General features: G+C 58.6%; 88 protein-coding genes (1 of these 88 running past the window's edge). 50 read left to right on the top strand and 38 right to left on the bottom strand.

What is annotated here, in order from left to right; all coding sequences use genetic code 11:
- A partial coding sequence (locus C1949_RS09025; protein WP_211287113.1) for a VWA domain-containing protein occupies positions 1-2,778 on the top strand: 2,778 nt, incomplete at its 5' end.
- 102 nt (positions 2,779-2,880) lie between these two features.
- The gene (locus tag C1949_RS09030) at positions 2,881-3,219 is read left to right on the top strand and encodes a tryptophan synthase subunit beta like protein (protein WP_104738156.1); all 339 of its coding nucleotides are present in this window, start codon (positions 2,881-2,883) and stop codon (positions 3,217-3,219) included.
- 78 nt (positions 3,220-3,297) lie between these two features.
- On the opposite strand, the gene C1949_RS09035 is transcribed toward C1949_RS09030, so the two are convergent.
- The 3 genes from C1949_RS09035 to C1949_RS09045 form a co-directional block, all read right to left on the bottom strand.
- Positions 3,298-5,253 (bottom strand): bifunctional diguanylate cyclase/phosphodiesterase, encoded by a 1,956-nt coding sequence (locus C1949_RS09035; RefSeq protein WP_104738157.1) that lies wholly within the window; start codon positions 5,251-5,253, stop codon positions 3,298-3,300.
- Between the two features lie 17 nt (positions 5,254-5,270).
- The gene (locus C1949_RS09040) at positions 5,271-5,939 is read right to left on the bottom strand and encodes a transglutaminase-like cysteine peptidase (RefSeq protein ID WP_373289806.1); all 669 of its coding nucleotides are present in this window, start codon (positions 5,937-5,939) and stop codon (positions 5,271-5,273) included.
- 102 nt (positions 5,940-6,041) lie between these two features.
- Complete coding sequence (locus C1949_RS09045; protein ID WP_104738158.1) at positions 6,042-6,629, bottom strand: YecA/YgfB family protein; 588 nt, start codon at positions 6,627-6,629, stop codon at positions 6,042-6,044.
- 120 nt (positions 6,630-6,749) lie between these two features.
- Between C1949_RS09045 and recQ the strand changes: the two genes are divergently transcribed.
- Positions 6,750-8,879, top strand: coding sequence for a DNA helicase RecQ (gene recQ, locus C1949_RS09050; RefSeq protein WP_104738159.1), 2,130 nt, complete (start codon positions 6,750-6,752; stop codon positions 8,877-8,879).
- 11 nt (positions 8,880-8,890) lie between these two features.
- Here recQ and C1949_RS09055 read toward each other — a convergent pair whose 3' ends face one another.
- Entirely contained in the window at positions 8,891-11,068 is a 2,178-nt protein-coding gene (locus C1949_RS09055; RefSeq protein WP_104738160.1) for a patatin-like phospholipase family protein, read from the bottom strand.
- 162 nt (positions 11,069-11,230) lie between these two features.
- Between C1949_RS09055 and C1949_RS09060 the strand changes: the two genes are divergently transcribed.
- The gene (locus tag C1949_RS09060) at positions 11,231-12,049 is read left to right on the top strand and encodes a UDP-2,3-diacylglucosamine diphosphatase (RefSeq protein ID WP_104738161.1); all 819 of its coding nucleotides are present in this window, start codon (positions 11,231-11,233) and stop codon (positions 12,047-12,049) included.
- A 6-nt stretch (positions 12,050-12,055) separates the two neighbouring features.
- On the opposite strand, the gene C1949_RS09065 is transcribed toward C1949_RS09060, so the two are convergent.
- From C1949_RS09065 to C1949_RS09075, 3 genes are all read right to left on the bottom strand, one after another.
- On the bottom strand, positions 12,056-13,435 hold the full coding sequence (locus tag C1949_RS09065; RefSeq protein WP_104738162.1) for an adenylate/guanylate cyclase domain-containing protein: 1,380 nt from the start codon (positions 13,433-13,435) through the stop codon (positions 12,056-12,058).
- Between the two features lie 110 nt (positions 13,436-13,545).
- Positions 13,546-14,115 (bottom strand): HD domain-containing protein, encoded by a 570-nt coding sequence (locus C1949_RS09070; protein WP_104738163.1) that lies wholly within the window; start codon positions 14,113-14,115, stop codon positions 13,546-13,548.
- 106 nt (positions 14,116-14,221) lie between these two features.
- The gene (locus tag C1949_RS09075; protein ID WP_104738164.1) at positions 14,222-14,548 is read right to left on the bottom strand and encodes an Mpo1-like protein; all 327 of its coding nucleotides are present in this window, start codon (positions 14,546-14,548) and stop codon (positions 14,222-14,224) included.
- A gap of 205 nt (positions 14,549-14,753) precedes the next feature.
- Here C1949_RS09075 and C1949_RS09080 point away from each other — a divergent pair, with 205 nt between their 5' ends.
- Positions 14,754-15,785, top strand: coding sequence for an AraC family transcriptional regulator (locus C1949_RS09080; RefSeq protein ID WP_104738165.1), 1,032 nt, complete (start codon positions 14,754-14,756; stop codon positions 15,783-15,785).
- Between the two features lie 5 nt (positions 15,786-15,790).
- Entirely contained in the window at positions 15,791-16,357 is a 567-nt protein-coding gene (locus C1949_RS09085; RefSeq protein ID WP_104738166.1) for a nitroreductase family protein, read from the top strand.
- 1 nt (position 16,358) lies between these two features.
- On the opposite strand, the gene C1949_RS09090 is transcribed toward C1949_RS09085, so the two are convergent.
- The 5 genes from C1949_RS09090 to C1949_RS09110 all read right to left on the bottom strand — a co-directional run bounded on the left by C1949_RS09090 (position 16,359) and on the right by C1949_RS09110 (position 19,578).
- Positions 16,359-17,690 (bottom strand): HAMP domain-containing sensor histidine kinase, encoded by a 1,332-nt coding sequence (locus tag C1949_RS09090; RefSeq protein WP_104738167.1) that lies wholly within the window; start codon positions 17,688-17,690, stop codon positions 16,359-16,361.
- A 22-nt stretch (positions 17,691-17,712) separates the two neighbouring features.
- The gene (locus C1949_RS09095; RefSeq protein WP_104738168.1) at positions 17,713-18,078 is read right to left on the bottom strand and encodes a Spy/CpxP family protein refolding chaperone; all 366 of its coding nucleotides are present in this window, start codon (positions 18,076-18,078) and stop codon (positions 17,713-17,715) included.
- A gap of 103 nt (positions 18,079-18,181) precedes the next feature.
- Positions 18,182-18,862: a response regulator transcription factor gene (locus tag C1949_RS09100; RefSeq protein WP_104738293.1), complete on the bottom strand. Its 681-nt coding sequence runs from the start codon at positions 18,860-18,862 to the stop codon at positions 18,182-18,184.
- Positions 18,859-19,260 carry an SH3 domain-containing protein gene (locus C1949_RS09105; protein ID WP_104738169.1) on the bottom strand — a complete coding sequence of 134 codons (402 nt, stop codon included), beginning with the start codon at positions 19,258-19,260 and terminating at the stop codon, positions 18,859-18,861. The genes C1949_RS09100 and C1949_RS09105 overlap by 4 nt, the downstream gene beginning before the upstream one ends.
- A 15-nt stretch (positions 19,261-19,275) precedes the next feature.
- The gene (locus C1949_RS09110) at positions 19,276-19,578 is read right to left on the bottom strand and encodes a YciI family protein (protein WP_104738170.1); all 303 of its coding nucleotides are present in this window, start codon (positions 19,576-19,578) and stop codon (positions 19,276-19,278) included.
- 162 nt (positions 19,579-19,740) lie between these two features.
- Here C1949_RS09110 and C1949_RS09115 point away from each other — a divergent pair, with 162 nt between their 5' ends.
- The 9 genes from C1949_RS09115 to C1949_RS09155 all read left to right on the top strand — a co-directional run bounded on the left by C1949_RS09115 (position 19,741) and on the right by C1949_RS09155 (position 46,015).
- Entirely contained in the window at positions 19,741-20,595 is an 855-nt protein-coding gene (locus C1949_RS09115) for a PHP domain-containing protein (RefSeq protein ID WP_104738171.1), read from the top strand.
- 30 nt (positions 20,596-20,625) lie between these two features.
- Positions 20,626-21,270, top strand: coding sequence for an L-threonylcarbamoyladenylate synthase (locus C1949_RS09120; protein ID WP_104738172.1), 645 nt, complete (start codon positions 20,626-20,628; stop codon positions 21,268-21,270).
- An 86-nt stretch (positions 21,271-21,356) separates the two neighbouring features.
- The gene (locus C1949_RS09125; RefSeq protein WP_104738173.1) at positions 21,357-22,574 is read left to right on the top strand and encodes a tryptophan--tRNA ligase; all 1,218 of its coding nucleotides are present in this window, start codon (positions 21,357-21,359) and stop codon (positions 22,572-22,574) included.
- Between the two features lie 3 nt (positions 22,575-22,577).
- Positions 22,578-23,453 carry a segregation and condensation protein A gene (locus C1949_RS09130; protein ID WP_104738294.1) on the top strand — a complete coding sequence of 292 codons (876 nt, stop codon included), beginning with the start codon at positions 22,578-22,580 and terminating at the stop codon, positions 23,451-23,453.
- Positions 23,434-24,264, top strand: a complete 831-nt coding sequence (scpB, locus tag C1949_RS09135) for an SMC-Scp complex subunit ScpB (RefSeq protein WP_104738174.1) — start codon at positions 23,434-23,436, stop codon at positions 24,262-24,264. Before C1949_RS09130 ends, scpB begins: the two co-directional genes overlap by 20 nt.
- A 65-nt stretch (positions 24,265-24,329) precedes the next feature.
- Positions 24,330-25,232 carry a 23S rRNA pseudouridine(2605) synthase RluB gene (gene rluB / locus C1949_RS09140; protein ID WP_104738175.1) on the top strand — a complete coding sequence of 301 codons (903 nt, stop codon included), beginning with the start codon at positions 24,330-24,332 and terminating at the stop codon, positions 25,230-25,232.
- Between the two features lie 146 nt (positions 25,233-25,378).
- A complete protein-coding gene (locus tag C1949_RS09145; RefSeq protein ID WP_170063039.1) occupies positions 25,379-43,561 on the top strand; it encodes a leukotoxin LktA family filamentous adhesin in 18,183 nt (6,060 codons plus the stop codon).
- 44 nt (positions 43,562-43,605) lie between these two features.
- Positions 43,606-45,222: a ShlB/FhaC/HecB family hemolysin secretion/activation protein gene (locus C1949_RS09150; protein WP_170063040.1), complete on the top strand. Its 1,617-nt coding sequence runs from the start codon at positions 43,606-43,608 to the stop codon at positions 45,220-45,222.
- 58 nt (positions 45,223-45,280) lie between these two features.
- A complete protein-coding gene (locus tag C1949_RS09155; RefSeq protein WP_104738178.1) occupies positions 45,281-46,015 on the top strand; it encodes a SapC family protein in 735 nt (244 codons plus the stop codon).
- Between the two features lie 36 nt (positions 46,016-46,051).
- On the opposite strand, the gene C1949_RS09160 is transcribed toward C1949_RS09155, so the two are convergent.
- The 5 genes from C1949_RS09160 to C1949_RS09180 form a co-directional block, all read right to left on the bottom strand.
- Positions 46,052-46,975 carry a GGDEF domain-containing protein gene (locus tag C1949_RS09160; RefSeq protein WP_104738179.1) on the bottom strand — a complete coding sequence of 308 codons (924 nt, stop codon included), beginning with the start codon at positions 46,973-46,975 and terminating at the stop codon, positions 46,052-46,054.
- A 184-nt stretch (positions 46,976-47,159) separates the two neighbouring features.
- Entirely contained in the window at positions 47,160-47,900 is a 741-nt protein-coding gene (locus tag C1949_RS09165; RefSeq protein WP_104738180.1) for a YciK family oxidoreductase, read from the bottom strand.
- Positions 47,893-48,573, bottom strand: coding sequence for an HAD family hydrolase (locus C1949_RS09170; protein WP_104738181.1), 681 nt, complete (start codon positions 48,571-48,573; stop codon positions 47,893-47,895). Before C1949_RS09170 ends, C1949_RS09165 begins: the two co-directional genes overlap by 8 nt.
- Positions 48,573-49,280 (bottom strand): bifunctional 2-polyprenyl-6-hydroxyphenol methylase/3-demethylubiquinol 3-O-methyltransferase UbiG, encoded by a 708-nt coding sequence (gene ubiG, locus C1949_RS09175; protein WP_104738182.1) that lies wholly within the window; start codon positions 49,278-49,280, stop codon positions 48,573-48,575. The genes C1949_RS09170 and ubiG overlap by 1 nt, the downstream gene beginning before the upstream one ends.
- Positions 49,270-50,610: a TRZ/ATZ family hydrolase gene (locus tag C1949_RS09180; RefSeq protein WP_104738295.1), complete on the bottom strand. Its 1,341-nt coding sequence runs from the start codon at positions 50,608-50,610 to the stop codon at positions 49,270-49,272. Before C1949_RS09180 ends, ubiG begins: the two co-directional genes overlap by 11 nt.
- A gap of 115 nt (positions 50,611-50,725) precedes the next feature.
- Here C1949_RS09180 and C1949_RS09185 point away from each other — a divergent pair, with 115 nt between their 5' ends.
- From C1949_RS09185 to pyrF, 12 genes are all read left to right on the top strand, one after another.
- Entirely contained in the window at positions 50,726-51,781 is a 1,056-nt protein-coding gene (locus C1949_RS09185; protein WP_104738183.1) for a translation initiation factor eIF-2B alpha/beta/delta subunit family protein, read from the top strand.
- Between the two features lie 197 nt (positions 51,782-51,978).
- Positions 51,979-54,738 carry a DNA gyrase subunit A gene (gene gyrA / locus C1949_RS09190; protein ID WP_104738184.1) on the top strand — a complete coding sequence of 920 codons (2,760 nt, stop codon included), beginning with the start codon at positions 51,979-51,981 and terminating at the stop codon, positions 54,736-54,738.
- 2 nt (positions 54,739-54,740) lie between these two features.
- Positions 54,741-55,826, top strand: coding sequence for a 3-phosphoserine/phosphohydroxythreonine transaminase (serC, locus tag C1949_RS09195; protein ID WP_104738185.1), 1,086 nt, complete (start codon positions 54,741-54,743; stop codon positions 55,824-55,826).
- Between the two features lie 5 nt (positions 55,827-55,831).
- Complete coding sequence (pheA, locus tag C1949_RS09200) at positions 55,832-56,929, top strand: prephenate dehydratase (RefSeq protein WP_104738186.1); 1,098 nt, start codon at positions 55,832-55,834, stop codon at positions 56,927-56,929.
- Positions 56,930-57,020: 91 nt separating this feature from the next.
- Positions 57,021-58,133 (top strand): histidinol-phosphate transaminase, encoded by a 1,113-nt coding sequence (hisC, locus tag C1949_RS09205; RefSeq protein ID WP_104738187.1) that lies wholly within the window; start codon positions 57,021-57,023, stop codon positions 58,131-58,133.
- Complete coding sequence (locus C1949_RS09210) at positions 58,126-60,369, top strand: bifunctional prephenate dehydrogenase/3-phosphoshikimate 1-carboxyvinyltransferase (protein WP_229744395.1); 2,244 nt, start codon at positions 58,126-58,128, stop codon at positions 60,367-60,369. Before hisC ends, C1949_RS09210 begins: the two co-directional genes overlap by 8 nt.
- Positions 60,369-61,058, top strand: coding sequence for a (d)CMP kinase (gene cmk / locus C1949_RS09215; protein WP_104738296.1), 690 nt, complete (start codon positions 60,369-60,371; stop codon positions 61,056-61,058). The genes C1949_RS09210 and cmk overlap by 1 nt, the downstream gene beginning before the upstream one ends.
- Before the next feature lie 155 nt (positions 61,059-61,213).
- Complete coding sequence (gene rpsA, locus C1949_RS09220; protein WP_104738189.1) at positions 61,214-62,896, top strand: 30S ribosomal protein S1; 1,683 nt, start codon at positions 61,214-61,216, stop codon at positions 62,894-62,896.
- A 372-nt stretch (positions 62,897-63,268) separates the two neighbouring features.
- On the top strand, positions 63,269-63,562 hold the full coding sequence (gene ihfB, locus C1949_RS09225; RefSeq protein WP_088273773.1) for an integration host factor subunit beta: 294 nt from the start codon (positions 63,269-63,271) through the stop codon (positions 63,560-63,562).
- Positions 63,563-63,649: 87 nt separating this feature from the next.
- Positions 63,650-63,931, top strand: coding sequence for a lipopolysaccharide assembly protein LapA domain-containing protein (locus C1949_RS09230; RefSeq protein WP_170063041.1), 282 nt, complete (start codon positions 63,650-63,652; stop codon positions 63,929-63,931).
- A gap of 4 nt (positions 63,932-63,935) precedes the next feature.
- Positions 63,936-65,105: a lipopolysaccharide assembly protein LapB gene (lapB, locus tag C1949_RS09235; RefSeq protein ID WP_104738191.1), complete on the top strand. Its 1,170-nt coding sequence runs from the start codon at positions 63,936-63,938 to the stop codon at positions 65,103-65,105.
- Positions 65,106-65,143: 38 nt separating this feature from the next.
- Entirely contained in the window at positions 65,144-65,839 is a 696-nt protein-coding gene (pyrF, locus tag C1949_RS09240) for an orotidine-5'-phosphate decarboxylase (RefSeq protein ID WP_104738192.1), read from the top strand.
- A 52-nt stretch (positions 65,840-65,891) separates the two neighbouring features.
- Here pyrF and C1949_RS09245 read toward each other — a convergent pair whose 3' ends face one another.
- The 5 genes from C1949_RS09245 to C1949_RS09265 all read right to left on the bottom strand — a co-directional run bounded on the left by C1949_RS09245 (position 65,892) and on the right by C1949_RS09265 (position 69,760).
- Positions 65,892-66,947, bottom strand: a complete 1,056-nt coding sequence (locus tag C1949_RS09245) for an NAD(P)-dependent alcohol dehydrogenase (protein WP_104738193.1) — start codon at positions 66,945-66,947, stop codon at positions 65,892-65,894.
- Between the two features lie 123 nt (positions 66,948-67,070).
- The gene (bfr, locus tag C1949_RS09250) at positions 67,071-67,538 is read right to left on the bottom strand and encodes a bacterioferritin (RefSeq protein ID WP_104738194.1); all 468 of its coding nucleotides are present in this window, start codon (positions 67,536-67,538) and stop codon (positions 67,071-67,073) included.
- Between the two features lie 120 nt (positions 67,539-67,658).
- Positions 67,659-67,868: a bacterioferritin-associated ferredoxin gene (locus tag C1949_RS09255; protein ID WP_104738195.1), complete on the bottom strand. Its 210-nt coding sequence runs from the start codon at positions 67,866-67,868 to the stop codon at positions 67,659-67,661.
- Positions 67,869-68,051: 183 nt separating this feature from the next.
- A complete protein-coding gene (locus tag C1949_RS09260) occupies positions 68,052-68,519 on the bottom strand; it encodes an anti-virulence regulator CigR family protein (RefSeq protein WP_229744393.1) in 468 nt (155 codons plus the stop codon).
- Positions 68,520-68,530: 11 nt separating this feature from the next.
- On the bottom strand, positions 68,531-69,760 hold the full coding sequence (locus C1949_RS09265) for a YbfB/YjiJ family MFS transporter (protein ID WP_104738196.1): 1,230 nt from the start codon (positions 69,758-69,760) through the stop codon (positions 68,531-68,533).
- A gap of 358 nt (positions 69,761-70,118) precedes the next feature.
- Between C1949_RS09265 and C1949_RS09270 the strand changes: the two genes are divergently transcribed.
- Positions 70,119-71,570: an MFS transporter gene (locus C1949_RS09270; protein ID WP_104738197.1), complete on the top strand. Its 1,452-nt coding sequence runs from the start codon at positions 70,119-70,121 to the stop codon at positions 71,568-71,570.
- A 141-nt stretch (positions 71,571-71,711) separates the two neighbouring features.
- A complete protein-coding gene (locus C1949_RS09275; RefSeq protein ID WP_104738198.1) occupies positions 71,712-73,589 on the top strand; it encodes an MFS transporter in 1,878 nt (625 codons plus the stop codon).
- Positions 73,590-73,722: 133 nt separating this feature from the next.
- On the opposite strand, the gene C1949_RS09280 is transcribed toward C1949_RS09275, so the two are convergent.
- From C1949_RS09280 to msrB, 3 genes are all read right to left on the bottom strand, one after another.
- Positions 73,723-74,202, bottom strand: coding sequence for an FKBP-type peptidyl-prolyl cis-trans isomerase (locus C1949_RS09280; protein WP_104738199.1), 480 nt, complete (start codon positions 74,200-74,202; stop codon positions 73,723-73,725).
- A gap of 74 nt (positions 74,203-74,276) precedes the next feature.
- Positions 74,277-74,879: a peptide-methionine (S)-S-oxide reductase MsrA gene (gene msrA, locus C1949_RS09285; RefSeq protein ID WP_104738200.1), complete on the bottom strand. Its 603-nt coding sequence runs from the start codon at positions 74,877-74,879 to the stop codon at positions 74,277-74,279.
- Entirely contained in the window at positions 74,876-75,397 is a 522-nt protein-coding gene (msrB, locus tag C1949_RS09290; protein ID WP_104738201.1) for a peptide-methionine (R)-S-oxide reductase MsrB, read from the bottom strand. Before msrB ends, msrA begins: the two co-directional genes overlap by 4 nt.
- Before the next feature lie 179 nt (positions 75,398-75,576).
- On the opposite strand from msrB, the gene C1949_RS09295 reads away from it, so the two are divergent.
- Positions 75,577-76,809: a serine hydrolase domain-containing protein gene (locus tag C1949_RS09295; protein WP_170063042.1), complete on the top strand. Its 1,233-nt coding sequence runs from the start codon at positions 75,577-75,579 to the stop codon at positions 76,807-76,809.
- An 86-nt stretch (positions 76,810-76,895) separates the two neighbouring features.
- Here the strand turns inward: C1949_RS09295 and C1949_RS09300 are convergent, their stop codons facing one another.
- Both C1949_RS09300 and argF read right to left on the bottom strand, forming a co-directional pair.
- On the bottom strand, positions 76,896-78,002 hold the full coding sequence (locus C1949_RS09300) for an ABC transporter ATP-binding protein (RefSeq protein ID WP_104738203.1): 1,107 nt from the start codon (positions 78,000-78,002) through the stop codon (positions 76,896-76,898).
- Positions 78,003-78,008: 6 nt separating this feature from the next.
- Positions 78,009-78,914, bottom strand: coding sequence for an ornithine carbamoyltransferase (gene argF / locus C1949_RS09305; RefSeq protein ID WP_104738204.1), 906 nt, complete (start codon positions 78,912-78,914; stop codon positions 78,009-78,011).
- Positions 78,915-79,178: 264 nt separating this feature from the next.
- Between argF and C1949_RS09310 the strand changes: the two genes are divergently transcribed.
- Both C1949_RS09310 and grxD read left to right on the top strand, forming a co-directional pair.
- Positions 79,179-81,272, top strand: a complete 2,094-nt coding sequence (locus C1949_RS09310) for a molybdopterin oxidoreductase family protein (RefSeq protein ID WP_104738298.1) — start codon at positions 79,179-79,181, stop codon at positions 81,270-81,272.
- A gap of 69 nt (positions 81,273-81,341) precedes the next feature.
- Positions 81,342-81,662, top strand: a complete 321-nt coding sequence (gene grxD, locus C1949_RS09315; protein ID WP_104738205.1) for a Grx4 family monothiol glutaredoxin — start codon at positions 81,342-81,344, stop codon at positions 81,660-81,662.
- 132 nt (positions 81,663-81,794) lie between these two features.
- On the opposite strand, the gene cysQ is transcribed toward grxD, so the two are convergent.
- From cysQ to C1949_RS09365, 10 genes are all read right to left on the bottom strand, one after another.
- On the bottom strand, positions 81,795-82,574 hold the full coding sequence (cysQ, locus tag C1949_RS09320; RefSeq protein ID WP_104738206.1) for a 3'(2'),5'-bisphosphate nucleotidase CysQ: 780 nt from the start codon (positions 82,572-82,574) through the stop codon (positions 81,795-81,797).
- 63 nt (positions 82,575-82,637) lie between these two features.
- Complete coding sequence (locus C1949_RS09325; protein ID WP_170063043.1) at positions 82,638-83,267, bottom strand: transposase; 630 nt, start codon at positions 83,265-83,267, stop codon at positions 82,638-82,640.
- Positions 83,268-83,394: 127 nt separating this feature from the next.
- A complete protein-coding gene (locus C1949_RS09330) occupies positions 83,395-83,784 on the bottom strand; it encodes a VanZ family protein (RefSeq protein WP_104738208.1) in 390 nt (129 codons plus the stop codon).
- Between the two features lie 2 nt (positions 83,785-83,786).
- Positions 83,787-85,910, bottom strand: a complete 2,124-nt coding sequence (locus tag C1949_RS09335) for a YjbH domain-containing protein (protein ID WP_104738209.1) — start codon at positions 85,908-85,910, stop codon at positions 83,787-83,789.
- On the bottom strand, positions 85,903-86,622 hold the full coding sequence (locus tag C1949_RS09340; protein WP_104738210.1) for a capsule biosynthesis GfcC family protein: 720 nt from the start codon (positions 86,620-86,622) through the stop codon (positions 85,903-85,905). The genes C1949_RS09335 and C1949_RS09340 overlap by 8 nt, the downstream gene beginning before the upstream one ends.
- A 53-nt stretch (positions 86,623-86,675) precedes the next feature.
- Positions 86,676-87,332 (bottom strand): YjbF family lipoprotein, encoded by a 657-nt coding sequence (locus C1949_RS09345; RefSeq protein ID WP_170063044.1) that lies wholly within the window; start codon positions 87,330-87,332, stop codon positions 86,676-86,678.
- Between the two features lie 11 nt (positions 87,333-87,343).
- Positions 87,344-88,462: a polysaccharide biosynthesis/export family protein gene (locus tag C1949_RS09350; RefSeq protein ID WP_104738212.1), complete on the bottom strand. Its 1,119-nt coding sequence runs from the start codon at positions 88,460-88,462 to the stop codon at positions 87,344-87,346.
- Between the two features lie 95 nt (positions 88,463-88,557).
- Positions 88,558-88,830 carry a hypothetical protein gene (locus C1949_RS19415; RefSeq protein WP_170063045.1) on the bottom strand — a complete coding sequence of 91 codons (273 nt, stop codon included), beginning with the start codon at positions 88,828-88,830 and terminating at the stop codon, positions 88,558-88,560.
- 79 nt (positions 88,831-88,909) lie between these two features.
- Positions 88,910-91,132: a polysaccharide biosynthesis tyrosine autokinase gene (locus tag C1949_RS09360; protein ID WP_104738214.1), complete on the bottom strand. Its 2,223-nt coding sequence runs from the start codon at positions 91,130-91,132 to the stop codon at positions 88,910-88,912.
- 46 nt (positions 91,133-91,178) lie between these two features.
- A complete protein-coding gene (locus C1949_RS09365; protein ID WP_104738215.1) occupies positions 91,179-91,613 on the bottom strand; it encodes a low molecular weight protein-tyrosine-phosphatase in 435 nt (144 codons plus the stop codon).
- 397 nt (positions 91,614-92,010) lie between these two features.
- On the opposite strand from C1949_RS09365, the gene C1949_RS09370 reads away from it, so the two are divergent.
- The 18 genes from C1949_RS09370 to C1949_RS09455 all read left to right on the top strand — a co-directional run bounded on the left by C1949_RS09370 (position 92,011) and on the right by C1949_RS09455 (position 114,713).
- On the top strand, positions 92,011-93,447 hold the full coding sequence (locus C1949_RS09370) for an MBL fold metallo-hydrolase (protein ID WP_170063046.1): 1,437 nt from the start codon (positions 92,011-92,013) through the stop codon (positions 93,445-93,447).
- A gap of 359 nt (positions 93,448-93,806) precedes the next feature.
- Positions 93,807-95,636, top strand: coding sequence for a glutamine--fructose-6-phosphate transaminase (isomerizing) (gene glmS, locus C1949_RS09375; protein ID WP_104738216.1), 1,830 nt, complete (start codon positions 93,807-93,809; stop codon positions 95,634-95,636).
- Positions 95,637-95,728: 92 nt separating this feature from the next.
- Positions 95,729-97,006, top strand: a complete 1,278-nt coding sequence (gene tviB / locus C1949_RS09380; RefSeq protein WP_104738217.1) for a Vi polysaccharide biosynthesis UDP-N-acetylglucosamine C-6 dehydrogenase TviB — start codon at positions 95,729-95,731, stop codon at positions 97,004-97,006.
- Positions 97,007-97,082: 76 nt separating this feature from the next.
- The gene (locus C1949_RS09385; protein WP_104738218.1) at positions 97,083-98,126 is read left to right on the top strand and encodes an NAD-dependent epimerase/dehydratase family protein; all 1,044 of its coding nucleotides are present in this window, start codon (positions 97,083-97,085) and stop codon (positions 98,124-98,126) included.
- Positions 98,123-99,403, top strand: coding sequence for a flippase (locus tag C1949_RS09390; protein ID WP_104738219.1), 1,281 nt, complete (start codon positions 98,123-98,125; stop codon positions 99,401-99,403). Before C1949_RS09385 ends, C1949_RS09390 begins: the two co-directional genes overlap by 4 nt.
- Positions 99,403-100,884 carry a ParB N-terminal domain-containing protein gene (locus tag C1949_RS19265; RefSeq protein ID WP_146040304.1) on the top strand — a complete coding sequence of 494 codons (1,482 nt, stop codon included), beginning with the start codon at positions 99,403-99,405 and terminating at the stop codon, positions 100,882-100,884. Before C1949_RS09390 ends, C1949_RS19265 begins: the two co-directional genes overlap by 1 nt.
- A gap of 1 nt (position 100,885) precedes the next feature.
- Positions 100,886-101,974 (top strand): glycosyltransferase family 4 protein, encoded by a 1,089-nt coding sequence (locus C1949_RS09400; protein WP_104738221.1) that lies wholly within the window; start codon positions 100,886-100,888, stop codon positions 101,972-101,974.
- A 17-nt stretch (positions 101,975-101,991) separates the two neighbouring features.
- The gene (locus C1949_RS09405) at positions 101,992-103,191 is read left to right on the top strand and encodes a hypothetical protein (RefSeq protein WP_146040305.1); all 1,200 of its coding nucleotides are present in this window, start codon (positions 101,992-101,994) and stop codon (positions 103,189-103,191) included.
- Complete coding sequence (locus tag C1949_RS09410; RefSeq protein ID WP_104738223.1) at positions 103,188-104,333, top strand: glycosyltransferase; 1,146 nt, start codon at positions 103,188-103,190, stop codon at positions 104,331-104,333. The genes C1949_RS09405 and C1949_RS09410 overlap by 4 nt, the downstream gene beginning before the upstream one ends.
- On the top strand, positions 104,326-104,898 hold the full coding sequence (locus tag C1949_RS09415; RefSeq protein ID WP_104738224.1) for an acyltransferase: 573 nt from the start codon (positions 104,326-104,328) through the stop codon (positions 104,896-104,898). The genes C1949_RS09410 and C1949_RS09415 overlap by 8 nt, the downstream gene beginning before the upstream one ends.
- 21 nt (positions 104,899-104,919) lie before the next feature.
- On the top strand, positions 104,920-106,035 hold the full coding sequence (locus C1949_RS09420) for a glycosyltransferase (protein WP_104738225.1): 1,116 nt from the start codon (positions 104,920-104,922) through the stop codon (positions 106,033-106,035).
- Between the two features lie 29 nt (positions 106,036-106,064).
- Positions 106,065-106,658, top strand: a complete 594-nt coding sequence (locus tag C1949_RS09425; protein ID WP_104738226.1) for a sugar transferase — start codon at positions 106,065-106,067, stop codon at positions 106,656-106,658.
- Entirely contained in the window at positions 106,655-107,272 is a 618-nt protein-coding gene (locus tag C1949_RS09430; RefSeq protein WP_104738227.1) for an acetyltransferase, read from the top strand. The genes C1949_RS09425 and C1949_RS09430 overlap by 4 nt, the downstream gene beginning before the upstream one ends.
- 59 nt (positions 107,273-107,331) lie before the next feature.
- Positions 107,332-108,507 carry a DegT/DnrJ/EryC1/StrS family aminotransferase gene (locus C1949_RS09435; RefSeq protein ID WP_104738228.1) on the top strand — a complete coding sequence of 392 codons (1,176 nt, stop codon included), beginning with the start codon at positions 107,332-107,334 and terminating at the stop codon, positions 108,505-108,507.
- 167 nt (positions 108,508-108,674) lie between these two features.
- On the top strand, positions 108,675-109,556 hold the full coding sequence (gene galU / locus C1949_RS09440) for a UTP--glucose-1-phosphate uridylyltransferase GalU (protein WP_229744391.1): 882 nt from the start codon (positions 108,675-108,677) through the stop codon (positions 109,554-109,556).
- Between the two features lie 24 nt (positions 109,557-109,580).
- Positions 109,581-110,876 carry a UDP-glucose dehydrogenase family protein gene (locus C1949_RS09445; RefSeq protein ID WP_104738229.1) on the top strand — a complete coding sequence of 432 codons (1,296 nt, stop codon included), beginning with the start codon at positions 109,581-109,583 and terminating at the stop codon, positions 110,874-110,876.
- Between the two features lies 1 nt (position 110,877).
- Positions 110,878-112,527 carry a glucose-6-phosphate isomerase gene (gene pgi / locus C1949_RS09450; RefSeq protein WP_104738230.1) on the top strand — a complete coding sequence of 550 codons (1,650 nt, stop codon included), beginning with the start codon at positions 110,878-110,880 and terminating at the stop codon, positions 112,525-112,527.
- A 182-nt stretch (positions 112,528-112,709) separates the two neighbouring features.
- Positions 112,710-114,713 carry a nucleoside-diphosphate sugar epimerase/dehydratase gene (locus tag C1949_RS09455; protein WP_104738231.1) on the top strand — a complete coding sequence of 668 codons (2,004 nt, stop codon included), beginning with the start codon at positions 112,710-112,712 and terminating at the stop codon, positions 114,711-114,713.
- Positions 114,714-114,798: 85 nt separating this feature from the next.
- Here C1949_RS09455 and galE read toward each other — a convergent pair whose 3' ends face one another.
- Positions 114,799-115,343, bottom strand: the 3' portion of a protein-coding gene (galE, locus tag C1949_RS09460; RefSeq protein ID WP_104738232.1) for a UDP-glucose 4-epimerase GalE. The gene runs 481 nt beyond the window's last position; 545 of the gene's 1,026 nt are visible here — the last part of the coding sequence; its start codon lies off the right edge, out of view — the gene reads right to left on this strand; it ends in the stop codon at positions 114,799-114,801.

The following is a 115,343-nucleotide window of genomic DNA, read 5'->3' on the forward strand; positions in this document are numbered from 1 at the left end:
AATGAAATCTTCTTGGGCGGAGCATCAGATCAGTACCAAGTCATCGAGGGTGACGCTCTGGATACTGGCGCTGATGGCTCGATCAATGGCGTATTGTTCAATGACCCGGCGGGTCTTAGCGTGTCGAGCGTTTCCAATAATGCCGATGGCACTGGCGGCACTGCAGTGGGCGTTGGTGGCGCCGTTTTGACTACCGTGCTGGGTGGCACCGTTACGGTTTATGCCAACGGTGAGTTCACCTATCAAGCGCCGGTGCTTGATCATCCGCTTGCTGATCCGTATCTGACTGACAGCTTCTATTACTCTGCTACGGATGGCATCAATACCGCAGAGCCGACTCTGGTCAGTATCCGAGTGTACGATACGGCGCCGCTGATCTCTGCGGTAGACGACATGACCTCCTTCAATGAAGCTGGCGTCACCGTTGGTAACTGGTCCTACAGCGCCGGTGCCGATGGGTTGTCGGACGTTGCAGCGGATCTGGAAAGTGGCATCAATCTGAGTTTCGATGCTGCCGGTCTCGGCGATGACTTCACCGCCGTGCGCGAGGATATCTATAACGCGGGCGAGTATCAGGGCGAGCTGCTGACCGTAAGTTATGCCGACGGCGCAGATAGCTACACCTATTTCACTCTGTTCATGAAGGTGGATGGCACCTACGAGTTTGATCTGGTTACTCCCAAGCCAACTGGTTCGGAAGGCGTGCTATTTACCACTGCCAACGGCGGGATCGCCAATACCCTTTGGGCATCGCAGGTGATCAATAACTATGGTGGAGAGACCGATATTCGCTTCACCGCGACCAAAAACGGCAGCACCGACGAGGTGAACTGGGGCAATCAGGGCATTGGTTCTGACAACAACCTGTTCTCCAAGGACGAGACCCTGACGCTCGCGTTTTTCGATGCCACCGGCACCGCTACGTTGCCAGCGGCCGACGCGAACAAGATGGTCGACATGGCAACCCTGACCTTCAATTTCAACGGTTCAGGTGACGACGCCAAAATCAGCATCGATGTGCTGAATGAAAACGGTGATGTGATAGCCACATTGAATGACATCGCCCTGACAGACACCTCGCCGACGATCGTGGTCAGTGCTGACGACCTCAATATTGATGGTTTTTATGCCATTACTATCAAGCATGAGGGCGGTTTCGACAGCACCAATGGTGATGAGATTCGTCTGACATCGATGGATATCGAGACCGCGCTACTTCCGGAAGACACCCATTTGGACTTCGGGGTCGAGATTGTCGATGCCGATGGCGACACGGACGATGCCCAGTTCGGTGTGGATGTCAGCTCCCCGGCAGTTGATCAGCTCATCGTCGGTACTGCCGAGGATGACACGCTTAATGGTGGACGGGGGGATGACATCATTATCGGTGATGTTGAGGGCTCCTATAGTGTGGTCGTGCCGGAGGATTACAATATCGCGCTGATGGTCGACCTGTCCGCGAGCATGGATGATAACTCCGGTACAGGAGGGCTGAGCCGCCTGGAGTTGATGCAACAATCGCTCACCAAGCTGGTGAACGACCTGGGTTCGCATGGCGGGGCAGTAAATGTGCGCCTGATAACCTTCGGGGGCGATGTTGGGCAGGAAGCTACCTACTCACTGAATAGCCCGGCGCAAGTCAATGCTTTGCTGCTGGTGATTGCGGGCCTGACTGCTTACTCAGGTTACACCGATATGGGCGGTACCAACTACGAAGCCGCCCTACGCGCCGCCAAGAGCTGGTTCGACGCCCAGACTCCGGGCACGCCGGACTTTGAAAACCTGGCGCTGTTCCTGACAGACGGGAATCCGACGTTCCACTTGAACAATTACGGTAACCCAAGTGATGGAGGCAGTGGCAGCAGCACGCAATATTACGATATGGCCGATGCGGTTGGCGCCATGGCTTCCTTGGTTGGTCAGTCCTATGGTGTCAAGGTCAATGCGATTGGTATCGGTGACGACATCAATACGGACTACCTTCAGTATTTCGACAACACAAACTCCACTGGTAATCAGTGGATCTGGGTTGATGGTGGCTGGATTAACGGCGCGGTTGGCCAGGTTGATAACGTCAATACCGCAGAGGATCTGGAGCTGGCTCTGGACAGCAGCGTGACCGTTGTGCCGAAGGTCGGGGATGACACCTTGGTCGGTACTGCCGGCGATGACATCATCTATGGCGACACCGTCAGCTCGGACAGCTTGGGAGGTGCATACGCCGGTATGGGCTATCAGGGGGTCGTTGACTACCTGACCGATACCTTGGGTCATGCACCGAGCACTGAGGAGGTCATCGCGCTGTTGCGAGCCAATCCGCTGAACTTCTATGACCAAACCACGAATGAAGGGGGCGCTGATACTATTTACGGCGGCGCAGGCAATGATCTGTTGATGGCCGGTGCCGGCGATGACGTGCTGATTGGCGGCCAGGGCAATGATGTCATGTACGGCGGCCTTGGCGCTGACACCTTTGTGTGGCAGAGCGGTGATGCCGGTACCGTTGGCACCCCCGCAACCGACCTGGTTATGGATTTCTCCCTCGGGACCGATGTGCTTGATCTGAGCTCTTTGCTGGGAGGGATTGACGTCGCCGATATCGCTGACTACTTGCAGGTAAGTAGCGTCTCGGTTGATGGTGTGGCCAGCGCGCAACTCAATATCAGCAGCTCGGGTGATATTGGCAGTGGTGCCGATCAGGTGATTGTGGTCAAGGGCCTCAATCCAGTCGATATCAGCAATATGTTGGCAGATCCCGATCCCAGTCTGATCGTTTAGGTTGCCGCAGCCTGATTCAAGGGCCGACACCGGGTGACCGGTGCCGGCCCTTGTTCTATAGTCTTTTCATTAACTCAGCCTTCGGCAGAAGGGGACTGATCGATGTACGTTAAACGTGATCCCGCAGGCATGATTGCTGTGGTTTCCAGCGAGGCGGTGACTGGCTGTACCGAGTGGATCGCGGATGATGCTGCGGAACTACTGGAGTGGCAGCAGGAGCGCTCGCTGAAAGAGAGCCTGCAGCGGTTGCAGGGAAGCGATACCGATATGATCCGGGTGCTGGAGGATCTTATCGAGGTGCTGTTGCAGCGTGGTGTTATCCGTATTACTGACCTGCCGGGAGCGGCGGTCGCCAAACTCAATAGCCGGTCTGCTGAGCGGGCGAAACTCAGTGAATTGAGCAGTTTGATTGATCAGGATGAAGTTGACGTACTGATCTAGACAGGCTGTTCTGCCAGCACCCTGCCGATGCCTGTGAGGGCAAAGGCAAGGCGCTTTGGCCCGCCAGAGGGATCGAGGCTAAGTGTTGCCCTCGGTTTTCCACTCGCCGGGCTCAGCTAATGCCCGGCCCTGCATGGCTTCAATCCCTGCCGCCTTCAGCGCAGCAATCTCTCCCTGGCTCTGCACCTGCTCGGCAATCAGCAGCAGGTCAATGCGCTGAGCGGTGCGTACCAGGGCTTCAAGGTAGAGGTGCTTGTCGCTTTCGGTGTCCAGATCGCGAATGAAGCTGCTCTCGATTTTCAGGTAACTTAGACCAATCAGCGCGAGTTCGCCGATCAGGCTGAGCTGGCGACCGAAGTGCTGCAAGCCCAATTGCACTGACAGCGGGCGCAGATCCTGAGCAAGGCTGGCGAGGTCGTCGCAGTTCTGCAGGTAGCGCGCGTCGACTTCCAGGGTCAGGTGGGCAGCCTCGTTACGGTGCTGCTCGAGCAGTTGGCGAATTTGCTTGCGGTTCTCGGCGCTGTGCAGGGTGTCATTGGTGATGCTGAGAGCCAGCGGGCCCGGGTGACGTTGCAAGTGAGACAGCGCCAGCCCGACCATGCAGCGGTCAAAGGCGGCTGAAAGCCCAAGGCGCTCGACCCAAGGCAGGAACTGACCGGCCATCATCAGTTGGCCATCTGCGCTGCGCATCCGCACCAGCAGCTTCTGGTGCAGAAGCTGTTTGAGGTCAGCTCCTTGCAACACCGGCTGAAAGTGCAGCGTGAACTGAAAGTCCTTGAGGGCTTGTTCCAGCAGGCTGCGCCATTCGTGCGCATTGTTGAGCGTCTGGTCATCTTCGCTGGCGGGTTTGTAGCCGGGTTTGATACTGGTGCCGCTGAGGCTGGATTCGGTCATTGCCTGATCAACGCGTCCAAGCAATTGCTTACTGTCGTCACCGATGCGGTACCCGGCTATGCCGAACTCCAGCGGCTGCTGCTCGTGCAGTTCTGTCAATGCTTCCAGGGCTGCGGTCTGAATGGCGAGTTGCTCGGTCACTGCCTGCACACTTTCGAGGTTGCTGCCGGGCGCAAGGATCAGGAACTCGCCGCCCCGCGAGCGGCAGCACAGCCAGCTTGGGTGGGCCTCCTGCAGCGCCTTGAGCTGAGTGCCAATGCTTTTTAGCAGCGCGTCGGTCCGGGCGCCGCCAAGCTGCTGGTTGATCTTGTTGAGGTCGCTGATCCGCAGGCCCAGCAGGTGGCCTTCCAGGCTCTCGGTGGAGGTGAGGGCTGCGGCCAGCGTGTGGTCGAACGACAATCGGTTTGGCAGGTCAGTCAATGCATCATGGTATGCCTGTCGGCGATAGTGCTCAGTTTGGGCTGCTTCCTCTTCAAACAGCGTTTTCAGCTTGCCGACCATCTGGTTCATTGCCATGACTACGTGCTTGAGTTCAGGCGTGCGTGGAATACGCGGCAGGGTGCGGTATTCGCGACGGGTGATGGCTTCGGCCTGGTCGGCCATCGACATCAGGGGCATCAGTTGGCGTTTCAGCAGTAGGGCGCCAAGCAGGGCGCTGAACAGACCACAGACTACCAGCCAGGCTAGCGTGCCCAGAGCGCTGTCCCAGAGTTTGTTCAGGGCGAACTGTGGATGGCTGACGACTTCAACGCGGGCAAATTGCTGCCAGCCGTTCATGATAATGGCATCCCCGGTTTGTTCCTGCAGATTGACCAGCCTGACGAACCAGTCCGGTGCCTTGGTCTCATCAAGGCTGCGAACCCGCTCGACGATGACCTGGCCATCGCTGACCGCATAGACGCGGATTCGGGCAAAGTAGCCGCTGTCAAAAATCGAGCTCACCATCAGCTCAACCATGGCTGGATCTTGCACGTGGGGCGTGAGGGACAAGCCGAGCGCCGTTGCTGCGTCCTGCGCGTGCGAGCGCAACTGAGTCTGCAGCTGATTGCGTGAGCTCTCCAGGCTGACCAGAAAGCTGCCGCTGAAGGCGATCAGCAGGAACAGGCAGATGGCGAGGATGAGCTGTTTGACCAGTGACATGGTTGGTTCCTCTTTACTCAGGGTAGCGCGAGGTCATCGAAGCCCTCGTTCTGCATCTTTTTCAGCAGGTCCTGCCAGCGTGAAAGCTGCTTGGCCGAGCCGGTTTGGCTGTTGCCACGGCCAGCCAGCCACAGGCCTTCCGCGTTGAAACTGTAAACCGGCAGCAGGTCGTTGCGGTGTGAGGCAGGCAGGATGCGGTCGGTCAGATTGTCGAGCACCAGCGGTTCGCTGTCGGGCGTTGCATAGTACGTCAGCACCATATGCGCCTGGTTCAGTTCGAGCGCCTTGACGTAGGTCAGGCGCAACTGGTCGTTGGGGATGCCGGCGCGGCGCAGGCTGAAGTATTTGGCGATAGAGTAGTCTTCACAGTCGGCGGCACCCTTGACCATGGACTCTGCCGGAGAGGCCCAGTAGTCGACCTCGCCCCAGATGCTGATATCGTCGCTGAAACGCAGGCGCTGGTTGAAGAAGTCGTTGACGGCTTCCAGTTTCTGCTGGTCGCTCAGGGTCTGGCTGTTGTCCAGCAGTGTGCGCCATTCCTGCAGCCGCCACTGGGCCTGCATGTCCGGGTTGTAGAGGGTGTTGATGCGGGCGAAGATATGCTCATAGTCCCAGCCGATGGCCGATAGGGCGACCAGCAGCAGGCAGGCAGGTAGCAGGGACCAGGAGCGCAAGGATATGTTCACTGTGATGGCATTCCGGCGGGATCAGCCGAGGTAATGCCACCCAGTGTAGGCAAGTGCGCGCAGTTAGTCATGCTGCCACGCGCCGCTGCCTCTGTCAGTGGATCAGGAGCGCTTCAGCAGCGCAGGACGGGGTTTCTCCTCCGGCGCGTGGAACAGCAGGAACAGCTGTGTCAGCACCTGGGGAATATGCTCTGCCATGTCCTCAACCATATCCGGGTCTTTGTCGATCTCGGCAAACTCCGGTTGATCAGCAAACAGTCCGGAGCCGACCATGACCGGCAGCAACAGCTCGCTTACCAACTCCTCATCACCGCTGAACCAGGCTTCTTCACGCAGGAATACGCCTTCCATGAAGCCGATGCACCAACTGCGCAGATCCGAGTAGTCAGGCTCGTCACCGAGGCTCAGCTCGCAGGGCAGTTCAAGATCTTCATCACTGGCCAGCTCGCGGGCGATACGTGCTTTCAGCTCCAGCAGGGTACTGACAATGGCTTGCTGCTGTTCGTCGCTTTCGTAGTTCGGGGTTTCGGCGAACAGCTCTGCCAGCATTTCATCATCAGCAACGGCTTCCGGGCTGATGGCCAACGCGGTCAGATAGCCACAGGCGGCCATGTAGTCCAGCGCTTCGTCGTGCAGGTCATCGGCGTCCAGAAAAGCTTGCAGGCGCTGGAGTTGATCATTGAAGGACATGGGACACCTCTCTTTGGTTGTCCGGGCATTTTACGCATGCCCCGGGCAATTGCCAAAGGCGTTATACTCTGCGGCCGCTGATTCTGCCCATCAACGGAATCAGATCTGGTGAGGAGACCCATGCGCGAGCAAGCACTGCAGCAACTGAAGAACGTGTTTGGCTACGGCGAGTTCCGTGGTCAGCAAGCCGACATCATTGATCAGGTCGCCTGCGGTGGCGACGCGTTGGTGTTGATGCCAACCGGTGGCGGCAAGTCGCTGTGCTATCAGGTGCCGGGTTTGCTGCGCGAGGGTTTGACGGTGGTAGTTTCACCGCTGATTGCCTTGATGGATGATCAGGTGGCGACGCTGAATGAGCTGGGCCTTAAGGCGGCAGCGCTCAACTCGACGCTGAGTGAAGATGCCCAGCGCGAGGTGGCCCGGCAGATGCGTGCCGGTGAGCTTCAGTTTCTTTATCTCGCCCCGGAGCGGCTGCTCAAACCCCGTACTCTGAATTTTCTGCAGTCGCTGCCTCTTGCGCTGTTTGCGATTGACGAAGCCCACTGTGTCTCCCAATGGGGCCATGATTTTCGTCCCGAATACCTGCAGCTGGGACAGTTGGCGGAGCTGTTCCCCGGCGTGCCCCGCATGGCGCTTACCGCCACGGCGGATGAGCGTACCCGTGAGGAGATGGCTCAACGACTGAAGCTGGAGCAAGCGGCCTGTTTTGTCTCCGGTTTTGATCGCCCCAACATCTTTTACCGCATCGTGCCCAAGGACAAGCCACGTCAGCAATTGCTGGGCTTTCTGCGCGAGCACAAGGGCGATGCCGGTATTGTTTATTGCCTGTCGCGCAAGAAGGTGGAGGAAACCGCCGCCTGGCTGTGCGAGCAGGGCTGGCCGGCCTTGCCTTACCATGCGGGCTTGCCGCCGGAGCTGCGGTCAACGCACCAGAAGCGCTTCCTTAATGAGGAGGGGCTGGTGATGGTGGCGACTATCGCGTTCGGTATGGGGATCGATAAATCCAACGTGCGTTTCGTTGCCCATCTTGATCTGCCCAAGAGCGTGGAAGCCTACTATCAGGAGACTGGGCGGGCGGGGCGCGATGGTTTGGCCGCGGACGCCTGGATGGCCTACGGCCTGCAGGATGTGCTGATGCTGAACCAGATCATGGCCAGCTCGGAAGGCGATGAACGCCACAAACGGATTGAACGGCACAAGCTCGATGCCATGCTTGCGCTCTGTGAGCTGACCACCTGTCGCCGGCAGACGCTGCTGGGCTACTTTGGCGAGACGCTCGAACAGCCCTGCGGTAACTGCGACAACTGTCAGGAGCCGGTCGTGACCTGGGACGGCAGTGAGCCAGCCCGGATGGCGCTGTCGACCATCTATCGCAGCGGGCAGCGCTACGGTGTGGGTCACCTGATCGATATTCTGCTTGGGCGTGACAATGAAAAGATCCGCAGCGCCGGTCATCAGCATCTATCGACCTACGGCATTGGGAAGTCTTTGGGCGAGAACGAGTGGCGCTCGGTATTCCGTCAGTTGATCGCTCGTGCACTGGTTGAGGTGGATCTCGACGGTTATGGCAGCCTGCGCCTGAGCGAACGGTGTCGTCCGCTGCTGCGTGGTGAGGAGAGCCTGCAGCTGCGCCGCGATGTCAGCAAGCCGGCAGCCTGGGGTAGCCGGGGCAGCAACAAGCCCGTTATTGCCGAGGCTGATCGCGCGCTTTGGGAAGCCTTGCGGACCCTGCGTAAGCAACTGGCCGATGCCCACGGTGTGCCGCCCTACGTCATCTTTACCGACAACACGCTGGTCGACATGCTACGCCAGCGCCCTGCGACCCTGCAGGATATGGCGCTGGTCAGCGGCGTCGGCTCGCACAAGTTGGAGCGCTACGGCGCTGATTTTTTGCAGGTGCTTGACGGCAACGGCTCCGCGGCACAGGCCCAGGAGCAGCGCGATGCACACGAAGCGATTGCGCTGGTGCGCGCCGGCATGAGCGCAGAGCAGGCGGCGGTTCAGCTTGGTCAGCCACTGCGAAAGGTCTACGGCCAACTGGCGCAGGCGATTACCACCGGCAACCTGACGCTGGAGCAGGCCGTTGATATCGGCCCGGTCCAGCTGGAGCGATTGCAGGACGCTTTTCTCAATCATGATGGCGACGATCTGCCGGGCGTCCGAACGCTTGCGCGTGAGCTGGACGAGCAGGTTGATGAGGGTGTCCTGCATTGCATCCGAGCCGCTTTGGTACTGGAGATCAGCGGCTGAGGCGCACGCCCTCAGAAGGTCTGACCGAGCTTCATGTACAGGGCTTCGTGCCCCTCTTCGTTGACCCCAAGGCCGAAGAATAGCGGACCAACCAGCGTATCCATGCCCAGCAGCAGGCTGCCCGCGCTGAAGTAACCGGTATCAAAGCCGGCGTCGTCGCGGTTGTATACCCGGCCATATTCCAGACTTGCGCCAAGATAGAGCGGCAGGCTCAGGGTGTCGAAGTAGCTGGGAGTCAATCGGCGGTAGTAGACCAGGCGGCCAAGCTGATAATTCTGACCAGCCAGACCGTCCTGACGGAAACCGGAGAACCAGCCTGGCCCACCGAGGCTGAAGCTGCTTTGGGCTACATCCACGTCACTGTCTGTCCGGCCGATGAAACCGCCGACCTGAAGGCTGTTTGGACCAAAGCCAAATGCCTTGTTTGCCTTGAATTCGATCTGCTGGTAACGCTCGTCCGCGCCCAGGTCTGGCTCGGACTGACGCCAGCTGAGGCGGGCTTCCTCGCCGGAGTGCGGGAAGTTCACATCGTCCAGCGTGTCGCGGTCGATTTCGATGGAGTAGAACGCTTCGTTGAAGTCGATTGATGGCAGATCAGGGTCGCCGATGCGCACCCGTGAATTTCCGCGGTAGCGCGACAGGCCGAAACGCACCTCGCCGCTGTTGGCGATCTGGCGACCCAGATTCAGGCCGGCACCATAGCGTTTCTGGCGGTAGGCAACGATCGGGTCATCGTCGTCGATCACGTCGATATTGCGCGCCTCGGCATCGATGAAGGGCGCGAGAAAGTAACGAGAGCCATAGTCCAGCGGCTGATAAAATTCGGTATACAGCTCCTGATCCGAGCCAACCTGAAGGCGCGTGAGCCATTCAGCGCCCAGCGGATTAAGGCCATTGACGCGGAAACTGGCACCGAGGTTGTACTGGCTGTCGCCCTCGAAGTCGTCCACCAGATTCAGGCCCAGGCGCAGGTAGTCAGTGCCGGTGCGGCGCCCGGCGGTATGGACCAGCAGGGTGTTGCGGCCGCTGTCATGCACGACTTCGTAGGTGACGCGGCTGAAGTAGTCGGTCCCATAGATGGTGCCCATGTCCGTCTGCAGGCGGGCGAGGTTCAAGGGCTCACCAATCGGCTGGCGAATCATGCTGAGCACCACCTCGTCTGCTACCTTGCCGCTATTGTCGACCTCAATCGCATGGATGATGGCTTGGCGTTGCGGCCGGCTGCTAGCCAGGTTGCCGCCGCTGGAGCCGTCATCCGGGGCGACGAAGGCCAGCACGCCATTGGCTTCCGCGAGGCTGCGGGCACCAGCATCAATTGCTTGCTGCGTTTCGGCGAAGCTGCTGAACCCCATATTGCCAAGCGCCGGCTGCAGCAGCAGGTCGCGATCGGTCAGGGTGGCAAGCTGCTTCTCTGTGTTGGTGCGGGTGAGCAGGGTGGTCGTCTGATCCATGATGTCGAGCACCGAGGTCAACTCGCTGGCAGACTTCAGCGGAGTGCCAATATCGACCACGATGACCCGGTCAACGCCCATGGCGCGGGCGACGTCGATCGGAACGTTCTTGCTCAGTACGCCATCAACCAGCAGGCGGCCATCGACCTCAACCGGGGCGAAGAATCCGGGCAGCGCCAGGCTGGCGCGGATCGCCAGCGGGAGATGACCGTGGTCGAACACCACGGCTTCACCGGTCGCGATGTCGGTGGCTACTGCGCGGAATGGAATTGGCAGCTTGTCGAAGTCGTCGATCTCATTGGTGTGGACCAGCAGGCTTTCCAGCACCACGCCCATGTTCTGGCCCTGCATCAGGCCAAGTGGAAAACTCAGGACGCCATTGTTGAAACTCAGACGCTGTTTGACCAGAAAGTCGCGGTCGTCCTGCTTGCGTCGATAGGGAATGTCCTCTCGCCTTGGGGAGTCGCCCAAGGTGTTCTGCCAGTCCAGGCTAAGTGCCAGTTTCTCCAGTTCGTCGGCGCTGTAGCCGGATGCGTACAAACCGCCGATGACCGCGCCCATGCTGGTACCGGCAATGGCGTGGATCGGAATATTCATCTGCTCCAGTTGCTTGAGTACGCCAATGTGAGCCAGGCCCCGGGCGCCACCCCCTGACAGGACCAGGCCTGTACGCAGAGGTTCAGCCAGGGTCCAGCTGGACACAATCAGCAACAGCAGAGGCAGCAGGCGTTTGAACATGGTGTTGTTCCGGACGAGGGCGTTCGACTAAGGCTGGCCATTGTATACGAAGGTGAGCGGCTCTGCGGTGCTGTCGCGCTGTCATGTTGTTGTCATTTGGGTGACACAATCCGGTCACTGCCTGCCAGTAGCGTGAAGGCAACTTCCCGAGGAGACAGGCGCATGAACACAGCAGTGTCGTTGCCAGCGGAGCAGAAACAGCGAGTCAGAACCCTTTGGATCTCGGATTTGCACTTGGGTACCCGCGGTTGTCAGGCTGACAAGTTGGCGGCTTTCCTCAAATCTTACGAATGTGATCAGCTCTATCTGGTCGGCGACATCATCGATGGCTGGCGTCTGCGCAAGGGGATCTACTGGCCGCAGGCGCACACCAATGTGCTGCGCCGCATTCTGACCATGAGCAAGCGCGGTACACGGGTGGTGTATGTCACGGGTAACCACGATGAGTTCCTGCGGCGCTATTCCACGCTACTGCTGGGCAGTATCGAGCTGGTAGATGAGGCGGTGCACCACTGTCAGGACGGGCGCCGACTGCTGGTTATTCATGGTGACCAGTTTGATGTGATTACCCGTTGCCACCGCTGGCTGGCGTTTCTGGGGGATCATGCCTACGAGTTCAGCCTGGTTCTCAATCGCTGGCTCAATCACTGGCGCAACCGCTTCGGGCTTGGCTATTGGTCGCTGTCCGGTTATCTGAAGCACCGGGTGAAAAAAGCGGTCAATTTCATCAGCGAGTTTGAGGAGGCGCTGGCACATGAGTGCAACAAGCGCGGCCTGGAAGGCGTTGTCTGCGGACACATCCACCACGCAGAAATCCGCCAAGTCAGCGGTATCGACTACCTCAACTGCGGGGACTGGGTCGAGTCCTGCACCGCGCTGATCGAGCACCAGGATGGCCGGATCGAGCTGTATCGCTGGAATGAGGCGACGGCAGCTGCCTTGCAGCCGGTCGATGACGCACTCGAGGGCAGCGTGGTCTGAGCTGCCCTAGACGATGACCTTGTCGCGCAGTTTGCGGGCGGCCTGTTCAAGCGCCTTGATGATCTGCTCTTTGTCGTAGTTGCGTACGTGGTTGGTGTCCAGATACATCGAGAATCCGGTCAACTCGTGTTCAACAAAGGTCGGTGCCGCACCCAGCTCGCGGCGCAGGCCGACTACTTCATAGATCTGTACTGGTCGAGAGAAGCCCTTGACGCTGATCTGGCCCTTGTCACGGCACATGATCAGCTCCTTCACCAGTGAATAGGTCTCGTGCGAGATCAGAATCTCGCCCGCATCGGCTGCGCCTTCGAGGCGGCTGGCTAGGTTAACTTCCCGGCCGATGATGGTGTAGTCCATGCGGGTTGCGGTGCCGAAGTTGCCAACCGTGCAGTAGCCCGTGCTCAGGCCCATGCGAATTTCCAGCGGCTTGGTGATACCACGACTGCGCCACTGTTGCCGTAGTACCTTCATATGCTTGCGCATGGCGATGGCCATGGACACGGCGGCTTCGGCGTCCTGTTTGGCGCCGCGGGTGTTGGGGTCACCAAAGAACACCATCACGCAGTCACCGACAAACTTGTCGATGGTGCCGCCGTATTGCAGGGCAATGCGCGACATCTCGTCCAGGTAGTTGTTCAGCAGATCGGTGAGCGCCTCGGCCTCAAGCTCTTCGGCCAGCTCGGTAAAACCGCGAATGTCCGAGAAAAATACGGTCAGCTTTTTGCGTCGGGTTTCCAGTCGTGCACTGCGCTTACCGGAGAAAATCGATTCCCAAACCTGTGGTGATAGGTATTTGGAAACGTTGGCGGCGAGCCGCGCGGTTTTTTCCTGTTCACGCTGTAGCTTTTGGCGCGTCTGCTCCAGGTTGTGGCTCTGCTTGTGCACGAAGGCGGCCATGACCAAAAGGAACACGCCGCCGCTGATCAGGCTGACCAAGGCAACCAGCGGGGAACTGGCTAGCGCGATTTGCGGCTGAAAAGCGGCCGCGCCGAGCAGTGTTCCGGAGATCGTCAGCAGGCTGCCGGCAATCAGGTAGGTCGAGCCGCCGGCGATCAGACAGGCGACGCCCATCAGCAGCAAAAACATCAGGCTCGGAACTACGCTGAAGCCAATCAGAGCAATAAACGCGCCAGTGTGGAAGGCATCAAGAGCAAGCAGGGCCAGGCGCGGGGAAACGGGTTTATCCTGTGGCAGCCGCCGACCAAGCACTTGCGCGAGTTGCGGGTACAGCAAGGCATAGAGAATGGTGGCGAGATAGGGCAACTGGTGACCCCGTTCGACCAGCAGGGCACTGAAGGTCAGGGCGACGCCAAGATAAGCGATGACGCGGGAATAGTAACCATCGAGCGGCGGTTTGACAGGCGTTGCGCGGGTGTCGGTGATCATGTTCAGTCAATTCCGTGGCCAGGAAAGAGCACCGAGCGGGTGTCCATGACTGAGCATGATAGGCCCTAATCCGCACGGCGGACAATGCCGTGCGGACAGGCTGATATTGACTAGAGCTTGTAGATGGAGTTGCGCGGCTTGGCGAATACGCGGCGTAGCATCGGTTCGAAGAACTCCAGCGGCTCGCTTTCGTAGTCCGGATCAAAGGCCGGCGCATCGTACTTGGCACAGAACTCGGCGGTGTACTGATACAGAGGATGATCCTTGAACTGGTCGCGCAAATGGCGATCCATGCCCAGGTGATGGAAGAAGTAGTAGCCCTGGAATATGCCGTGCTTCTCAACCATCCAGAGGTTTTCCGGGCTTACGAAGGGCTTGAGAATGGCGGCAGCAATGTCCGGGTGATTGTAGCTGCCCAGGGTGTCGCCAATATCGTGCAGCAGCGCGCACACCACATATTCTTCGTCCCGACCATCACGGTGGGCGCGGGTAGCGGTCTGAATCGAATGTTCCAGCCGGTCGATCGGGAATCCGCCGTAGTCGCCGTCGAGCAGACTCAGGTGGGCAAGGATGCGGTCGGGCAGCTTCTTGGCGAACGGACGGAAGTGTTCGGAGATGATGCTCCAGTCTTCGGCTGTTCCCTCTTGCATGGCACGGAACGTAGCGTGTTGCTCACCCATGATGGATCTCCTCTTGTTATCTGTTTTGGGGTCAGGCTACGAGGCATCATAGAGGTGATGGCTGGCACTGACTGTCGCTGTGCTGACATTCACGTGATTCACCCCCTCAGAAGCGGATGCGCCCAGTCATCGCGTCGCGCAGCATGACCCAGTCCCCCAGCAGGCTATAAAAGGGGTGGGTGAAGGTGGCCGGTTTGTTGTGTTCAAAAAAGAAGTGACCAACCCAGGCGAAACCGTAGCCGGCGACGGGCAGGGCCAGCAACCACCAGAGGTTGCCGCTGAGCAGGCTGTAGATCAGCAGTGCGATCACCAGGCTGCTGCCCGCATAATGCAGCCGCCGACAGGTATCGTTGCGGTGCTCGCTGAGGTAATAGGGGTAGAATTCAGCGAAGTTGCGGAAGGGGCCGGGGGCGGAGGAAGTCGACTCGGGCATGATGGCGTCTCGGCAGGTGAGCGGAACAGTGGGCGCTGGCCTTATGGCGCGCAGAGTCAGCTTAGTCATTGCTTCTGGTCGCGGGTATGGCTCTGGCGGCCAAGTGGCGGTGCGCAGGTTTTTTCTTCCCTTCAACTTTAGTCTATGATCAGCCGCCGGACATAAAAACCAGTTCACCGGAATCAGCACACAGCAACGAGAGATCATGGAGCGCGCATCACGGACCACATCAGCAGGTTGGGTTTCGGCCATCGGTCACGCGTTGGCCGTCGACGGGCTGGATATCGCCGCATTATTTCGGGAGCTGGGTCTGGATACCGACGTGCTGACCGACCCGGATGCACGGATCAGTCAGGACAGCATGACCCGGGTCTGGCATCTGGCGGTGGAGCGCAGCGGCAATCCGGCTATCGGACTGAATATGGCCAGGGTGCTGCGGCCGGGGCATTTCAGTGTGGTTGGCTACTCGCTGATGTCGAGTCGCAGCCTGCGTGAAGGCTTTGGTCGAGTGGTCCGCTACCAGCGGCTGATCGGTGAGTCGTCCGACATGATGATGCAGATTGAGCCGGATACCTGTCGACTGCAGTTTGCCATTCATGGTGACCGCCTGCCGGCGGCCCTGCAGAGCGTTGAGGCGGCCATGGCCTATGCGCTGGCGTTCTGCCGCTGGATGACGGCTGATCCGATAGTGCCGATCAAGGCCACCTTCGCCCGGTCGGAGCCGCAGGATGTCGCTCCCTATCGTGCGTTGTTCGAGTGCCCGCTGGAATTCGATGCGCCAGCCTATTCATTGTTAATGTCGCGGCAGTTGATGGAAGCGCCCCTGGCAACGGCCAACGACAGTCTGGCCAAGTTGCATGACCGCTTCGCCGGCGATTTTCTTGCCCGCTTCGAATCCGACCCGGTGACACACCAGACCCGTCAGGTGCTCTGCCGCCTGCTGCCTCAAGGTGAACCCAAGCGGCAAACCGTTGCCAGTGCCATGAATATGAGCACGCGTACCTTGCAGCGCCGCTTGCAGGAGGAGGGTGTCAGCTTTCAGCAACTGCTTGAGCGTACCCGGCGGGAACTGGCGTTGCAGTATCTGGGTCAACCCCAACTGACGTTGTTCGAGATTGCCTGCATGCTGGGCTTTGCCGATCCAAGCAATTTCTTTCGTGCCTTCAAACGTTGGTTCGGCCTGCCGCCGGGTCAATATCGTGAGCAGGTATTGCAAGACCAGTCCGAGGAGGAATGACACCCGTGGATGCCCTGACCCTGCTGCATGAGCGGGTTTCCGTGCCGCGCCTCGTGGGCCCTGCACCCACTGCCGAGCAGCAACAGGCGATGTTTCGTGCTGCCCTGCGCGCGCCGGATCATGCCTATATGCGCCCCTGGCGGTTTATGGTCATCGAGGGTGACGGGCTGGACGCCCTGGGCGAGGTATTTGGGCAGGCCGCGCTGGCGGACACGCCGGACCTATCAGCCGATACCCTGGCACGCTACCAGGGGTTGCCGTTGCGGGCGCCGTTGATGATTGTGGCTATCAGTCGCCATCAGGATCACCCCAAGGTGCCGGTGATTGAGCAGGACCTGGCCTGTGGTGTCGCGGTTGGCAATATGTTGCTGGCGGCACACGCGATGGGGTTGGGAGCGGTCTGGCGTACCGGCGCGCTGGCCTATCATCCGGTTGTGCGTCGCGGTCTCGCGCTGGACGAGAACGAACATATTCTGGCGTTTCTCTATGTTGGCCATCCGGCTGGTGCGCGTAAGGCAGTGCCGACGCTGGACGTCAACGAGTTCTTCAGCCGCTGGCCAGCAGAGAGCTGATTCAGCGGCGTGTCGTCGGCAGGCTGATGTCGACCCGCAGGCCACCCGGCGGATTGTGTGAGAAGGACAGGCTGCCGCCATGTCGCGCAATGGCCCGGCGGGCGATGGTGAGCCCCAGTCCGTAACCGCTGTCTGCGCTTTGGCCCGGCACTCTGACGAAGGGTTCGCTCAGCTTGTCCAGCCACTCATCCGCCACGCCCGGCCCCTGGTCGTCGATCCGAATCAGGGCCTGCGCCGCAGTGCGGCGCAGGCTGATCTGAATCTGGCCGTTGTCCGGACTGAAGCGCACTGCATTGCGTAGCAGGTTATCGATGGCGGCAGCCAATTGGTCGGGCCAGCCATGCAGCTGTACGCCGGTTTCTCCGCTCAGTTCAAGGGCAAGATCGGCTGCGCTGAAACGGGCATCCTCCACCACCTCGGCAATCAGAGCGTCGAGGTCGAATGCGGTTGCCGGTTCGCGCCGGGTGTCCAGTCGGCTGAGGGTCAGTATGCCGTCAATCAGTTGATCCAGACGGTCGCACTCGCGATCCAGGCGCTGCCATAGTGGATCATCCTGCGGCAGGTTCTGCTGGCTGCCCAGCGCCAGTCCGACGCGCAGCCGCGCTAGCGGTGAGCGCAGCTCGTGGGATACATCACGCAGCAGTTGCTGTTGGCTGTCCAGTAGCGACTGGACCTGGTCGGCCATGCTTTCGAAGCGGCGGGCCAGTTCGCCAAGCTCGTCGCGGCGAGCGGTGGTTTTTTGCAGGCTCTGAGCGTTGAACTCGCCCCTGGCGAGTGATTGGGCCGCAGCGCCCAGCTGGCCCAGCGGACGGGTCAGATAGCGGCTAAGCAGCAGGCTCAGTAGGGCCAGCACTACGACCGCCAGGCCGATATTGAGCAGCAGGGTGAATGGCGTACGCTGGCTGCGCCACAACGTTGGCGCAGGAACGTGGAGGGCGATGATGTAGCTGGCGTGATCAGTGCTCCAGGCCAACTGAAACAGGCGGCCATGCCCGGGTGGCTGCGGTGGTGGCTCCGGCCGTGCTGGTGACGGTTCGACTTGAAAGCGCGGCAGGCGCGTCAGAGTGCCCGGTAGCAAGCTGTCGCCGGCGGCATCAAACAGGCGGGCACGCAGGCGGCTTTCACGGCGTTGTTGCTCGAGCCACTGCTGGGCTGCGGTCGGGCCGTCCTGCTCGTATACGGTTGCGAGCTGCGCGGCAAAGTCGCGCAGCTCGGGGTTCAACTGCAGTAGCAACCAATCCTGTTGCAGCGCGCGGCTGACCAGAAAGCCTGAGCCGCCGACCAGCAAGGTCGCCAGCCAGAGTACGGCAAATACTTTCCAGAACAGGCGCATGCGGCGGTCTCTTGGTCAGGGTTCAACGGTTGCAGGGTTCGCCGCGTGGCGGGCGGCCGTCCCGGCGCTCCTGCATGAACTCGCGACGTTGCGCGCGCAGTTCTTCCATTCGCTGGCGCTGCTCTGCGGTCAGAACCGCTTCAAAGCGTGCTTTGCTTTCTGCGCGCAGGGTCTGGAACTTTTCGCGTTCTTGCTCGCGAATCTGGCTCAGTTGAGCTTTTTGTTCATCGGTCAGTGAGAGTTCTTCGGCCATACGGTCGAAGCCTCGCTGGTACATTGAGCCGTCACGGGGCTGCGCAGGCATGCCATCCGTTGTGGGCGCGGCCATCAGGCCGGCAGACAGACTGGTGGTCATCAGCAGGGTAGTGGCAAGCAGGGTCTTTTTCATGGTCGTTCTCCGTGGGTGTCTGACCGGGGAATCCGCTCATTACCTGCAGAGTCTAGCGATCGCTTTGTCAGCAGCGGCCTGCACTGGGTAAAGATTGTGTAAATCAGCTGCCCAGCAGATAGCCGCGACCGCGGATGGACTGAATGCGGGGGCGCCCGTCCGGATGTGGACCCAGTTTGCGGCGCAGATTGCTGATGTGCATGTCCAGGCTGCGATCATAGTTGCCCAGCGGTTTGCCCAGCGCCTCGCGTGACAGTGTTTGGCGGTCTACCACCTGAGCTGGCCTTGTCATCAGGGCACGCAGGATCAGTGCTTCGCTCTGGGTAAGCTGCAGGGGCTCGTCGTCCAGCCAGGCCATCAGGTTGCCGCCGTCCAGGCGCAGTCCGGCATGCATCAGCATGTCACTGGCGCCGTCCTGGGCAGGCTGGCTGCGCCGCAGCAGGGCGCGCAGCCTGGCGACCAGCTCGCGCGGATCGCAGGGCTTGGCCAGGTAGTCGTCGGCGCCGAGTTCGAGTCCCAGAATGCGGTCAACTGGCTCGCCGCGGGCGCTGAGCATCAGTAGCGGTGTCTGGCAGCTTTGGCGCAGCTCACGCAAGATTTCCAGCCCATTCATGCCGGGCAGCATGACGTCCAGAATAATGGCAGCGTAGCTGTCTGTGCGGGCAGCCTGCAGTCCGCCGGGACCGTCGTGATAGCAGCTCAGGGCGAAGCCTTCGGTCGCCAGCCAGTCACGCAGCAGGTCGCAGAGCTCCTGATCGTCGTCGATGATCAGGACCGGGGTCAGTTCAGCCATTCGCGGCGCTTCGACCGGCCTATCTTCGCCAGCATGAAGCCGGCCAGCAGGCTCAGCGCGACGGTCAGACCGCCAACCATGAACCAGCGCTGCTGCTGGGCCATCAGGCGCGATTGCGCTTCCAGCCGCGCGGCCTGGTTTTCGTTGCGCAGTTGCTGGTTTTCGTCCTGCAGCTGGGTCAGGGCATCGGATCCGTCGCCGGCGGCCAACTGATCGGCAAGTCGCTGGCGCTCGGCTTCAACCTTGGCCAGCTCGGCCTGAAGGGTGCCGACGTCGTGCTGACTGGCGGTTTCGGTTGGTGTCTCGCTGGGTGTGTTGTCCGCGGTCTGGGCGGAAGCGGTGCCGACCAGTCCGCACAACAGCAGTGCTAGGGTAATGGGTCTTAACATGGGCTGCATCCTTGATCAGGCCGGGAAGACACGCTTGAAGGGTTTGATGGTGACGTGCTGGTAGACGCCTGCGGCGACATAAGGGTCTGCGTTGGCCCAACTTTGCGCATCCTCCAGCGAGGCAAACTCGGCCACCACCAGGCTGCCGGTAAAGCCGGCACTGCCCGGATCGTTGCTGTCTACCGCTGGCAGCGGTCCGGCCAGCAGCAATCTGCCCTGGTCCTGCAGGACTTGCAGTCGGGCGAGGTGGTCCGGGCGGGCGGCGAGGCGAGCAGCGAGGCTATCGGGTACGTCGGTGGCCATGATGGCGTAGAACATGTGGGTTCCTTGCAGTGAAATGTACGCAGACGCGTTTGGTTGTCTACCGGCAGAGCCTGTTCTGGTTCGCTTGCTGCGGTCTGCTTGGGGTTGTCAGTGCTTAGGCGGCATAATAGGCGAAAGCCCCGTCGCCGCGTCAAGCAACCCGCCAGGAGAGTTCCCGTGATTGTTGATCTGCACATGCATAGCACCGCGTCTGATGGCAGCCTGGGGCCCGACGTTCTGATGCAGCGAGTGAAAGCGGCAGGGATCGATCTGGTTGCGTTGACCGATCATGACTGCATCGACGGTTTGGAGCAGGCGGCCGCTACCGCCAGGGAGCTGGGTGTGCGCTGGGTTAGCGGAGTCGAGATGTCGGCCCAGTGGTTCGGCCATACCCTGCATATTCTCGGTTATGGTTTTGACCCGACAGCGCCTGCGCTCACCGACGCGCTGGCCAATGTCAGGGAAGGGCGCTGGAGTCGCGCCCGGCAGATTGGTGAACGGTTGGCGGGCAAGCGCATGCCCGGCGGGTTCGAGGGTGCCGTTGCGGTGCAGCAGGCTGCCGGTGGCGATGTGTCGCAGCCTCCGGGTCGCCCACACTTTGCCGAATGGATGGTGCAGGCCGGGCACGTACGCGATCACGGTGAGGCGTTCCGCAAGTGGCTGGGTGCCGGCAAGCTCGGCGACATTCGCCAGCATTGGCCAACTGTTGTGGAGGTTGTCGAGCAGCTTCGCGCTGCTGGCGGCATGGCGGTCATTGCTCACCCGTGGCATTACGGCCTTACCCGCAGTAAGCTGCGTGCGCTGCTGCGCGAATTCGCCAGTGCCGGCGGACGCGGGATTGAAGTGGTCAACGGCAAACAGCCAGTTGATCAGGTCGCCTATCTGGGCAAGCTGGCGGTCGAGTTTGGTTTTCTTGCCAGCTGCGGCAGTGACTTTCACAGCCCTGATTCCCCCTGGACCTCACTCGGTCAGATGACAGCCATGCCGGTCGATTGTGAACCGGTATGGGAGAATCGGCTGTTCTCCAGCTAAACTGCAGTTAAAACAGCCTCGCGAGGGCACATGAGCCAGTTCTTTCAGATTCATCCGCACAATCCGCAGGTCCGCCTGATTCGTCAGGCCGCCGATATCATCCGCCAGGGTGGGGTAGTCGCCTATCCGACTGACTCGGCCTACGCGCTGGGTTGTCAGTTGGGCAACAAGGCTGCGCTGGAGCGCATTCGCCGGCTGCGTCAGCTGGATGACAAGCACAATTTCACACTGGTCTGTCGGGACTTGTCCGAGCTGGGTGTCTACGCCAAGGTCGACAACACCACCTTCCGTTTGCTGAAAGCCACTACGCCCGGTCCCTATACCTTCATTCTGAATGCCACCAGTGAAGTGCCGCGGCTGTTGCTGCATCCCAAACGCCGAACTATCGGTCTGCGCGTACCGGATCACCAGATTACGCTGGATCTGCTCGAAGCGCTGGGCGAGCCGTTGCTGAGTGTGACCCTGATTCTGCCGGACGACCCGCTGCCGCTAACCGACCCGGAACAGATTCGGGATCGGCTGGGCAAACTGGTTGATCTGATCATCGATGGCGGCGCCTGCACCGTAGAGCCGACCACTGTGATCAGCCTGCTCGATGGCGAGGCAGAGCTGCTGCGCGAAGGGCGGGGCGACCCCGAGCCATTCGGCCTCAGCCGTGATGAAATTCTTGATTGATTGGCGCCGGGCGCTGACGCTTTGCGCATTATCGGTATAATCGCCGCTGAGCAAATATCACAATACGTCTTTTTCAGGAGTTCCCCTTGAGTTCTGTCGATTCGCAGCGCCGGGTTCTGTCAGGCATGCGTCCTACCGGGCGTTTGCATCTGGGCCACTATCACGGCGTGCTGAAAAACTGGGTGAAGCTGCAACACGAGTACGAGTGTTTTTTCTTCGCTGCTGACTGGCACGCGCTGACCACCCACTATGAAGATCCGCAGAGCATCGAACAGAACGTCTGGGACATGCTGATCGACTGGCTTGCCGCTGGCGTCAGCGGTACCTCGTCAACCATATTTATCCAGTCGCAGGTGCCCGAGCACGCTGAGTTGCACCTGCTGCTGTCGATGGTCACTCCGGTCAGTTGGCTGGAGCGCGTGCCGACCTACAAGGATCAGCAGGAAAAGCTCAAGGATCGCGATCTGGCCACCTACGGCTTCCTTGGCTATCCGCTGCTGCAGAGCGCCGATATTCTGATTTACCGCGCCGGTCAGGTGCCGGTTGGGGCTGACCAGGTCGCGCACGTCGAGATTACCCGCGAGGTGGCACGCCGCTTCAATCACTTGTACGGCAAGGAAGTCGGCTTTGAAGAGAAGGCCGAGGCTGCTATCAAGAAGATGGGCAAGAAGGCCGCCAAGTTGTATTCCTCGCTGCGCAAGGCGTATCAGGAGCAGGGCGATGGCGAGGCGCTGGAAACCGCCCGTGCGCTGCTGAAAGAGCAGCAGAACATCACTCTGGGTGATCAGGAGCGTCTGTTTGGTTACCTGGAAGGTGGCGGCAAGGTCATTCTGCCTGAGCCGCAGGCACTGCTGACACCCGATTCCAAGATGCCTGGGCTGGACGGTCAGAAAATGTCCAAGTCGTACGGCAACACTATCACCCTGCGTGACACCACCGACGAGGTGTCGGAAAAGGTTCGTCGCATGCCGACCGACCCTGCTCGGGTGCGCCGCAACGATCCGGGCGATCCGGCCAAATGTCCGGTATTCCAGCTGCATCAGGTCTATACCGACAAGGCCACCCATGACTGGGTGCAGGAAGGTTGCCGCAGTGCGGGTATTGGCTGTATCGATTGTAAGAAGCCGGTCATTGATGCCATCAGCGCCGAACTCGAGCCCATGCAACAGCGGGCAGCCGAGTACGAGGCTAACCCCGATGCGGTTCGGGTGATCCTCAACGAAGGAACTGAGCGCGCACGTGATGCTGCTCGTGACACCTTGATCGAAGTGCGCCAGGCCATGGGCCTGCAGTACCGGCAGTGAATGATGGCTGACCCAACGCAAGACGCTGAGGTCAGCCCAGACGCCGAAGCCGCGGTGGATCGCTCCCGCGGCATAGGTCGGCAGCAGGAGCTGCCGCTGGCCGTCGTTTATGGCGAGGCCTACACGGAAGTCCCGCAGGACCTCTACATCCCCCCTGAGGCCCTCGAGGTTTTTCTCGAAGCTTTCGAGGGGCCGTTGGATCTGCTGCTGTATCTGATTCGCAAGCAGAACATCGACATTCTTGATATCCCCGTCGCCGAAATCACCCGCCAATACATGTCCTACGTCGAGTTGATGAAGGCGGTGCGGCTGGAGCTGGCGGCCGAGTATCTGGTGATGGCGGCGATGCTCGCCGAGATCAAGTCCCGCCTGCTGCTGCCTCGTCCGGAAGAAATGGAAGAGGATGAGGGAGACCCGCGGGCCGAGCTGATTCGCCGACTGCAGGAGTACGAACGTTTCAAGAAGGCGGCCGAAGATATCGACGCACTGCCGCGCATGGGGCGCGAGACCTGGGCTGCGCGGGTGGAGGTCGGTGAGTTGCCGAGCCGGCGCGCCCACCCCGACGTCAGCATGCAGGAGTTGCTGCTGTCATTGTCGGAAGTGTTGCGGCGGGCGGAGATGTTTGAGAGCCACCAGGTCACCCGCGAGGCGCTGTCGACCCGCGAGCGGATGGCTGAGGTGTTGGACCGTTTGAAGTCAGGTCAGTTTGTGCCCTTTGTCAGTCTGTTCAACGCCAGTGAGGGCAAGCTTGGCGTGGTTGTCACCTTTATGGCGGTGCTGGAGCTGGTCAAGGAGCAATTGGTTGATCTGGTGCAGAGCGAGCCGCTTGCACCCATTCACGTCAAAGCGAGGGGAGAGGATGAGTCAGCCGCCGATTGAGCACATCATTGAAGCCGCCTTGCTGGCTGCTGGTCGCGCTTTGTCGATCGACCGCCTGCGCGAACTCTTTGATGAAGACCGGATGCCCGGCTTTGACGATATGCGCAAGGCGCTGGAAAAGATTGCTGCCAGCTACGAGGGTCGCGCGATCGAGCTGCGCGAGGTGGCCAGCGGCTGGCGCCTGCAGGTGCGCGAAGCCTATGGGCCCTGGGTCGCTCGGCTTTGGGAGGAGCGCCCGCAACGCTATTCCCGCGCTCTGCTGGAGACGCTGTCGTTAATCGCCTATCGTCAGCCGATCACCCGGGGTGAGATCGAAGATATCCGTGGCGTGGCGGTCAGTACCCAGATTGTCAAAACCCTGCTCGACCGCGAGTGGGTGCGTATTGTCGGTCATCGCGATGTGCCCGGTCGCCCTGCGATGTACGCCACTACCCGGCAGTTTCTCGACTACTTTAATTTGCGCAGTCTGAACGAGTTGCCGCCGCTGGCGGCGGTGCGCGAAATGGACGAGTTGGACCTGGAGCCCGAGCTGGCGCTGTCTGCTGAGGGAGAGCAATCGGACCAGACTGAGGCGGCCGTTGACCAGCCCTGGCTGCCGGTGGAGCCGCTCAAGCCGCTTGATTCGGAAGAGGGGCAGACCGGTTTTCGCAATCTGCTTGATGAACTCAATGCGATGGAAGCCAATCTCAAGAGTGATTTTGATGACATGCCGGTTTCGGACATGCCGGTCTCGGACGTGCCGGTTTCGGACACGCCGGCGACCGATGGGCCGGATCAGACAGATGATTCCGACGAAGAGCCTTTGAACTGATATAGCTGGCACACAGGTGTCAGTGTTATCCTGCTCGGCTTTTATCTACACCGGGAGGTGCTCCAATGACCGACGAATTTGAAGTAAACGACAGCCCGGCGGCCCCCGCCGCTGGTGAAAAACTGCAGAAAGTTCTGGCCCGCATGGGGCTAGGCTCGCGCCGCGAAGTGGAAGGCTGGATTGCCGCCGGTCGCGTCAGCGTGAATGGTCAGCGCGCCGAGCTGGGCTGCCGCGTTGACAGCATGGATCAGATCAGTGTTGACGAACGTCCCTTGCGCCGCGATCTCAGCTCCGAAGTCGTGCGCCGCGTAATGCTCTATAACAAGCCCGAGGGCGAAGTCTGTACGCGCGATGATCCGGAGGGGCGCCCCACCGTTTTTGATCGTCTGCCGCGCCTTAAACATGGCCGCTGGATTAACGTCGGTCGCCTCGATATCAACACCAGCGGATTGTTGCTGTTCACCACTGATGGCGAGCTGGCGAACCGGCTGATGCATCCATCCTGGCAGATGGACCGCGAGTACGCGGTGCGTGTCATGGGTGAGGTGGATGACGAGATGATCGAGCGTCTGAAGGAAGGCGTTATGTTGGAAGACGGTCCGGCTAAGTTCACCGACATTGTTTCTTCAGGCGGTGAGGGTATTAACCGCTGGTTTCACGTCTGCCTGATGGAGGGCCGCAACCGCGAGGTCCGCCGTCTGTGGGAGTCGCAAGGTGTGCGCGTCAACCGCCTCAAGCGCGTGCGCTTCGGGCCGGTCTTTCTGGGGGCTGAGTTGCCCGTTGGTCGCTGGCGCGAGCTGAAACAGAACGAGCTGGACGCGCTGAGCATGGAGGTTGGTCTGGAGCCGATTGCGCTGCCGGCGATGAAGACCAGCGATAAGGAAAAGCTGCAGCGTTTGGCGCGCAAGCCGTCTATGCACCAGGCCCGTCAGCCACGCGGCGGTCGCAAGCCGACACGTTCGCGGTAACGTCGGACTTTAATCAATGTGACAATGGATTGTCACATTTCGGTCAAGACCAGTGGTGACCGGATTTTTTTGACGGATCTAATTGTTCTTGCCCATGCATGTTGATAGCATTTGCAATCAACATTTCCGTCGACAGTGAGGTTGGCATGCGCGGCGCAGGAAGCAAGGCAAAGAAAGCAGGCAAGAACCGGATAACCAGCCGGGTTTTCAAACACCATCCACTAACAGCTTTGATGCTTGCCTCGGGCATGATGCCCGGTTGGACGCTGGCCAACGACATTACCTTGCACACCGGTGCTGGCGGATCGACCAACACGTCGATTGTCACAAATGGGGTTAACACCGATATCACGACCGCTACGGTGAGAGGCCAGACGGGGTTCAACTCCTTCGGCAATTTCACCGTCGATGCCGGCAACACGGTTAACCTCCACGTCCCGGGTGGTGCCAGTAACCTGGTCAACCTGGTGCATGATTCGCGCGCAGTCATTAACGGCACCCTCAACGGCCTCAAGGGTGGCAAGGTCGGCGGCAATATCATCTTTGCTGATCCGCATGGTTTTGTCGTCGGCGCCAGTGGCGTCGTCAACGTCGGCAGCCTCACTGTTACGACTCCCAATACCGCGACTATGAACGAGTTGCACCGGATTGCTGCCGTCGATGGCGCGGTGACCGGGGATCAGGCTGATGACTACGTTGCCAAGCTCGCTGCTGGCGAGTTGCCGAGCGCAGAACTGGCCAGCGACGGCAGTAATGCCATTGTCATTCAGGGCATGGTCAATACCAACGGCTCGATCAATCTGCATGGTGCGTCAGTGCTGGTTGAGGCGACCGCAAAGCTGCAATCAGGCACTGACGTTGCCCGCGAGGTCTTTAACAGCACGGTAAACACTGAGGGTTTGACCATCGGTGATGGTGTTGTTCGTGGCGATGGCGGGATTGTCATCACCGCAACCGATAACGTTGAGATCGCCGGCGAGCTTGCTGCACTGATGGCCGACGACTCGGGTGCGCAGGTGCAGGTTGCTGCGCGCAAATCGCTGGAATTGAATGGTAACGCGTTGATCAGCGCTGCCGGCCAGAATGACCAGGATGGTGGCGATGTCACCATCGAGTCGCCGTCGATTACGCTCAGTGACAATGCTCGGGTCGTCACCCGCGCTACCGGTGCTGGCAGTTCGGGCGATATTGCCCTCAATGCGTTGAGTGATATTAGCTGTACTTTCTGTGACGAGGATGCCGAGGCGCAGACTCTGGATGAGTTGAGAAACGGCATCCAGTATCAGGCCAACCCCTGGCTGTCGGCCAATCTGGGCAAGGCCGAGATCATCGTCGGCGAGAATGCCGTGTTGGACGCTGGACACAACACCGCAGCCAATGCCGGCGATGTAACGCTGGATGCCTATGGCCTGAATCGGCAGATGGCAGGCTATGCCGAAGCCAGCGCACGGATTGATGTCGACGGCACTATCACCGGGCGGAATGTCACCATTACCGCTGACGCACGGTCTGAGGTCGCTCGCGATATCCTCGGCATGCTGTTCAGCAAGTACGACCTCAAGAACGACATCGCCCAACTGGCATCCGATAACGGTTGGACCGAGGCGGAAACCTGGGCGAACGTGCTCGATACGCTGGCAGACCCGATCAAGGCCTATGCCGGTACCGCAGACACCGATGCTTTCCTTGAAACGCCGACCAACTTCACCGAGCTGACCCTGCTGGTGCCCAATTTGTCGGCCTATATCGCCAAGGCCGATGCGGTTGTCGATATTGGCTCCACCGCCACCATCAATACTTCAGAAGACTTGACTGCCTGGGCATCCACCTCGCGCAATGTTTCCAGCTCCACCTGGAGTATTCCGGTTCTCGGCAAGAAAATTCCGTTCGGCTTCGATGCCGCGTACGGCCAGATTTCCGGCTTGACCGAAGTGGCGATTAACGACGGTGCCACGCTCAACGTAGGGCAAGATCTCACGGTAGTCGCGCACAGCGACAACAGCCTGTCAGTTACCGCCGCTGCGGAAAACAGTGTGGATGGCGGCGGCAGTGCGCTGAAGACCATGGGACTTGGCTTCGGTATGGCGATGAGCGATATCAGCACCCGTGCCGTGGTAGCCGATGGCGTCAATCTGAGCGTTGGGCGTGATGTCAGCGTGCTGGCCCTGACGGAGCAGGAGCTGGAGAACAGCGTCAGCTTCAAGGCCAGCGGCGAAGGGGCAACCGGCGGACCCGCTGTTGGGGTATCGCTGTTCAACAGCGATACCTATGCGGAATTCAGCGCCGATCTCTCCGGTGCGCGTAATCTTAATGTCAACGCCGCCAATGTGGTCTACAAACAGATCACATCCGTTTCCGTATCGGCCGGCGCCTCCGAACCCGGCTATCTCGACAAGCTCAAGGAAAAAGCCAGCGAACAGGTAGCCAAACCCGTTACCGATTACCTGGGCAATAGCCTCAAGGGTCTTTTTGGCATCAAGCCTGAGTCGAAGGAAGAGGGTGGGTCCAAGCCGGCAACCGACAGCCAGTTTCGCCTGGCCTCGGCAATTGATGTGACCTTGGCCGACCACAGCGTTAAGTCGGTACTCGGTGGTGGCAGCAGTGCACCGGTTATCGATATCAGTGGCGACCTGGCAGTTCAGGCCTGGCAGCAGCAGAAAAGCCTTCACAACGCTGCCGAGAGTACGGTCAACGCGTCTGCCAAGCGCGATGACGGTAGTACCGATGGTGCTGAAGTATCGCTGAGCGTTGCTGCCGTCTATACCGAGCTGGATCAGCAAACCCACGCGATTATTGGCGACGGGACTCAGGTGACCGCCGGCCGTATCGGCGTTGGTGCCCGATTTGATCAGCCCATCGGGCTGCTTGGCCTGGATCGCTGGAGTTCGCTCAAGCAGGTCTATGCCAACCTCAAGCTGCTGAGCGAAGGTCCGCAGGCGGTCATCGGCAAGATCGCTACCCAATACGCGAATTCGACTGGCGAAGCCGACAAGCTCGGTATGGCGGGCTCGTTGTCGATTCTGCAGAACCGCATCGATACCCAGGCTTGGGCCGGGGACAACGTCAATCTCACTGCTACCTCGACCGACGATGCGGCCTGGTCAAGTCTGCTGGCGGCAATACTGCCAGAACTCGATAGCACCACGGCGCTGGAAGCACGCCGCGAAGCCCTGCGCACGCTGGGTTGGGAATGGTCTGCTCCGTTGCAGGTGACGGCAGATAATCAGTTAGAACAACTTGTCATTTCGGGCAACTTCGACGGACTGTTCGGCACCACCAGTGAGGATGGCGGTGCGGTGGGCGCGGGGCTCAATATCCAGATTACCGACAATCGGGCGATTGCCGGTATCGGGGCCAATGGCAGCCTGACGGCCGACGCTGTAAACGTGGGCGCGCTGCAGGACGAGCTTCTCATTGCCGTCAGCCCGTCCGCGGGCAAGGGCGCGAGCGTTGCAGGCAACGGCTCGGTGGTTGTCAGCGTGGTCGACAGTGCCGTACATAGTTCGATCCATAGCAGCACCGACGTAACGGCTGACACGGTCAACATCGAAGCAGAGCACCAGCTTGGACTGTGGAGCGCTGCTGGCGCCATTGCCGCCTCGGAGAATACCGGGGTGGGTGTTGGTGTCGCCGTCAATGTGGTGAATACCGACGTTTATGCGCTGGTTGGCGATAACGTCGGCTGGCGCCCTGACTATCTGTCCGCCGGTCTGGACGACAGCAGCAAAGGCAGCTGGCTGGTTAATGACCTGACCCTCAGTGCGCAGAGCTCCGGCCAGAGCGGGGCCTTCTCGATTGCTGGTGCGCTGGCACGCTCGGAACAGGAGCAGGAACAACAGGATGAGGTGGCCAGCCAGAGCGGCAATGCAGATGCTGGCTCACAGGAGCAGGCTGGCAGCTTGGGTGAGGCGATCAAGACCTCGCTGACCAACGGGCTGGCGCTGATTACCGGCGAAGTGCAGAACGCTAAGGACAAGGCCGTTTCCACCGGTGAAGCGGCGATGGACAAGATCAGCGAGTATTGGGGCAAGCTGCAGACCGCATTCAATGGTGATAGCAGCAGCGACGGCAGTGATGGAACCACCAAGGAAGGTCTGAGTCTGGCAGCGGCAGCTTCAGGCAGCATCAACGTGTCAGGCCAGAAGAACCGCGCCCACCTTGGCAACATCGTACTGGATCCGCGCGATAGTGATGGCAGCAAGGTCAATGTTCTGTCGCTTAATCAGACGCACCAGTTCAGTGGTTCTGGTGCTGGTGCACTGACGTTGTCCGGTGGTGACAAGAGTCAGCACAGTGCTGCCCTCGCCGGTGCGGTTGCCTACAACCAGCTCAACAACGTTACCGAGGCGCTGATGCAGGATACCGTCCTGCATGATAATGATCTGCTCAAAATCCAGGCCGCCAGCGGTGGCGACCAGATTGCCATGGGGCTTGGCTTGGCAGTCGCCGCCGGTGGTGAGAGCAATGTTGCTGTCGCACTGTCCGGCTCCGCCGGGGTATTCAACAATGCGACGCGGGCAGCCGTCATCGACAGTGAGGTTGAGCAGCGCGGCGCTGCGCCAGGCATCATCGCCGTTAATGCCTATGACCGTTCCCGCTCACTGCTGGGTGGTGGCTCTTTTGCCGTAAGCAAGGAAAAGGGCGGGAGCGCAGGTGGTTCTATGGTGCTTGCCATCATGGGCAATGAGCTTCAAGCCGAATGGCTCGGCAGCTCGGCGAGCGACTTCGACAGTTTCGAGGTCAAGGCCAACAGCGCCTCTCGAGTGCTGGCTGGCGCCCTGGCGGTTGCCGCGAGCACGGGTCAGCAGAGTGGTTCAGGCGCTGGCTCGTTGTTTGTTGTGGTGATGAACAACAAGGTCAAGGCGAACGTCGATAAGACCGACAACGGCGATTCGTCACTGACCGGGGCAGACGTAACCGTCGCCGCCGCCAGCGTTCCCGGTGGTGATGCGCTGAACGATATCTTCAACTATGACGCCAGCGCCGACACTACGTTGAGTGAAACCGGTCTGGACATGACCGGCAGCAATGCTGCCTCGCAGATCGAGGTCGAGTCAGAAACCAACGACGAACTGTTCAGTGAAGACGGTATTGATACCAATACCGACGAGTCTGCCAGTACCGCCGATACCACCACGCGCAACCTGTTCGACAGTGGCGATATTGCCGGCGAAGCGGTGCTCGCCATCGCCGGCAGTGTCGCCGGCACCAGCGGCAAGACCGCAGTGGGTGGCGCCATTGGCGTGGTCTACAACGGCAGCGATTACAGCGCCAGCGTTGCCAATACCGATATTGATCTGACTGGTGATCTGGGTATCACGGCTCGCAACGAAACCGACGTGCTGGCGGGTAGCATCGGCGCGGCGGTTGCTTCCAATGTCTCGGTTGCGGGTTCCGCTACCGCACTGATCGGCCGAGGTAACGTCTCCGCTGAGCTGGACATGACCGGCCGTACCCTCAAGGCTGATGACCTGACGGTGCAGGCACTGAAAACCGGTGGTTTCTACTCGCTGGCGGGCAGCATCTCTGGCAGTACCAACACTGCCGCTGTTGGTGCGGCGTTCAGCATCAACGACATGCAGCAAAGCGCGAGCGCGAATGTCACCGGCGGCAGCTATGAACTGACCGGCGATGCCACCCTCAACGCCGCTCAGCAGAGCCGGATTATCACCGCGGCGCTGTCGGGGGCGGTATCGGCGAGCGGCTCCGGGGTGGGGGCGGCGATGACCTACAATCGTATCGCCGACACCACCACAGCCGAACTCAGCTCTGCGCTGATGACCGCACGTAACCTGACCATTTCTGCCAGCCAACCCAATCTGGGCGCCAGCATCTGGTCGCTGGCCTTCAATCTGGCAGCAGGCGGCGGTACCGCTGGTGTTGGTGCCGGCGTCGCCGTCAACCTGATCGACGCCGAGCGCGCAGCGAAACTGACCGATAGCACGGTCAACCTGAGTGGTGATGCAAGCCTTGAATCGGCGCTGGACGGCGAAATCTGGAGCATCGGTATTGATGCTGCCGGTGGCGGAACAGCGGGTGTGGGCGGGTCCTTTGCCGCTAATAACATCAATGGCAATGATGAAGTCAGCATCTCAGGCAGTACCGTCAACGCCACTGGCAGCGACCAGAGCCTGTCTCTGGATGCCAGCGCCGGGGCCGGTCTGACTATTGCCTCGTTGGCAGGCTCGGTAACCGGCGGTGGTACAGCGGCCGTTGGTCTGGCAGCGTCGGTGAACCGCATTGCGGCAGACCGCAGTGCGCTGGTTCAGAACAGCAGCGTCATCCATGGTTTTGCTGATGCAAGCCTGAAGAGCGGCGTAGAGCAGGCGATCTATTCCATCGCCATTGCCGGTGGCGGAGCGGGCACTGTCGCGGTCAACGGGGCGACCACAACCAACATTCTCGATGGTGAAGAACGCGCCGAGATTCTGTCCAGTGAGCTGACCTCTGTCAGCAATCTGTCCCTCTCGGCAGCAGAGGGCTCGCGCACCATCTGGGGCCTCGGCGCGGTCATCAATGGTGCCGGTGGCACCGCTGTCGGCGCGGCCAACGTCAACAACGTCATTCTGGCCAAACGGATAGCGCGAATAGACGAGTCTGCGCTGTCATTGTCCGGGACACTTAATTTGGCCAGTGGCGGTGACGCGTTGATTCGCTCTGCTGCATTGGGTGGCGGCGGTGCCGGTACCGCCGCTGTAGGTGCCTCTATCGCGGTTAACGTGGTTGATGGCGAAGAGTCCGCCAGCATTGAAGACAGTGACATCGAAGGCGCTACCGCACTCACCGCCGAGGTGACCGAGGGCCAAGTCGATATCAAGACGCTGGCAGGTAACGTCCAGGGTGCCGGTGCGGGCGCAGGGGCCGGTGCGGTTGCGGTCAGCACCGTGACCCAGGTACGTCAGGCCTGGATCAGCGACAGCTCGCTGGATCTGGCTACCGGCGCGGATGCTCGGGTTGAGGCGCTTACCCGGGCCAACATCGATACACTGGCGCTCAGCGGCGCCGGAGCAGGGACTACTGCTGTCGCTTTCTCCAACACGACTAACAATATCGATGCGCGCACCTATGCGCGGGTACTCAACAGTGGCGGTGACGCGGACCAGATGCTGGTCAAGGCGCGTGATGAGTCCAGTATCAACTCACTTTCTGGTGGTGTTGCCGCCGCCGGTAGTGTCGCAGTGGGTGTTGCTACGGCGGTCAACCGTATCAACAATGATATCGACGCCAGCGTCAGTGGCCGTCATGCCGACGGCGGTTTTGCACTCAACGACCTGGCCGTGCAGGCCGAGTCTGACGCTGAGATCAATACCATCTCGGTCTCGGGCGGCTTCTCCGGCACTGCGGCGGTAAACGGCGGTGTTTCCACCAGCATTTTGAATACCCGCGCGCGCGCGCTCATTGACGGTGGTGCGGCAATCCTGGCCCGCAACAACGTCGCAGTGATGGCGTTCAATAATGACACCGTCAATTCCTATGCCGGTGTCGTCGCCGGCAGCGGCAACGCCGCTGTTTCTGGCTTGGTAACGGTGAATGTGCTGCAGAGCCAAACCGAAGCAGCGATTCGCGGTGCCGCCACCGACGTCACCGCGCTGGCACTGGGTGCTGGCGTGTCGGTTGATAACGGCGAAGTAGCCAATGCGCCGGATACCGATACCTGGGCTGATGCTGAACAGTTCAACCCTGTACTCAATCTGCAGACTGGCTCCGAGCTGGTCAAAGGGGTCGCGGTAAGAGCCACCTCGCTGCAGCAGACCGGCCAGACCAGTGTCAGCGCTGCGGTTTCGCTGGTGCCGCTGGCCAGCGCGTCTGTTGGTGGCGTCAGCAATACCCAAGTTCTGGGTGGTTCCACGCTGGCGGCCATTGATGAGGCTCAGATCAACCAGATCAACACTGGCGCAGCCGCCGACCAGCAGGTCAGCGTGGGCGCCGCCAGCCATAGCTACAGCTTTGGCGGTGTGCTGAACGCGGCGCTTTCGCTTGGCGCGGCCGCGGTGGCAGTGACTGCGGATACCGGCGTGATCAGTCGAGACGTCACCGCACGGGTGCGCGGTGCCAAGGTCACCAGCCGTGGCGCGATGGAGGTTGATGCCAGTGCTACCAACTCGGCCAGCAACATTGTTGTCAGTGCCTCCGGTGCGATTGTCGGTGTAGCCGGCAGCGCCGCAGTGTTGGTGCTTGAGGGCAATACCGAGGCTCTGGTCGATGGCGGCAGTGACTTGACCGTTGGCAGCCTCAAGGTGAGTGCGGATGCGATCAACAGTCTGGCGCCAAGCGCAGACACCGCCAGTGGCGGCGCGGTTGGCGCCGGTGCCGGCGTGGCGGTGGGCTACAACCGCAGCACCGTACGTGCCTGGTTGGGTGCTCAGCAGGGTAGCACCGAGGCGCGTACCAAGATCACCAGCCTCGGCGCAATCAGTGTCGAGGCCGATAGCGTGACCCGGTTGCTCGGCAACAGTGTCAGCGTCAGCGGTGGCGGTGCCGCCATGGCGGGCTCGGTGAATGTATTTATCGTTGAGAACGTCACCGAAGCCGGTGCCGGCAAGCTGGATCTGGGCACCTCGGCGAGTCGGGCCGGCAGTCTGAATGTAGACGCTTACGACAAGCTGATTGCTCTGAGCAACGCCGGCTCTGCCGCTATCGGTGGTGTGTCGCTCGGCGCCAGTGCCAACGTGCTGGTAGCTAATAATGCGACTCGAGCGATGCTGCTTGACTCTCAGGTGTATACCTCCGGAGCAGTGAAGGTTGCCGCTGCGCGCGATGTGGATGTGCAGCTTTACACCGTTACCGGTGGTGTCGGTGGCAGCGCTGCGCTGGGCGGCAGTGTAGGGCTGCTGATGCTGGGTTCCGGCGCGACCTCAGTCGAGGGGACTGATCCGCTGGATGAACTGAACAGTGGCGGTAACGGCACGCTGTCCATGGTTGACGGTTTCACCAGTAGGGAAACCGCCGAGACCGGCTATGACACCGTGGTGTACGACAGCGCAACCGGTGAGTATGTTGTCGAGCGCCGCAGTAACACAGACGAGACCAATCTGCTTAATCAAAGCGGGCGGGTTGGCTCAAGTTCGGATCGTCTCAAGGCTGGCACCACTTATTCCCACGAGACACTGGCCCGCATTAAGGGTGGGCGTGTTGATAGTCAGGGAGCCGTTACGGCTAGCGCGGTCGACTCGATTGCGACGCGCAATCTCACCGGCTCCGCGCAGCTGTCAGGCAGCGCGGCAGTGGGCGCTGCGGTGGCCTATACCCTGTCTAATGCCAGGGTGAGCACCGAGGTCGATGCGACCGTACGTGCCGCTTCGCTGTCGGCGACGGCCAGGAGCAAGGCCCTTAACGGCGAGCCTGCAGTCAAGGTCGAGAGCTATACCGGCGCTGCGGGATTTGCTGCCGGTATTGGTGCGGCTGTATCGGTTGCCGATATGAACAACACGATCGGCGTCAATCTGGGGGGTGACCAGCAATACGGTGATGCTCTCAGCGCTACTGCAGCAGATACTCTGGGACTGTCGGTGAAGGCCGACGGTGCCGCTCTGGGCGCCGTGGCAGCAGGACTGGTCATCGGTACCGGTCTGCGCGACAGCGCTGTGGGAGTCAACGTCGCGGCAGGCAGCAGCCTGACGGCCAACGGCATCAGTCTGTCGGCCAATGGTGCCGGTTCGCTCAGCGTAGATACGGTTGGTGCGGCGGGCGGTCTGTTTGCCGCAGGTACCGCCGTCGCGGCGCTGGGTATCGACAGTACCCGGGTTACCACCGAAGTGGGTGATGGTGCCATGCTGGACGGCAAGGCCGGTGGGGTGACAGTGCAGGCATCCGCAGCGCCGCAGATTGATGTCAGTGCCATCGGCGCAAGTGTGTCTGCAGGTGCCGGTGTGGGTGCCTCTTACGCCCGGGCGCAAGGCAGCACTCGGGTGACGGCCAAGCTGGGTAATGCAGTTGATATCAAGGGCACCGGCGGTCTCAAGGTCGCTGCCAAACTGGATAACCAGCGTAGCGGTAACGAGGTGGACCCCGACGAGGCAGCGGTCCGGGCGCGTTCCGTTGCCGGCAGTGGCGGCCTGTATTTCTCTGCCAATGGTTCGGTTGCCGAGGCGGTTAACAGCTCTACTGTCAGCGCTACCACAGGGACTGACCTCAAACTGCCCTCCGGGCGGGTTGAAATCGATGCCCGTAGCGAAACCCAGCAGTATGCTGAGGCCACCGGTATTGCGGTCGGCGGGCTGGCGGTGGGGGCGTCTGTTGCCGAGGCGCGCTCGACAACCACTACCGAGGCGAAACTGGGTGATCGCGCCAATGATCGTCAAGGCGCGTCGCTGCTGACTGATCTGGTCGTCTCTGCTGACGGCGAGGACATCAATCAGGCCAAGAGCATCGCGGGTAGCGGCGGTCTTGTCGCGGGCAATGCAACCATCGCCCGGACCCGCACTACCGGGAACGTGTATGCCGAGATCGGCAAAGCCGTAGACATTGCTGCTGACAGCCTGGCGCTCACCGCCAAGTTCAATGCCCTGTATGGGGCCCATGCCAACTCGGTCAACGCCGCGGTAGTCGGCGGCAGTGGTGCCGGTTCCGATAATGAGGTGACAGTCACTACCCGAGCCAGGATCGGTAATGATGCCGAACTGTATCTTGGGCAGGACGCATTGCTAAGCGCCAACTCCAACATTTACACGCGTCATCTTGGTTCCGCTGCCAGCGGTGCCGGTGGCGGCGTGATCAGCGGCCAGGCGGTCACCAATCGGTCTGATGTGACGGCTGATTCGTTGGTCGATATCGGCGAACGGGCAATACTGGTTGCCGGACTGGCCGGTGGCGATTATGACGGTAAGCTGATTGCCCGTGCCTTTACTCGCCATGAGGCAAATGAAAGTGTCACGCTCAGCACCGGTGGTGCGATTGCCGGCGGCGGTGCGGACAACGTTCACGATGCCAGTTTTACCAATGCGGTCAACGTGGGTGATGGGGCAACCCTCACCGCCTATGGTCAGATCGGTCTGGGTACCTACACCCTATCGTCGTCAGCTATCGAATCCCTGGTCAGCACCTGGGGAGCAGCAGGTGTAGGTGTCGCGAATGCCAAGGCCGATATTGCCAGCCAGCAATCCGTTTCCGTGGGCGAGGGCGCGACGCTGTCTGCGCTGGGCAATATCGATCTGTCGGCAGGCCGTGATCCCGAGGGGCTGTGGCAGACACGCATCAATGCCGATACCGTAGCGCACAGTGTCGTGCGCGGTATTATTGCGGTGCCTGATGCGCGCGCCGAGAGTCTGATCACTAACGTTGCCGGCGTTTCCGTTGAGCAGGGTGCTTCGGTTCTTGCCGCCCGCAACATCACCGCAGGCGGTTACAACGGGCTTAACGCCGCGCTCGCCGATGGCGAGGCGCGAGGTTATCAGCTCGGTTTTATCCCGGTTACCAACCGTGACAGCAGAACCAATGTCGTGCGCGACAGCTTCGCCCATCTTGACGGTAACTTCCTGGCCGGCCGTTATAACGAGCTGATCATCGATATCGCGCCCAACGGTAATGTGACCCAGAGTGCCGGTTTGCCGGTTCTGGTTCTCAGCACCAGCAGCTTTGTTCCGACCGATTTCCTTGACAGTTACTCGGGTATCGATCCGGTTACCAAGCAGATCCTGCGCAGTACCATTTCCAGTTCGGCCACCGGTTCGGTGGAGCTGGGTTCCATGATGGCGGCAGGCGGTAATATCACCGTCAATGCCGACCGGCTATCGGGCGCCGGTACCCTGACGGCCAACGGCGGTCCCAAGATCCAGGTGACCAACCGCAGCAGCAAGTATCTGCTGGTAGGTGACGTGCTGATTCCGGATGAGCCGGGCGGCCATGTGCTGTTCACCGGGGGAGCCGATGGCTCGCGCTTCACCAGTGGCACCATCAATGAGGTCAACGCTGATCGGCGAGCCCAGGTGCGCATTGACAACAGTTACAGCGGTTACTCGGGCAACGTCAGCTATGGCCCGGCCATTTTCCTGACCGGCGATATCTACAACCTGGGTGGTCTGGTTCATATCTCCAATGCCAAGGGCTCGCTCGGACAGTTCGGCGCTACCTTCGGCCAGCAGGTGCTGGTTGAGGTACCGGAAGGTTCGATGTCGGTGTTCCAGCCCAATGGCTATTGGTCTGTCGGCTCAAACCCGCTGTCGGAGTGGAAGAGCTTCGCCGGCGTGACCGGTTCCACCACTGTCGCCATCGAACTGATTGCCAACTATGTTTACGGCAGCGGTGGACTGTCGAACAACAATGCGGGTCTGCTCCTGCAGGGAGCGCCCAGCAGTGGACAGTCCGGTCGTAGCGATGTTCTGTTTGGAGGGTGTCTGCCTGCGTCGGTAAGCAGCGGCAGTAACTGCTCGGAGAGCACCGGGAAGTCCTACACCGGGCTGGCGTGGCAGTTCCGTGGCATCGATAACGCTGCGTCCTGGATGCCGATTCTGCGCCAGCGCAATCTTCACAGCAGCACCGCCAGCTATGCGTCGGCTGATCTGAGCGGTAGCGCTGCCAGCAAACGAATAGTCGGCGGTCAGGTTGGTATTCAGGCACGCTATATCGACATCAATGGCACCATTTCCAGTGGTCAGGCAACCAGCCGCACCCTGACCGTCAGTGCCAGCCTCGACAACTGGCTTGCCAGCCATTACTGCGCCAGCAATACCTGTGTTTCTGCGGTCGACATCCCGCTGGAATACCTGTCCGCGACCAGTGGCAGCTCGTTGATTCGTGCCAAGTACGACTTTGTCAATCAACGCATTCTGGTCGATGACGTCAACGCCTCGGGTGGCGGTTACGTCTACCTCAAGGGCGGCATCATCAGTACCAATCCATTGGGGCGGATTGAGGTCAACAACGGCTACGGTCAGGTCAGTATCAACAACCTGTCGCAGGCTCAACTGCAGCTGGGTGCCATTGATACCGGCGCGGGATCGGTGGGTATCGTACAGATCGTCGATACGCTCAAGGCCCCAGTCGCCGGCCAGCACGCCACGTCCTGGTATGTGCATACCCAGGGCAGCGGTCTGTCGGTTTTCGATAACCGCAATGGCGGCACCTCTATCTCCAACGCCTACCTGGTAAGCAGCTCCTCGGCCAGCAGTGCAACGTATTCACCGAGTACGAATCTGCGCTATGAGTGGAGTCAGCAGGCATCACTCCATCGCACATACAGCTACGACGGCGACAGTTACTATGTCAGCGACTGGGCGTGGGTCTACCCGTCAGGGCAGCCGAATGATCCCTGGAATGTCAGCACCGGAAACGTGGTTTACGGGAACGCTTCGCAAGGCGTGTATGAGCAGAATATCAGTGGTTCGCTGAGCAACTTCAAAGGTTTCAACGTCAACTACCACGGTTGCGGTGAAAGCCTGGGATCCGGTTGTAACTGGGGCTTCAAGGCCAGTGGCCAGTACACCAGCGGCGATCGCGCCGGTGAGTACTACTCGCAGTGGAACTATCGTTTCCCGCTTAACGCATCGATCACTATTCGCCATTCGGTCAAGGCCGATAATCCGTTCCAGATTGCCTTTATCGGAAACGCGACAGGGCTGATTGAAGCGACCACACTCAACGACCTGTATGTGGGCGGTCGTCTGAATAACCCGGGCGGCTCGACTACGCTGACGGCGGGTGGCGATATCATCGATATGCCTGACGGCAGCGTCTATACCGGGCATCTGACCCTTAACGCAGGTGGCGAGATCGGTAACGCGGGCAATCGCTTCTCCGCGAGTTTGGCGCCGGGCGGTACCCTGACCGTTCAGGCCGGCTCGGCTGGTGTGAACCTGAACTTGGGTTCTGATGCCATTATCAAGCGTGTTGATGCCGGTAACGGCAGTGGCGATGTGGTTATTTCGGCTTCCGGTGACCTGCTTGGCAGCCAGCAAACCGCTGCTGCTACCCCGCACGTTCGCGGCCGCAACATTACACTGACCAGCCTGTCGGGCGGCATTGGCGAGAGCGGCAAGGCTCTGCGTGTTCATGCCAAAGAGGTTTCAACCCTCAATGGCGGTGTTGAGCACGGGGTACTTAACGCTACTGCCAATCGCGGTATCTACCTGCACGAAACCGAAGGCGATAGCTGGGTCGGCAGTATCCGCTCGGAAACCGGCGACGTCTGGCTGCGGGTTGAGCAGGGCTCTCTGTACGATGCAGGTCGTCGCCTCGCCTCCGACACGCTGGATGAAACCCAGCGCAAGGCGGTTTGGGAGAAACTGCGACTGACCGAAGCCTATGGCGCCGAAGATAATATTTACGCCACCTCGGTCAAGCCGTTCCAGGATCTGGTGGATGCAAGCTACCGTGAATATTGGCAGCTAAAGGCGCTGGGCAGCGTCAGCGGCTCGGAGTTTGTGCTTGATGCCGGCAATCTGGCGTTCATGCGGCCATTGGCTGAGTTGAAGCTGGGTGTCTCCGGGTTGACTGATGCGCAGGTGCAACAGTTTGCCAGCGAACGCTTTGCCGAGCTGGAATCCTTCTTCAGCAATAATGTTGCGGGCGACTGGCGGTCGCAGAGCGCATTCCAGAGTTATGACGCGCTGTTTGCCTACACGGCATCGGCAGCGCAGATCGAGTCGCTTACCAGTGACGCGATCTGGACCGAGAATGAACTGCTGTACGCGATCGAGCTGGCGGCGCTGCGTCCGTCTTCGGGCACCTCTGTGGGTTCTGCCGAGCCTAACCTGACCGGGCGTCATGTCACTGTGCAGGTTGCCGGTGATGTTGGTCAGCTGGCTGATGCGTTGCTGATTGATCTGGCAGACCTCAAGTCCGGTGCACTCAGTGCCGAGCAGGCTGCCGCGCTGGCGCTGGCCAATGCACCGGGTGATGTGGTGTTCAACCGCAATGATGCCGGTGAAGTGGTCAGTCTGTCGGTTAGCCGAACTGCACCTTTCTATGTAGAGGCATCCGAGCGTTTTGATGCCGACGTGACCGGATCGCTGTATCTGCAGTCGGCGGGTGACCTGAAGATTGGCTCGGTCAGTGCCGGAGAGAATGCGCGGCTGGCCGCAGCCGGCAGCATTCTGGCCGCAGAGGGCAGTGGCTTTGGCCAGTTCCAGGTTGGTCAGGATCTGACCCTGCAAGCGGGCACCGGCAGTCTGGGCACAGGCGAGAGTGTAGACACCATGCTGACCCTGAATGTCGGCGGGCGCCTGCTTGCGGCATCCTCAGGTCAGGATGTGGCGCTGCGCTGGGCCAATGGCGACTTCGAGATTGGCCAGGTGTTTGCTGTAGGCGACATTCATCTGGACGCCATCGACGGCAGTCTGATCGGTGTGCTCGATCAGGTGAGCGTCAGTGGCCGCAACATCCACCTGGTTGCCAGGGACGACATTCGGGGCGTCGACGGCGCGCTGCAGATCGAGTTGCAGTCTGCCAGTGCGGGTGAGCTGTCTGGCTATGCCGGCGGCGATGCTGACCTGAGCAGCGGCAAAGCCCTGTCGGTTGGCGAGCTGGCTGCCGAGGGTGATCTGAGTCTGAGCAGCGCTGTTGATCTGCAGGTGCGTGATGTGCAGTCAGGTGCCAACATGCAGCTTGATGCCCAGGGTGACATCACCGTCGCGCAGGCCCAGGCGGGTGGCAATCTGCTGATCAATACGCTGTCTGATGCGATCCTGACCGGCAGTGCGCAGGCAGATGGCAATCTGACCCTGCTGGCGAGCAGCCTGGACATGGCTGACGACAGCCGTTTCAGTGCCGGCGGCACGCTGGCGCTGACCACTGTCGGCGACATGCATCTGGGGCTGCTGGAAAATACCGGTACCGCCGCCACCCAGTTCCTGATCAGGGCTGGTGGCTTCGTACGCGGCAACGGCGACGGCCAGGTCAACCTCACTGGTTCGCACGCAGGCATCGCCGAGATCGAGGCGGGGCTTGGCATCGGTAGCGAGACCACTGCCTTGCTGGTCGACTTGCCGCAGCTGACGTCGGTCGAGGCGTTGAGTGGCAATATCTATCTGCAACACCGTAACGACCTGTCGATCGGCAGCCTGCTGGCGCAGGACGGTCACGTGGCGCTGGGCAACAATGGCGGGCTGCTGTCGGCCGGCACACTGGATGCCTATCACTCATTCGACTTCACCGGTGGCAGCCTGACTGCGACCGAAATCTGGGCGCGTAACGACGACATGGTCGTTGATGCCAGCGGTGCTGTTGATATCGGCTCCCTGGACGCAGCGGGTGATCTGGAATTGCTGGTTGATGGTGAACTGGTGCTGACCCGCGCCGAGGTCGGTGGCGACGCACTGCTGCAGCATCGTGGTGCTGCTGGTACCGCGCTGCAGTATGGCAGCCTGATTATCGGCGGCGATCTGACTGTGGATGGCGCAGGTGACTGGCAAGGTACCGAGGCCACTGTTGAAAACGACGTGGTGTTCGACGTTGGCAGCGCCGATCTGGGCAGTGTCGACAGCATTACCGGCACCCTGTCGCTGGCAGCCAGCGCGCTGTTTGCCGCCGAGCAGCTGACAAGCCGGACGCAATGGGTTGACCTGCAGGCCGGCTCCGCTCTGCTGGGGGATGTTGAGGCCTATTCGACCCTTGATGCGCACACCTTCGGTGACCTGACTATCAGGACTGGTCGCAGTGGCGGCAACCTGACGCTGACTACCGAAGCTGGCTCGCTCGGTACCATCCGCTTCGGCGAACTGGCCGACGCCGAGGCCGTCGATGTGCTGGTTCCTGCCCACCTTTACTCGGGAGCAGACCTGCTGGTGCAAACCGACGGTGATGTTTTTGGCGGCAATGCCGAGGCCGAAGGTGAAGCCCGGATGATTGGTCGCAACCTGTTCTTCGGTCGCGCCCAGAGTCTCGGCACCGATGTGTTCCTGCAGGCAACTGGCGACGCGGAGCAGGGCGACGGCAACATCACCGGCCTGATGGTCGAGGCTGCCCGAGATGTGGCCATCCTGGCCAACGGCAACCTGCTGATGCCGACGGTTCGCTACGGTGGCACCTACTCGTTGAAGGCTGGCCGCGACCTGACTGTCGGTATCGGACAGGATATGAGTCTGGGTGGCTCGGCAGAAGCGGGCCGTGACCTGACCTTTGTGGTCGGCGGCTCTGTTGATCTGGCCAATGTGACGGCCGGCCGGCATGTGAGCATCACCTCCGGCGAGTACATCAACATTAACGACAGCGTCGTGGCCGGAGGCAATATTCTGCTGGATGCGGCAAACGGCGACATTACCGTCGGCAACGACATTATCTCTACCGGCGTGCCCTACCAGGGTGAGTCGCTGAGCGGCAATATTCACCTGACCGCATCTGGTGACATCCGCGCCAGGACAGTGAGCACAGCGTTGGGGCAGATTGACGCTGACGGTCACCACCTGTCGTTCGATAACCTGATTGCCGAGCAGGACATCAACCTGCTGGCACTGGGCGCGATAGCGGTTGGTGAGAGCACCAGCGGCGGCGACCAGGACTGGAGCGCCGATGAAGACATCAGCTTCCAGCGCCTGCTGGCCGGTGGCCAGGTGCTGCTTGATAGCTTGCTTGATACTACGGGTGACGTGGTCGTGGCAGAAGGCGGTCTGACCGCCAATGCGGGTTGGCGCGATGGCACTGCCACGCCGGCGGTTATCGAGTTGCGGCAGGTGGTAACACCGACCATGAGTCTGTGGGCTGGCTCGGCTATTCGGGTTGCCGATGCGCAACTGGGTGTCGCTGCCGATCTGCATGCGCAGGACGTTGAGCTGGGTGCGCAGCAAACCGGCAGTGGTGCACTGCAGTTGCTGGTGACCGGCCTGAACAACGACGGCGCGGCCGGTGATCGTTTTGTCCTGCGGCTGCAGGGCAGTGCGGTTACAACCTCGCTGCTGGACATGGTCTACACCGACTTTGAAACGACTGCTGCCATCGCCGACTTCGACGATATTCGCAATGCCGACTTCTTCCGGTTGAGCACGCCTCAGGCGCTGCTGATCGCGGATAACCTGTCGCCGGCATATCGCGCGGACGCCAATGTGCAGCTGTATGAGCTTGATAAGGCTTTCTGGTTGTATCAAAGCGATGTATCGACCTATACCAACGCCTATGTGCTGCACCGCGATTCGACCCACCTGGTGCGCGTGCCGAACTTCGCCGAAGGCCACCAGGACGGCGGCGTTGACTATCAGGGCATTACGGCTGCGCGTTACGCCCAGGCGATGCTGACGCCCGATCTGATGGCGCTGCGTCTGGGGCAGTTGATGAATCAGGCTGCCGGTATTCCGCCGGCGCCGAGCAAGCAGGTTCAGGTTCCCGGGCAAATGGGTCCGGTTAATCTGCAGTGGCCACAGGGTTCAACCAACAATGATGACGAGGAACGGTGGGATATCTGATGACAACGCAGGCAAGGAGCAATAAGCGAGTATGGATGCTGGCAGTGGCTGCGTTGTTGCCCTGTGTTGCCCAGGCTCAGGTGGTTCTGCCTGGTGGCGTCAGCGCCGGGCAGGTCAATCCCAGTTTGCAGCGCGAGCAGATCGATGCTCAGCGGCGTCAGCAGGAGATAGAGGAGCGAGCGCGTCGAATCGAAGTGCCGGCCATCCAGGGTGAGCAGCCTGAGCAGGGCGATGCACTGCCTGCCGACAGCCCGCCCTTCGTGCTAAGTGGTATCAGCTTCAACCAGTCGGTGTTCCTGTCGCAGGATGAACTGAAGGCGATAGCTGGCCGCTACGTTGGCCGCGAGATTACCTTTGCCGACCTGAACGCGATGATCCGTGAGGTGAATCAGCGCTACGCCGACAGTGGCCAACTGACGGCACGGGCGATCATCCCACCGCAGTCGCTGGAAGACGGGCAGTTGCGCGTCGTATTAGTGGAAGCCAAGCTTGATAGCGTGGTCTTCAGTGGTGAGGCGCAGTCTGTTGACGAGAGCTTCTACCGTGAACGCTTGAGCCTCACGGAGGGGGAAACGCTTAATAGTCCGATGCTGATCGAGGCGATTCGACGCTTCAATGCCACCAGTCAGGGGCCGCAGCTTTCCGCAGGTCTGGCGCCCGGCGAACGCTTTGGTACTACTCGGGTTGACCTGGAGCGCTTTGAGCCGAAGCGTTTTTCCTGGTCTCTGTTTGCCAACAACTACGGCAGCGAAGGCACCGGCTACGAGCAGCTTGGTGGTACCTTCAACTGGTTCTCGCCGACCGGCGCAGCCGACAACATCAGCGCGGTGCTGGTTGGAACGCGTGGCAGCCAGTACATGAATTTGCGCTATACCCGCCCGGTTACCCGCAGCAACGGGTTTGCCTGGATTGAGGCGGGAGCCAATACAATGGAGATCAAACGCGGGCCGCTGGCGGATCTCAATATTGAAGGGGACTCCAGCAACTATGGCCTGGGCTTCGACCAGCCATGGTGGCTGTCTGATCGTTGGCTGCTTCTGGGCGGACTCGGGTATACCTTCCAGACCTCGGAGACGACGCTGGAGGGCGTTACCCTGAGTGAGGTGGATATTCAGGAAGTATTCGTCAAGGGCCAGTTCGAGTACCGGGCGGCGCCCTGGTACACCCGCTACGAGCAGCGCATTCGTCAGGCCTCGCCAGATAACGCCCTGACCGGAGAGAGTGGCAACTTCACTATCCTCACCGGCGATCTTTACTCCTCACGACAACTCGGCGAGGAGTACGAGCTGGTAGGCAAGGCCGGCTGGCAGTATGCGACCCGTCAGGAAGAATTGCCGTCAGCCTTGCACAAGCAGTTTGGTGGTATCAGCGCCCAGCGCGGTTATGAACCGGGTGTCATCACCGCACCATGGGGGGTGAACCTTAGTGTGGAGGGTTACTGGCATCTCAGTCAGCGCTGGCAGCCGTTTGTGTTTATGGATTACGGCCGGGCCATGGAGTTGGGCGACGAAGATGTGGATCTGATCAGCGGTGGTGCTGGTGTCAACAGCCGCTGGTGGAACGACAGGATTTCTGCAAGCCTGGTGGTTGCAGGTGCATTCAAGGACGTAGTGCCCGATCAGGACAGCGGACAGGTATTGCTGCAGCTGGTTTTCCGATAGGCTCGGGCATTGGGAAAAACGAAACAACCGGACCAGAGTCCGGACAGGGAGTAGAAGGATGTCAACGTTGTTGCTTTACAAGGAAATCAAGGCGCTCAACCGCGATCAGCACAAAGCGCTCAAGCTGAAAACCGACAAGGGGTGCGAGTTCGCCGCAGGGACGCATATTGTGCCGCTCGCCGGGCTCGAGTTTTTCCAGGCGGCGCGCAGTTATCCGGTTGTGTTTATCGGTGAAGGCGATGGGCTCAGTCCGATTGCGTTGATGGGGCTTAAACAGGGATTGAACAGCTTTGTCGGTGACTCCGGACAGTGGCGCTCAAATACCTATGTTCCGGCCTTTATTCGCCGTTATCCCTTTGTGCTGGCGCAGTCTGAAAACGATGAATTCACCGTTTGCTTCGACGAGGCCTACGCGGGCTGGAATGAAGAGGAAGGTCGTGAGCTGTTTGCCGAAACCGGTGAAAACAGTGCCTATCTCGATGAAATGATTCAGTTCCTGCAGAACTTTACCGCCGAGATGCAGCGCACACGTCAGTTCGTGGCAATGCTGCGTGAAATGGATCTGTTGGTACCGCGTACCTTGAAGCTGACCCATGCAAGCGGTGAAAGCTTCGTCCTCAAGGATTTCCACGCGGTGGATGAGGAGCGCTTCCTGGCGCTTGCTGACGAGCAGGTGCTGGCGCTGAACAAGGCGGGCTTCCTCGGTTGGGTCTACGCGCACCTGATGTCACTGGGTAACGCGAACCTGTTGTTCGAAGATTATCTTGCCAACAAACCGGCGCAGACTCACTGAGCCATCCGGGAGCAGCGTTCGCTGCTCCCGTTCTTGTTATTCCGTCCCAATCACCTGATTACGACCGTTGCGTTTGGCCTGGTACATGCGCTGGTCGGCGCGGTCCAACAGGCTGCGTGCGTCGTCCTGTGAACGCAGAGTGGCATGGCCAAGGCTGGCTGTCATGGGCAGAGGCTGGCCATCAATCTGGAACTGGAGTTCTTCAATCGACTGACGAATTCGCTCCGCTACCAGATGGCAGGCTTCGGCGTCAGTATTGTTCAGCAACACGACAAACTCTTCGCCGCCGAGGCGGTACAGACAGTCAACGTTGCGCAGTGTGGCGGTAACGCAGTCAACCATTGCCTTCAGCGCTTCGTCGCCGTAGGCGTGACCATAGCGGTCGTTGACGCTCTTGAAGTGATCAACGTCAAGCACCATCAGCGACAGCGGCTGCCCGCTGCGTTTGCTGCTCCGGATGTCGCGTTCCAGGTTCTGGTTCAGTGCCAGGCGGTTGCCAGCGCCGGTCAGGGTATCGTTCAGGGCACACGCCAGTGCCTCCCGATAGAGCAAGGCGTTTCGTAGCGGAAACATCAGGGTAGCCAGCAGCCCTTCGATGCTGAGCAGTTCATCCTCTGCGAAGCGCGTCTGCCGGCTCAGCTGAAGCTCGCCCAGATAGTTGCCGGCATGGGACATGCGATAGCTGCAGCGGTGCAGTCCAGGCTGCCCGAAAAGGAGCGGTGTAGTCACGCTGGTATGGCGGTATTCCAGGCTGTCGATCAGCAACAGGTCTTGTAGCGCAGAAAAGAATACCTGGAGTACCCGATCAAGCTCGAGACTGGTCTGCAGGTTCTGCATCAGATTTCGCTGGGTGTTCTGAAATGTGGCGGCCGGCTTGCCGTTACGGCGCTGCTGGGTACTGCCATGGCCTAGCTTTACGCGCGCCGAGTCGAAGTCGATGGTATTTCCCTGAACTGGCATGTTGGCTGTGTCCGCTAATTTGCTGATACAGGCATCCAAGCAATCAATGTGCCATTATAATAAAGTCAATTAAATCAGTGTCTTGTGTTATTGGTCGTGATTTTGTGCGGCGATAACGGCAAAAAAATGCCGCCCTCAGTCGACTGGCTGACGGGCGGCGGTAAGGCTTCGTCAAAATGTCGCCTTACTGGGCGTTCAAGGCCTGACCATTGCATTCACGGCTATCGGGACCAAGCAGGTAAAGAAATGCAGGCATGATGGCCTCCGGCTCGGGGTTGGTCTCCACGGGTTCGTTGGGGTAGGCCCGGGCACGCATGCGGGTGCGGGTGGCTCCCGGATTCAGGCTGTTGACGCGGATGTTGCTGGTGCCATCCTGTTCATCGGCGAGGACTTGCATCATGCCTTCAACGGCGAACTTGCTGATTGCATAGGGCCCCCAGTAGGCACGACCCTTGCGACCGACGCTGGAGGAAAGCAGTACCACGGATGCGTCACTGGCGGCGCGCAGTAGTGGCATCATCGTCTTGGTCAGCAGGAAGGGGGCGTTGACGTTGACCTGCATGACCCGTATCCAGGCGTCGGCCTTGACACTGTCGAGCAGCGTGCGTGGGCCTAGCTCTGCCGCGTTGTGCACTAGCCCGTCCAGGTGGCCGAAGGCGTCAAACAGCTGGTCGGCGAGGTCTTCGTAGTCCTTCTCTGTGGCGGTTTCCAGGTTGAGGGGGCATAGCGCCGGCTGCGGGTGGCCTGCGGCTTCGATGGCGTCGTAGACCTCTTCAAGCTTGCTCTGGGTGCGGCCTACCAAAACGACGGTGGCGCCGTGTGCGGCGCAGCTCAGGGCACAGGCGCGACCAATACCATCGCCAGCGCCGGTGATCAGAATAACGCGGCCTTCGAGCAGGTTGGCCGGGGCGGTGTAGTCAAACATCAATTGTCTCCAGATTGCGCCGGCCAAGGAGCCAGGGCTGCAGGTCGGTGGCGGTGTAAACGCTGTGGGTTGCTTGCCAGGCGGTGTGGTCTTCTTCCGCTGGCAGGTAGCCGTAGAGGGCTGCAATGGTGTCCATTCCGGCGGCGCGGCCAGCTTGGATGTCGCGCAGGTGGTCACCCACGAAGACGCAATGCTGCGGGCTGATACTAAGCTCTGCGCAGGCTTTGAATATAGCTTCCGGGTGCGGTTTGCCCTGGCTGACCTGATCGGGACAGACCAGACTGCCGCAACGCTCGGACAGGCCAATCTGTTCCATCAGTGGGATGCTGAAACGGCTCAACTTGTTGGTGACCACGCCCCAGGGCAGGCCTTCAGTATCCAGCCAGTCGAGCAGCGGCATGATGCCGGGGAACGGTCGGGTATGCACGGCGAGGGCGCGTTCGTAGCGGGTCAGAAACTCATCGCGCAGGGCGTCAAAGCCGGGCTCACCGGGGCGCGTAGCAAAGGCCACTGAGAGCATGCCGATCGAACCGTCTGAGACCTGAGCACGGATCAGCTCGGGTGCAACCCGTGGGCGCTGGTGCTCGTCAAGCATGCTGTCAATCACCGCCATAAAGTCTTCCACGGTGTCCAGCAGGGTGCCGTCAAGGTCGAATAGAACGCCGCTAAGCATCAGGCGTCGATCCCGCGCTGGCAGTAGACCATGTAGTTGACGTCGACATCGGCTTCCAGCTTGTAGGTGCGGGTTAGCGGATTGAAGGTCAGGCCAGTGATGTCGTGCAGGTCCAGCTCGGCGTCGCGAATCCAGCGGCCGAGTTCCGCCGGGCGGATGAACTTGGCGAATTCGTGTGTGCCACGCGGCAGCATACGCAGAACGTATTCAGCACCGACGATCGCAAACAGGAATGACTTGGGGTTGCGGTTGATGGTCGAGAAGAATACCTGGCCGCCGGGCTTGACTAGACGAGCGCAGGCGCGGATGACCGAACCCGGGTCAGGTACGTGCTCAAGCATCTCCAGGCAGGTGACTACATCAAAGGTGCCAGCATGCTGCTCGGCGTACTCTTCGGCGGTGCTCTGGTCGTACTCAACGCTGACGCCAGACTCCAATTGATGCAGGCGGGCGACGGCCAGTGGCGCTTCGCCCATGTCGATACCGGTGACCTGGGCGCCGCGCTGGGCCATGGCTTCCGCCAGAATGCCGCCGCCACAACCAACGTCCAGCACCTTCTTGCCCGCCAGACCGACGCGCTCGTCGATCCAGTTGGTGCGCAGCGGGTTGATTTCGTGCAGCGGTTTGAATTCGCTGTTGCGGTCCCACCAGCGGCTTGCCAGCGCTTCAAACTTGGCGATTTCGGCGCGGTCGACGTTAAGACTCATGGGTATCCCCTTTGGCAATGAGTTCAGCCAGGCTGCGGGCCTGCTGGAGAATGGATTGCGTATCTATTCCAATCAGTTGGCCGTCACGCAGTTTGCTGCGGCCAGCCACCCAGACATCGCTTACCTGGCTGGCGTTGCAGGTGTAGAGCAGCTGCGAAACGGGGTGGTAGAGCGGTTGCTGGGCCAGCCCAGACAGGTCAACGGCGGTAACGTCGGCCGCCTTGCCGACTTCGATAGAGCCAGTTTCCTCGTCGAGCCCCAGGGCCCGTGCCCCGGCGAGCGTGGCCATGTGTAATGCGCTATGGGCATCCAGCGCCGTTGGTGCGCCGCTGACGATTTTTGCCAGCATGGCCGCAGTACGCATTTCGCCGAGCATATCCAGGTCATTGTTGCTGGCAGCACCGTCGGTGCCCAGGGCGACGTTGAGGCCGCTATCCAGCAGGCGCTGAACCGGCATCATGCCGCTGGCCAATTTCAGGTTTGATTCGGGGCAGTGGATCAGTTGTACGCCGTATTCGACCAGCAGTGCGAGGTCTTCGTCGTTGATCTCGGTTGCATGCACGGCCTGCAGGCGAGGGCCAAGCAGGCCCAACTGCTGGAGTCGCTGCAGTGGACGCATGCCGGTCTGTGCAACGGCGTCGGCAACTTCACCGGCAGTCTCGTGAATATGCATCTGAATCGGCATATCCAGCTCGTCGGCGAGGGTACGAATACGGCCGAGCGTCTCGTCGCCCACGGTGTAGGGTGCGTGTGGACCAAAGGCGACGCTGATCAAGGCGTTGTGGCGCATCTCGTCACGCAGGCGCAGCCCCTTGGCGACGGCCTCGGCCGCGTCACGTGCCCCTGGAATCGGGTTGTCGATCACAGGGAAGCAGAGCTGGGCGCGTATGCCGGCGTCGGCTGCTGCGGCAGCGGCGACATCAGGGAAGAAATACATGTCGGAAAAGCAGGTCGTACCGCCGCGCAGCATCTCGGCAATCGCCAGCTCAGTACCCAGACGGACAAAATCGGCGTTGACCCAGCGGCCTTCTGCGGGCCATATATGGTCTGTCAGCCATGTCATCAGTGGCAGGTCGTCGGCCAGGCCGCGGAACAGCGTCATCGCTGCGTGGCCATGGGCGTTGATCAGGCCGGGAATGAGCACATGGTTTGGCAGGTCGCGCCGCTCGCGTGGGGTTAACGCGTTGGCGGAGGCCACCGGCACAATGCCGACGATGCGCCCCTGATGGACTGCCAGGGCATGATTTTCAAGTACCTGGCCGTGCGGGACAACGGGCACGATCCAGCGTGGCACGATCAGTAGATCGAGCTCACGGGGCAGCGTGGTCATGTTCAGTTCACCTTGCATCATGGTCGGCAAGTATACCTGCTGGTGGTGCGCAAATGCAGCGTGAAAGTAGCTGTGGTTCGCAACGAATGACAGTGCCGGAATAGGGGGTTCGCTCATGTTGCATGTGGATACGATGGCGGCTGATCAGCCGCTGCAAGGGCTGGTATGGCTGGCGGAAGGCAAAGTCAGGCTGCTGGACCAACGGGTGCTGCCTGATCAGGTGGTGGCGATTGAGTGCGGCAATCCGGCACAGGTGCTGGCTGCCATGCGTGATGGCGTGGTCTGCGGAGCTGCAGCGTTGGGGATTGCGGCGGCCTATGCGCTGGCGCTGGCGGCCCGAAGGCCAGTGCCTCCCGTAAACTGGCTGACAGCCCTGCAGCCGTTGCTGGACGAGCTGGCGGCGGTGCAGCCCATGGCGGCTAACCTGCACTGGGCGCTCGGCATCATGCGGCAAACCATTGCCAGCACCAGTCCAACTGATGACATGGCTGTGCGCCTGTTGCAGGCGGCTCAGGCTATTCAGGCAGCCGACCGGGAGGCCAACCAGACAATGGCCAAGCTGGGTGTTCAACTGCTGCGCCGGCACCAGGCGCCGGTGCACCGGGTCATGTTGCACGGCTACGGCGGTGATCTGTCCGGTGGCGGCGGCGGTACCACCTATGGGGTCGCCCGCACCGCCAGCGCGGCCGGGCTGGTCGGCGAGGTACTGGTCAACGAGGGGCGGTCGTTGCTGCCGAGCGCTTCGCTGGGGTTGTCCGAGTTGCTGCGCAGCGGCGCGCCAGCGGCGCTGCATGCCGATGTCGAGGCCGGGCGGCTGATGAAACACGACGGGGTTACCTGGGTGCTGGTCGGTGCCGAGCGCATTGCTGCCAACGGCGATGTTATCGGCCCGCTGGGCAGCTACATGCTGGCGATTCTGGCTATGCATCACGGGCTGCGTTTTATGGTCGTCGCGTCTACTGCAACCATCGATATGTCACTGGCGGATGCGGACGACCTTGGCCCGGATCAGCTTGGCAGCGGGTCATTGACCCGTGGTGGTGGCGAGTCGTCTCCGCTAGAGGTTACGCCGGTTGAGCTGATTGATGCGATTGTCACCGAAAAGGGCATTATCGAGCAGCCTGACGAGCGAAAAGTAGCCAGCCTGATGAGCGTTCGCCAGCTCCACTGAGGCTGTGTGGCGGGTGTGCTTCGTGCTCCCGCCAGCGCCTTGTCTGTGGTATCCTCTGTCGCTTTGATCGGGCGGGACGCGTCCCGCTGCGGGCCTTGGCCCGCGGTGAGGGTTGGTCGGCGTGTTCGTCCTCCTTGCGCATGTGACTAATGCTTTTGGCATCAATGGGTTGCCGACAATAAAAGGAATGCCGTTTCATGGGTGAACTGGCCAAAGAAATCCTTCCAGTCAATATCGAAGACGAACTGAAGCAGTCCTACCTGGATTACGCGATGAGCGTAATCGTCGGTCGTGCCCTGCCGGATGTGCGCGACGGTCTCAAGCCGGTACACCGTCGCGTCCTGTATGCGATGAGTGAGCTGGGTAATGACTGGAACAAGCCGTACCTGAAGTCGGCCCGTGTTGTTGGTGACGTAATCGGTAAGTACCACCCGCACGGCGACTCTGCCGTGTACGACACCATCGTGCGTATGGCGCAGGACTTCTCCATGCGTTATCCGCTGGTCGACGGTCAGGGCAACTTCGGTTCCATTGACGGCGATAATGCTGCCGCAATGCGTTACACCGAAGTGCGGATGGCCAAGCTGACCCATGAACTGCTGGCTGATCTGGACAAAGAAACCGTCGACTGGGTACCTAACTACGACGGCAAGGAACAAATTCCTGACGTTCTGCCGACCAAGATTCCGCACCTGCTGGTCAACGGTTCCAGTGGTATCGCTGTCGGTATGGCGACCAACATTCCGCCGCACAACCTGACCGAAGTGATCAACGGCTGTCTGGCTGTGATCAGTAATCCCGACATCAGCATCGACGAGCTGATGGAATTCATTCCGGGCCCTGATTTTCCGACCGCCGGCATCATCAACGGTCGCGCTGGTATCGTTGAAGCCTACCGCACCGGCCGTGGCCGCATTTACGTGCGGGCGCGCTGCCATATTGAAGATATCGACAAGGTTGGCGGTCGCCAGCAGATTGTCATCTCCGAATTGCCCTATCAGCTCAACAAGGCGCGTCTGATCGAGAAGATCGCCGAGCTGGTAAAAGAGAAGAAGCTTGAGGGTATTACCGAGCTGCGCGATGAGTCCGACAAGGACGGTATCCGCGTGGTGATTGAGCTGCGTCGTGGCGAAGTGCCTGAGGTTATCCTTAACAACCTCTATGCCCAGACCCAGATGCAGAGTGTATTCGGCATCAACGTGGTCGGGCTGCTCGACGGCCAGCCGAAGATCCTGAACCTCAAGGAGCTGCTGGAAGCCTTCGTACGCCACCGCCGTGAGGTGGTTACCCGTCGCACCGTCTATGAGCTGCGCAAGGCCCGTGAGCGTGGTCACATCCTTGAAGGTCAGGCGGTTGCGCTGTCCAATATCGATCCGGTGATCGAGCTGATCAAGCAGTCGCCGACTCCGGCCGAGGCGAAGGAGCGCCTGCTCGCTGCTGCCTGGGCGCCGGGTACCGTGATCGAGATGGTTGAGCGTGCCGGTGCTGAATCCTGCCGTCCTGACGGGCTGGGTGAGGAGTTTGGGCTGCGCGATGGTCAGTACTACCTGTCCGCCGAGCAGGCGCAGGCGATTCTGGATATGCGTCTGCATCGCCTGACCGGCCTGGAGCATGAAAAACTGCTCACCGAGTATCAGCAGATTCTTGAGCAGATCGGCGAGTTGCTGCGCATCCTCAATAGTCACGAGCGCCTGATGGAAGTGATCGTCGAGGAGCTGGAACAGGTCAAAGCCGCCTTCGGTGACGCCCGCCGTACCGAAATCGTCGCCTCGCGGATGGACCTGACCATCGCTGACCTGATTACCGAAGAGGAGCGTGTGGTCACCATCTCCCATGGTGGCTATGCCAAGAGTCAGCCGTTGACCGATTATCAGGCACAGCGCCGCGGTGGTCGTGGCAAGGCCGCAACCGGGGTTAAGGACGAGGATTACGTCGAACACCTGCTGGTTGCCAATAGTCATGCCACGCTGCTGCTGTTCTCCAGCCGCGGCAAGGTCTACTGGCTGAAGACCTACGAAATCCCTGAAGCCTCGCGTACTGCGCGGGGGCGTCCGCTGGTCAATCTGTTGCCGCTGGAAGAGGGTGAGTGGATTACCGCGATGCTGCAAATCGATCTCGAAGCCCTGCAGCAGCAGAGTGCCGAAGAGGGCGATGAGCTGGACGACGACGCCGGCGTGATCGAAGGCGAAGCCGTCGAGGTTGAGGCTGAAGCTGACGCCGAGGCTGACGGTGATGATGACGAGAATGACGAGCCGACCGGCGCTTACATCTTTATGGCGACTGCTCGCGGCACGGTGAAAAAGACTCCGCTGGTGCAGTTCAGTCGTCCGCGCAGCAACGGTCTGATTGCGCTGCGCCTGGAGGAGGGTGACACCCTGATCGCCGCGGCCATTACCGATGGTTCGCGCGACATCATGCTGTTCTCCGACGGCGGCAAGGTCATTCGTTTCAAGGAACGCCATGTGCGCACCATGGGGCGCACTGCGCGCGGCGTACGCGGCATGCGTCTGCCGACTGGCCAGCGTCTGATCTCCATGCTGATTCCCGAGCCACAGGCGCAGATTCTGACCGCCTCCGAACGGGGGTACGGCAAACGCACCGTGCTGGAGGAATTCCCGCGTCGCGGCCGTGGTGGCCAGGGCGTGATCGCGATGGTGTCCAACGAGCGCAACGGTGCGCTGGTCGGTGCCGTACAGGTAGTGGACGGCGAGGAAATTATGCTGATTTCTGACCAGGGCACGCTGGTGCGCACCCGGGTCAGCGAAGTGTCCAGCCTGTCGCGCAACACCCAGGGCGTAATGCTGATTCGCTTGGCGACAGAAGAGAAGCTGGTGGGGCTGGAGCGTGTGCAGGAGCCGTCGGAAGACGATATTGAGCTGGAAGAGGAAGCCGCCGCAGAAGGTGATGCCCAGCTTCCGGAAAGTGACGAGCAGCAACCCGTGGATGATCAGGAGTAATCGTGAGTAAGCGTCTGTTCAATTTCTGTGCTGGGCCGGCCGCGTTGCCGGAAGCGGTACTGCAGCGGGCTCAGGCCGAGCTGCTTGACTGGCAGGGCAAAGGCCTGTCGATCATGGAAATGAGTCACCGCAGTGATGAGTTTGTTGCCGTCGCCCAGCAGGCCGAACAGGACCTGCGCGACCTGATGTCCATTCCTGACAACTACAAGGTCCTGTTCCTGCAGGGCGGTGCCAGTCAGCAGTTTGCCCAGATTCCGCTGAATTTGATGCCGGACGGTGGCAGCGCTGACTACATCGATACCGGTATCTGGTCCCGCAAGGCGATTGAAGAAGCCTCGCGCTATGGCAGTGTCAACGTTGCCGGCAGCGCAAAAAATTACGACTACTTTGCGATTCCCGGTCAGAACGAGTGGCAGTTGTCTGCGGATGCGGCCTATGTGCACTACTGCCCGAACGAGACCATTGGCGGTCTGGAATTTAACTGGGTACCGCAGACCGGTGAGGTGCCGCTGGTAGCGGACATGTCTTCGAGCATTCTCTCCCGTCCTGTAGATGTCTCGCAGTTCGGCATGATCTACGCCGGCGCGCAAAAGAACATTGGCCCAAGCGGTCTGGTAGTTGTCATTGCGCGTGAAGACCTGCTGGGGCGTGCCCGTGCCAGCTGCCCGACCATGCTCGATTACGCGGTCGCAGCGAAGAACGACTCGATGTACAACACGCCGCCGACCTTTGCCTGGTACCTGTCTGGCCTGATCTTCCAGTGGTTGAAGGAGCAGGGTGGTCTTGAGGTGGTCAAGCGCGTCAACGATGCCAAGCAGAAAGCTTTGTATTCGGCGATTGATGCCAGCGAGCTGTACACCAACCCGATCAACGTGGCCGATCGTTCTTGGATGAACATTCCGTTCCGCCTGGCCGATGACCGTCTCGACAAACCCTTCCTGGCGGGGGCAGAAGAGCGCGGCCTGCTGAACCTGAAGGGTCACCGCTCGGTGGGCGGCATGCGTGCCTCCATCTATAACGCGGTGCCGCAAGCGGCGGTTGACGCTTTGGTGGCCTACATGGCCGAGTTCGAAAAGCAGCACGGTTGATACTCATGTCCGATGAAGATCAGTTGAAGGCGCTGCGTAAGCGCATCGACACCATTGACGAAAAGATTCTTGACCTGATCAGCGAGCGAGCGACTTGCGCGCAGACTGTTGCTCACGTCAAGCAGAAGGCGCTGGAACCGGGCGTGAAGCCGGTGTTCTATCGTCCGGAGCGCGAGGCATGGGTGCTGAAGCACATCATGGAGCTGAACAAGGGCCCGCTCGATAACGAGGAAGTGGCGCGTCTGTTCCGTGAAATCATGTCTGCCTGCCTGGCGCTGGAAGAGCCGCTACGGGTGGCTTACCTCGGTCCGGAAGGCACCTTTACCCAGGCCGCAGCACTGAAACATTTTGGCCATTCGGTCGTTAGCGTACCGATGGCAGCAATCGACGAAATCTTCCGTGAAGTTGCCGCGGGTGCCGTGCAGTTTGGTGTGGTGCCGGTGGAGAACTCCACCGAGGGCGCGATCAACCATACGCTGGACAGCTTCCTGGAGCACGATCTGGTGATCTGTGGCGAAGTCGAGCTGCGCATTCACCACCATCTGCTGGTGGGTGAGAACACCAAGACCGACAAGATTTCCCGGGTCTATTCCCACGCTCAGTCGCTGGCGCAGTGCCGCAAGTGGCTGGATGCCCACTACCCCAACGTAGAGCGCATTGCGGTTTCCAGCAATGCTGACGCGGCGCGCCGGGTCAAGGGTGAGTGGAACTCGGCAGCGATTGCCGGTGATATGGCTGCTGACCTCTATGGTCTGACCCGTCTGGCCGAGAAGATCGAGGATCGTCCGGACAACTCCACGCGCTTTTTGATCATCGGTAACCAGCAGGTTCCGCCGACTGGTGACGACAAGACATCGATCATCGTTTCCATGCGTAACAAGCCGGGTGCTCTGCATCATCTGCTGCAGCCGTTCCACTCCAATGGTATTGATCTCAGTCGCATCGAAACCCGCCCGTCGCGTAGCGGCAAGTGGACCTATGTATTCTTCATCGACTTCTTCGGCCATCAGCACGACCCGCTGATCAGGGATGTGCTGGAGAAGATCAACGACGAATCGGTAGCGCTCAAGGTGCTGGGGTCGTATCCGAAGGCGGTGCTCTAAATCATCAGCGACGAGCTGCAAGCCGCAAGCTGCAAGCAACTGCGGCTTGGCGTGACTTGGAGCTTGCCGCTTGTAGCTTGAGGCTTGTGTTATGAGTTGTGATTTTCTTGGCCTGGCGCGTCCAGGCGTGCAGAAGCTGTCCCCTTACGTGCCGGGCAAGCCGGTGGAAGAGCTGGCGCGTGAGTTTGGTCTGCGCCCGCAGGATATCGTCAAGCTGGCCAGTAACGAGAACCCGCTTGGCCCGAGCCCGGCCGTCCGTGATGCTATTGCTGCCGCTTTGCCGGAGCTGACCCGCTATCCCGATGGCAACGGCTTTGCGCTCAAGCAGGCGCTGGCCGCAAAGCTGGGCGTGGATACCGCTGGTATCACCCTTGGCAACGGCTCGAACGACATTCTTGAACTGGTCACCCGCGCCTTTGTCGGGCCCGAGCATGAGGTGGTGTTCAGCGATCACGCGTTCGCGGTCTACCCGATTGTCACTCAGGCGGTGGGTGCCAAGGCAGTACCAGTGCCGGCAAAGGACTGGGGGCATGATCTGGATGCCATGGCGGCAGCGATAACGCCGGCTACCCGCATCGTTTTTATTGCCAATCCGAACAACCCAACCGGTACCTGGATTGAGCGTGATGCACTGGAAGCGTTTCTGGATCGCGTCCCCGAGAACGTGATCGTGGTGCTGGACGAGGCCTACACCGAGTACGTTGAAACCGACGACGTGCCCAACGGCGTCGATTATCTGGCCCGCTACGGTAACCTGCTGGTCTCGCGTACCTTTTCCAAGGCCTACGGTCTGGCAGCGCTGCGGGTGGGCTACGGCCTGTCCGCGCCGGCGATTGCCGATGCGCTGAATCGGGTGCGTCAGCCATTCAACGTCAACAGCCTTGCGCTGGCTGCTGCGTTGGCTGCGTTGGAAGACGAGGCCTATCTGATTGAAAGTCGCCGCATCAACCGTCAGGGCATGCAGCAACTGGAGGATGGTTGCCTGGCCATGGGGCTGAGCTGGATCCCGTCGCGGGGCAATTTCCTGGCCATTGATCTCGGGCGTGAAGCCGCTCCGGTATTCCAGGGGCTGCTGCGTGAGGGCGTGATCGTGCGCCCGGTTGCCAATTACGGCATGCCAAATCACCTGCGGGTGACCATCGGCCTACCGGCAGAGAACCAGCGTTTTCTGGATGCTCTCAAGCAGGTGCTGGCGCGTGCCTAGTGTAATCGCGTTGTCACAGGGGGCGCCGAAAATCGGTCGTCTTGCGGTTATTGGTCTGGGTCTGATTGGTGGCTCCTTTGCCAAGGGTATGCGCGAGAGCGGTCTGTGCGCCGAGGTGGTCGGCTGTGATCTTGACCCGGTGGCGCGTCGCCAGGCGGTGCCGCTAGGTGTCGTCGATAAGGCCACTGCCGATCTGGCTGAGGCCGTTGCCGGTGCTGACCTGATCATGCTCGCTGTTCCCGTACTCGGCATGCGCGCGGTGCTGGCCCAGTTGGCTGCGATGGATCTCGGTCAGTCGGTAATGACCGATGTGGGAAGTACCAAGGGTGCGGTTGCGCTGGCGGTAGAAGAGGTTTTTGGACAGGTGCCGGCCAACTTCGTGCCGGGGCATCCGATCGCCGGTTCAGAGAAAAGTGGTGTTGAAGCGGCGCGTGCAGACCTGTTTCGCCATCATAAGGTTATTTTGACGCCGCTCGAGCAGACCGCAAAAGACGCTGTTGAGCGGGTTCGACAGTGCTGGCAGGCGCTGGGCGCCGATGTGGAGCAAATGTCACTGGCCGACCATGACGAAGTCCTGGCAGCCACCAGTCATTTGCCGCATTTGCTGGCCTTTTCGCTGGTCGACACCCTGGCATCGCGTAACGAGAATCTTGAAATTTTCCGTTATGCGGCCGGTGGTTTCCGGGACTTTACCCGCATTGCCGCAAGCGATCCGGTGATGTGGCGCGATGTGTTTCTGGCTAACCGGGATGCGGTCTTGCGCAGCCTGGATGCCTTTACCCAGGATCTGGGTCGATTGCGTGAGGCGGTGGAAACCCGCGACGCCAATACGCTGCTCGGTGTGTTTACCCGAGCCAAATCGGCACGAGAGCATTTCAGTACTATTCTGGCCCGCAGGGCCTACATGGAACCTATGCAGACTAACGAATTCAATTTCATCGCGCGCCCTGGCGGGCAGGTGACCGGGCGCATTCGCGTGCCGGGCGACAAATCCATCTCCCATCGCTCCATCATGCTTGGCTCGCTGGCCGAGGGAGTAACCGAGGTAGAAGGTTTCCTCGAAGGTGAAGACAGCCTGGCAACCCTGCAGGCGTTCCGTGACATGGGGGTCGTCATCGAAGGTCCACATCATGGTCGGGTCACCATCAATGGTGTTGGCTTGCACGGCCTCAAGTCTCCGCCGGGTTCGCTGTATCTGGGTAACTCCGGTACCTCCATGCGCCTGCTGTCGGGGCTGCTTGCTGGTCAGGAGTTCGACACTGTGCTCACCGGTGATGCGTCTCTGTCCAAGCGTCCGATGGGGCGGGTGGCCAAGCCGCTGCGTGAGATGGGTGCCCAGATTGAAACCGGTGACGAAGGCCGTCCGCCGCTGCGCATCAAGGGCGGCAGTCGCATGATGGGCATGGATTATCAGATGCCGATGGCCAGTGCGCAGGTCAAATCCTGCATCCTGCTCGCCGGTTTGTATGCCTCCGGCACGACTTCCGTGAGCGAGCCGGCACCGACTCGCGATCACACCGAGCGCATGCTCAAGGGCTTCGGCTATCCGGTCAAGGTGGATGGCGACACGGTTACCATCGAGTCTGGCCACACCCTGACCGCCTGCCGTATCGACGTGCCGGCCGACATTTCCTCCGCGGCATTCTTTATGGTCGCCGCCAGCATCTGTGAAGGTGCTGATCTGACTCTGGAACATGTCGGCATCAACCCGACGCGTATCGGTATCATCAATATCCTGCGTGAGATGGGTGGCAATCTGGAACTGCTGAACGAGCGCGAAGTCGGGGGCGAGCCGGTTGCGGACATCCGTGTTCGCTATGCGCCACTCAAGGGAATCGACATTCCGGTGGATCAGGTGCCGCTGGCCATTGATGAATTCCCGGTGCTGTTTGTTGCTGCCGCCTGCGCCGAAGGGCGCACCATTCTGCGTGATGCAGAAGAGCTGCGGGTCAAGGAATCTGATCGTATTCAGGTTATGGCTGATGGCCTGCAGGCGCTGGGCGTCAAGGCCGAGCCGACACCGGACGGCATTGTCATCGACGGCGGTCCGATTGGCGGCGGCACTGTTGAAAGCCACGGTGACCACCGCATCGCCATGTCGTTCTCGGTTGCTGCGCTGCGTGCCACTGGTGACATTCATATTAAAGACTGCGCCAACGTGGCAACGTCGTTCCCGGGCTTTGTCGAACTGGCGCAGTCGGTCGGCATGAAAGTCCAACTGGAGGAAAACGCGTGATTGATCAACAGGCCCCCGTCATTACCATCGACGGCCCCGGCGGCTCAGGCAAGGGGACCATTGCCGGTCTGCTAGCCCGTCGGCTGGGCTGGAACCTGCTCGACTCGGGGGCGCTGTATCGTCTGCTGGCATTTGCCGCCCGCAATCATGGGGTTGATCTGACCAACGAAGCGGCGCTTGAGGCGTTGGCTGCGCATCTGGATGTGCAGTTTGTCGCCGCTGAAGACGGTCGCGAGCAGCAGATAATTTTGGAAGGCGAAGACGTCAGTCGGGCTATTCGTACCGAAGCGGTTGGTGCTGGTGCCTCTCAGGTTGCGGCGCTGCCGGCCGTCCGCGATGCGCTGCTGCAGCGCCAGCGCGCATTCCGTGAAAAGCCCGGTCTGGTTGCCGACGGGCGTGACATGGGGACGGTGGTATTCGCCGATGCCCAGTTGAAGGTGTATCTGACGGCCAGCGCGCAGGAACGCGCGTCACGTCGTCACCGGCAGTTGCTCGAAAAGGGCGAAACTGCTAATCTGGCGAGTCTTCTAGATGAGATCGTCGCGCGTGACGAGCGAGATATGAATCGCAGCGTTGCTCCGCTCAAGCCAGCGGAGGATGCCGTTCAGATCGACTCCACGCAGATGGGCATCGAAGAAGTACTTGAAACAGTTCATGCGATGGCGCGCGAGCGTGATCTGCTGGGCTGATCAGTCTGTACTTTCCGGTCAACCAGCGTCACCGGAAAGAACATTGAGATAATCAACCCACGCAAGCTGGTGGCGTGGCGGGACAGTAGCTGCAAAGCGCGCTTTAAAACGGCTCTGCGGTAGCTGCCCTAAAATACTTACTTACAGGATTCCAAATGAGCGAAAGCTTTGCCGAACTTTTTGAAGAAAGCCTAAAAACCCTTGATATGGAGCCGGGCTCCATCATCACTGGTATCGTTGTGGACATCGACTCCGACTGGGTCACCGTTCACGCCGGTCTGAAATCAGAGGGTGTCATCCCGCGCGATCAGTTCCTGGACGAGCAGGGCGAACTGACCATCGAAGTGGGTGATGAGGTACACGTTGCACTGGATGCCGTTGAAGACGGTTTCGGTGAAACTAAACTGTCCCGCGAAAAGGCCAAGCGCGCCGAATCGTGGAAAGTCCTCGAAGCTGCTTTCGCTGCAGAAGAAGTCGTCAAGGGCGTCATCAACGGCAAGGTCAAAGGTGGCTTTACCGTCGACGTCAACACCATCCGTGCGTTCCTGCCGGGCTCGCTGGTTGACGTACGTCCCGTACGTGACACCACCCACCTGGAAAACAAGGAACTGGAATTCAAGGTCATCAAACTGGACCAGAAGCGCAACAACGTTGTCGTTTCCCGTCGTGCAGTTCTGGAAGCCGAGAACTCCGCCGAGCGCGAAGCCCTGCTGGAAACCCTGCAGGAAGGTCAAGTCGTCAAGGGTATCGTCAAGAACCTCACCGATTACGGTGCGTTCGTCGACCTGGGCGGCGTCGATGGCCTGCTGCACATCACCGACATGGCGTGGAAGCGTATCAAGCATCCGTCCGAGATCGTCAACGTTGGTGACGAGATTGACGTCAAGGTCCTGAAGTTCGACCGTGAGCGCAACCGCGTTTCCCTGGGTCTGAAGCAACTGGGTGAAGATCCGTGGGTCGCCATCACCGGTCGCTATCCGGAAGGTACTCGCGTTACCGCCAAGGTCACCAATCTGACTGACTACGGCTGCTTCGCTGAGCTGGAAGAAGGCGTTGAAGGTCTGGTTCACGTATCCGAAATGGATTGGACCAACAAGAACATCCACCCGTCCAAGGTCGTACAGGTCGGCGACGAAGTGGAAGTTATGGTTCTGGACATCGACGAAGACCGTCGTCGTATCTCCCTGGGCATCAAGCAGTGCAAGATGAACCCGTGGGAAGAGTTCTCCAGCAAGTTCAACAAGGGCGACAAGATCTCCGGTTCCATCAAGTCCATCACCGACTTCGGTATCTTCATCGGCCTGGACGGCGGCATCGACGGTCTGGTTCACCTGTCGGACATCTCCTGGAACGAAGCAGGCGAAGAAGCTGTCCGTCGCTTCAAGAAAGGCGACGAGATTGAGACTGTCATCCTGTCTGTTGATCCGGAGCGTGAGCGCATCTCCCTGGGCGTCAAGCAACTGGAAGATGATCCGTTCTCCAACTTCGTTTCTCTGAACGAGAAGGGCAGCATCATCACCGGTACCGTCAAGGAAGTTGACGCCAAGGGCGCTGTAATCACCCTGGCCGATGACATCGAAGGCACTCTGAAAGCCTCCGAAATCAGCCGTGACCGTATCGAAGATGCTCGCAACGTCCTGAACGTTGGCGATGAAGTCGAAGCCAAGATCATTGGTGTTGACCGTAAGAGCCGCGTCATCAGCCTGTCCATCAAGGCGAAAGACGTTGAAGACGAGAAAGAAGCCATGCAGGATCTGCGTAAGCAGGAAATGCTGGCCGCTGGTCCGACCACCATTGGTGATCTGATCAAGCAGCAGATGGAAGGCAAGGGCAACTAAGCCTATCCAGCTGTAAAAAAAGGGCGACTTCGGTCGCCCTTTTTTGTGCCTGTTCGCTGGGCGGGGCGGGCACAGCTGCAAGCTTCAAGCCCTAAGCTGCAAGTAAAACCTGTGGGGGTGCCAGTTGCTCGGATTCTCTGAGGATTATGAATACGTGACAAGGCTTATAGAAAAGACTTGATAGCCTGGCAAGGCAACGCATCCTGATTACGCTTGCGGCTTGCGGCTTGCGGCTTGCGGCTTGCGGCTTGCGGCTTGCGGCTTGCGGCTGCGAAGCGCGCAAGCGCTTCGCTTAACAGGCTGTTCAAACCTAGTCAAGCATGGTAAAACCTTATAAAACGAGTCTACTCGCTTGATAAGAAAGGGAAAACCATGACCAAGTCGGAGTTGATCGAGCGCATTGTCGAACAGCAGGGGCAGTTGTCGGCAAAAGATGTTGAGTTGGCAATCAAAACGATGCTGGAGCATATGTCGCAGGCGCTGGCGACCGGTGAGCGTATTGAGATTCGCGGCTTCGGCAGTTTCTCGCTGCATTACCGGGCACCTCGTGTCGGTCGTAACCCCAAGACTGGCGACTCGGTTGAGCTGGACGGCAAGTTCGTGCCGCACTTCAAGCCGGGGAAGGAGTTGCGTGATCGGGTGAACGAGTCACTCGAAAACGCCTGATCCCATACCTCGCCATCGATACCCTGGGTTATACTTCGCAGACACTCAACGGATGCGGAGTCGTCTCACATGCTGTGGTTAAAGCGCGTGTTGCTGATCCTGGTTTTCCTGCTGGTAGCACTGGCGACCATGGATTTCATGCTGGAAAATCAGCAAACCACCTCACTGCAGTTTCTTGAAATGCAGTCTCCTGCCTGGCCTCTCTCCATATATATCGTGCTGGCGTTCATTCTTGGCAGTGTTCTCGGCGTCTTCGTAGGCTGGCTTATCACCACGCGTCTGCGTTTGAAATTGATGGTTCAGAGCAATGAGTTGAACCGTTATCGCAAGGAAATTGACAAGCTGCGCACCCAGGCTGTTAAAGGCTGATCTCATGCAGGAACTGATGTTCCTGGGCCTGTTTGTACTGGCCCTTGCCATAGGCTGGTTCCTGGGTCGCAGGGAGGCGATCAAGGTCGGCTTCATGCTGAAACCCCATGGCAGCGCCCTGGATCGCCAGTACTTTATCGGCCTGAACTATCTCTTGAACGAGCAGCCGGATGAGGCGATTGAAACCTTCATTCGTGCCCTAGAGGTCAACCCGGAAACCGTCGAAACGCATATTGCGATTGGTAAGCTGTTCTGCCAGCGCGGTGATGTCGAGCGAGCGATCAAGGTGCATCAGAATTTGCTTGCACGTCCGAATTTGACTGCTCCCCAGGCTGATCGTGTTCAACTGGAGCTGGCCAGAGACTATCTTGCTGTTGGCATGCATCAGCGGGCAGAGCGGTTGCTCGAAGAGCTGGCTGGTTCCAGTTCGTCGCTGCGGGCAGAAGCGCTGGTTGATCTGGTGACAGTGTACGAGCAGCAGCACGAGTGGCAGCGGGCAATCGAAATCGGCCGCCGTCTGTTGCGCGAACAGCCCCGGTTCGCGGTGACGCTCGCGCACTATTACTGTGAAATGGCTGTCGCGGCGCTGGCTCAGCGTGAGCTGAACCAGGCGCGCAGTTGGCTGGAGGCTGCGCTCAGGGTCGATGATCACTGCGTTCGGGCACTTATTTTGCTAGCCGAGCTTGAGGAGCATGCGGGTAATCAGAAGGCATTACCTGCATTATTGCACCGGATTGCCAATAATTCGCCGGACTTTGTGCCAGAGGTGCTAGCGTTGGCTGAGCGCTGTGCGGATAATGGCGCGCTGAATTTGGCTGACTATCTCGACCAGGCGCTTGGGCGTGCGAATCCGCCGCCAGTCAAGATACTGCTGGCCAGGGCGCAACATATGCGTCGCGAGCTTGGCAGTGAGGTTGCCGAGCAGTTTCTGCTGAAGCACCTTCAGCAGCAGCCCTCGTTAGCCGGCGTGCTGGGATTGCTCAAATTGGGCGACGAAGGTGCCAGTGAAACAGTGGTATCAGCTCCCCGACGGTTGCTGGAAACGCTTCAGCGCAGTCGTCCGCAATATCGCTGTGAGCACTGTGGGTTTACCGGTAACAAAGTCTACTGGCAATGCCCCAGCTGCCAGGGATGGTCTACCGTCAAGCCGCTGAAAGGCCATGAGCTGACCTGAGGTCCGCTTGAAACGTTTTTGTTAACAGGATGCATTTTATGCCTACTACCAGCCCCATTATTGTCGCCCTTGATTTTCCCGAGGTGAACGCCGCGTTGGAATTGGCCCAGGCGCTGGATCCCGGGAAATGCCGCGTGAAGGTAGGCAAGGAGCTGTTTACCAGTGCCGGGCCAGCTGTTGTCGAGTCGCTTCAGAACAAGGGGTTTGAAGTTTTTCTGGACCTCAAGTTTCACGATATTCCCAATACCACTGCCAGTGCCGTACGTGCTGCCGCAGAGTTGGGCGTATGGATGGTCAATGTGCACGCGAGCGGAGGGCGCCGGATGATGGAGGCCTGCCGCGATATACTCGAGCGCCGTGGTGGTAAACGGCCGTTGCTGACAGCCGTGACGATTTTGACCAGCCTGGAGCATGAAGACCTGCAGGAGGTTGGCGTCGACATTGAGCCGATGGTTCAGGTTCAGCGGCTGGCTCGACTGACTCAGGATTGCGGCCTTGATGGTGTGGTGTGTTCTGCCCGTGAAGCCAAGGCATTGCGCGGGGCGCTGGGCGACGACTTTCTGCTGGTGACGCCGGGTATTCGCCTGGCAGACAGCGCCGCTGACGATCAGAAGCGCATCGTGACGCCGGCTCAGGCGATGGAAAACGGGAGCAGTTATTTGGTCGTTGGTCGGCCGATCACCCGCGCCGATCACCCGTGCGCGGCACTGGATGGTATTCTCGCGACGCTCTGATTCGGGCGAGAGGAAAGAAAAGGCCGGGTAGATCCCCGGCCTTTTTTGCGTTTCAGGGTGTAATCGCAACCTTTAGCACGCCATCACGTTGGTGACTGAACAGCTCGTATGCCTCAACGATGTCGTCAAGGGCGAAGCGGTGGGTGACCATTGGTGTCAGGTCGACGCGGCCAGAGGCCACGACTGCCATCAGGCGGCGCATGCGTTCCTTGCCGCCAGGACACAGGGTAGTGATGATCTTGTGGTCGCCCAAGCCTGCGGCGATGGCATCAAGCGGCATGGAGAGCTTCCCTGAATAGACGCCAAGGCTTGAGAGTGTGCCTCCCGGTTTCAGCGCGCGCAGGCAGGACTCAAAGGTTTGTTGTGTGCCCAGAGCCTCAATAGCCACGTCGACCCCGGCTCCTCCGGTGATTTCCTGTATGCGCAGTAACGGGTCTTCGTCGCGGAAGTTGATGGTAATGTCGGCACCGAGTCTGCGGGCCACGTCCAGTCGTTCAGGGACGCCATCCACTACGATGATGCGGGTGGCGCCCATCAGCTTGGCGCCCGCCGTAGCACAGAGGCCGATCGGGCCCTGGGCAAACACCACTACGGTATCGCCGATCCGAATGTGACCGCTTTCAGCGCCGCCAAAGCCGGTGCTCATAATGTCTGGGCACATCAATACCTGCTCATCGTCCAGCCCATCGGGAATTGGCGTAAGGTTGGCCTGGGCATTGGGAATGCGAACGTACTCTGCCTGACAGCCGTCGATGCTGTTGCCTAATTGCCAGCCCCCCATGGCTTGTCCACCGCACTGGCTTGAGTGGCCGTCCAGGCAGGGATGGCACTGACCGCACGGGGTAATCGCGCCTGCTATGACCCGTTGGCCGACCTCGTAGCCGGTAACGGCGCTACCCAGCTTTTCAATGATGCCGACGGGCTCATGGCCGACAATCAACCCCGGCTTTACCGGATACTCGCCTTTTAGGATGTGTACGTCGGTGCCGCAGATGGTCGTTGTGGTAACGCGAAGCAAAGCGTCAGTCGGGCCAATCTGGGGAATGGGGCGGTGCTGTAGCTCAATGCGTCCGGGTTCGACGAACACGGCCGCGCGCATGTTGCTCATGACTCCTCCTGAACCTGGCAGTGAGGTGAAGTCCTAACGATAGCGCAATGGGTGGGGGATACGTTGACCGGGGTCAAGGGGAGGCGGCACCTCTGGATACCAAGGGTGCCGCTGCAAGGACAATCAGCTGATTTGCGACTGCTGGTAATTTTCCAGGCCGACGGCTTCGATCAGGCTCAGCTGGGTTTCCAGCCAGTCAACATGCTCTTCTTCTGCCTCCAGGATGTCTTCGCAGACCTCCCGGCTACCGTAGTCACCCGCCGTCTCGCAGAAGGCAATTGCTTCTTTCAGGGCGGGGAGGGCCTGCATTTGCAGTTTGAGATCGCAGTCGAGGATTTCCTTGGTGTTTTCCCCGATCTTCAGCTTGCCGAGATCCTGCAGATTGGGAAGGCCTTCAAGGAAGAGAATGCGTTTGATCAGCCGATCAGCGTGCTTCATCACGTGAATTGACTCGTGATATTCCTTGTCGCCCAGTTTTTCCAGGCCCCAGTCCTGCAGCATACGTGCGTGCAGAAAGTACTGATTAATTGCAATCAGTTCGAAACTGAGCACGGTATTCAGGTGCTGGATGACTTTCTTATCGCCTTTCATAGCGCTGCCCTCTGGACTGTTCAGTCGCCAAGTTTGGGCTGCTGCTATCGGCTTGTCAAATCTAAGTATTTGAAAAGAAAAGAGTTAAAAATGATTATCAGGCGATAATGAGAGTCGCCATCAAGCGGCGACGAATTGACCTGCGGCCATGCCAGCTGAGGCCTGGGAGGTGAGCGTTTCACTCAGTAGTGACTTGCAATCGCGCGCACACTTGCCGCATTGGGTGCCTACGTCCAGATCGTTGCGCAGATCGCGCATCGAGCAGGCACCGCCAGCGATGGCGTCCTTAATCTGGTTGTCGGTTACACCTTTGCAGAGACAAACGTACATACAATCGCTCCTGAACAGCCTTGGCTGACAATAGGTGCATGCTAATTCGAATGAGAATGATTGTCAAAGGAAATAGCATCAATCTATCTGTACGATTGATGGCGTGGCAGTGGGTTCCGGTCGACGCAAGCGTGCAAGCCGGATGGCCAGGAAGGGCGGGCCGAGTGGCCCGCCTGTGACGGGTCAGTCGAGGACGTTGTAGATGATGGATTCAATGATCCCGGTAGTGATATTGGCGAGTACCACATCATCGTCGATCTGGCGCCACTCGTAGCCGTCGTAATGGGGCAGGCGGCTCTCCAGGCGCGGGTCCAGCTGCCTGGCAATGCCCGGTGGCAGCGGTTTGCCGCGCGCCAGGTTCTTGCGAATGCCGGGCGGCAGGCTGTCACCGCGCTGTACCAGGTCGCGGTGGTCGCGGAAGATACGGCGGATCAGATCTTCTTCAATTCGATCATAGGGACGGACGTCGCGGTCGCGACCCCGTTCCTCATACCGGCTTCGGTCACGATCATGATCATCGCGATAGTCGTTCTGATGCGACGAGTGACCGTTGTTGCCGTTGCCGTGCTCGTCCTGCCTGGCCTGAGACGGGCTGGCAATCACCATTGCCAGCAGGCCGGCAACGAGTAGGGGAGTTGTCTGCAGGCGCATGGACCTGTCCTTTATGCAATGTTGGTCTTTATTGGAGCCTGGCTTGCGTCGTGGGTTCCTGATTGTCCGCCTGCGGACGGTGTGCGCCAGGTCCAGAACAGGCTCCATACCAGCGCGCCGGCGCCGAGCCACAGCGTTTCCGGCAAGGTGCCACCGCGGTTCAGCCATTCGTGGGCAAGCCAGGGGCCGATCAGTTGCGTAACGCTGTAGAGTGCGATCAGTGCTGCGGACAGCCTCGGGCCCTGGTGTGGTTGTAGATTGCGGCCTAACCGCTGAGTTAGCAGCACCGCGCCAAGGAAGCTGCTACCCATCAGCAGTGAGCACAGCACAACGCCCCACACGCCGGACAACAGCAGAGCAGAAACGACGCTGGCCAGTTGCAGCGCATAGTTGAGCAACAATGCGCGCTGATCGCCAAAGCGTTGTCCCAGGTGGTTCCATAGCCACGCGGCGGGCAGGGTCGTGCATGCGACGATCAGCCAGCTCTGATGCACCATCGGGTGGGCGTTGCCGAGTTGAATGCTGGCAATCATTGGCAGGAAGGTCATCGGCAGGATGTAGCCCAGTCCGGCGCCAGCGTAGGCCCAGAACAGCGGGCGAGTCTGTTTATCCAGCAGTGGCGAGTGGCGGCCTGCCTGAGGGCTGGCGTGCGTGCGCCGTGTCGCTTCTGTCTCTAGCCGCAGCATGACCCAGCCGCCCCAGGCTGCCAGCGGCAGACTGAGCAGAGCCGCGGGCCACCAACGCTCTGCCGCTGTCAGGCTCAGCCCGGGCGGATTGGCCAGCAGGCCAGAAATCAGCAGCCCTGCGCCTACCCCCAGATAAATCAGGCCGCTTAGATTGATGCGTTGGCGGGCAGCCAGCCACTCCATCACCAGCGCTGGCACCATGACAAATACCAGACCATTGCTAATACCGTTCGCCAGCCGCAGAGCGGTGATGCTGGGCAGGTCGTTGGTTAGGCTCAGGCCAATCAGCGAGAGGCAATGTACCGCCAGTGCCAGCGGTACGCTCCGATGAATCTGCGAGGGACGATGCCAGCGAATGGCAATCAGTGCCCCCAGCAGGTAGCCAATGTAGTTCCAGGTTGCCAGTGATGCGCCTTGCCCGGTGCTGAACTGTCCATCACTGACCAGCAGAGGCAGCAGCGGGGTAAAGATGAACCTGCCGAGGCCATGAACAACCAGCAGCAGAGCTGCGGCAGCAAGCACGGCTTGCTGAGTGGATGGTGCGCGGCTCGGCATCGGCCAGTCTCCCGTTCAGTCGCTGAAGCACCTGGTGCCCTGCGGTTGTTGGCAGCGCCATCATCGCGGCGAATAGGGGGTATATCCATCGCTGATGCGCTACTAAAGATAGCCCCTGTTCTTCTGCAGGCCTTGTGATTCCTGCACTCCGGCCTGTCGGGTGCGGCCGGAGCATACCAGCGGCTGAAACATATTGCATGAAGTTGGGTTCGCCGGACGGGACTGAGAGTAGTGCGGTGGGATTACTCTGCGGTATAGAGTATACAAACGTACACGGCCATTTCCGCGATGTCCGGTATGCACGAGAAGACAAATATAAGAAAGCGAGCCTTGCTCGTACGATTCTCTGGAGAGTGGTATGTCGCAGTCCAATAGCGATGCAAATGGCGTTCTGAAGCGCTCAACGATTTTGCTCCACGGGTCCATCGGCATGCCGTTGGCCATCATCGGCTACCCTCTGGTGGTCTACCTTCCCCCGTTTTATGCCCAGGAAGTGGGCTTGAATATGGCGCTGATGGCGCTGGTGCTGGTCATCGCCCGACTATCTGACGTTGTCACTGACCCGCTGATCGGGACTCTGAGCGATCGCTGGCGCACGCGCTTTGGTCGTCGCAAGCCCTGGCTGGTGATGGGGGTGCCGCTGATGCTGGCGGGAACGGTGATGATCTTTATGCCACCGGACGGGACGGGGATTGGTCATCTGCTGTTGTGGACGGTGCTGATGTACCTGGGCTGGACCATGGTGACCCTGCCGTATGGCGCGTGGGGGGCAGAGCTGTCCAACCAGTACCACCAGCGCAGTCGTGTGGTGGCTTCCCGCGAGGGGTTTGTGCTGATCGGGCTGTTTCTGGCGGCGCTGGCACCGGCGCTGGTGCAGGCGTTGGGCGCGCGTTATCAGGCGGGTCAAACCGACGGTTGGCTGATGGAGACAGCGGTATTGCTGTTCGGCAAGGATGGTCAGCTGGGTATCGGCTACGGTCCGATTCTCGCCGTCATGGCCTGGATGCTGCTGATTCTGTTGCCGCTGACCGTGTTCTGGGTGGTGGGGGCGGTCAAGGAAGCGCCGCCGCAATCGGCTGAGCGGACTGACTGGAAGAAAGGGCTGCGGGTCATGAAGAACAACGGCCCATTCAAGCGGATGATTCTGATGCTGCTGGTGGTGGTTACTGGCGAGGCGTTCCGCAACGCGCTGTCAGTGTTTTTCATGCAGCACGTCATTCAGATCCAGGGCCAGATTGGTCTGATGTATCTGTTGTATTTCGGCATCGGTATTCTCGGCATTCCGTTCTGGCTGCATGTGGGCAAACGCATTGGCAAGCACCGCGCATTCTGTGCTGCGCTGGCCATCTCCAGCACCAGTATCCTCGGCATGTTTTTCCTTGGGGCTGGGCAGCTGTTGCCCTTTGCCGTGCTGTTTGCGATCAAGGGCTTCTGTTTTGCCGCATTCCAGTTTTTGCCGCTGTCGATGCTGGCCGATATTGTCGACCTGGATACCGCTCGTAGCCGGGAGCATCGCACTGGTCTGTTCTTCGCCATCAGTGGCATGGCGCAGAAAGCGGCGATGGCGTTGGGCCTGGGTTTGTCGCTTGGTCTACTGTCGCTGGTCGGCTTTGATGCCAAGGCGGTTGAACACAGCGCCGAGCAGCTGTTGTCGCTTCGGGTGCTCTATATTCTGGGGCCGGTGCTGCTGTACATGACGGCGTTTGTCATTGCCTGGCGCTATCCGTTGACGGCGGAGCGGCAAGAGCGCATCCACGGTTGGGTGGTGCGTCGCGAAGCCCGCCTGAGTGTTACTGCCGCGTCGCGCTGAGCTGCGTTATTACCGATTTTGTCGGCACATTCCGCGCGCGGATGTGCCGACATTGGGTATGCTGGCGTCCTGAATAGGATCCGGGTGGTCATTTTATATCACCCGATACGCCGCAAATCTGATCGGAAGGATCGCAAGATCATGTCGGAACACTCGCAGTTTCGTTTGCTCGGCAGCAAACGTTTTCTCCCTTTCTTCATCAGCCAGTTGCTTGGTGCCTTTAACGACAACCTGTTTAAACAGGCGCTGATTCTGGCGATCCTGTTCAAGCTCAGCTTCAATACCGACCGCGATCTGCTGATCAATCTCAGTGCCTTGCTGTTTATCCTGCCGTTCTTTCTGTTTTCGGCGCTGGGCGGGCAGTTTGGCGAGAAATTCGACAAGGACATGCTGATCCGGCGTATCAAGCTGGGCGAGGTCGGCATCATGCTGCTGGGGGCGCTTGGCCTCTGGCTCGGTAGTCTGCCGCTGTTGCTGGTGGTGCTATTCGCGATGGGCACGCAGTCGGCGCTGTTCGGTCCGGTCAAGTATTCGATCCTGCCGCAGGCGCTGGCAGAGGACGAACTGGTCGGCGGCAATGCGCTGGTCGAGATGGGCACTTTTCTGGCGATTCTGGGCGGTACACTCTGCGCAGGCATCCTGATGGCTTCTGGGGGCTGGGCCGCGCTGGTGGGTGGTTCGGTGGTTCTGGTGGCCATTGGTGGCTATCTGGCGGCGTGCCGAATCCCTGCGGCCAGCGCCGGCCTGCCGAACCTGGCCATTGACTGGAACATCTTCCGTCAGTCCTGGGCCATTCTGCGGTTGGGTCTGAAAGAGCAGGTTCCCTCGGTATCGCGCTCGATTCTCGGCAACTCCTGGTTCTGGTTCCTCGGCGCAACCTATCTGACGCAGATCCCCGGTTTTGCCAAGGACTACCTGCACGGTGATGAAAGCGTGGTGACGCTGATTCTGACCGTCTTCTCGGTCGGTATCGCGCTGGGCTCGGTGCTGTGCGAACGGTTGTCCGGGCACAAGGTCGAGATTGGTCTGGTGCCGTTCGGCTCGTTTGGGTTGAGCGTCTTCGGCCTGCTTATCTGGAGCATGTCAGGCAGCATTGCCGTCGGCGCTTCACCCTACGACTGGATAGAATTGCTCAAGCAGCCGGGCGCCTGGGGCGTGATGGGCAGTATTCTCGGGTTGGGTGTGTTTGGTGGCTTCTACATCGTGCCGCTGTATGCGCTGATTCAGTCGCGCAGTCATGAGGACGAGCGCGCACGCGTTATCGCCGCCAACAATATTCTCAACGCGTTGTTGATGGTGTGCTCGGCGATTCTCGCGATCGTCATGCTCAGTGTGCTGGAGCTGTCGATCCCGACCCTGTTCCTGACCATTTCGCTGCTTAACCTGCTGGTCAACGGCTACATCTTCAAGGTGGTGCCCGAGTTCAGCATGCGCTTTCTCATCTGGCTGCTGGGCCACTCCATGTACCGGGTTGAGCACCGTAATCTGGAAGCGATTCCGGATGAGGGAGCCTGTGTGCTGGTCTGCAACCACGTGTCGTTTGTGGACGCATTGCTGATTGGCGGCGCAGTGCGCCGCCCCGTACGCTTTGTCATGTATTACAAGATTTACCAACTGCCGGTGCTCAACTTTGTTTTCCGCACCGCCGGTACGGTCCCGATTGCTGGTCGTCAGGAAGACGAGGCGGTGTATGAGGCCGCCTTCAAGCGTATTTCCGAGTATCTGCGGGCGGGCGAGGTAGTCTGTATCTTCCCGGAGGGCAAGCTGACCGCTGATGGCGAGATGGATGCGTTTCGTGCCGGTATCACGCGTATTCTGGAAAACGACCCGGTACCGGTCATCCCGATGGCATTGCAGGGGTTGTGGGGCAGCTTCTTCAGCCGTGACCCTAACAAGGGGTTCTTCCGCCGCTTCTGGTCACGGGTCGGGTTGGTCGCAGGCGAGCCGGTGGCGCCGGAAGCTGCCCTGCCGGACAGCCTGCATCAGCAGGTGCTGACGCTGCGCGGTGATCGCCGCTGAATCTGTTAGCTATTAAAGCTAGGCCAGTGTAGGGACGCAGCATGCTGCGTCCGGCTTGACTGCCGCACTTGGTTGATAACTCACCATGCGGCTGAGCAGCGGACGCGACATGTCGCGTCCCTGCGGCTGGTGATCAGTGGTTGTGGCCACCCACGCCGTGGGCGTGACCGTGAGCCAGCTCTTCCTCGGTTGCCGCGCGCACGTCGAGGATTTCGACGTTGAAGGTCAGCTCGCGGCCTGCGAGCGGGTGATTGGTATCAACCACTACCTGCGACAATCCCGGCTTGACCACCACAACCTGGCGCGGGCCTTGCTCGGTCTGCAGCACGGCGATCATGCCCGGCTTCCACTTTTTGGCACCTTGCAGGTACTTGGCCTGCACTTTTTGCAGGGCGTTCTCGTGCGGCTGGCCGTAAGCCTTTTCCGGCGGGATGGTGACGGTGAAACTCTCGCCAGCGCTGCGACCTTCCATGGCTTCCACCAGACCATCGATCAGGCCCGCCTGACCATGCAGGTAGAGCACCGGTTCGTGCTCGCGAGAGGATTCAATCGGGCCATCCGCATCGGACAGGTCGTAGTGAAACTGGACAACGGTTTTCTCGGCAATCTGCATGGTTCAATCCGTTTGGGTTGAGTGATCAAAGGCCGCCATTATCCAGACTCGCGCAGCATATTTCCATCCGCGGTTCAGTCGCCCCAGAGTTCCTCCAGGCGCGCATCACGGCCGCAGGTGGTGCGGTAGAAGTTATAGCGCAGCGGATTCTTGTGGTAGTAGTCCTGGTGGTACTCCTCGGCGGGGTAGAAGGGCTGACGCGGCAGAATCAGAGTCGCTATCGGCTGCTCGAAGCGGCCGGACCGCTCCAGCGCATCGCGCGACGCTTCCAGCAGCGCTTTTTGCTCGTCATTGGCGTAGTACATCGCACTGCGGTACTGCATGCCGTGGTCGCAGAACTGTGCATTCGGGGTGATTGGGTCAATGGTTTTCCAGAACGCTTCAACCAGTGTTGCGTAGCTGGTTTTGCTCGGGTCGAAGAACACCGCCACCGATTCGATATGGCCGGTCCCGCCAGCAGACACTTGTTGGTAGCTGGCGCTGCTGGCATCGCCGCCGGTGTAGCCTGAAATGGTCTCGACGACGCCCGGCATCTTGTCGAAATCCGACTCGGTGCACCAGAAACAGCCCCCTGAGAACACCGCCATTTCCGTGCCGGCAGGCCCTTCGGTAATCGCCTCATTGGCAAAACTGACCGGCGCAATCAGCAGCAGACCAAGCAGTATTGAGCGGATCATGCGTCACCTCGCAGGGCCGGCATTGGCTCGCCGGCGGCAATGAACTTAAGCGCCACACCGTTGTTGCACCAGCGCTCGCCGCGCGGTGGCGGACCGTCGTTGAAGACGTGGCCCTGATGCCCGCCGCAGCGCCCGCAGTGGTACTCGGTGCGCGGCCAGATCAGTGCGTAATCCTGTTTGGTGCCCATGTGGCCGGCAATCGGCTGGGTGAAGCTGGGCCAGCCGGTTCCGCTGTCAAACTTGTGTTCGGATGAGAACAGCGGCAGATGGCAAGCGGCGCAGACATAGGTGCCGTCCTCGTACAGCTTGTCCAACGGGCTGCTGCGTGGACGTTCAGTATCTTCCTCGAACAGAACCTTCCAGGCGGCCTCCGAGACCTTGTCGTGCCAGTAGTCCGGGTCGGTATTCAGCGCTTGCACTGTCGATTCATGGAAGGCATCGGCAGCCTGGACGTTGGTGGTCAACAGGGGCAATGCCGGTGCGGCCAGCAGGCCGGAAAGCAGGGTGCGGCGTTTCATGGTCGTTCCTGTTCTGTGAGTTCAGCTATCTGACGCCTGACAGGGGCATTTGTTACATCGAGCCTGAATGATCATTCGAAGTGATTGTGGCTGAGACAGCTTGGCGTTTTGTCCCGGGCCGGATAGGCTATTTAAGCCAATCACATTAACAGGGTAGAACAATAATGATCGGTTCCCGAATGCGTACATGGCTGGTAGGCGCCTTGCTTACCAGCGGCCTGGTTGCTGGCAGCTGGGCAGACAGTACACCGCACGCCTTTACCCAACAACGGCTCGATGCTTTTGGCGCAGCCATGGCGCAGGAAGTTCAGCAGGGCCGCATCGCTGGTATTGCAACGCTGGTCTACCAGAACGGTGAGGTGGTACAGCGTGCCCAATACGGATTTGCCGACCGGGAGCAGAACAAGCCACTGACGTCTGACAGCCTGTACAAGATTTTCTCGTTGACCAAGCTGGTGACCGGCACCGCGCTGCTGACACTCTACGACGAGGGGCGTTTTGAACTGGATGATCCCGTTGGCAAGTATATCCCCGAGCTGCAGAACCTCCGGGTTGCGGTTGCCGACGGGCCCGATGGGATGCCCGAGACCGAGCCGGCAGCGCACCCGGTAACCATTCGCGAACTGATGACCCACACAGGTGGCTTCACCTACGGCCGCTTCGGCAATACCCAGGTCGATCAGCTGTACGTCAAGGCGGATATTCAGAACCGCGACTCCACCTTTGCTGACATGATGGCCAGGCTGCAGCACATTCCGTTGCTATATCAACCGGGCACCGTATGGAATTACAGCATCTCGGTCGATATCCAGGCCTATCTGGTTGAGGTGCTGTCGGGTAAGTCGTTTGACGCCTATCTGCAAGAGCGCCTGTTCGACCCGCTGAAGATGGTCGATACCGACTTTTATGCGCCGGCGGATAAGGCCGAGCGCTTGGCACTGTCCTACAAGCCACAGGAAGATGGCTCACTCGCGCCCCTGCCAAATACACCGTTCCTCAGCAAGCCGCGGTTTCTCAATGGCGGCGGCGGGCTGATCTCGTCGATGGACGACTACCTGCGGTTCGCGCGCATGTTGCTGGCCGGTGGTGAGCTGGACGGGGTGCGGATTCTCAAGCCGGAAACGGTTGAGTTGATGCGTCAGAACCAGCTGCCGGAAGGTGTGGACAATATTGGCCCGTTCTTTCCCGGTAACCAGTTTGGCCTGAACGTGGCGGTGGTCAACGACTCGCCCGCTGCGGGTTACTTGCCCGAAGGCACGTTCTGGTGGTGGGGGATTCAAGGCGCGTGGTGCTGGATTGATCCGAATAACCAAGCGATTGTGATCGGCATGATGCAGAACACCGACTATCGCCTGTCACGGATGATTCACGGCAAGGCAAGTCGTGCGCTTTACGGGCCATTGGAGCCCTGATCCGGGGCTCCAATGGCCAGGTGTGGCGAGTGCGGGCACGGCATGCCGTGCCCCTGCGCTAGGGTAGGGCGACCGTAGCGAAACGGTCAGGCAGAGCGACCGGTATCCAGTACCTGCTCCAGTGGCAGCTGGGCGTGCAGATTGACGCTGCCCTGGGCAGGAAACACCACCAGGTGCTCCGCTGCAACCCGCAGCCCGACCTCGTCGCCGGGCTGATGATCGGCGTGGCTTGGAAACAGGGCTTCCAGCTGGGTGCCGGTCTGCAGTTGCATGCGGTAGAGGATGGTCGCGCCCTGGAAGGTACGATCAATAACCCTCGCACGCAGCTCACTGTGAGCGTCTCCCACCAGGTCATCCGGCCGCAACAGCACATCGACCGCGCCGCCGACGGGCAACTGATAGGCGCGATTACCGTGAATCACTCCCAGCTCGGTCTGCACGGTGTCGCTGGAGAGCAGTTGCCCACGAATGAAGTAGCCCTGACCGATGAAGCTGGCAACAAAGGGCGTCGCCGGTTCGTGGTAGAGGTTATACGGGGTGTCCCACTGCTGCAGCTGGCCGTCCTTCAGCACGCCGACGTGATCGCACACGGCGAAGGCCTCGGCCTGGTCATGGGTCACCAGCATGGCGCTGATACCGCGTGACTTGAGGATGTCGCGCACTTCAGCCGAGAGCCGGCGGCGCAGTTCACCATCGAGATTGGAGAAGGGTTCATCCAGCAACAGCAAACGCGGGTTGGGAGCCATGGCCCGAGCCAGCGCGACACGTTGCTGTTGACCGCCGGACAGCTCATGCGGGTAGCGCGAGCCCAGCTTGTCCAGCTTGACCAGAGCGAGCAGCTCTTCAACGAGCCGTTTACGCTCCGGGCTCTTGTGAATACCAAAGCCCACATTCTCGGCGACGGTCAGATGCGGGAACAGTGCATAGTCCTGAAATACCATGCCAATCTGCCGCTGCTCGGGGGCAATGCGCAGGGTTGGGGTGCTCAGGGCCTTGCCGTCGAGCAGGATTTCGCCGCCGGTAATGGGTTCAAATCCGGCGATAGCGCGCAGGGTCGTGGTTTTACCGCAACCGGAGGGGCCCAGCAGACAGCCGATGTCGCCTTCGCGCAGACGAATGTTCAGGTCGTTGACGATCAGCTGCTGGCCGTAGCTGCATTTGAGGTTGTTCAGCTCTAGTACCGGGCTGGACATACCGTCTCACTCAACCAGCAGGAATTCGACCAGCGCCTTTTGAGCGTGCAGGCGGTTTTCGGCCTGATCCCAGACAACGCTGCGCGGATCGTCCATCAACTCGGCGCTGACTTCTTCGCCACGGTGGGCCGGCAGGCAGTGCATGAATAATACGGACTCATCGGCCGCATCGAGCATGGCCGGGGTGACCTGATAGGGCGCGAACTGCTTCAGGCGCGCCTCTGCTTCGTCTTCCTGGCCCATGGACGCCCAGACATCGGTATTGACCAGATGGGCGCCGGCAACGGCTTCCATCGGATCGCGCATCACGGTTACGCGGTCACCGGCCTGTTCGAGGAACTGCGCCGACGGCTCATAGCCTTCCGGGCAGGCGACGCGAAGCTGGAAGTCAAACTGGATGGCAGCCTGAATAAAGGTGTTGCACATGTTGTTGCCATCGCCAATCCAGGCCACGGTTTTGCCCTTGATCGGGCCGCGGTGCTCCAGATAGGTCTGCATGTCGGCGAGCAACTGGCAAGGATGCAGGTCGTCGCTCAGACCATTGATGATCGGCACCTTGGAGTACTGGGCAAAGGTTTCTAGTGTCTCGTGGGCGAAGGTGCGGATCATGATCGCATCGCACATGCTGGACAGCACACGGGCACTGTCTTCGATCGGCTCGCCACGGCCCAACTGGGTGTCACGCGGAGACAGGAAGATGGCCTGGCCACCCAGATGAATCATGCCGGCTTCGAAGGAGACGCGGGTACGGGTAGAGGCCTTTTCGAAGATCATCCCCAGTACGCGGTTTTTCAGCGGCTCGTACACCACGCCCTGGCGATGCAGTGACTTGAGTTCGATGCCACGTTTGATCAGGCCAATGAGTTCTGCTTCGGAGCAGTCCATCAGCGATAGAAAGTGCCGTGTAGTCATATGTGTACTACCTGAGTTACCTCGGCCGCCCGGCGACCGGAAACAGTGACCCGTACCACGACCTGACGGCCTGGTATCAGCCACAGCAAATAAAGAGAAGCGGGGATCTTATAGGGAAATTCCGGGCAAAGGCAAATAAAGCGGTCTGCGCGGCAGATTCAGTGGCTGAATAGACCCGTATTCTGCCGCGTGCAGCGCGGTGGCGAGCCAGCCGCAACAGCCCCTAGAATGGGTGATCATAATAATACCTGCCTGGTGAATGACATGTCCGTGACGCACTACCGCGCCTGCCACCTGTGCGAGGCCATCTGCGGCCTGGCGATTGAGACCGAAGGTGACCGCATTCTCTCAATCAAGGGTGACCCGCAAGACCCTTTCAGCCGCGGCCACATCTGCCCGAAGGCGATTGCCCTGCAGGATATTCAGGATGATCCGCAGCGCCTGCGCCAGCCGATGAAGCGGGTTGACGAGGGCTGGGAAGAGATCAGCTGGGACGAGGCGTTTGCACTGGTGACAGAGCGTCTGGCGGCGATCCAGCAAAAGCATGGCAATAACGCCGTGGGCGTCTATATGGGCAACCCGAATGTGCATAACTACGGCTCCATGACCCATGGCAACTACTTCCTGGGGCAACTGCACACCCGCCAGCGCTACTCGGCCACCTCGGTTGATCAACTGCCGCACCATCTGGTGTCGCTCTGGCTCTATGGCCACATGTTGATGATCCCGATCCCGGATATTGACCACACCGATTACTTCCTGATGCTCGGCGCGAACCCGCTGGCCTCCAATGGCAGCATCATGACCGTGCCAGACGTGACCAAGCGCATCAAGGCGCTGCAAGGGCGGGGTGGCAAGCTGGTGGTGGTCGATCCGCGCCGCAGCGAAACGGCTGCCATTGCCAGTGAGCACCTGTTCATTCAGCCGGGTACCGACGTTGCCTTGCTGCTTGGCTTGCTCAACACCCTGTTCAGCGAGCAGTTGACCCGCCAGAGCCCGGTGCTGGAAAGCACTGCCGGGCTGGCAGAGGTGCGCGATGCGGTTGCCGAGTTCACCGCCGAGCGGATGGCTCCGGCGTGCGGCATTCCAGCCGAGCAGATCCGCCAGTTGGCACGAGACTTTGCTGGCGCCGAGCGCGCGGTCTGCTATGGCCGCATGGGCGTGTCGGTACAGCGTTACGGCACCCTCTGCCAGTGGCTGATTCAGGTCATCAACCTGGTCACCGGCAATGTGGATGTGCCCGGCGGTTCACTGTTTCCGGAGCCTGCGTTTGAGGTGGCATCGGCCCGGCGCCCCGGCCATTTCGACAAGTGGCGCTCGCGGGTCTCCGGGCTGCCGGAATTCAATGGCGAGCTGCCGGTCGCCGCGCTGGCCGAGGAAATTCTGACTCCGGGCGAGGGGCAGATACGCGCGTTGGTCACCTCGGCGGGCAACCCTGTGCTGTCCACGCCCAACGGTCGTCAGCTTGATGCAGCGCTGGAGGGTCTGGAGTTCATGGTCAGCGTGGACCTCTATATCAATGAAACCACCCGCCACGCCGACGTCATTCTGCCGCCCACCGCATCACTGGAACACGATCACTACGACATCACCTTCAACAACTTCGCTGTGCGCAACGTCACCCGCTATAACCAGCCGGTGTTGAGCAAGCCCGAGGGCGCGCTGCACGACTGGGAGATTTTTGTCGGTCTTGGCAAGGCGTTTGCCGCTGCGACCGGGCAGCCGGCGCGGCCGACACAGCCACCCCATGAACTGGTCGATATGGCGGTGCGTGCCGGCCCCTATGGCGACCGCCTGTCGCTGGATGTACTCAAGGAAAACCCGCACGGTATCGATCTTGGCCCGCTGCAGCCCAACCTGTTGCGCCGAATTCAGACCGAGAGCTGGCGCATTGAACTGGCTCAGCCCGCCATGCTGCAGGATCTGCAGCGGGTTGCCGCCGAGCTGGCAGAACTGGCACCCGCCGCTGGTGAATTGCGCCTGATCGGCCGTCGTCATGTGCGCAGCAATAACTCCTGGATGCACAACTATCAGCGTTTGGTGAAGGGTAAGCCGCGTGACCAGTTGCTGATGCATCCGGACGACCTGACCGCGCGCAATCTGCAGGATGGGCAGCAGGTGACCGTGCGCTCGCGGGTGGGCGAGGTGCAGGTGGCGGTCTGCGCCAGTGATGAAATGGCACCGGGCGTGGTTAGTCTGCCCCACGGTTGGGGGCACAACCGGCCCGGTATTCAAATGGATATTGCCGAGCAGCATGCGGGTGTCAGCGTCAACGACCTGACCGATGAGCGCTTCCTCGATCCGGTGACCGGTAATGCCGCGCTCAACGGTCTGCGGGTTGAGGTGGTGGCAGCATAAGCGGGCGCTTTGCTGTAGAATGCCCGGTCAGCAACGCGTTCGAATGCCCTTTACGTTATGAGGAATACCATGGATATCATCGATACCATCAAAGAACAGATCGCCAGCAACCCGGTGCTGATCTACATGAAAGGCGCGCCGAATGCTCCGCAGTGCGGCTTCTCTGCCCGCGCCGTGCAAGCACTGATGGCTTGTGGTGAGAAGTTCGCCTACGTGGATATCCTGCAGAATCCGGACATCCGTGCGAACCTGCCGGGTTATGCCAACTGGCCGACATTCCCCCAGCTGTGGATCAATGGTGAACTGGTCGGTGGCAGTGACATCATTCTCGAGCTGCATGAATCCGGCGAACTGCAAGGCATGGTCAAGGCTGCTCAGCCCGCTGCCTGATCCGTATCGCGCAATACTGAAACGCCCGACGGCCTGTGGCCTCGGGCGTTTTTTATTCACCGCGAAATGGCGGTGTTCCGGCGGACGCTCCGTACCGATGGCCACCACCGTTCTCCCACGGGCCCTGGTCAGTCAGAAGAACGGCTCCGCGCCGCTGGCGACAAAGTGCGGGTTTTCAAAGCCGGGCTTGCCGTACCGCAATGGCCCGCCGTCGAAGGTTTGTACCTGCCCGCCAGCGGCGGCCAGCACGGCATGGCCGGCGGCAATATCCCACTCCATGGTTCGACCTTGGCGGGGGTAAATGTCAGCCTTGCCAGCGGCAATCAGACATAGCTTGAGCGACGATCCTGCATTGACCAGCTTGTGTATCTTGCGGCCGGACAACAGCTGCTTCAGCGCCTGCTCGTCACCATGCGATCGGCTGGCCAGTACGTCCAGTCCTTGCTCGCCGGGCGTCCGTACATGAATCGGCTCGCGGCCGGTGACGCTTTCAAAGAAGGCACCATCGGCCAGCGAGCCGGCATACAACTCGCCGAGTGCCGGAGCCAGTACGACCCCCAGTATGGGGCGGCCGTGCTCGATCAGAGCAATGTTGACCGTGAACTCGCCGTTGCGGTTGACGAACTCGCGTGTACCATCCAGCGGGTCTACCAGCCAGAAGCAGTCGCCGATTTCAGGAACAATACCGGCAGCGCAGGCTTCTTCCGCCACCACCGGGAAGTTACAGGGTAACTTCGCCAGCTCGCTGAGGATAATGGCTTCGGCCTTCTCGTCGGCTTCGGTGACCGGGGACGCGTCGGCTTTGCCGCGCACCTCGAAGTCGCTGTGGTAGATGTCGAGAATCAACTCGCCGGCCGCCCGGCAAACAGGGATCAGGGCGTCCAGTAGTTTCCGTTGTTCTGCTGCCTGCATGCTGCTTCCTGATTGGGATGTTGGCCCTGCAGGATACCATCAAGCGCGGAGCCGTCGCCTCGTTCAGTGTGCCTTGGCGGGCAAGCTGGACCATCGCCATTCATCCGGTTGGTCGCACAAGCCAGCGGTCACAGGGCTGTTGTGGATCTGCTGTATGGTGGGTGCCAGGTCGCGCGGCTCAGGGATATAGCGATCCCAGTAGTCGCGCATCCACAACATGCGCCCAGGTGTCTTCAGTTGCAGCTCGTCCTTGTGCAGTAGCATCCAGCGCGTGGTGGCGGTTTTCCAGGCCTGCACGATGCGCGGCATGGAGTAGGTCGGCTCAAGCAGGATATGTGCGTGGTTCGGCATGATGCACCACGCAATCAGTTTGTGGCGCTTGCGGTTATGTTGCTCAAGCGCGTCGATCAGCTCGGCGGCCATGCGTGGATGCCTCAACAGACAGCAACCCTCACCTTGCTGCAGCACCTCCTCGAGGCGCTGGCGTCTCTGCAGGGCGCGTTGGGCCTGGGGGTAGTCGCGAATTTCCTTGCTGATTGCCCGTTGAGTGCATTGTGGTAGCGCATCAGCCAGCTTCAGGGTGATCAGCTGCACATCGTAAGGAATGGGGCGTTCTGAGACGCTGGGCTGTCGCTCCCAGCCTTTCCATACGTCGGCGCGATTAACGCTGGGGGTGAAGTTGTCTCGGGACATTGATCTTCCTTGTCGTTGTTCCATCAGGAACCTTAACAGCAGGAAGAATGATGTCATTTGGCCGTATTCGCCAAATGTGAAACAAATTGTATTTTTGGCTCAATGCTAGCCCAAACGGGTGAGGTGGCTAACCTTCAACAGGCCTTTGGCGTCGGATCAGTAGCGTGTAACAGGCAATCAGCAGTAGGCCCACCAGCAACCCACAGCTGTTCGCCATGATGTCTCCCCAATCCGGGGAGCGGGTAGGGTGCAGGGATTGAACCAGTTCCACAGCGGCGCCAACAAGTGTCATGAAGATCGCTCGAAACCACCAGCGCCAGTGAGGGAAGGCGGCGAAGCTGAGCACCGTCAGGGCAAAGATGCCGCCGGCGTGGTAGCCGGAGGCCTGCCAGCTGTACGCGGTTGGTGGCGGGCTGGGGCTCATGCCCAGATACAGCCCGAGTGCCAGCAGGGCAAAGAAGGCGAGCTTGAACCACAGGCTGTAGCGCGCCATCAGGCGCTCAATGAGCTGCCTCATGATCAACGCGACAGGTTCTGGAAGCTGTTGTCGAACAGATCCAGATCCCGCTCCTCGGTCAGCTGGTACAGCTCATAGTTGCGCCAGAGCTTGGCACCACCGTCCCGGGTCAACGGGTTCCAGGCCAGGTTGGCTACGGACTTGGTCGAGCCAAGGAAGAACGCATCGAACGGTATTTGAATGTAAACACCCTTGTCGAAACTACCCTCGCCGAACTCTTCCTTGGAGACGTCGGTCATGGTCGCCCAGCCGCCCATTACAACGCCGTTGCGGAAGCGTCGAGACAGGTCGATGGTGCCGCCGATGTCACCCGCCAGATAACGTCCGACGCTGCCCTTGATCAAGACGTCGTGGAAGCCGGTTCGCAGGTAACCAGTGATGTGGCCGGTCAGCGTCGAATAGTCGCGGAAACTGAATTCCTGTGCGTAGCCACGCTGCTTGACCCAGTTGACGTCGACACCGACCGCCCAGTCGACGCCGTGCGGCCGATACAGCACTTCACCGCCCAAGCCGCCGTACATGTCTTCCAGCAGACCGGCGTAGGCCATGCCGAACCAGTCGCGGTTGATCTGTTCGGTCTGCGTGTACTGCAGCCGGTTTAGCTGTACGTCTGAGGTAGTGAGGTACTGGCGCAGATCGGTCCGTACGCGCGGCAGGTTACTCGGGCCGTCGTATTCGAACTGGTCATAGTTGTTGAGCAGGTTAATGCCCACGGTGCCGTCGAGCCACTTGTTACGGTCAAAATAGAACTGGGCATTGGCGCGCAACAGGAACTGGTACAGGATGAAATTGTCTGGCCCGCCGACGTTCTGACGATAGCCGAGCGCCAGGCCTGCGTTGAACCGGTCAAGCTCTTCAGCATAGACCTCTTCGGTTTCCTGTGTCGACGGAACGGCGTTGACCATGTGATAGCGCAGGGCGCGCTGATCGGCTTCAAACTGCTCATACTGGCGCAGGGTTTCTGCGTTGATGCTGGTCTCATTCAGTGCCATGCCATAGGGCTTGTGTACCAGCGTATACCAGTCGTACGTGCCTTCACCGAGGCTGTTATCCAGCACCCGGGCGGCACGGCTCATACCTTCGGCGTCGCTTCGGTAGGTGGTCTGTTCGCCGGTAATGATGACTTCATCATCCTTGACTGCGATGCTTTCAACCTTGATGCCCGCGTTAGCGCTCAGGCGCTCGCTGATGTTGGCCCAATCAACGTTGGCACCCCTTACACCTGCCGGCAGTGCGCGGCGTGCCTCTGGCGCTGGATCGAGCACTTTTGGCGGGCGTTGCATTGTCCGCAGGTTGGTGTGCATCGTGATGCCGAACATGGCGGTGTTGCCGCGCTCCCAGCCCACAGTGACATCTGCCCAGTCGGCCAGGCTGTACAGAACGCCCACGTTGATGGGGGAGTCCTGCTCCTGGTTGTTCTGAAAAGGCTCGGATTTGTAATCGTTGCCATCAAGTTCCACTTTCAGCCGCAGGTCATCCCAGGGTGTCTGGTACTCAACGCCGCCAAAAATGCTGGGGCGGCCGCTGAAGTAGCTGCTGGTGTTCAGCGTACCGCCCGGGTCGTCGTTTCTGGCGCGGTCATCGAAGCTGTCACTGATGACCGACAGCGGGTTACCGAAATCGCCCCTGTTGCCGATGTAACCCCAGGCCACACCCAAGCTGAAGTCAAGGTCGTAGAAGCGCTTGTTGGCGACGACAAATTCGCTGGAGAACAGCCCCGTACCGCCAACGTCCCGGAAGCCCAGGGCCACTTGAGGTAGCCAGCGGCTTTCTTGCCAGAGTCGAAACTTGGCGTCGATCGCCTTGTCTTTCAGACTCTGACTGCTGAAGTCCTCGCTACCGTAATTGATGTTGCTGATATCAATGTAGCGGATGGTGCTTTCCAGCCAAGGCAGTGGCTGCACCGAAATGCTGTAGCGGGTGTAAGGCGAGGTGCGGTTTGCGGTAAAGCTGAACTCGCCTTCGGGGGCCATTCGGGCAGTGGGCGTCTGCAGTAGGCCAACGCCGCCATAATTGTGCTGGGTGGCGCGGTAGCGCGGATTCTCGTCGGCCAGAGCGCAGGAGGCGCTAGCGGCCACCAACGGCAGCGCGGACACGGTAACCAGGCGAAGAAGCGTTTTACTCATCTGCGGCAGTCGCCTCTAGGCCGGTGTACTGGGTTGCAAGCAGTGCTGCCATTTCATCGTTGAAATCATTGCCGCTCTCACCAAACAGGGCGGGATGAAAGGGTACGTAAAGCGTGCCGCCTGTCGCCAGCCAGCCATCGTCGCTGTTCCAGGACGCGACGCCGAGTCGCTGCACGGTGCTATCGGGCTGAATCAGATAAATATAGTCACGGTCAGCAGCCCAGTGACGTGGGCAGCTGTCCAGGTAGGCGGCTGCGGGCTGTGCCGGGACAAACGCCGTTACGCATTCCTCAATTACCGCCCCGGTCAGACGGATGGTGGATGACCGGGTTGGGTACACAATATGGTCGCCAGGCTCCAGCAGCGGGTTGTACGCAAGCAATCGTTGCTTTAACGGATTCATCTCGGCCTGGATACGACCAGTGACAGCCATTCGGGTAATCTGCTGCAGCTGGCGCTCGAGCAGTGCGGTCAGCGATGGATCCTCTATACGGCCTGCGTTAACACGCGCCGTGTGAAGGTCAAAAAGCACACCGGCCTTGAGTTTGCGTTGCTCTTGGCGTGCGCTTTGGCGTAGTAGCGCGGCACCGAGCGGCCAGGCATCCGCCGTCGGCCTGACGGCCGTTGTCAGATCAAGCAGGCGCAGATCATCGCGCCAAAGATAACGTCCGGGAGAGGCGACGGCGCCTTCAACCAGCAGCTCTTGAGCCATGACTGGTCCGGTACACAGAACGCCAGCCAGAAGTGCGGTAATCAGATGACGTTTCAAGGCTGTTCACCCTGGGCTGGCTGATAGCTAAACAGCATATCCATAGTCAGCATTCCGGGGGCGGGTTGCTGAATGCTGCGGCGCACTCTGCCCGTCGCCGGGTCAACCCAGTAGTAGTTGGTTGTCTCGAAGCCGAGATCGGGCATGCGGACGTGCTCGTCGATCCGTTGGTATGGCTGCCCGGGTTCCGAGGTGAACTGCTCAAGCGGGCCGCGATAGTAGGTCGCGATCTGCTGCAGGCCGGTCTGGTAGGTCAGCGGCAGATCGACCGAGCGCACCACTTCGGTGCCGTCGGCGACGGTAAGCAGTCCTTGCACAAAGGGGTCGTCCTGGTTCAGAGGCGCGTTAACGTCCGTTTCCAAGCCCACCAGTTGGGTGATTCGTCCGTATTGGGTTTCGAGCTGCTCGGTCAGGCCGTACCACTGGACAACACCGCTGCTGCCTGCGGGGGCAACGTACAAACCTTCTGCGCGGCCCGCCGCGATAAACAGCGTATCAGCCTTGGGATTGTTGATTTGCTCAGGCGAGATGCGGTTGAGTTTACCGTCAGCCAAGACCCGGAAGGTGGCTACCGAGTCAGCCGTCAGCGAATTGCAGGCCGCCAGGGGCAAGGCTGCAAGCAGCAGCAAGCCTGAGCGCAGAAAAGGACTCACGGTCAGGCCTTTCAGTTGTCGTTGCGAATGTCGTTGTAGTCGCTACCCACTCGAACGGCGGTACCAAGAATGTTGGCGCTGGGGAACAGCTGGCTGACAAAGCGGTTCCAGCGGGTGATACCTGCTGCACCAACGAACACAACGTCCTGTGGGCGCATCTCAAACTGGTCTGCCAGGATGAATGCTGACGGCGATTGGGCGTTGAGCTGGAAAATGGTGGCTTTCTCGGTTTCCAGGTTCTCCACGCCACGGATGACGTAGACTTCGCGGCCGCTGGAGGTCGCCGGTGAGGGGCCGCCGACCGTTGCCAGCACTTCGCTGAGTGTCATGCGGCTGGTGCTGTAGGACAGTGCAGCTGGGCGCGCTACTTCACCCATAACGAATACCTTGCGGGCATCGTTCAGGCCCAGATGGAGCTTATCGCCGGCCTTGAGGTAGACGCTACCCACTTCGCTTGGGTGGCTGGTGAGGTAGTCGTAGTCGAGGGTGTATACCTGCCCGTCACGGATCAGGTTCAAGTGCGACAGGTCTGCGCGCTCGCTATCGATGCCAGCCTCACCAACCGCCTGCAGCAATGTGAGTGGTTGCGAGGTGATGGTGCGAAAACCGGGCTGCATAAAGGCCCCGCTCAGGGTGACCTTCTGGCTGTTATAGCCAATGATATTGATGTCGACCTGGGGCTGTTCAATATAGCGCGACAGGCGCTGGGTAATGACCTTGCGCAGCTCCTCCTGGGTCATGCCGGCAACCTGTACGCTGCCGATAAACGGATAGAAGAGCGTGCCATCGTCCCGCACAACACGGGCGTTGGCTTCGGTAGCCTGTTGCTGGCCGCCCGGCACGGTCAGTTCCGGGTGATCCCAGACGGTAATGAACAGACCGTCGTTCGGGCCAAGGCGATAGTTGTCTGGCGCGTAATCAAGCAGTGCGGCTGGAACCGTGCGATTAGGCTGTACGGCCTGCTCCTGAATCAACACCTTGGGGGTGATCTGTACCATTTGAACCAGGCTTTCCTCGGCAGAGTCTTCGGTCAGCAACCGGTCCGTATCCATGTGCATGCCGGGGGAGAACATGCAGGCTTGCAGAAACAGGGCTGAGAGGCTCAGTGCAGCGAGAGGAAGGCGATTCATAGGTTTTGATCTTATTCGCGTTGTTAACAGGAGGTAACAAAAAAGCCATCTGATAAGAGCGGTCAGATGGCTTCGAGTGGCTCGAAAGCCCGTGCTTAGTTGGAACCGGTGGAGCCAGTAGTGCCACTATTGCCGCCACCACCGCCTTGGGCTGCTGCGGCGGCTGCGCCAGCCGCTGCCGCTGCACCAACAGCGATGCCACCGACACCGATTCCTCCAACGGCACCAGTAGTACTAGCAGCACCAGCACCAGCACCACCAGTATTTACAGCCGCCGCGCCGCCGCTTGCTCCAGCGTCTTGCCCAAAGGACACGCCAGACACCAGCAGCAGGGTGCTGGCAACGATAGCAATCGCTTGTTTTTTCATATCAATAACTCCCTGTACCTTCAAGGGTGGGTTTTAACCGATTATACGCAAGCACTCCCTCAATGGAAGTGCGATTGTGTTACTTGCCATCAGACTTGTATTCGTACTGATAGTAACCATAGTTGCCATAGCCGTAGGCAGAGGCCTTTTTTTCTACCGCATTGAAAATGGCACCTTTGATTTCGACACCGTTGTTGCGGAAGCGTTGCAGGGTTTGCTCCACTTCTTTCACCGGGTTCAGGCCAAAGCGCGACACAATCAGGCTGGTGCCAGCCAAGCGGCCGACCAGCGCGGCGTCAGTCACGGCCAGAATCGGCGGCGTATCGACAATCACCAAGTCATACATACCACTCAATTGTTTCAGCAGTGACTCGAAGTTCTCGTGCATCAAAAGTTCTGACGGGTTCGGCGGAATCATGCCACGCGGGAGAAAGTGCAGGTTCGGCACCTCGCTCTTGTGCAGCACGTCTGCCAGGGTGTGCGTACTCACCAGCAGATTGGACAGGCCCGGCTCAGCCGGCAGGCTCATTAGCTTGTGAGCGTAGCCCTTGCGCATATCGCCATCAATCAGCACCACTTTCTGCCCTGCCTGGGCAACGATGGCGGCCAGGTTGGTCGAAATAAACGACTTGCCTACGCTCGGGCTCGGGCCGGAGATCATCAGCACGTTGTTACGTGCTTCCATCATGGCGAAGTGCAGGCTGGTGCGCAGGCTGCGCAATGCTTCAATCGACAAGTCGGCCGGGTTGGTGGCGGCCAGCAATTGCGAATTGTGGGAAACCGTTTTGCCCTTGGCGTTGCGTTCGATCTGTTGCTGATCCTTGCTGAACGGCACAGAGGCATAGACTGGCAGGCCGATCTGTTCGAGCAGCTCCGGGTTTTCAATGCCGCGGTTGAGCGCATGGCGCAGCAGCGCGATGGCGACGCCCAGCATGGCCCCAAGCAGGGTCGCGAGAACCACGACCAACGCTTTCTTCGGTTTGACCGGCTGGCTGGTATCGACCACAGCGTTGTCGATAATGCGGACGTTGCCGACGGTGCCTGCGCGCACCACATCCAGCTCCTGCGAGGTGTTGAGCATGGCGGTGTAGATTTCGGTGCTGACCTTAACGTCACGCGACAGGCGTAGCAGCTCCTGCTGGGTGGCAGGCAGGTCGCCGACGCGGTCAACCAGTTGCTTGCGACGGCTGTTCAGCTGGTTCAGCTGTTCCATCAGGGCTTGGTAGCTAGGGTGCTGGCGGGTAAAACGGCGTTCCATTTCCGAGCGTTTGAGTTGCAGTTCGGAGATGGAGGTGTCCAGCTCTACCACCTGGTCCAGCACGGCCTGGGTCTCGAGGGTAATGTCTACCGAGCCGGATTTTGCTTGGTACGTATTCAGTGCCTGCTCGGCGGCTTCCAGTTGGCGGCGGACGGTAGGCAGCTGCTCTTTCAGAAAGTCCAGGCTCTGCTGAGCCTCTGCAGACTTGCGTTCGACGTTCTGCAGCACATACAGGCGGCTGACTTCGTCGAGGATGCGAGCGGCGGCAGCTGGGTGGGGGCTTTCAAGGTTCAGCAGCAGAATGCCGGAATCTCGACCTTTCTCGCTGGCCCCGATATCGCGCTGGTAGTTCAGCGTTGTGGTGAGGCTGTTGCGTTTGGTTACCAGGAATTCGGTGCCCGGGTTAGCCGTCAGCCGGGCAATCTGGATGCGGAAGCCGTGCTCTTCTACCTGCGCGCCGACTTGGCCCTGCACCAGCAGCTCGTCGTCGTCATTGAGCAGCGAGAACTGGCCTTGCTCACCAGCCCGCAAAATGAGCTGTTTGCCCTCGTAGGCGCCAGGCACTTCCAGCTGGAATACCTCAAGCGCCTCACCGCCCCAGGCGTAGCTATTCATGCCCAGCAGTGGCGAGGCAACCGGCTGTTGCTCGGTCGGCGTATAGCGACGATAGAAGAACGAACCAATTACCGGCATGAGCTTGGGCTCTGCCACCACGTCGAGTTTGAGGTTCTCAACGGTTTGACCGATCACCTTGCGTGACTTCAACAGCTCGATTTCGGTCGCTGCCGCGCTGGTGCCGGCAAACATGTCGGCTGCGCCAGCGTCACCCAGCAGCCCGCCCAGGCCGCCTGACTTTTCCTCTATCTGGATGACTGCGTCAGCCCGGTAAATCGGGGTCGCGAGCAGCGCATAGGCAATGCCTGCAAAGGCAAAGCCCAGCGTGCAGATAATAATAGTCAGCTTGTGGTCGATAAGCGCACCTAGCAGGGCCAGCAGGTCGATCTCATCTTGGCTGTTTGGTGCGGCGGGGGTGCTGTTCTGCATCAACAATCAGGTTCCGTGACAGAGTGAGGCTAAGGGTGTGGAGCGTTTAAAGATAGCGCAACCAGGCATCAGTCGCTTTATCCATAATCTTGAATACGTGTTCGAATGCGGGCAACTGCTGGCGGTAGGGGTCAGGCACCTCTGCATTGTCCAGCCACTTGCCCAGCAACAGCGCCTTGCCGCGCGCCTCGGGTGCCAGGCTGTGAATCTTCTGCAGGTGACGCGACTCCATGGCCAGGATCAGGTCAGCCTCGTGCAGCATGGCAGGCGTCAACTGGCGGGCCTGGTGGTCCGGCAAGGCAAGGCCCGCTGCCGCCATGACCTGGGCTGCAGAGCTGTCTACCGGCTTGCCAACCAGCGCGCCCAAGCCGGCTGAGCTGACGGCAATGCCCTTGCTGGCCAGTTTGCTCTGCAATAGCGCCTCTGCCGTGGGGCTGCGGCAGATATTGCCGACGCAGACAACCAGAATTTTCTTGATCATGCGGTTCGCAAGCCTTTGCCAATACTCGGGGCGTCATTGCTTGGGTGGCGTCCTGACGCCGCCATCGCCCACCCGGTTTGGTGGGCATGATAGCAGCTGCAGCGCGGATGGAAACTGCCAATGCTGTAAATCTGACGCCATTGATCCTACTCGCCAGAGCGGGCGACGGGCCGCTGTGATCGTGTGCGTGGCTGCACATCCAGCATGAACGCCCGGTATGCGCGGTGTTCAGAAGGGAAGCGGCCGCAGGTTGCTGCGTTTGCTGGGTATTCAGGTGGCGACGAACGCAACCTGCGGCAATGGTCGACTTGCGTTGCTGGATGCGGACTGGTTCACCCTTGTGATTGGTCCGCTGGCGTACGCTGTGGCCCCAAAAACGGGCAAAGGGAGTTTGCTAATGCGTACTGAGCGCTATCCGTGGGTGCAGCATCATGGCGCGGTTGATGGTGTCACCGGGTCTTGTCACCAGTTGTGGATGACCGAGACCGACAGTCTGTTGATTGATTGCGGGCTGTTCCAGGGGGCTGAAGCCTCTGGTGGTGGCGCAGGGCAGGACCGGCTGGCTATCGAATTTGCACTCGACACCGTGCATGCCTTGCTGGTGACGCATGTGCATGTTGACCACGTTGGACGCTTACCCTGGCTACTCGCGGCGGGCTTTCGGCAGCAGATTCATGCCACTGAGGCATCTGCTGTGTTGTTGCCGGTGGTGCTTGAAGATGCCTTCAAGGTTGGAGTGCGGCCAGATGCGGCCCTCGCATCGCAGTATGTGGGCGCGGTCAAGAGTCAGTTGCTCGGCCACCCCTATGGATGCTGGGTGCCGATACTTATCCGCGAGGATATTCACTGTCGGGTTCGATTTCAGCCTGCTGGGCATATTCTCGGCTCGGCCTACGTTGAGCTCGACCTGTGGTACCCGACGGAGCAACGCAGGCGACGGGTGGTGTTCTCGGGGGATCTCGGCGCTGCTGGTGCGCCATTGCTGGACCCGCCCCACGCGCCTGAATCGGCCGACCTGCTGGTGCTGGAGAGCACCTACGGGGATCGCCTGCACGAAGACCGACATAGCCGTCGGGCGCGCCTGCAAGGGGTGCTGGAACGGGCGCTGGCCGACGGCGGTACCGTCATTGTGCCTGCTTTCAGTATTGGTCGTACGCAGGAATTGTTGTACGAGCTGGAGGGCATCATGCATGACGCGCCGGCTTGGCGGCGTATCCCTGTCATCCTCGACGCTCCTCTGGCAGGGCGCTTTACGGCGCTTTATCGGGAGCTGCGCGAGAGCTGGAGTGCGCAGGCCCGTGAGCGAGCCGAGAGCGGTCGACGCCCTTTGGGTTTCGAGCAGTTGCTCAAGGTCGAAACCCATGCCCAGCACCAGCGCATGGTCAACCGTCTGACCACCACCCTGCAGCCAGCGGTGGTCATCACCGGCAGTGGCATGTGTAACGCGGGGCGCGTAGTCAATTACCTGAAATCCATGCTGGGCGAGCCGCGACATAACGTGTTGTTTGTTGGTTATCAGGCCAAAGGGACGCCCGGCCATGCCATTCAGAAATATGGGGCGCAGGGTGGCTATGTGGAGCTGGAAGGGCAGCGTTATTTCATTCGGGCGGGGGTGCATTCGTTAGGCGGGTACTCTGCCCACGCCGATCAGGCGGGGCTGGTTGAGTTTGCCACAGGCATTGCCGGTGGTGCTGGCAGGGTCGTGCTGGTGCATGGTGATCAGCAGGCCAAGTCGGTATTGGCAGACAGGCTGCGGACGGCCATCCAGGCGCGTGGCTGGCAGACAGAGATTGTGGTCGCCGGGCAGGAGCGCGGCGGGGAGCGCTTGTCGTAAAAAAACGCTCAATTAGTGCATTTGCATTATTGCCGTAGCGCCGAACCTGACTGTTAGAATTCCGGCGTATGACTGCGTCAAAAAGTTGCTTGCCTGCCCTTTCTTCGGCTCGGTATCATCCCCGGGCTTTTGCTTATGGTGGGTGGCGAAGAGCCATCTAAGAGCCATCTATTTTTAGCTGTTAAAGACGCATGCTAGACGTGTTCAGCCGGTTTTCGGGTGTGAGCCAGTCGTGGTTTTCAGGTTTTGTCTGCGCTGTTTGATCGTTGCAGCTGAACCAAGCGGCGGTGCCTTGCTCGAACGGCCGATGACTACTGTCCCGCAGGGGGCGCGAGTCGTGCAAAAGGAATATTGATGGTATGTGTGGAATCGTTGGTGGCATCGCTTCTCGAAATGTAACGCCCATTTTGCTCGAAGGGCTGCGCCGGCTGGAATACCGTGGTTATGACTCTGCGGGTGTCGCTGTCGTCGGCTTGCCTGGCCTCGTTGAGCGTGTCCGCTCGGTCGGCAAGGTGGCTGAGCTTGAGCAACAGCTCCAGCACTCTGCGCTCAGCGGGTCGCTGGGCATCGCCCATACCCGTTGGGCGACGCACGGTAAGGCGACTGAGAAAAATGCCCACCCGCATTTGTCTGACCGTCTGGCGGTGGTGCACAACGGCATCATCGAGAATCATCAGTCCTTGCGCCTGCGCCTGCAGGAGCTCGGATATGTCTTTGCCTCGGAGACCGATACCGAGGTGGTCGCGCACCTGCTTGGGCATCATTACAGCCGCCAACAGGATATGCTCAGTGCGCTGCGCTGCACACTCGCTGAGCTGCATGGCGCCTTTGCCCTTGGCATCATTCATCAGGATGAGCCCGACACCCTCTACTGCGCCCGCATGGGCAGCCCGCTGGTGATCGGCGTGGGCAGTGGTGAGCATTTTATCGGCTCCGACCCGTTGTCGCTGCTGCAGGTGACGGACCGCTTCATCTATATGCAGGAAGGCGAGCACGCCCGCCTGACCCTAAACGACTGCCAGATATGGAACCGACAGAACCAGCCGGTTCAGTATGCGGCACAGCAATATCAGCATGCTGCGCTGAGCATGGACAAAGGCGAGTACCCGCACTTCATGCTCAAGGAAATTCATGAGCAGCCGGGCGCTATCGCCGACACCCTCGACGGTTTGCTGGCGGAAGACCATGTGCTCACCGCTGCGCTTGGGCCCGGCGCGGAAGGCAAGCTGGCGGATATCCGTAACATTCATATCGTTGCTTGCGGCACCAGTTATCACGCAGGCCTGGTGGCGCGCTATTGGCTGGAAGAGCAGACCGGCCTGCCTTGCCAGGTTGAAGTGGCCAGTGAGTACCGCTATCGGCAGGTATGCGTGCCGGAAGGTACCTTGCTGATTGCCATTTCCCAGTCTGGCGAGACGGCGGACACCCTGGCCGCTATGTGCTACGCGCGCGAGCAGCGCTACCTGGGTACGCTGGCTATCTGTAACGTGCCCGGCAGCTCACTGGTACGAGAGGCAGACTGGCGGCTGCTGACCCACGCAGGGCCAGAGATTGGCGTTGCCTCTACCAAAGCCTTCACCACTCAGTTAGCGGCATTGCTCTGGCTCACCACTGCGTTGGCCCAGGTTCGTGACCGTGCCCCAGAGATGATTGCGGCGAACGTTCGCGCCCTGCGCAGCTTGCCTGCGCGCATTCGTGAGGTGCTGGAGCTCGACCCTGCGATTGCGCAACTGGCCGAACAGTTTCAGGCCAAGCATCATGCGCTGTTTCTCGGGCGTGGTTGCCACTATCCGATTGCGATGGAAGGTGCCCTCAAGCTCAAGGAAATCTCCTATATTCATGCCGAAGCCTACGCGGCTGGCGAGCTGAAGCATGGCCCGCTGGCGCTGGTTGATGAGGACATGCCGGTGGTCAGTGTTGCGCCCAGCGACAGCCTGCTGGATAAGCTCAAATCCAATCTGCAGGAAGTGCGAGCCCGTGGGGGGCAACTGATCAACTTTGCTTGCGAACGCGCCACACTCGATGACGGCGAGGGCATCACCCATATCGGTATGCCCTGGGTGTACGAAACTGTTTCTCCGGTTCTGTATACCATCCCGTTACAGCTACTCAGTTACCATGTCGCGCTGATCAAGGGCACCGATGTGGACAAGCCCCGTAATCTGGCCAAATCGGTCACGGTGGAGTAATTCAATTGCACCGTTGGTCGCGCCAGTGTGGGTGCGGCCAACGGTGCATCGACTCTTCTTCTATATATAGTCAACGCAATACGGATAACAGCATGCACAAACTGGAAGACATCAAACTCGCGATCATTGGCCTCGGCTATGTTGGTTTGCCGCTCGCGGTCGAGTTTGGTAAACAGCGCCCGGTTATCGGCTTTGATATCAACCAGGCGCGTATCGATGCGCTGCGCGCAGGCCATGACAGCACGCTGGAAGTCTCTGATCAGGAACTGCAGGAGGCTGCGCACCTTTCTTATACGGCTGATACAGCCGGCCTTGAAGGTGCCAACGTCTATATTGTCACCGTGCCCACGCCTATCGATGAGCACAAACAACCGGATCTAACCCCCCTGCGCAAGGCATCTGAGACTATCGGTAAGACCCTCAAGCGGGGCGATATCGTCGTCTACGAGTCTACCGTCTACCCAGGAGCAACCGAGGAGGAGTGTATTCCCGTCCTTGAGCGGGTGTCGGGTTTGACCTTCAATAAAGACTTTTTTGCCGGTTACAGCCCGGAACGCATCAATCCGGGTGACAAGCAACACCGGGTTACCACCATCAAGAAGGTCACGTCGGGTTCTACCCCCGAGGTGGCAGACCTGATTGATGCGCTTTATAACCAGGTGATCACGGCAGGTACGCACAAGGCCACCAGCATCAAGGTGGCAGAAGCGGCCAAGGTGATCGAAAACACCCAGCGCGACCTGAACATTGCTCTGATCAACGAGCTGGCGGTGATCTTCAACAAAATGGGCATTGATACCGAAGCGGTACTTCAGGCAGCCGGAACCAAATGGAACTTCCTGCCGTTCCGCCCCGGTCTGGTAGGCGGTCACTGCATCGGCGTGGACCCGTATTACCTCACCCACAAGGCGCAAGCCATTGGCTATCACCCCGAAATCATTCTGGCTGGCCGCCGTCTTAACGACAGCATGGGAGCTTACGTCGTATCCCAACTGGTCAAGGGCATGCTGAAAAAGCGTATTCATGTCGAGGGGGCTCGTGTGCTGATTATGGGCTTTACCTTCAAAGAAAACTGCCCTGACCTGCGCAACACCAAGGTGATCGACATCGTGCGCGAACTGGCCGAGTACGATATCGCGGTCGATGTGTACGACCCCTGGGTATCGGCAGAAGAAGCGCAGCACGAGTACGGCATTAGCCCTATTGCCAAACCTCAGCCCGGGGCCTACGACGGCGTTGTGCTGGCGGTTGCTCACCAACAGTTCGCGACCATGAGCGAGCAGGACTTCCGTCAGTTGGGCAAACCACAGCATGTGCTCTACGACCTCAAATATGTCTTGCCAGAGGGGCAGTCAGACCTGCGCCTGTAAACGCGGCCAATAACCAGAAAAAAGCCGGTTCGCCCGATGGCCGAACCGGCTTGATCATTTTTACGGAACCAACACCATGACCCGCTACGAAGAACTGCTGCAGTCCTTGCCGCAAAATCCGAAAACCTGGCTGGTAACCGGTGTTGCCGGCTTTATCGGCTCCAACCTGCTGGAAACCCTGCTCAAACTCGATCAGACCGTCATTGGTTTGGATAACTTCGCCACTGGTTATCAACATAATCTGGATGAAGTGCAGAGCCTCGTAACCGCTGAGCAATGGGCTCGCTTTCGCTTTATCGAAGGGGATATCCGTAACCTGGATGACTGCCGCAAGGCGTGCGAAGGCGTGAACTACGTCTTGCATCAGGCCGCACTTGGCTCAGTGCCGCGCTCCATCAATGACCCAATCACCACCAACGCCACCAACATCGACGGCTTCCTGAATATGTTGGTGGCTGCTCGCGACGCCAAGGTAGACAGCTTTACCTACGCAGCCAGCAGTTCCACCTACGGCGACCATCCAGGGTTGCCGAAAGTGGAAGATGTGATTGGCAAGCCGCTGTCACCGTACGCAGTCACAAAGTACGTGAACGAACTGTATGCAGACGTTTTTGCCAAAACCTACGGCTTCAACACCATCGGGCTGCGTTATTTCAACGTATTTGGCAAACGCCAGGACCCCGATGGGGCCTATGCGGCAGTAATACCAAAATGGACTGCTGCGATGATTCAGGGCGAGCCGGTCTATATCAACGGTGACGGCGAAACCAGTCGTGACTTTTGTTATATCGACAACACCGTGCAAGCCAATCTGCTAGCTGCGACAGCACAATCTGCCGATGCGCGTAATCAGGTATACAACGTCGCTGTGGGTGACCGCACGACTCTTAACGAGTTGCTTGGTGTGATCAAGGAAAAGCTCGAGGCCAATAGCCTGATGGTTAAAAGCCTGGTTCAATATCAAAATGCAAGGCTTGGAGATGTGCAGCATTCACAAGCGAGTATCGGAAAAATCAAAAGTCGGCTTGGATATGATCCTTTCTTTAAAGCAGCAGAAGGGCTGGAAGAGTCAATTAAATGGTACTTGTCGAAGAAAAATGTAAATGGCACTAAAAAATGATGGGCTTGATGCGGCTGTTTTCGCTGAGTGCGTATATAAAAATAATTGGGTTGGGTCTCGGGTTTTTAAACACGGTTCTGCTGACTCGATTAATGACAGCAAAAGAATTTGGGTCGTATTCTTTCATTATATCAATGCTTGCGATTCTCTCGCTTCCTGCTGTAATGGGTGTTCCTGAGGTTCTTATAAGAGAAGTATCAAAATATACAAGCTTGAAAGAGCATGGCTCCCTTTTTTACTTAATGAGGTGGGCTTTTTTCTCAATGTTGTTCACATTGATTTTGTCTTGTACGGTTTTGCTTTTGTGTTGGTATTTTTTTGGGGAGAGATTTCAAGGCTGGAGCGTAGTAGTCGTTATGGCTATTATGATTTTTTCAAGCGTAAACGCTGTAAGGTCGGCTATTTTGCTTGGTCTAAAGAAAGTGATTGCGGGTCAGGTTTCTGAGCTTGCAGTTAAGCCGCTAGCTTTATTTATAATGCTAATAGTGCTGCTGATAAATGGGGCTGAGTTAAACGAAGTTGAAGCGCTGATATGGACAGCCTTGGCAACAATGCTTTCTATGTTTGTTGGGTTTGTGCTGCTGTGGAGAAATATGCCAAAGCTTAATTTTCCAAAAAAAAGCATTAGCGCAGATTTGTATCTTAGTTGGAGTCGAAGTGCGCTGCCACTGGCGCTGATTTCTGGGTTGTATGTGTTAAATCAGCAATTGGATATAGTAATGCTCGGTGTTTTATCTGGCGATGCTGATGTGGGTATTTATAAGGTTGCAAGCCAAATGGGGTTCTTTGTGATATTTGGCCAGCAATTGATACGGCCAGTAGTCGCACCAAGATTTTCTGAGTACTGGAGCAGAGGGAAATTGTATGACTTGGAGAAGATTGTCGTTTTTTCTGGGCGAGTAAGTTTTGCGATTGCTGCACTCGTAACCGTTATAATGATCGTAGGTGGTGAATTTATTCTGAGTTGCATTTTTGGTGATGAGTATGCGAAAGGGTACGCTGCACTAGTCGTTATTTGTATCGGTCAGATGATAAACGCCGCAACAGGTTCAGTGGGGAATCTGCTAAATATGTGCGGTAAAGAGCTGCAAAGTTTAAAAGCCCTAGTTATTGGTCTTGTTGTTAATGTGTTGGCTAGTGTTGTTTTGATACCAATACTAGGTGGCTTGGGGGCTGCAATAGGGACCAGCTTATCTTTAGGTGTATGGAATTTAATGCTTTGGTTTTCAGTAAAAAAAAATATTGGCATAAATCCAGCGATAGTACGAGTTAAATAGTGAATAAGAGTATTACTGCTTCCGAGTTGAGTGGTTTGATTGAGGCGAGGCTTGCGCCGTATTTGAGCGAGAGATGTGAGATATTCAAAGTTCCTGCTATACAGCTAATAACAGCGAATCGGTATGATTTGCTTATTAAGTTGGCATATCTTGATGCTCGTCATTCTAATCCGGATCGTGCAGCTAAGTTGTATGACGAGCACATTCGAGCGTTTGGACTCGGCAGTTATACCGAGCCTGAGAAGCCAGAGAAAAAAAATTTAGAATCTTTCTTGATTGAATTTGATGCTATTTATGAAAGTCTTGCAAAAAATGGCTTCGATAATTGTCGATCTATCATACCGCTGGCATCAGATGGATCAATATTGAATGGGGCTCATAGGGTGGCTTGCTGTATTGAGCTGGGCATCGATGTTTGGTGTATTAAGCTAAATGTGCCTGCTCGAAAGTATGACTACACCTTCTTTCGAGACAGAGGTGTTGAGTGGGATGTACTCTATACAGCTATTCAAACGTTGCAATGTTACAAGCCCAGCATAAGATGCGCTATCGCTTGGCCCATAAAAAGAGATGTCGTTGAGAGTGAGTTTGCAGATCGCAAGGGTGTATTTGTTAAAGAGTCGATACGCTTAGATGAGAGGCAAGCTACAGCACTAGTTAGGCAGGTATACTCAAAAGAGTCTTGGTTAGGTAGCCCTGAGGATGGATATTCTGGTGCGGCAAATAAAGCCGAACAATGTAGGGGTAGAAAGAGCACGTTGACGTTATACGTTTTTGAGCCAGGTTATGATGAGGACCTTCATGAGCTTAAGGAGCGAATAAGAAAGGTTGCCAGAGTTGGAAAGCATTGCATCCACATAAGCGATGGTTATGATGATACTGAATTAGCATGGACTGCAATCCTAAATGAGAATTTTCTTGATTTTTCGTTCGCGGAAAATGTTAGGTCATGTCCTGAAAAAGATAGTAAGTTGATAGGCTTAGAAAAAAAACTTTATAAAGCTAATATAGAAAAAAGAAAAGTCTGCTTGGTTAATGGTGTTGTGATCGAGTTGTTAGGCATAAGGAGTGCGGCAGATATTGACTTGGTTGGAGATGCGGATTTTCCTAGCCAGGCTATAGATGGTTTGGACTTTGATGATCGTAAATATATTATTATAGGGAAAACCGCTCAGGAATTAGTTGAGGATCCTCGTAATTATTTTCATTATTTTGGCTTCAAAATCCTGAGTGTTCCATTGCTTTTGCAGTTTAAATTGAAAAGATATGAATTGCTTGGCGATCTCAAAGATAAACTTGATGCGGAGGCCATTTCCGCGTCGCTTGATCAACGTGGACGAGGTAAGCGTTGGAAAGTTATAAAAGTAAGGGTGTTTTTTTTAAAGAAAAGGATTCTCTCTAGATTTCGGCGAGCAGTCAAGATGCTGTTGGTAGCTACAAGTACCTATGACTTTGTGAAAAAAATACTCAAGGGAAAATGATTTGAAGCTTTACTTAATTACGCTTGCAGCTTTTCCTTTTTACTCTGCTGAGAGTATCCATTTGGCTATGTTTGGTAAGGCCATGAGCAAGCTTTGTGACTTTGAGTTGCTGACTCCTATGAAGCTGTGGCGCCGTGAGACATGGAGCTTTAATTTAAAGAAATACTACGGTATTGATGTTTCTGATATCAATCAACGAAAGTTGTTGCAAGTAAGCCCAGCAGGAAAGAGCTTTGTTAAGCGTGCCATAGCCATAGCTGCTAATAATGGTGGCCTTGTTTATGCTAGGCAGCAGGTTGTAGCTGAGGAAGCATTAAAGAATTCAGTCGGTTTTGTATGGGAAATTCATGCACTGCCATCAGCGGCTGGCCTGAAGTTAATCGATTCAGGATTGAAAGCTGGACTACTGAAGAAGGTGGTGGTTATAAGCCATGCGCTGAAAAACGATATTGTTGACTCCTTGGGCTTAGAAATAGCTGAGAGCATCCTTGTGGCGCCTGATGCTGCAGACGATAGCAAGTTCTCATATTGCACTAAACGTAGAGGCAAGCTAGTAGTAGGCTACGTTGGTAGTGCTTATCCAGGAAAAGGCGCAGAAATTATACTGCCCCTTGCGAGAAGATGCCCTGACGTCGAGTTCTTGTTTTATGGTGCTAGTAAGAATGATGTTGCTATTAAAGGGTATGGTGCTGTTCCTGATAATTTGATATTCAAGGGAAAGGTTCCGTATTCTGAGATACCTGCATGTTTTGATGAGTTTGATATTGCACTATTGCCAAATCAGCCAAAGGTTATAGTGGCAAATGGCGATGACATTGGGAAGTACACTTCCCCTATGAAGTTGTTTGAGTATATGGCTGCTGGAAAGGTAATCATTGCGTCGGATCTGGATATAATAAAGGAGGTTCTTACGCATCGCTATACCGCGCTTCTTGTTGGTCATAATGATGTTGACGCCTGGAAGCAAAGCTTAAAAGAGGTATTGAACGACTCTGAGCTTGCTGGCTTATTGTCTGTCAATGCCCGCTCAGAGTTTAGTGAGAAATATACTTACTCTGCTCGGGCTAGACTTATCATTAATTCCCTTTGAATCTTTAGGGAGGGATTGTGCGTAGAGTTCTTTGCTTCTTTTTGCTTTTTAATGCGCTTTATGGGCCTAGATTGATTTATGTGGATCTAATGATGGCCACGGTTTTTGTCCTGGCAGCTATAAATATTGTTTCGCTGCTGTACTTTAAAAGAAGCATTGCTTTTTATAAGTTGCTCGGTGCACTCGCTGTCCTGCTTTTTCTGTCTGTCGTTCATTATTTGTATACGGGTTTTGCAGAGTTCACGCTGCTGTCGCTAGTTGGACGATTGGTTGTGTATTTATTGGCGGCGGATTTTTTAGTATTTATATACATCTTCTATGTTGGTGGAGTTTGGGCTCTTTTGCGTGATGTAATTTACGCAACCGCTTTAAACTCGGTTTTTGTGGTCGCTGCTTTTTCCTTTCCCGCGTTTCAAGGGTTCTTGAGGGGGGTGATGGATTATGGTAGTCAGCTCAATTGGATTGAAACAAGGCACCGTATTTTTGATATTAGTTTAGGTGGTGGTGCGACTGGATCCTTTACATTTGCTTTAGTGTATTTGGTTGGCTTAAGTGTTCCTGTTATTTTTAGGCCAAAATTCTATTATGTTCTTATGTTTTTGATTGCTATTGCCGCTGGGCTTATGGGGAGAACAGGTGTTTATCTTATTGTTCTAATAACTTTCCTCGCTGTTTTGAAGGGTGTGTTTAGCTTTAGTTTGAGGAATGCCTCTGTTTTCTTATGCTTGGTTGGTACGGCTTTTCTTGCTGTATACCTCTATCGCGATATTATTTTTGATTCGGCTTTTTTTTATTGGGCTGCTGAAGGTTATGCCGGTAATAATGATACTGCCAATGCATTGATTAATATGTTTTTCCTTCCAGAGCACGACCTGCTATTAGGTGATGGGCATTTTGGCAGAGTGCCTCCTAATATCATATATTCGGATGTGGGCTACGTACGTGCTCTGCATGCGATTGGCATAATCGGAGTTTTTCTCCTGTATGGCTGGCTTTTATATTTTGTTTTTATTGTGCGCTCAAGTTTCAAGGGGTTGCCTTTCCCTTCTGTGGATAATTTAATTGTTTTGATGACCTTTTTTATATTTATTATGAATGTTAAAGAGTTTCACATTGGTTCTAGAGGGACCTCGCTGCTTTATTTTTTGGTTGTCCTGACCTTGGGTGGATGCTTTATTTCGAGTAAGCCTGTTGGGATCACGAGGGAAGGCCAGTGAAGCGCGACGTTGTTGTATCTTTAGAGCATCGCTTTTACCGATTTAATGGCGATGTCTATACTCTACTTAGTTTTTCGTATGATTATTGGGAAGATTATCTTGCTTACTTTGATAGTGTGTTGGTCGTGGCTAGAGTAAAAGATGTTGAGTTTGTTACTGATGATTATGTGCTTGCTTCTGGTCCTAATGTAAAGTTCTCTTCTATGCCCTATTACGTTGGTCCGCGCGAGCTCATAAGGGTGTTACCAAAAATTATTTATTGTGCGTTTTGCATCGCTCGTGATAATCGGTTTTTCTTGTTGCGTAGTGGTAATGTTTCTAATTTTCTATGGGTTTTCGTATTTCTTTTTCGGCGCTCTTATTTGCGTGAGTATCCAGGTGACATAAAGGCTGGAATAATGGGGGTTGCGGGTAAGAGTTTATTTGTTCGCATGGTTGCGTCTTTTTTGGATTGGTTGGCTAGGATTCAGGGTCGATACTCTAAAGCAAATAGTTATGTGAGTAACTATTGTAAAAGTATTTATGGTAGCAAGCGGCCCAGTTACGTTTTTTCTAGCTTTAGGCTCGATGAGATTTCTAGTGCAAAAAAGGACTATTCACTAAACTCTCCTCTTCCGGTGCTGATCTCGGTTGGGCGTTTAGAAGGGGAGAAGGGGCACTCAGACTTGATGCTAGCTTTGCATGAATTATCTTTACAGGGACACCCAGTGAAGTTATGTCTCGTTGGTGATGGCCGCCAAAGGGACTCTTTGAGTCGGATGTCTTCTGCCCTTGGTGTTTGCTGTGAGTTTTTCGGGGCTATTACAGATCGAGATCAACTTTTTCGCGTAATTCGCTCGGCCGACATTTTTATCTTGCCGTCCATTACTGAAGGGATGCCTAGAGCACTTCTTGAATCTATGGCATTGGGAATGCCGTGCATCGGTACGAGAGTAGGAGGGATTCCTGAAGTTTTAGATAAGGAAGCTCTAGTTGATGTTTCTGATTCGAGGGCATTGGCAGAAAAAATTCTTGAGTTTTTAAGTGATGCGGATAAAAGAAAGGCGCATGGCTTAATGAATTTAGATATTGTTCAATCTAAATTTGGGCAGAGTGTTCTTCAAGAGAGAAAGTTTGCTTTTTGGGGAAGTCTTCATGAATAGATTTTTAGCGGAGCTTAAGTATCAGGCTAGGTACGCAATGCCTATCTGGTTGATTAGCGTTTCGCTATCTTGGTTGCCAGATATAGGTCCTTTTATTCGGTTTAGAGGGCTGCTTGTTTCGCTTTTTTTGCCGAATAGACCTAAGGGCTTTACTTTGGGTCGAGATGTTACCTTTCTGTCTATTAATAAGCTGTTTTTAGGTGACAACGTATACATTGCGAAGGGATGTTGGATTAATGCAATTGGACGCATAGACATAGGTGATGAGGTTATGTTGGCTCCTTATGTCGTGATGTCGTCTAACAATCACGGATTTAAGGATGGTTCAGTCAAGCGCGGAGGCGCGCATCCCGCTCCTATTCGTATCGGTTTCGGTACTTGGCTTGCTGCTCATGTTGTGGTGGCAGCGGGCGTAAATGTAGGGAAAGGGAACGTCGTTGCTGCTAACTCGGTTGTCACTAAAGATACCCCTAATGACGTGATTGTTGCGGGTGTGCCAGCCACGCCGATTAAACATCGCGTTGACAACCCATCACGCCTTTTGAGTAAGCATGATGTGGTTTAGTTACAGGTTTTTAATGAGTTTATGAAGAAAAAAATTTGCTTCATGATTACCGATGCTGTTTCGTTTAATGTTCTTTGCAGAGGGCAGCTTGAATATATAAAGCGCGAGCTTGATGCTGATGTCACATTAATCTGTGGCGGAGATAACGATGAAATTCATAAGCTAAAGGGGCGTGGAGTTGGTAAGGTGTGTATCTTTCCCTTTGAAAGAAAGCCGTCCCTCCTTAAAGATTTTTATTGTTTGTTTGCGCTTTTTTTGTTCTTTTGTTGGAACAGATTTGACCTAGTAGTATATTCTACACCTAAGGCTATGTTGCTTGGATCTCTCTCATCTGCTTTCTCCTTTCAAAAAAAAAGGGTTGCTTTGGTTCGTGGTAGGGTGTACGAGAACTTTTCTGGGATTAAGCGCTATGTTTTCTTGTTTTTTGACAGAATTGCGTTCCGATTTTCACATGAGGTTGTCTTTATTTCATCGTCTTTGATGGCTTCATACATAGACGAGGGAGTTGCTGATTCTCGATGCGCACGTGTTCTCGCCAAAGGTTCTTCTAACGGTGTAGATATTGATAGATTTGTTCCAGCGAGGGAAAATTGCGGTCCTTTTCGAGTGGTCACGGTAGGTAGGCTCTGTGTTGATAAGGGTGTAGTGCAGCTCGACAAGATCGTTAGGGGGGTTAAAGCTAAGAACCCAGCTATTGAGTTTGAGTTTGTAGGTAAGATAGAGGACGCTCGTTCCTCAGAAATTGTTGAGCGTCTGTTAGAGATTGATGGCGTTACCCATTTTGAGAATGATCCATGTGTAGAGCAGGTCTTTCAGCGAGCTGATCTGCATCTCTTTTTATCGAACAGAGAGGGCTTTGGTAATGTTGCCCTTGAGGCAGCGGCTTGTGGTGTACCCACTTTGGGACTTGATGTTGTTGGTGTACGTGACAGTATTTCTCAAGGTGTTTCTGGGATGAGATTTGATGTCGATGATGTCTCTGGAATAATAAATGAGATTATTCGAGCCTCTGGAGATAGAGAAGCGTATAGGCAACAATATTCTGGCGCACGTTGCTGGGCTATGGAGAACTTTTCTCAAATCGTGGTCTGGAGCGCTTACGTCGATTTTTATGCCGATTTGTTAGGTTATAAGTAAACAGAGATTATTTCGTGAGTTTGATCTTTATGAAACGCCTTTTGGACGTTTTTTTTTCAAGTACTATCCTGTTGTTGCTTTCTCCACTGATCGGTTTTGTCGCTTGGCAAATCCGCCGCAAGATGGGCTCGCCAGTGTTATTTCGACAGGTGCGCCCCGGCTTGCATGGCAAGCCGTTCGAGATGATCAAGTTCCGCACCATGAAAGACGCCATCGACGCATCAGGCAACCCGCTGCCTGATGCTGAGCGTTTGACGCCCTTTGGTCAGTTTTTGCGCTCATCCAGCCTGGACGAGTTGCCGGAATTGTGGAACGTGCTCAAAGGCGATATGAGTCTGGTGGGGCCGCGACCGCTGTTGATGGAGTATTTGCCTCTGTATTCAGCCGAGCAGGCTCGGCGGCATGAGGTGCGGCCGGGTGTAACCGGTTGGGCGCAGGTGAATGGTCGCAATGCGCTGAGCTGGGAAGAGAAATTCAAGCTGGATGTCTGGTACGTGGATAACCAGTCGCTCTGGCTGGATATCAAGGTGCTGTTTCTGACCGTTAAAAAGGTGCTGGTGCGCGATGGCATCAGTGCGGAAGGCGAGGCAACCATGTCGAAGTTCACCGGGAGCGACTCGTGAAACACCTTGCGGTGCTGGGTGCCAGCGGCCACGGGAAGGTGATTGCCGAATGTGCTGAGGTCTGCGGCTGGGATCAGGTCAGTTTCTTTGATGACCGCTGGCCAGCGCTGGCGGTTAACGGTCATTGGCCTGTCATCGGCGGCACTAAAGAACTGATTGAACGCCTTGCTGAGTTTCAAGGTGTGCTTGTGGGGATCGGCAACAACGTTATCCGCTTGACCAAACTCCAACAGCTACTGAATGCCGGGGCGCATGTGCCTGTGTTGCAGCACCCCTCGGCTAACATCAGCCGGTATGCACGTATCGGTGCTGGTTCAGTCATTTTCGCGGGTGCGGTAATTAACGCTGACAGTGAACTCGGTCAGGGTGTCATCGTCAATACGGGGGCCACCGTTGACCATGACTGTGTGCTTGGCGATGGGGTACATATCAGCCCCGGAGCAAATCTGGCTGGGGGCGTTGTTGTCGCGGCCAGAAGCTGGGTTGGCATTGGCGCCAGTGTTCGACAGTTGGTGCGGATCGGCAGTGATGTTGTTGTCGGCGCGGGTGCCGCCGTTGTGGCCGATGCTGCTGACGGATTGATCCTGGTAGGCGTGCCAGCGCGGCCTCGTTAATTCGCTATTTTTGCCGCGCAGTAACGGCTGCTCGGCCTGTCTTTTAAGGGCTTTCTACCATGCTTAACACCCCGTTTTCTCCTTGGCCGTCGTTTACCACAGAAGAAGCCGACGCGGTTCACGCAGTGCTTTTGTCCAACAAGGTCAATTACTGGACAGGACAGGAAGGGCGTGAGTTCGAGAAAGAGTTTGCTGCCTGGGCTGACTGTACTCATGCGATTGCCCTGTCCAACGGCACTCTGGCGCTGGATCTGGCACTGAAAGGGCTGGGTATCGGGCCGGGTGACGAGGTGATTGTCACGCCGCGCACCTTTCTGGCATCCGCTTCGAGCATTGTCACCGCAGGTGCCGTGCCGGTGTTTGCGGATGTGGACCGTGACTCGCAAAACATCACCGCCGAGACCATTGCAGCGGTGCTGACCGAGCGCACCCGAGCCATCATCTGTGTGCATCTGGCCGGTTGGCCCTGTGATATGGACCCGATCATGGCGCTGGCAGACGCGCACTCGCTGTTTGTGATTGAAGACTGTGCGCAGGCGCACGGGGCGCGTTACAAAGGGCGTTCGGTGGGCTCAATCGGTCATGTGGGGTGCTGGTCTTTCTGTCAGGACAAGATCATGACCACTGGCGGCGAAGGCGGCATGGTGACGACCGATGATCGCGAGTTGTGGTCGAGCATGTGGTCATACAAGGATCACGGTAAGAGCTGGGAGGCGGTTTACGAGCGTGCGCACCCGCCGGGGTTTCGCTGGCTGCATGAGAGCTTCGGCACCAACTGGCGTATGACTGAGTTGCAGGCGGTGATCGGGCGTATTCAATTGCGCCGGATGACCGACTGGACCGCTGCGCGTACCCGCCACGCCGAGCAGATCTGGGATACCTGCCGCGCATTTGATGTTGTACGCGTACCGTCATTCCCCGCCGATTGTGTGCATGCCCATTACAAGTGTTATGTGCAGGTGGTGCCGGAGAGGTTGGCTGCGGGCTGGACGCGTGACCGTATTATCGAGGCGATTGTGGCAGGGGGCGTGCCCTGTTTTCAGGGGTCCTGTTCCGAGGTGTATCTGGAGAAGGCATTTGACGGTACCGGCTGGCGGCCGTCCGAGCGTTTGCCGGTGGCCCGCGAGCTTGGCGAGACCAGCCTGATGTTTCTGGTGCACCCGACACTGACCGAGGCCGAAATGACCAAAACCTGTGCAGTAATCCGGGCGGTGCTTGCCGAGGCGGGTTGCTGATCAGCAGGCTGTAGAGCCCGCCGCAGAGGCGCATAACGCGGATTGCGGTGAGCTGCTGACAACGGGATGGTGCCGATTTTGCTTGGTTGACGTTACGAATGGGGGCGTTGTGTGCCGTTGCACTGCAGGCCGCTATCATGAATGGACATGAACAATCAGGAGTTGCCGTGAAGGTTACCAAGGCTGTTTTACCCGTAGCGGGGTTGGGCACGCGCTTTTTGCCGGCCAGTAAAGCGATTCCGAAAGAAATGGTCACCGTGGTGGACAAGCCCGTGGTGCAGTATGTGGTCGAGGAAGCGCTGGCTGCGGGTATCAACGAGATTGTGCTGGTGACCCATGCCAGCAAGAAGGCGATTGAAGATCACTTTGACGTCAACTACGAGCTTGAGGCCGAGCTGGCACGGCGCAGCAAAGACGCGTTGCTCAAGGTTCTGCGCGAGATTGCACCGCCCGAGCTGAAGGTGACGGCGGTGCGTCAGGGGCGTGCGCTGGGCCTGGGGCATGCGGTGGCTTGTGCACGGCCGGTGGTGGGCGATGCGCCTTTCGCGGTGCTGTTGCCGGATGTGCTGGTTGAGCAGGTGGGCGGGTTGTCTGACCTTGCCGCGATGACCACACGGTTTGGTGAGACAGGCAAGGCGCAGGTAATGGTTGAGCCGGTGCCCTGGGAACGAGTGCACCAGTATGGTGTGGTTGATCTGGGCGGCGTTGAGCTGCATCAGGGTAAGCAGGCTGTGATGCAACAGGTGGTCGAGAAGCCAGCCCGCGAGGCGGCTCCATCCAATCTGGCCATTGTCGGGCGCTATGTTTTGCCGGGCACGATCTTTGATCTGCTGGCAGCGACTGCGCCAGGCGCAGGTGGTGAGATCCAGCTGACCGATGCGATTGCGGCCCTGATGCAGCAGAGCGGGGCAGAGGCTTACCGTATGCGCGGGCGCTCCTTCGACTGTGGCAGCAAGCTGGGGTATCTGGAGGCAACGTTGGCCTACGGCCTGCAGCACCCGGAGCTGGGTGCGGATTTCAAAGGACTATTGGCTCGCTACGCGCCATGAGCGTACGGGCTGAGGACAGGCACCATGCAGGTTGATGTTTACGGCGATACGCTTTGTGCGCTGGTCAGTGCGACGGCGTTGGCTTCGACCGGTAATCAGGTGCTTCTGCACTTGCCGGAAGGGGCACATGCCGAGCAGTTGATGCGCGGCGAATGCCCCTTTCGCGAGCCCGGTCTGGCGGATTTGATGACTGAGCAGCAACAGGCGGGCCGGCTGCTGCTGACCTCGCTTGAGGCTGCTCCGCAGGTGCTGGGCGGTGTGATCTGGCTGGCCCTGAACCCTGACATGCTGGCTGAGGCGCAGGCGCTGATTGGGGCGTTGCCCGAGCGCTGCACTCGCCGCTGGTTGGTGGTTAATCAGTCAACCTTTGCGGTCGGCAGCAGCGAGCTGCTGCAACAGGCGTTGCTGGAATGCGAGGCTCCAGTTGCTGATCCGGGAGCCGTAGTTAGTCTGCCGGACCTGCTGATCGAAGGTAATGCGCTGCAGAGCTTCATGCGCGCCGACAGTTGGCTGCTTGGCGCTGACGCCAACTGGGCCCGGCAGCTGGTGACCGAGCTGCTGCGGCCGTTCAATCGCCGCCGCGATGCCATCATGCCGATGCGGCCGCGTGAAGCAGAGTTCACCAAACTGGCGATTACCGGCATGCTCGCTACCCGCCTGAGCTATATGAACGATATGGCCAATCTGGCTGACAGCCTGGACGTGGATATTGAACAGGTACGGCAGGGGATGGGCGCTGACCGGCGGATTGGTGACGCCTACCTGTATCCGGGCTGCGGCTTTGGCGGCCTGAGTTTCTCCCGCGATGTGATGAGTCTGGCCTCGACACTGCAGGGCAGCGGTATGGCTGCCCAACTGCTCGACGAGGTGTTGAACATCAACGAGCGCCAGAAAGAGGTGCTCTTTCGCAAGCTGTGGCGTCACTACGGCACCAACCTGCGTGGCCGCAAGGTGGCGTTGTGGGGCATCGCGTTCAAGCCTGAATCGTCGCGCATCAACAATGCGCCGGCGCTCAAGTTGATTGAGGCGTTGTGGGCGCAGGGGGTTGAGGTGCACGTGCATGATCCACGTGCGCTCGGCTCTTTGGCGCAATGGGCTGGTGAGCGTGAGGATCTAGTGCTCCACCAGGACCCGTATGCGGCGGTCGCAGGGGCTGATGCGTTGATGCTGGTGACCGAGTGGAAGGCATATTGGAGCCCAGATCTGACACGTCTGCACGAGCTGATGGCAACACCGTTGCTGCTCGATGGCCGCAACGTCTGGGATCCGGAATTCATGAAGCAGAACGGTTTCGCATACTACGGCATAGGACGGCGATGACATGAGTAGCCCTCTGACTGAGAAGGCCTCCTGGCGGGCGCTGGTAGCGCATGCGCAGGAGGTGCGAGGCGCGCATCTGGCTGATCTGTTTGCCGGTGATGCGCAACGCTTTGTGCGGCTGCATCGAGCGTTCGACTCGATCCTGTTTGACTTCTCCAAGCAGCGGGTCGTTGAGGCGACGCTGCCGCTGTTATTTGATCTGGCGGCTGAGCAAGGGCTGGCCGAACGCATGGCTGCGCTGTTTGCCGGCGCCGCAGTTAACCCGAGCGAAGGGCGCGCGGCTATGCACTGGGCGTTGCGCTTGCCGTCTGAGCGAACGTGCCAGGTCGCCGGTGAGGATATAAACCTGCAGGTTCAGGCCGAGCTGCAGCGGATGGACGGCATTGTTCAGAAGGTCCGCAGTGGTCAGTGGCGTGGCGTGACCGGCGAGGTCATTACCGATGTGGTGAATATTGGCGTCGGAGGCTCTGACCTCGGGCCGCTGATGGTAACGGAGGCATTGGCTGACTGGCGGCCGTCTACCGCATCGCCGCTGCATGTGCACTTTGCCTCGACAATGGATGGCAGCCAGGTGTCGCAGTTGCTGGGTGGCCTCAACCCGCATGCGACGCTGTTTATCATCTCGTCCAAGTCCTTTTCCACCATCGATACCCTGAGTAATGCGGCAACTGCGCGTGGTTGGCTCGAACGTGAGCTGGGGGCTTTGCCCGGCTTGCTCGACTGTCACTTCATCGGTGTGTCGGCGGCGGCAGAGCGCATGAGCGAGTGGGGCATCGCCCCCGCCAACCAGCTGGCGTTGTGGGACTGGGTCGGTGGGCGGTTCTCGCTCTGGTCCGCCATTGGCTTGCCGATTGCGCTGTCTATCGGCATGCCGGCGTTTCGTGAGCTGCTGGCTGGTGCGCACGCGATGGATGAGCACTTTCGTCAGGCCCCCTGGGCCGACAACCTGCCGGTGCTGCTGGGGCTTATCGGCGTGTGGAACACCAATATGCTGGGTATTAACGCGCATGCGGTGTTGCCCTATGACGGCAGGCTTAAGGAGTTGCCCAATTACCTTGAGCAACTTGAGATGGAGTCCAACGGCAAGTCGGTGAACCTGGCTGGTGAGAGCATTGATTATGCGACCTGCCCGATTGTCTGGGGCACCATCGGTCCGAATGCCCAGCATGCGTTCTATCAACTGCTGCATCAGGGCACCGAACCTGTGACCTGTGATTTTATCGTTCCTGCGCGGCGCTATCGCGAGGCGCAGCATGGTGGGGCGACCGCTGAGCTGTTGGCTCAGCACGAACTGGCGCTGGCAAACTGCCTGGCCCAGTCCCGTCTGTTGGCGCTGGGTGACGGCGCAGTGAAAGACGCCGCATCGTTGCCACGCAACCGCCGTTATCGCGGTAATCAGCCCAGTTCGACCCTGCTGCTGGATGAACTGACGCCCCATAGCCTGGGTGCGCTGATTGCTCTGTATGAACACAAGGTGTTTGTGCAGTCGGTGATCTGGGAAATCAACCCGTTTGACCAGTGGGGGGTTGAGATGGGCAAGCGTATCGCGGTGGATGCCCTGGCCTGCCTGCGTGGTGAGCTGGCCGAACTGCCGGGCGCGGATGCCTCCAGCGCGGGTTTACTGGCTCGGATTCTGGGTGAGTCTGCGTGATGCTCTGGCTGCGGCGACGGCGCGGCGCGGTTTGATGAGAATGATGCCTGTTTGTTGCCCTGCCTGACCGGGCGTATGCTGATGAACCGCGTGCGATATGCAACTTAGGCAGGAACTGTACCGGAAGGTGGCTCGGTCGTATTGCGTATAATCGCATTCGTTTTGTTGAGTTGGAGAGCAAGATGCTCAAAGAAAAACTGATTGGGTTGAGCCACGCGCAAAAGCGCTCAATTCAGATCTTTGCCGACCTGATTCTGATTTGGTCGTCGCTCTGGCTTGCTCTTTACCTGCGTCTTGGTGGTGAAACCGGTTGGGTGTTCCCAACGCCTGAGCAGCGTTGGTTGTTTGTGCTGGCCCCTGCAATGGCCTTGCCTATCTACATCCGTATGGGGATGTACCGTGCGGTGATGCGGTATTTCGGTAGCCAAGCGTTGTTGTGCATTTTCAAGTCGGTGACGCTGTCATTTCTGGCACTGGTCATGGTGGTGCTGGCTGCGCGCGATAGTGGCTGGGATGTGCTGTTTCCGCGTTCGGCGATGGTGTCCTACTGGTGGCTTTCACTGTTGCTGATTGGTGGCCTGCGGCTGGCGGCCCGCGAGTACTTCATGGGGGACTGGCTGATGGGCCCGGCACCAGACCCTGCACAAGCGTTGACTGAGCAGGAAGTCGGAGTGCCGGTGGCTATTTTCGGCGCTGGCGCGGCGGGCAATCAGCTACTGGCCTCGCTGCGGCTTGGTCGCATGTATAAACCCAAGGCGTTCATTGATGATGATCCGAGCCTGGCCGGACGGGTGATTGGCGGCCTGCCGGTGTACCCGTCTGAGCAGATTGCCAAAGTGATCGCTGATGCCGACATCAAGGAAGTGCTGCTGGCGATTCCGTCTGCCACCCGCGCAACGCGGCAGCAGATTCTCTTCCGCTTGGCCGGATTCCAGGTTCATGTGCGCAGTATCCCGGGGATCATGGACATTGCCAGTGGCAAGGTCAAAGTGGACGATCTGCAGGAGGTCGATATTGCCGACCTGCTTGGCCGAGACCCGGTCGAGCCGGTTGAGGAACTGATGGATTTCTGTATTCGCGACAAAGTGGTGCTGGTGACGGGCGCAGGTGGCTCCATCGGCAGCGAGCTATGTCGCCAGATCATTAACGCCGGGCCGTCCAAGCTCGTGTTGTTTGAACACAACGAGTTTGGCCTGTACGCCATTCACACCGAGCTGCAAGGCTGGATCAAGGCGCAAAAATTACCGATCGACCTGATCCCGATTCTGGGGTCGGTGCGTAACAGTGGTCGCCTGATCGACGCGATGGCGGCCTGGAAGGTGGATACTGTCTACCACGCGGCGGCTTACAAGCACGTGCCGATGGTCGAGCACAACGTTGCTGAAGGCATCATGAATAACGTGTTCGGCACGCTGAAGGTGGCGCAGGCTGCGATTCGCTGCGGTGTGCAGAACTGTGTGCTCATCTCGACCGACAAGGCGGTTCGACCGACCAATGTGATGGGGGCAACCAAGCGGCTGGCTGAGATGGTGTTGCAGGCGCTCAGTGCCGAGTCGGCACCCAATCTGTGGGGCGATGACAGCGGCGTGCGGGTGGTTAACCGCACGCGCTTTACCATGGTTCGATTCGGCAATGTGCTGGGGTCGTCGGGCTCGGTGATTCCGTTGTTCCGCTCGCAGATCAAACGCGGTGGCCCGATTACCGTGACCCATCCTGACATTACCCGTTATTTCATGACCATTCCCGAAGCGGCGCAGCTGGTGGTTCAGGCTGGCTCGATGGGGAAGGGGGGGGATGTCTTCGTACTGGATATGGGTGAGCCGGTACGGATCGTCGAGCTGGCGCACAAGATGGTGATGCTGTCAGGCCTGACGGTGCGTGATGAGGTTGATCCCAACGGCGATATTGCGATTACCTTTACCGGACTGCGACCGGGCGAGAAGCTGTATGAAGAGCTGCTGATCGGTGACAACCCGGAGCGCACGGCGCACCCGAAAATCCATCGGGCAAATGAAGAGTTTGTCGATTGGCCGACTATGTATGAGGTGCTGAACCGCATGAATCAGGCGGTGAAAACGGATGCGTATGACGATGTCCGGGCACTGCTGCTGGACACCGTTAACGGTTACCAGCCGACTAACGGCATCGTCGATCTGATTCATGGGCAGCGCATTATTCAGAGCTGACAATCACTGCCTTGAAGAGGCCGGGCTGCTGCCCGGCCTTTTTGTTTGTGCGGCATTCGCAAGCGCGACCCTTCCGAGGGATGGGTCAGCGGTAGCCGTTCGGATTCTGCTGCTGCCAGCGCCAGGCATCGGCGCACATGGCGTTGACGTCCCGTTCGGCCTGCCAGCCCAGCTCGCGGGCAGCCAGTGACGGGTCGGCGTAGCAACTGCCGACATCACCGGGGCGGCGTGCAACCACCTGATACGCCAGGGGCTTGCCACAGGCGCGCTCGAACGCGTGCAGCATGTCCAGTACGGAGTAGCCGATGCCGGTGCCGAGGTTGAAGGCGGCAAGGCCCTGTTTGCGCGTTAACCACTGCAGCGCCTTGACGTGCCCTTCGGCCAGGTCCATCACATGGATGTAGTCACGTACGCCGGTGCCATCGTGGGTGTCGTAATCACCACCAAACACGCTGAGGTGCTCACGTCTACCAACCGCGACCTGGGCGATATACGGCAGCAGGTTGTTGGGGATGCCGGCCGGATCTTCGCCAATCTGTCCGCTGGGGTGGGCGCCGACCGGGTTGAAGTAGCGGAGCAGGGCGAGGTTCCAGCTGCTGTCGCTCCGGTAAAGATCACCCAGTATTTCTT

Source organism: Halopseudomonas oceani, assembly GCF_002903165.1.
In the GTDB taxonomy this organism is placed as follows: domain Bacteria; phylum Pseudomonadota; class Gammaproteobacteria; order Pseudomonadales; family Pseudomonadaceae; genus Halopseudomonas; species Halopseudomonas oceani.

What these genes read in the sequence shown, in the direction of transcription:
- C1949_RS09180 (WP_104738295.1), bottom strand. Translation starts at nt 50,610, where the DNA reads ATGACCACGCTGCCCCGTGAGCTCGATCTACTGATCGTGCCACGCTGG.
- C1949_RS09425 (WP_104738226.1), top strand. Translation starts at nt 106,065, where the DNA reads ATGAAACGCCTTTTGGACGTTTTTTTTTCAAGTACTATCCTGTTGTTG.
- C1949_RS09080 (WP_104738165.1), top strand. Translation starts at nt 14,754, where the DNA reads ATGGAGCGCGCATCACGGACCACATCAGCAGGTTGGGTTTCGGCCATC.
- C1949_RS09270 (WP_104738197.1), top strand. Translation starts at nt 70,119, where the DNA reads ATGTCGCAGTCCAATAGCGATGCAAATGGCGTTCTGAAGCGCTCAACG.
- ubiG (WP_104738182.1), bottom strand. Translation starts at nt 49,280, where the DNA reads ATGAGTCTTAACGTCGACCGCGCCGAAATCGCCAAGTTTGAAGCGCTG.
- cysQ (WP_104738206.1), bottom strand. Translation starts at nt 82,574, where the DNA reads ATGCAGGCAGCAGAACAACGGAAACTACTGGACGCCCTGATCCCTGTT.
- C1949_RS09245 (WP_104738193.1), bottom strand. Translation starts at nt 66,947, where the DNA reads ATGAGCAACATGCGCGCGGCCGTGTTCGTCGAACCCGGACGCATTGAG.
- C1949_RS09300 (WP_104738203.1), bottom strand. Translation starts at nt 78,002, where the DNA reads ATGTCCAGCCCGGTACTAGAGCTGAACAACCTCAAATGCAGCTACGGC.
- C1949_RS09435 (WP_104738228.1), top strand. Translation starts at nt 107,332, where the DNA reads ATGCTTAACACCCCGTTTTCTCCTTGGCCGTCGTTTACCACAGAAGAA.
- C1949_RS09060 (WP_104738161.1), top strand. Translation starts at nt 11,231, where the DNA reads ATGAACACAGCAGTGTCGTTGCCAGCGGAGCAGAAACAGCGAGTCAGA.
- C1949_RS09055 (WP_104738160.1), bottom strand. Translation starts at nt 11,068, where the DNA reads ATGTTCAAACGCCTGCTGCCTCTGCTGTTGCTGATTGTGTCCAGCTGG.
- gyrA (WP_104738184.1), top strand. Translation starts at nt 51,979, where the DNA reads ATGGGTGAACTGGCCAAAGAAATCCTTCCAGTCAATATCGAAGACGAA.
- C1949_RS09145 (WP_170063039.1), top strand. Translation starts at nt 25,379, where the DNA reads ATGCGCGGCGCAGGAAGCAAGGCAAAGAAAGCAGGCAAGAACCGGATA.
- hisC (WP_104738187.1), top strand. Translation starts at nt 57,021, where the DNA reads ATGAGTTGTGATTTTCTTGGCCTGGCGCGTCCAGGCGTGCAGAAGCTG.
- C1949_RS09035 (WP_104738157.1), bottom strand. Translation starts at nt 5,253, where the DNA reads ATGTCACTGGTCAAACAGCTCATCCTCGCCATCTGCCTGTTCCTGCTG.
- lapB (WP_104738191.1), top strand. Translation starts at nt 63,936, where the DNA reads ATGCAGGAACTGATGTTCCTGGGCCTGTTTGTACTGGCCCTTGCCATA.
- C1949_RS09075 (WP_104738164.1), bottom strand. Translation starts at nt 14,548, where the DNA reads ATGCCCGAGTCGACTTCCTCCGCCCCCGGCCCCTTCCGCAACTTCGCT.
- C1949_RS09455 (WP_104738231.1), top strand. Translation starts at nt 112,710, where the DNA reads ATGCTCAAAGAAAAACTGATTGGGTTGAGCCACGCGCAAAAGCGCTCA.
- C1949_RS09170 (WP_104738181.1), bottom strand. Translation starts at nt 48,573, where the DNA reads ATGCTTAGCGGCGTTCTATTCGACCTTGACGGCACCCTGCTGGACACC.
- C1949_RS09105 (WP_104738169.1), bottom strand. Translation starts at nt 19,260, where the DNA reads ATGTTAAGACCCATTACCCTAGCACTGCTGTTGTGCGGACTGGTCGGC.
- C1949_RS09310 (WP_104738298.1), top strand. Translation starts at nt 79,179, where the DNA reads ATGTCCGTGACGCACTACCGCGCCTGCCACCTGTGCGAGGCCATCTGC.
- pyrF (WP_104738192.1), top strand. Translation starts at nt 65,144, where the DNA reads ATGCCTACTACCAGCCCCATTATTGTCGCCCTTGATTTTCCCGAGGTG.
- C1949_RS09120 (WP_104738172.1), top strand. Translation starts at nt 20,626, where the DNA reads ATGAGCCAGTTCTTTCAGATTCATCCGCACAATCCGCAGGTCCGCCTG.
- C1949_RS09185 (WP_104738183.1), top strand. Translation starts at nt 50,726, where the DNA reads ATGTTGCATGTGGATACGATGGCGGCTGATCAGCCGCTGCAAGGGCTG.
- C1949_RS09255 (WP_104738195.1), bottom strand. Translation starts at nt 67,868, where the DNA reads ATGTACGTTTGTCTCTGCAAAGGTGTAACCGACAACCAGATTAAGGAC.
- C1949_RS09155 (WP_104738178.1), top strand. Translation starts at nt 45,281, where the DNA reads ATGTCAACGTTGTTGCTTTACAAGGAAATCAAGGCGCTCAACCGCGAT.
- C1949_RS09370 (WP_170063046.1), top strand. Translation starts at nt 92,011, where the DNA reads ATGCGTACTGAGCGCTATCCGTGGGTGCAGCATCATGGCGCGGTTGAT.
- C1949_RS09325 (WP_170063043.1), bottom strand. Translation starts at nt 83,267, where the DNA reads ATGTCCCGAGACAACTTCACCCCCAGCGTTAATCGCGCCGACGTATGG.
- C1949_RS09065 (WP_104738162.1), bottom strand. Translation starts at nt 13,435, where the DNA reads ATGATCACCGACACCCGCGCAACGCCTGTCAAACCGCCGCTCGATGGT.
- C1949_RS19415 (WP_170063045.1), bottom strand. Translation starts at nt 88,830, where the DNA reads ATGAAAAAACAAGCGATTGCTATCGTTGCCAGCACCCTGCTGCTGGTG.
- ihfB (WP_088273773.1), top strand. Translation starts at nt 63,269, where the DNA reads ATGACCAAGTCGGAGTTGATCGAGCGCATTGTCGAACAGCAGGGGCAG.
- C1949_RS09420 (WP_104738225.1), top strand. Translation starts at nt 104,920, where the DNA reads ATGAAGAAAAAAATTTGCTTCATGATTACCGATGCTGTTTCGTTTAAT.
- C1949_RS09360 (WP_104738214.1), bottom strand. Translation starts at nt 91,132, where the DNA reads ATGCAGAACAGCACCCCCGCCGCACCAAACAGCCAAGATGAGATCGAC.
- msrB (WP_104738201.1), bottom strand. Translation starts at nt 75,397, where the DNA reads ATGAAACGCCGCACCCTGCTTTCCGGCCTGCTGGCCGCACCGGCATTG.
- C1949_RS09165 (WP_104738180.1), bottom strand. Translation starts at nt 47,900, where the DNA reads ATGTTTGACTACACCGCCCCGGCCAACCTGCTCGAAGGCCGCGTTATT.
- msrA (WP_104738200.1), bottom strand. Translation starts at nt 74,879, where the DNA reads ATGATCCGCTCAATACTGCTTGGTCTGCTGCTGATTGCGCCGGTCAGT.
- C1949_RS09160 (WP_104738179.1), bottom strand. Translation starts at nt 46,975, where the DNA reads ATGCCAGTTCAGGGAAATACCATCGACTTCGACTCGGCGCGCGTAAAG.
- pgi (WP_104738230.1), top strand. Translation starts at nt 110,878, where the DNA reads ATGAGTAGCCCTCTGACTGAGAAGGCCTCCTGGCGGGCGCTGGTAGCG.
- recQ (WP_104738159.1), top strand. Translation starts at nt 6,750, where the DNA reads ATGCGCGAGCAAGCACTGCAGCAACTGAAGAACGTGTTTGGCTACGGC.
- C1949_RS09280 (WP_104738199.1), bottom strand. Translation starts at nt 74,202, where the DNA reads ATGCAGATTGCCGAGAAAACCGTTGTCCAGTTTCACTACGACCTGTCC.
- C1949_RS09340 (WP_104738210.1), bottom strand. Translation starts at nt 86,622, where the DNA reads ATGGCTCAAGAGCTGCTGGTTGAAGGCGCCGTCGCCTCTCCCGGACGT.
- glmS (WP_104738216.1), top strand. Translation starts at nt 93,807, where the DNA reads ATGTGTGGAATCGTTGGTGGCATCGCTTCTCGAAATGTAACGCCCATT.
- bfr (WP_104738194.1), bottom strand. Translation starts at nt 67,538, where the DNA reads ATGAAAGGCGATAAGAAAGTCATCCAGCACCTGAATACCGTGCTCAGT.
- C1949_RS09265 (WP_104738196.1), bottom strand. Translation starts at nt 69,760, where the DNA reads ATGCCGAGCCGCGCACCATCCACTCAGCAAGCCGTGCTTGCTGCCGCA.
- C1949_RS09260 (WP_229744393.1), bottom strand. Translation starts at nt 68,519, where the DNA reads ATGCGCCTGCAGACAACTCCCCTACTCGTTGCCGGCCTGCTGGCAATG.
- tviB (WP_104738217.1), top strand. Translation starts at nt 95,729, where the DNA reads ATGCACAAACTGGAAGACATCAAACTCGCGATCATTGGCCTCGGCTAT.
- C1949_RS09275 (WP_104738198.1), top strand. Translation starts at nt 71,712, where the DNA reads ATGTCGGAACACTCGCAGTTTCGTTTGCTCGGCAGCAAACGTTTTCTC.
- C1949_RS09445 (WP_104738229.1), top strand. Translation starts at nt 109,581, where the DNA reads ATGCAGGTTGATGTTTACGGCGATACGCTTTGTGCGCTGGTCAGTGCG.
- C1949_RS09365 (WP_104738215.1), bottom strand. Translation starts at nt 91,613, where the DNA reads ATGATCAAGAAAATTCTGGTTGTCTGCGTCGGCAATATCTGCCGCAGC.
- C1949_RS09095 (WP_104738168.1), bottom strand. Translation starts at nt 18,078, where the DNA reads ATGAAAAAGACCCTGCTTGCCACTACCCTGCTGATGACCACCAGTCTG.
- C1949_RS09330 (WP_104738208.1), bottom strand. Translation starts at nt 83,784, where the DNA reads ATGAGGCAGCTCATTGAGCGCCTGATGGCGCGCTACAGCCTGTGGTTC.
- C1949_RS09350 (WP_104738212.1), bottom strand. Translation starts at nt 88,462, where the DNA reads ATGAATCGCCTTCCTCTCGCTGCACTGAGCCTCTCAGCCCTGTTTCTG.
- C1949_RS09070 (WP_104738163.1), bottom strand. Translation starts at nt 14,115, where the DNA reads ATGGGTGAGCAACACGCTACGTTCCGTGCCATGCAAGAGGGAACAGCC.
- scpB (WP_104738174.1), top strand. Translation starts at nt 23,434, where the DNA reads ATGAGTCAGCCGCCGATTGAGCACATCATTGAAGCCGCCTTGCTGGCT.
- C1949_RS09030 (WP_104738156.1), top strand. Translation starts at nt 2,881, where the DNA reads ATGTACGTTAAACGTGATCCCGCAGGCATGATTGCTGTGGTTTCCAGC.
- C1949_RS09385 (WP_104738218.1), top strand. Translation starts at nt 97,083, where the DNA reads ATGACCCGCTACGAAGAACTGCTGCAGTCCTTGCCGCAAAATCCGAAA.
- C1949_RS09415 (WP_104738224.1), top strand. Translation starts at nt 104,326, where the DNA reads ATGAATAGATTTTTAGCGGAGCTTAAGTATCAGGCTAGGTACGCAATG.
- C1949_RS09090 (WP_104738167.1), bottom strand. Translation starts at nt 17,690, where the DNA reads ATGCGCCTGTTCTGGAAAGTATTTGCCGTACTCTGGCTGGCGACCTTG.
- rluB (WP_104738175.1), top strand. Translation starts at nt 24,330, where the DNA reads ATGACCGACGAATTTGAAGTAAACGACAGCCCGGCGGCCCCCGCCGCT.
- C1949_RS09045 (WP_104738158.1), bottom strand. Translation starts at nt 6,629, where the DNA reads ATGTCCTTCAATGATCAACTCCAGCGCCTGCAAGCTTTTCTGGACGCC.
- C1949_RS09390 (WP_104738219.1), top strand. Translation starts at nt 98,123, where the DNA reads ATGATGGGCTTGATGCGGCTGTTTTCGCTGAGTGCGTATATAAAAATA.
- argF (WP_104738204.1), bottom strand. Translation starts at nt 78,914, where the DNA reads ATGACTACACGGCACTTTCTATCGCTGATGGACTGCTCCGAAGCAGAA.
- C1949_RS09335 (WP_104738209.1), bottom strand. Translation starts at nt 85,910, where the DNA reads ATGAGTAAAACGCTTCTTCGCCTGGTTACCGTGTCCGCGCTGCCGTTG.
- rpsA (WP_104738189.1), top strand. Translation starts at nt 61,214, where the DNA reads ATGAGCGAAAGCTTTGCCGAACTTTTTGAAGAAAGCCTAAAAACCCTT.
- grxD (WP_104738205.1), top strand. Translation starts at nt 81,342, where the DNA reads ATGGATATCATCGATACCATCAAAGAACAGATCGCCAGCAACCCGGTG.
- C1949_RS09130 (WP_104738294.1), top strand. Translation starts at nt 22,578, where the DNA reads ATGGCTGACCCAACGCAAGACGCTGAGGTCAGCCCAGACGCCGAAGCC.
- C1949_RS09295 (WP_170063042.1), top strand. Translation starts at nt 75,577, where the DNA reads ATGCGTACATGGCTGGTAGGCGCCTTGCTTACCAGCGGCCTGGTTGCT.
- pheA (WP_104738186.1), top strand. Translation starts at nt 55,832, where the DNA reads ATGTCCGATGAAGATCAGTTGAAGGCGCTGCGTAAGCGCATCGACACC.
- C1949_RS09110 (WP_104738170.1), bottom strand. Translation starts at nt 19,578, where the DNA reads ATGTTCTACGCCATCATGGCCACCGACGTACCCGATAGCCTCGCTGCT.